At 40.9% G+C, this 115,343-nt stretch carries 107 protein-coding genes, 1 other RNA gene and 3 riboswitches (2 of these 111 running past the window's edge); of the genes, 28 read left to right on the forward strand and 80 right to left on the reverse strand.

Going from position 1 to position 115,343, the window contains the following annotated elements:
- Positions 1-397, reverse strand: the 5' portion of a protein-coding gene (locus V6C17_RS04555) for a YeeE/YedE thiosulfate transporter family protein (RefSeq protein ID WP_333521359.1). 128 nt of this gene lie to the left of the window's left edge; only the first 397 of its 525 coding nucleotides appear in the window; its start codon is at positions 395-397; the stop codon falls past the left edge of the window.
- Positions 394-912, reverse strand: coding sequence for a YeeE/YedE thiosulfate transporter family protein (locus V6C17_RS04560; protein ID WP_333521360.1), 519 nt, complete (start codon positions 910-912; stop codon positions 394-396). The genes V6C17_RS04555 and V6C17_RS04560 overlap by 4 nt, the downstream gene beginning before the upstream one ends.
- 243 nt (positions 913-1,155) lie before the next feature.
- Here V6C17_RS04560 and V6C17_RS04565 point away from each other — a divergent pair, with 243 nt between their 5' ends.
- The 11 genes from V6C17_RS04565 to V6C17_RS04615 all read left to right on the forward strand — a co-directional run bounded on the left by V6C17_RS04565 (position 1,156) and on the right by V6C17_RS04615 (position 9,176).
- Positions 1,156-1,587 (forward strand): DUF134 domain-containing protein, encoded by a 432-nt coding sequence (locus V6C17_RS04565; RefSeq protein WP_333521361.1) that lies wholly within the window; start codon positions 1,156-1,158, stop codon positions 1,585-1,587.
- Positions 1,588-1,864: 277 nt separating this feature from the next.
- Positions 1,865-2,785: a cation diffusion facilitator family transporter gene (locus tag V6C17_RS04570; RefSeq protein ID WP_333521362.1), complete on the forward strand. Its 921-nt coding sequence runs from the start codon at positions 1,865-1,867 to the stop codon at positions 2,783-2,785.
- A gap of 96 nt (positions 2,786-2,881) precedes the next feature.
- Positions 2,882-3,271 carry an iron-sulfur cluster assembly scaffold protein gene (locus V6C17_RS04575; RefSeq protein ID WP_333521363.1) on the forward strand — a complete coding sequence of 130 codons (390 nt, stop codon included), beginning with the start codon at positions 2,882-2,884 and terminating at the stop codon, positions 3,269-3,271.
- Between the two features lie 57 nt (positions 3,272-3,328).
- Entirely contained in the window at positions 3,329-3,544 is a 216-nt protein-coding gene (locus V6C17_RS04580) for a hypothetical protein (RefSeq protein WP_333521364.1), read from the forward strand.
- 107 nt (positions 3,545-3,651) lie between these two features.
- A complete protein-coding gene (locus V6C17_RS04585) occupies positions 3,652-4,500 on the forward strand; it encodes an ATP-binding protein (protein WP_333521366.1) in 849 nt (282 codons plus the stop codon).
- On the forward strand, positions 4,500-5,387 hold the full coding sequence (locus tag V6C17_RS04590; RefSeq protein WP_333521368.1) for an ATP-binding protein: 888 nt from the start codon (positions 4,500-4,502) through the stop codon (positions 5,385-5,387). The genes V6C17_RS04585 and V6C17_RS04590 overlap by 1 nt, the downstream gene beginning before the upstream one ends.
- Positions 5,388-5,428: 41 nt before the next feature.
- Positions 5,429-5,668 (forward strand): TIGR03905 family TSCPD domain-containing protein, encoded by a 240-nt coding sequence (locus V6C17_RS04595; RefSeq protein ID WP_333521369.1) that lies wholly within the window; start codon positions 5,429-5,431, stop codon positions 5,666-5,668.
- Positions 5,665-6,627, forward strand: coding sequence for a phenylacetate--CoA ligase family protein (locus V6C17_RS04600; RefSeq protein WP_333521370.1), 963 nt, complete (start codon positions 5,665-5,667; stop codon positions 6,625-6,627). The genes V6C17_RS04595 and V6C17_RS04600 overlap by 4 nt, the downstream gene beginning before the upstream one ends.
- Before the next feature lie 75 nt (positions 6,628-6,702).
- Positions 6,703-7,071, forward strand: coding sequence for a NifB/NifX family molybdenum-iron cluster-binding protein (locus tag V6C17_RS04605; protein WP_333521371.1), 369 nt, complete (start codon positions 6,703-6,705; stop codon positions 7,069-7,071).
- Positions 7,072-7,102: 31 nt separating this feature from the next.
- Positions 7,103-8,305: an iron-sulfur cluster carrier protein MrpORP gene (locus tag V6C17_RS04610; protein WP_333521372.1), complete on the forward strand. Its 1,203-nt coding sequence runs from the start codon at positions 7,103-7,105 to the stop codon at positions 8,303-8,305.
- A 49-nt stretch (positions 8,306-8,354) separates the two neighbouring features.
- Entirely contained in the window at positions 8,355-9,176 is an 822-nt protein-coding gene (locus V6C17_RS04615) for an MBL fold metallo-hydrolase (RefSeq protein WP_333521373.1), read from the forward strand.
- 88 nt (positions 9,177-9,264) lie between these two features.
- On the opposite strand, the gene V6C17_RS04620 is transcribed toward V6C17_RS04615, so the two are convergent.
- The 4 genes from V6C17_RS04620 to V6C17_RS04635 all read right to left on the reverse strand — a co-directional run bounded on the left by V6C17_RS04620 (position 9,265) and on the right by V6C17_RS04635 (position 11,216).
- Positions 9,265-9,504: a thioredoxin family protein gene (locus tag V6C17_RS04620; RefSeq protein WP_333521374.1), complete on the reverse strand. Its 240-nt coding sequence runs from the start codon at positions 9,502-9,504 to the stop codon at positions 9,265-9,267.
- A gap of 52 nt (positions 9,505-9,556) precedes the next feature.
- Positions 9,557-10,564 carry a permease gene (locus tag V6C17_RS04625; protein WP_333521375.1) on the reverse strand — a complete coding sequence of 336 codons (1,008 nt, stop codon included), beginning with the start codon at positions 10,562-10,564 and terminating at the stop codon, positions 9,557-9,559.
- A 32-nt stretch (positions 10,565-10,596) separates the two neighbouring features.
- Entirely contained in the window at positions 10,597-10,887 is a 291-nt protein-coding gene (locus tag V6C17_RS04630) for an ArsR/SmtB family transcription factor (protein WP_333521376.1), read from the reverse strand.
- A gap of 173 nt (positions 10,888-11,060) precedes the next feature.
- Positions 11,061-11,216 (reverse strand): hypothetical protein, encoded by a 156-nt coding sequence (locus V6C17_RS04635; protein ID WP_333521377.1) that lies wholly within the window; start codon positions 11,214-11,216, stop codon positions 11,061-11,063.
- A gap of 388 nt (positions 11,217-11,604) precedes the next feature.
- Here V6C17_RS04635 and V6C17_RS04640 point away from each other — a divergent pair, with 388 nt between their 5' ends.
- Positions 11,605-12,438 carry an Mrp/NBP35 family ATP-binding protein gene (locus V6C17_RS04640; protein WP_333521378.1) on the forward strand — a complete coding sequence of 278 codons (834 nt, stop codon included), beginning with the start codon at positions 11,605-11,607 and terminating at the stop codon, positions 12,436-12,438.
- A 107-nt stretch (positions 12,439-12,545) separates the two neighbouring features.
- Here V6C17_RS04640 and ppsA read toward each other — a convergent pair whose 3' ends face one another.
- Complete coding sequence (ppsA, locus tag V6C17_RS04645; protein ID WP_333521379.1) at positions 12,546-15,158, reverse strand: phosphoenolpyruvate synthase; 2,613 nt, start codon at positions 15,156-15,158, stop codon at positions 12,546-12,548.
- A gap of 673 nt (positions 15,159-15,831) precedes the next feature.
- On the opposite strand from ppsA, the gene V6C17_RS04650 reads away from it, so the two are divergent.
- The 3 genes from V6C17_RS04650 to pdxR are packed head-to-tail and all read left to right on the forward strand — an operon-like array spanning position 15,832 to position 19,090.
- Positions 15,832-16,476: a rhodanese-like domain-containing protein gene (locus V6C17_RS04650; RefSeq protein ID WP_333521380.1), complete on the forward strand. Its 645-nt coding sequence runs from the start codon at positions 15,832-15,834 to the stop codon at positions 16,474-16,476.
- 9 nt (positions 16,477-16,485) lie between these two features.
- Positions 16,486-17,655: a cysteine desulfurase family protein gene (locus V6C17_RS04655; RefSeq protein WP_333521381.1), complete on the forward strand. Its 1,170-nt coding sequence runs from the start codon at positions 16,486-16,488 to the stop codon at positions 17,653-17,655.
- 34 nt (positions 17,656-17,689) lie between these two features.
- Complete coding sequence (pdxR, locus tag V6C17_RS04660) at positions 17,690-19,090, forward strand: MocR-like pyridoxine biosynthesis transcription factor PdxR (protein WP_333521382.1); 1,401 nt, start codon at positions 17,690-17,692, stop codon at positions 19,088-19,090.
- Between the two features lie 226 nt (positions 19,091-19,316).
- On the opposite strand, the gene V6C17_RS04665 is transcribed toward pdxR, so the two are convergent.
- From V6C17_RS04665 to V6C17_RS04705, 9 genes are all read right to left on the reverse strand, one after another.
- Positions 19,317-19,865: a flavodoxin family protein gene (locus V6C17_RS04665; protein WP_333521383.1), complete on the reverse strand. Its 549-nt coding sequence runs from the start codon at positions 19,863-19,865 to the stop codon at positions 19,317-19,319.
- A 344-nt stretch (positions 19,866-20,209) separates the two neighbouring features.
- Positions 20,210-20,965, reverse strand: coding sequence for a TerC family protein (locus V6C17_RS04670; RefSeq protein WP_333521384.1), 756 nt, complete (start codon positions 20,963-20,965; stop codon positions 20,210-20,212).
- A 655-nt stretch (positions 20,966-21,620) separates the two neighbouring features.
- Complete coding sequence (locus V6C17_RS04675) at positions 21,621-22,304, reverse strand: response regulator transcription factor (protein WP_333521385.1); 684 nt, start codon at positions 22,302-22,304, stop codon at positions 21,621-21,623.
- On the reverse strand, positions 22,301-23,470 hold the full coding sequence (locus V6C17_RS04680) for a sensor histidine kinase (RefSeq protein WP_333521386.1): 1,170 nt from the start codon (positions 23,468-23,470) through the stop codon (positions 22,301-22,303). Before V6C17_RS04680 ends, V6C17_RS04675 begins: the two co-directional genes overlap by 4 nt.
- A gap of 107 nt (positions 23,471-23,577) precedes the next feature.
- Positions 23,578-24,234, reverse strand: coding sequence for a hypothetical protein (locus tag V6C17_RS04685; protein ID WP_333521387.1), 657 nt, complete (start codon positions 24,232-24,234; stop codon positions 23,578-23,580).
- 306 nt (positions 24,235-24,540) lie between these two features.
- Positions 24,541-26,886 (reverse strand): sensor domain-containing protein, encoded by a 2,346-nt coding sequence (locus V6C17_RS04690; RefSeq protein ID WP_333521388.1) that lies wholly within the window; start codon positions 26,884-26,886, stop codon positions 24,541-24,543.
- A gap of 223 nt (positions 26,887-27,109) precedes the next feature.
- Positions 27,110-27,195: riboswitch (cyclic di-GMP riboswitch) on the reverse strand.
- A 288-nt stretch (positions 27,196-27,483) separates the two neighbouring features.
- Positions 27,484-28,251, reverse strand: coding sequence for a DUF4931 domain-containing protein (locus V6C17_RS04695; protein ID WP_333521389.1), 768 nt, complete (start codon positions 28,249-28,251; stop codon positions 27,484-27,486).
- A 467-nt stretch (positions 28,252-28,718) separates the two neighbouring features.
- Positions 28,719-30,020: an L-cysteine desulfidase family protein gene (locus V6C17_RS04700; protein WP_333521390.1), complete on the reverse strand. Its 1,302-nt coding sequence runs from the start codon at positions 30,018-30,020 to the stop codon at positions 28,719-28,721.
- Between the two features lie 108 nt (positions 30,021-30,128).
- Complete coding sequence (locus V6C17_RS04705; protein WP_333521391.1) at positions 30,129-30,593, reverse strand: C-GCAxxG-C-C family (seleno)protein; 465 nt, start codon at positions 30,591-30,593, stop codon at positions 30,129-30,131.
- A 336-nt stretch (positions 30,594-30,929) separates the two neighbouring features.
- Between V6C17_RS04705 and V6C17_RS04710 the strand changes: the two genes are divergently transcribed.
- Together V6C17_RS04710 and V6C17_RS04715 are read left to right on the forward strand one after the other, a co-directional pair.
- The gene (locus V6C17_RS04710; RefSeq protein ID WP_333521392.1) at positions 30,930-31,526 is read left to right on the forward strand and encodes a hypothetical protein; all 597 of its coding nucleotides are present in this window, start codon (positions 30,930-30,932) and stop codon (positions 31,524-31,526) included.
- Between the two features lie 538 nt (positions 31,527-32,064).
- The gene (locus tag V6C17_RS04715; protein ID WP_333521393.1) at positions 32,065-32,442 is read left to right on the forward strand and encodes a YbaN family protein; all 378 of its coding nucleotides are present in this window, start codon (positions 32,065-32,067) and stop codon (positions 32,440-32,442) included.
- 340 nt (positions 32,443-32,782) lie between these two features.
- Here V6C17_RS04715 and crcB read toward each other — a convergent pair whose 3' ends face one another.
- The 8 genes from crcB to ssrA form a co-directional block, all read right to left on the reverse strand.
- A complete protein-coding gene (gene crcB, locus V6C17_RS04720) occupies positions 32,783-33,157 on the reverse strand; it encodes a fluoride efflux transporter CrcB (RefSeq protein ID WP_333521394.1) in 375 nt (124 codons plus the stop codon).
- Positions 33,158-33,188: 31 nt separating this feature from the next.
- A complete protein-coding gene (locus V6C17_RS04725; RefSeq protein ID WP_333521395.1) occupies positions 33,189-33,536 on the reverse strand; it encodes a DUF190 domain-containing protein in 348 nt (115 codons plus the stop codon).
- A 48-nt stretch (positions 33,537-33,584) separates the two neighbouring features.
- The gene (locus tag V6C17_RS04730) at positions 33,585-34,007 is read right to left on the reverse strand and encodes a universal stress protein (protein WP_333521396.1); all 423 of its coding nucleotides are present in this window, start codon (positions 34,005-34,007) and stop codon (positions 33,585-33,587) included.
- Positions 33,997-35,181, reverse strand: a complete 1,185-nt coding sequence (locus V6C17_RS04735; protein ID WP_333521397.1) for a cation:proton antiporter — start codon at positions 35,179-35,181, stop codon at positions 33,997-33,999. Before V6C17_RS04735 ends, V6C17_RS04730 begins: the two co-directional genes overlap by 11 nt.
- 444 nt (positions 35,182-35,625) lie before the next feature.
- Positions 35,626-35,686: riboswitch (Fluoride riboswitch) on the reverse strand.
- Between the two features lie 46 nt (positions 35,687-35,732).
- Positions 35,733-36,167, reverse strand: a complete 435-nt coding sequence (locus V6C17_RS04740) for a DUF190 domain-containing protein (protein WP_333521398.1) — start codon at positions 36,165-36,167, stop codon at positions 35,733-35,735.
- A gap of 93 nt (positions 36,168-36,260) precedes the next feature.
- On the reverse strand, positions 36,261-37,547 hold the full coding sequence (gene eno / locus V6C17_RS04745) for a phosphopyruvate hydratase (protein ID WP_333521399.1): 1,287 nt from the start codon (positions 37,545-37,547) through the stop codon (positions 36,261-36,263).
- A 97-nt stretch (positions 37,548-37,644) separates the two neighbouring features.
- Positions 37,645-37,705: riboswitch (Fluoride riboswitch) on the reverse strand.
- A 231-nt stretch (positions 37,706-37,936) separates the two neighbouring features.
- Entirely contained in the window at positions 37,937-38,434 is a 498-nt protein-coding gene (locus V6C17_RS04750; RefSeq protein ID WP_333521400.1) for an HNH endonuclease, read from the reverse strand.
- A 71-nt stretch (positions 38,435-38,505) separates the two neighbouring features.
- Positions 38,506-38,852: a transfer-messenger RNA gene (gene ssrA / locus V6C17_RS04755) on the reverse strand.
- A 226-nt stretch (positions 38,853-39,078) separates the two neighbouring features.
- Here ssrA and V6C17_RS04760 point away from each other — a divergent pair.
- From V6C17_RS04760 to pgaD, 5 genes are read left to right on the forward strand one after another with little or no spacing between them, the layout of a single operon-like run.
- A complete protein-coding gene (locus tag V6C17_RS04760) occupies positions 39,079-39,987 on the forward strand; it encodes a DMT family transporter (protein ID WP_333521401.1) in 909 nt (302 codons plus the stop codon).
- Between the two features lie 29 nt (positions 39,988-40,016).
- A complete protein-coding gene (locus tag V6C17_RS04765) occupies positions 40,017-42,302 on the forward strand; it encodes a tetratricopeptide repeat protein (RefSeq protein WP_333521402.1) in 2,286 nt (761 codons plus the stop codon).
- Between the two features lie 7 nt (positions 42,303-42,309).
- Complete coding sequence (gene pgaB, locus V6C17_RS04770) at positions 42,310-44,163, forward strand: poly-beta-1,6-N-acetyl-D-glucosamine N-deacetylase PgaB (RefSeq protein ID WP_333521403.1); 1,854 nt, start codon at positions 42,310-42,312, stop codon at positions 44,161-44,163.
- Between the two features lie 27 nt (positions 44,164-44,190).
- Positions 44,191-45,498 (forward strand): poly-beta-1,6-N-acetyl-D-glucosamine synthase, encoded by a 1,308-nt coding sequence (gene pgaC, locus V6C17_RS04775; RefSeq protein WP_333521404.1) that lies wholly within the window; start codon positions 44,191-44,193, stop codon positions 45,496-45,498.
- Positions 45,446-45,910, forward strand: coding sequence for a poly-beta-1,6-N-acetyl-D-glucosamine biosynthesis protein PgaD (gene pgaD / locus V6C17_RS04780; protein WP_333521405.1), 465 nt, complete (start codon positions 45,446-45,448; stop codon positions 45,908-45,910). Before pgaC ends, pgaD begins: the two co-directional genes overlap by 53 nt.
- A gap of 24 nt (positions 45,911-45,934) precedes the next feature.
- On the opposite strand, the gene smpB is transcribed toward pgaD, so the two are convergent.
- From smpB to V6C17_RS04865, 17 genes are all read right to left on the reverse strand, one after another.
- Complete coding sequence (gene smpB, locus V6C17_RS04785) at positions 45,935-46,405, reverse strand: SsrA-binding protein SmpB (RefSeq protein WP_333521406.1); 471 nt, start codon at positions 46,403-46,405, stop codon at positions 45,935-45,937.
- 269 nt (positions 46,406-46,674) lie between these two features.
- Positions 46,675-48,951, reverse strand: coding sequence for a ribonuclease R (gene rnr, locus V6C17_RS04790; RefSeq protein WP_333521407.1), 2,277 nt, complete (start codon positions 48,949-48,951; stop codon positions 46,675-46,677).
- Positions 48,952-48,954: 3 nt separating this feature from the next.
- Complete coding sequence (locus tag V6C17_RS04795; protein ID WP_333521408.1) at positions 48,955-49,362, reverse strand: PaaI family thioesterase; 408 nt, start codon at positions 49,360-49,362, stop codon at positions 48,955-48,957.
- A 47-nt stretch (positions 49,363-49,409) separates the two neighbouring features.
- Entirely contained in the window at positions 49,410-50,153 is a 744-nt protein-coding gene (locus V6C17_RS04800; protein ID WP_333521409.1) for an alpha/beta hydrolase, read from the reverse strand.
- Positions 50,154-50,260: 107 nt separating this feature from the next.
- Positions 50,261-50,683: an ASCH domain-containing protein gene (locus V6C17_RS04805; RefSeq protein WP_333521410.1), complete on the reverse strand. Its 423-nt coding sequence runs from the start codon at positions 50,681-50,683 to the stop codon at positions 50,261-50,263.
- An 88-nt stretch (positions 50,684-50,771) separates the two neighbouring features.
- A complete protein-coding gene (locus V6C17_RS04810) occupies positions 50,772-51,527 on the reverse strand; it encodes a gamma-glutamyl-gamma-aminobutyrate hydrolase family protein (protein ID WP_333521411.1) in 756 nt (251 codons plus the stop codon).
- A 321-nt stretch (positions 51,528-51,848) separates the two neighbouring features.
- The gene (locus V6C17_RS04815; protein WP_333521412.1) at positions 51,849-53,849 is read right to left on the reverse strand and encodes a sodium-translocating pyrophosphatase; all 2,001 of its coding nucleotides are present in this window, start codon (positions 53,847-53,849) and stop codon (positions 51,849-51,851) included.
- 100 nt (positions 53,850-53,949) lie between these two features.
- Positions 53,950-54,177 (reverse strand): preprotein translocase subunit SecG, encoded by a 228-nt coding sequence (secG, locus tag V6C17_RS04820; protein WP_333521413.1) that lies wholly within the window; start codon positions 54,175-54,177, stop codon positions 53,950-53,952.
- Positions 54,178-54,414: 237 nt separating this feature from the next.
- On the reverse strand, positions 54,415-55,614 hold the full coding sequence (locus V6C17_RS04825) for an anaerobic glycerol-3-phosphate dehydrogenase subunit C (protein WP_333521414.1): 1,200 nt from the start codon (positions 55,612-55,614) through the stop codon (positions 54,415-54,417).
- Positions 55,607-56,869: an anaerobic glycerol-3-phosphate dehydrogenase subunit GlpB gene (gene glpB, locus V6C17_RS04830; RefSeq protein ID WP_333521415.1), complete on the reverse strand. Its 1,263-nt coding sequence runs from the start codon at positions 56,867-56,869 to the stop codon at positions 55,607-55,609. The genes V6C17_RS04825 and glpB overlap by 8 nt, the downstream gene beginning before the upstream one ends.
- Entirely contained in the window at positions 56,859-58,472 is a 1,614-nt protein-coding gene (glpA, locus tag V6C17_RS04835; protein ID WP_333521416.1) for an anaerobic glycerol-3-phosphate dehydrogenase subunit GlpA, read from the reverse strand. The genes glpB and glpA overlap by 11 nt, the downstream gene beginning before the upstream one ends.
- A 567-nt stretch (positions 58,473-59,039) precedes the next feature.
- Entirely contained in the window at positions 59,040-60,323 is a 1,284-nt protein-coding gene (gene eno / locus V6C17_RS04840; protein ID WP_333521417.1) for a phosphopyruvate hydratase, read from the reverse strand.
- A gap of 71 nt (positions 60,324-60,394) precedes the next feature.
- Complete coding sequence (gene gpmI / locus V6C17_RS04845) at positions 60,395-61,936, reverse strand: 2,3-bisphosphoglycerate-independent phosphoglycerate mutase (protein WP_333521418.1); 1,542 nt, start codon at positions 61,934-61,936, stop codon at positions 60,395-60,397.
- Between the two features lie 18 nt (positions 61,937-61,954).
- On the reverse strand, positions 61,955-62,704 hold the full coding sequence (gene tpiA, locus V6C17_RS04850; RefSeq protein WP_333521419.1) for a triose-phosphate isomerase: 750 nt from the start codon (positions 62,702-62,704) through the stop codon (positions 61,955-61,957).
- A 27-nt stretch (positions 62,705-62,731) separates the two neighbouring features.
- Positions 62,732-63,931: a phosphoglycerate kinase gene (locus V6C17_RS04855; protein WP_333521420.1), complete on the reverse strand. Its 1,200-nt coding sequence runs from the start codon at positions 63,929-63,931 to the stop codon at positions 62,732-62,734.
- A 185-nt stretch (positions 63,932-64,116) separates the two neighbouring features.
- A complete protein-coding gene (gene gap, locus V6C17_RS04860; protein ID WP_333521421.1) occupies positions 64,117-65,124 on the reverse strand; it encodes a type I glyceraldehyde-3-phosphate dehydrogenase in 1,008 nt (335 codons plus the stop codon).
- Between the two features lie 49 nt (positions 65,125-65,173).
- Complete coding sequence (locus V6C17_RS04865) at positions 65,174-66,190, reverse strand: sugar-binding transcriptional regulator (RefSeq protein WP_333521422.1); 1,017 nt, start codon at positions 66,188-66,190, stop codon at positions 65,174-65,176.
- A 408-nt stretch (positions 66,191-66,598) separates the two neighbouring features.
- Here V6C17_RS04865 and V6C17_RS04870 point away from each other — a divergent pair, with 408 nt between their 5' ends.
- Positions 66,599-67,027 carry a hypothetical protein gene (locus V6C17_RS04870; protein ID WP_333521423.1) on the forward strand — a complete coding sequence of 143 codons (429 nt, stop codon included), beginning with the start codon at positions 66,599-66,601 and terminating at the stop codon, positions 67,025-67,027.
- A gap of 19 nt (positions 67,028-67,046) precedes the next feature.
- A complete protein-coding gene (locus V6C17_RS04875; protein WP_333521424.1) occupies positions 67,047-67,760 on the forward strand; it encodes a glycerophosphodiester phosphodiesterase in 714 nt (237 codons plus the stop codon).
- 26 nt (positions 67,761-67,786) lie between these two features.
- On the opposite strand, the gene V6C17_RS04880 is transcribed toward V6C17_RS04875, so the two are convergent.
- Positions 67,787-68,140, reverse strand: coding sequence for a hypothetical protein (locus tag V6C17_RS04880; RefSeq protein ID WP_333521425.1), 354 nt, complete (start codon positions 68,138-68,140; stop codon positions 67,787-67,789).
- Between the two features lie 285 nt (positions 68,141-68,425).
- On the opposite strand from V6C17_RS04880, the gene V6C17_RS04885 reads away from it, so the two are divergent.
- The gene (locus V6C17_RS04885; RefSeq protein ID WP_333521426.1) at positions 68,426-68,986 is read left to right on the forward strand and encodes an rRNA adenine N-6-methyltransferase family protein; all 561 of its coding nucleotides are present in this window, start codon (positions 68,426-68,428) and stop codon (positions 68,984-68,986) included.
- A 225-nt stretch (positions 68,987-69,211) separates the two neighbouring features.
- Here the strand turns inward: V6C17_RS04885 and V6C17_RS04890 are convergent, their stop codons facing one another.
- The 22 genes from V6C17_RS04890 to V6C17_RS04995 all read right to left on the reverse strand — a co-directional run bounded on the left by V6C17_RS04890 (position 69,212) and on the right by V6C17_RS04995 (position 90,868).
- Positions 69,212-69,868: an MgtC/SapB family protein gene (locus V6C17_RS04890; protein WP_333521427.1), complete on the reverse strand. Its 657-nt coding sequence runs from the start codon at positions 69,866-69,868 to the stop codon at positions 69,212-69,214.
- Positions 69,869-70,069: 201 nt separating this feature from the next.
- Positions 70,070-70,522 carry a pyridoxamine 5'-phosphate oxidase family protein gene (locus V6C17_RS04895; RefSeq protein WP_333521961.1) on the reverse strand — a complete coding sequence of 151 codons (453 nt, stop codon included), beginning with the start codon at positions 70,520-70,522 and terminating at the stop codon, positions 70,070-70,072.
- A 227-nt stretch (positions 70,523-70,749) separates the two neighbouring features.
- Entirely contained in the window at positions 70,750-72,108 is a 1,359-nt protein-coding gene (gene scfB, locus V6C17_RS04900; protein ID WP_333521428.1) for a thioether cross-link-forming SCIFF peptide maturase, read from the reverse strand.
- Between the two features lie 191 nt (positions 72,109-72,299).
- A complete protein-coding gene (gene scfA, locus V6C17_RS04905; protein ID WP_333521429.1) occupies positions 72,300-72,440 on the reverse strand; it encodes a six-cysteine ranthipeptide SCIFF in 141 nt (46 codons plus the stop codon).
- 83 nt (positions 72,441-72,523) lie between these two features.
- Positions 72,524-73,585, reverse strand: coding sequence for a copper amine oxidase (locus V6C17_RS04910; RefSeq protein WP_333521430.1), 1,062 nt, complete (start codon positions 73,583-73,585; stop codon positions 72,524-72,526).
- A gap of 127 nt (positions 73,586-73,712) precedes the next feature.
- Complete coding sequence (locus V6C17_RS04915) at positions 73,713-74,996, reverse strand: ammonia-forming cytochrome c nitrite reductase subunit c552 (RefSeq protein WP_333521431.1); 1,284 nt, start codon at positions 74,994-74,996, stop codon at positions 73,713-73,715.
- Entirely contained in the window at positions 74,989-75,462 is a 474-nt protein-coding gene (locus V6C17_RS04920; protein WP_333521432.1) for a cytochrome c3 family protein, read from the reverse strand. The genes V6C17_RS04915 and V6C17_RS04920 overlap by 8 nt, the downstream gene beginning before the upstream one ends.
- 68 nt (positions 75,463-75,530) lie before the next feature.
- Complete coding sequence (gene ccsB / locus V6C17_RS04925) at positions 75,531-76,355, reverse strand: c-type cytochrome biogenesis protein CcsB (RefSeq protein WP_333521433.1); 825 nt, start codon at positions 76,353-76,355, stop codon at positions 75,531-75,533.
- A 1-nt stretch (position 76,356) separates the two neighbouring features.
- Positions 76,357-77,664 carry a cytochrome c biogenesis protein ResB gene (locus V6C17_RS04930; protein WP_333521434.1) on the reverse strand — a complete coding sequence of 436 codons (1,308 nt, stop codon included), beginning with the start codon at positions 77,662-77,664 and terminating at the stop codon, positions 76,357-76,359.
- A 351-nt stretch (positions 77,665-78,015) separates the two neighbouring features.
- Complete coding sequence (locus tag V6C17_RS04935) at positions 78,016-78,774, reverse strand: polysaccharide deacetylase family protein (RefSeq protein ID WP_333521435.1); 759 nt, start codon at positions 78,772-78,774, stop codon at positions 78,016-78,018.
- Positions 78,758-79,717: a DNA-binding protein WhiA gene (gene whiA, locus V6C17_RS04940; RefSeq protein WP_333521436.1), complete on the reverse strand. Its 960-nt coding sequence runs from the start codon at positions 79,715-79,717 to the stop codon at positions 78,758-78,760. The genes V6C17_RS04935 and whiA overlap by 17 nt, the downstream gene beginning before the upstream one ends.
- A gap of 12 nt (positions 79,718-79,729) precedes the next feature.
- Positions 79,730-81,085, reverse strand: a complete 1,356-nt coding sequence (locus V6C17_RS04945; protein ID WP_333521437.1) for a gluconeogenesis factor YvcK family protein — start codon at positions 81,083-81,085, stop codon at positions 79,730-79,732.
- Between the two features lie 33 nt (positions 81,086-81,118).
- Positions 81,119-82,009: an RNase adapter RapZ gene (gene rapZ, locus V6C17_RS04950; RefSeq protein ID WP_333521438.1), complete on the reverse strand. Its 891-nt coding sequence runs from the start codon at positions 82,007-82,009 to the stop codon at positions 81,119-81,121.
- Between the two features lie 4 nt (positions 82,010-82,013).
- Positions 82,014-82,742 carry a phosphatase gene (locus V6C17_RS04955; protein WP_333521439.1) on the reverse strand — a complete coding sequence of 243 codons (729 nt, stop codon included), beginning with the start codon at positions 82,740-82,742 and terminating at the stop codon, positions 82,014-82,016.
- A gap of 90 nt (positions 82,743-82,832) precedes the next feature.
- Positions 82,833-83,411, reverse strand: coding sequence for a hypothetical protein (locus V6C17_RS04960; RefSeq protein WP_333521440.1), 579 nt, complete (start codon positions 83,409-83,411; stop codon positions 82,833-82,835).
- A gap of 281 nt (positions 83,412-83,692) precedes the next feature.
- Positions 83,693-84,841: a glycerate kinase gene (locus V6C17_RS04965; RefSeq protein WP_333521441.1), complete on the reverse strand. Its 1,149-nt coding sequence runs from the start codon at positions 84,839-84,841 to the stop codon at positions 83,693-83,695.
- Between the two features lie 172 nt (positions 84,842-85,013).
- Positions 85,014-85,814: a Cof-type HAD-IIB family hydrolase gene (locus V6C17_RS04970; protein WP_333521442.1), complete on the reverse strand. Its 801-nt coding sequence runs from the start codon at positions 85,812-85,814 to the stop codon at positions 85,014-85,016.
- A 242-nt stretch (positions 85,815-86,056) separates the two neighbouring features.
- Positions 86,057-86,401: a phage holin family protein gene (locus tag V6C17_RS04975; RefSeq protein ID WP_333521443.1), complete on the reverse strand. Its 345-nt coding sequence runs from the start codon at positions 86,399-86,401 to the stop codon at positions 86,057-86,059.
- 59 nt (positions 86,402-86,460) lie between these two features.
- The gene (locus V6C17_RS04980; RefSeq protein ID WP_333521444.1) at positions 86,461-86,994 is read right to left on the reverse strand and encodes a methylated-DNA--[protein]-cysteine S-methyltransferase; all 534 of its coding nucleotides are present in this window, start codon (positions 86,992-86,994) and stop codon (positions 86,461-86,463) included.
- Positions 86,988-88,001, reverse strand: coding sequence for an alpha-hydroxy-acid oxidizing protein (locus V6C17_RS04985; protein WP_333521445.1), 1,014 nt, complete (start codon positions 87,999-88,001; stop codon positions 86,988-86,990). The genes V6C17_RS04980 and V6C17_RS04985 overlap by 7 nt, the downstream gene beginning before the upstream one ends.
- Before the next feature lie 353 nt (positions 88,002-88,354).
- Positions 88,355-89,293, reverse strand: a complete 939-nt coding sequence (gene mdh, locus V6C17_RS04990) for a malate dehydrogenase (protein WP_333521446.1) — start codon at positions 89,291-89,293, stop codon at positions 88,355-88,357.
- 228 nt (positions 89,294-89,521) lie between these two features.
- Positions 89,522-90,868: an MATE family efflux transporter gene (locus V6C17_RS04995; RefSeq protein ID WP_333521447.1), complete on the reverse strand. Its 1,347-nt coding sequence runs from the start codon at positions 90,866-90,868 to the stop codon at positions 89,522-89,524.
- A gap of 337 nt (positions 90,869-91,205) precedes the next feature.
- Between V6C17_RS04995 and V6C17_RS05000 the strand changes: the two genes are divergently transcribed.
- The gene (locus V6C17_RS05000; RefSeq protein WP_333521448.1) at positions 91,206-91,745 is read left to right on the forward strand and encodes a DUF3231 family protein; all 540 of its coding nucleotides are present in this window, start codon (positions 91,206-91,208) and stop codon (positions 91,743-91,745) included.
- Positions 91,746-91,843: 98 nt separating this feature from the next.
- Here the strand turns inward: V6C17_RS05000 and rd are convergent, their stop codons facing one another.
- From rd to uvrC, 5 genes are all read right to left on the reverse strand, one after another.
- Positions 91,844-92,002, reverse strand: coding sequence for a rubredoxin (rd, locus tag V6C17_RS05005; RefSeq protein WP_333521449.1), 159 nt, complete (start codon positions 92,000-92,002; stop codon positions 91,844-91,846).
- A 91-nt stretch (positions 92,003-92,093) separates the two neighbouring features.
- Positions 92,094-92,852 (reverse strand): TPM domain-containing protein, encoded by a 759-nt coding sequence (locus V6C17_RS05010; RefSeq protein ID WP_333521450.1) that lies wholly within the window; start codon positions 92,850-92,852, stop codon positions 92,094-92,096.
- A gap of 68 nt (positions 92,853-92,920) precedes the next feature.
- A complete protein-coding gene (locus V6C17_RS05015) occupies positions 92,921-93,472 on the reverse strand; it encodes a LemA family protein (protein ID WP_442891437.1) in 552 nt (183 codons plus the stop codon).
- 123 nt (positions 93,473-93,595) lie between these two features.
- A complete protein-coding gene (locus V6C17_RS05020; RefSeq protein ID WP_333521451.1) occupies positions 93,596-95,830 on the reverse strand; it encodes an ATP-binding protein in 2,235 nt (744 codons plus the stop codon).
- Positions 95,831-96,047: 217 nt separating this feature from the next.
- On the reverse strand, positions 96,048-97,847 hold the full coding sequence (uvrC, locus tag V6C17_RS05025) for an excinuclease ABC subunit UvrC (protein ID WP_333521452.1): 1,800 nt from the start codon (positions 97,845-97,847) through the stop codon (positions 96,048-96,050).
- A gap of 240 nt (positions 97,848-98,087) precedes the next feature.
- Between uvrC and V6C17_RS05030 the strand changes: the two genes are divergently transcribed.
- Entirely contained in the window at positions 98,088-99,485 is a 1,398-nt protein-coding gene (locus V6C17_RS05030; protein WP_333521453.1) for an acetyl-CoA carboxylase biotin carboxylase subunit, read from the forward strand.
- Positions 99,486-99,617: 132 nt separating this feature from the next.
- On the forward strand, positions 99,618-100,211 hold the full coding sequence (locus V6C17_RS05035) for an outer membrane beta-barrel protein (protein WP_333521454.1): 594 nt from the start codon (positions 99,618-99,620) through the stop codon (positions 100,209-100,211).
- Between the two features lie 129 nt (positions 100,212-100,340).
- Here the strand turns inward: V6C17_RS05035 and uvrA are convergent, their stop codons facing one another.
- The 11 genes from uvrA to V6C17_RS05090 all read right to left on the reverse strand — a co-directional run.
- Positions 100,341-103,193: an excinuclease ABC subunit UvrA gene (uvrA, locus tag V6C17_RS05040; RefSeq protein ID WP_333521455.1), complete on the reverse strand. Its 2,853-nt coding sequence runs from the start codon at positions 103,191-103,193 to the stop codon at positions 100,341-100,343.
- 20 nt (positions 103,194-103,213) lie between these two features.
- Positions 103,214-105,283 (reverse strand): excinuclease ABC subunit UvrB, encoded by a 2,070-nt coding sequence (gene uvrB, locus V6C17_RS05045; protein ID WP_333521456.1) that lies wholly within the window; start codon positions 105,281-105,283, stop codon positions 103,214-103,216.
- A gap of 1,117 nt (positions 105,284-106,400) precedes the next feature.
- Positions 106,401-107,639 carry a PDZ domain-containing protein gene (locus V6C17_RS05050; protein WP_333521457.1) on the reverse strand — a complete coding sequence of 413 codons (1,239 nt, stop codon included), beginning with the start codon at positions 107,637-107,639 and terminating at the stop codon, positions 106,401-106,403.
- 359 nt (positions 107,640-107,998) lie between these two features.
- Complete coding sequence (locus V6C17_RS05055) at positions 107,999-109,141, reverse strand: S41 family peptidase (protein ID WP_333521458.1); 1,143 nt, start codon at positions 109,139-109,141, stop codon at positions 107,999-108,001.
- Between the two features lie 94 nt (positions 109,142-109,235).
- Positions 109,236-110,360, reverse strand: coding sequence for a murein hydrolase activator EnvC family protein (locus V6C17_RS05060; protein WP_333521459.1), 1,125 nt, complete (start codon positions 110,358-110,360; stop codon positions 109,236-109,238).
- A gap of 20 nt (positions 110,361-110,380) precedes the next feature.
- The gene (ftsX, locus tag V6C17_RS05065; RefSeq protein WP_333521460.1) at positions 110,381-111,268 is read right to left on the reverse strand and encodes a permease-like cell division protein FtsX; all 888 of its coding nucleotides are present in this window, start codon (positions 111,266-111,268) and stop codon (positions 110,381-110,383) included.
- Positions 111,258-111,944 carry a cell division ATP-binding protein FtsE gene (ftsE, locus tag V6C17_RS05070; protein WP_333521461.1) on the reverse strand — a complete coding sequence of 229 codons (687 nt, stop codon included), beginning with the start codon at positions 111,942-111,944 and terminating at the stop codon, positions 111,258-111,260. Before ftsE ends, ftsX begins: the two co-directional genes overlap by 11 nt.
- Before the next feature lie 282 nt (positions 111,945-112,226).
- Positions 112,227-112,970, reverse strand: a complete 744-nt coding sequence (locus V6C17_RS05075; protein WP_333521462.1) for a site-2 protease family protein — start codon at positions 112,968-112,970, stop codon at positions 112,227-112,229.
- Between the two features lie 238 nt (positions 112,971-113,208).
- Complete coding sequence (locus V6C17_RS05080) at positions 113,209-114,141, reverse strand: transketolase family protein (RefSeq protein WP_333521463.1); 933 nt, start codon at positions 114,139-114,141, stop codon at positions 113,209-113,211.
- 17 nt (positions 114,142-114,158) lie between these two features.
- Complete coding sequence (locus tag V6C17_RS05085; protein WP_333521464.1) at positions 114,159-114,992, reverse strand: transketolase; 834 nt, start codon at positions 114,990-114,992, stop codon at positions 114,159-114,161.
- Between the two features lie 171 nt (positions 114,993-115,163).
- Positions 115,164-115,343: the 3' portion of a YitT family protein gene (locus V6C17_RS05090; RefSeq protein ID WP_333521465.1), read on the reverse strand. Its footprint extends 660 nt past the window's final position; 180 of the gene's 840 nt are visible here — the last part of the coding sequence; its start codon lies beyond the right edge, outside the window — the gene reads right to left on this strand; the stop codon is at positions 115,164-115,166.

The following is a 115,343-nucleotide window of genomic DNA, read 5'->3' on the forward strand; positions in this document are numbered from 1 at the left end:
GAACAGTTTTCTGTAAATAAGGATAGACTTCAGCAAAAATACCAGCCCCAACAAGCATTCCCAAAATACCCCAAATTGAGTCCCATCGACCTTCACCCAAAGCTCCAAGTGAAGTACCTGGACAGTATCCTAACATTCCCCAACCTAATCCAAACAATATTCCACCTAGCATAACGCTCCCTAAAATCATAGGTTTAAGTGAAAGTTTAACAAGTCCAAAATCATAAAGGATGTATACACCAACCATAGCTACACAAATGTGAGAAAGCATAAACTTCACAATAGTCATATCCTGTAACCGTAAAGCAGCAATTTGTTTATCATAACGCAAAACTCGCCCCTTCTGAAGAAGAAAGCCAAAAAGAATCCCGGTTATAAGACCATATAGTTCCATCATGATTTCCCACCACCTTTATATAATAGATTTGCTGAAATCAATCCACCGACAAAGAAGCAAACTAAGGCAACAAACCCGCTGACCGCAAGCTGTGTAACACCACTTAGTCCATGTCCGCTAGGGCATCCATCAGCGAGACGCGCCCCAAACATTGCAATCATACCCCCTATAAAAGCAACCGTAGCTCTAGGAAAAATCGCTGCACCAAATCGTTCTTTCCACATTGAAGGCACTGCCTGTAAGCGAAAACTTCCAGATGAAACTGCCGCTATAAAAGATCCTATTAAGATACCAATAACAAACATCCACTGCCAGTCAATAATTGGTACTTCTTTTATAAAGTAAGGCATACTAGCTATTCGTTCCGGCGCAACGAGTTTCTCCAGCATACCCGTCGTCCTAACGAAAGTTGTTGAAGCACCAAAATATTTTCCAACAAACCAAACTGATCCAATAGAAACAAAACCGCTAAGTATTCCTGCTATATACGGATTCCATCCCCCTGTTTCTCGCATATATTTTCCTCCTCCAAAATCACTTAAACCCACCCCTACGGGGGGGCTATATAATAAATATATGATAGCCTTTAAATAAAATCAACTCTTACATAAAAAAATATATCGTTTATAAATATTAGATTTAAATTCGAAATATAACTATATACTCTATTTTAATCTAATCAATCTGATTCTTGACAGACAACCGCCATGTATTATATATTTATTTCGAAATATAGTTCACAAAATGAAAGGAGTACCATGGGTCGTCCAAATAAAGAACGCAGAGTTGAACAGCTCCCACCAGATACACATTATAAACCCGCTGGAATTCCCTTACGCCAGTTAGAAGAAATAATATTAACTATCGAAGAAATGGAAGCATTAAGATTAGCGGATATTGAGCTGCTAGATCAAGCCTCTGCTGCTGAACGTATGGAAGTATCGCGCCCAACATTTCATCGTATTCTCAATAAAGCGCATCAAAAAATTGCAAATGCTTTATGGAAGGGTCATGCCCTAAGAGTAGATGGTGGCAGCTACCGAATAGCACATCACTGCCAAACAAGTTTACGGCATTTTATTTGTGAAACTTGTGGTCATAAGTGGACTTTGGCTCGTGGTACAGGACAACGCTGTCATGATTTGACATGCCCAAACTGCCAAGCACCTACCGTTTGTCGTGAAGATTAAAACGAGTAGATATGGATTTTTATAATCATAATTAATAGTTATTGTAGTATACATATCTTTATCCTTAAGTACGATGGCAGTAATATTACTATCATCGTACTTTTTTTATAAACCATTTTGGAACTATTCAAAAATATATAACATAGCATATCTTGATTCTAGCTTTAGGGCGAAATGCGTCTTTATTGTGAAATATATTTCATAATAAAGACCATCCATACTCTTCGTTAGTCAGTTACTCCCCGTATAATACAAGGATTTAAAAGGAGGTCCTATAATGACCGAGAGTATTAGTCATTTAAAACGAAACACTATCATACTCTCTATAGCCTCGACTTCTTTATTGCTTATTCTTAAACTAGTTATCGGGATTGCAAGCGGGACAATCAGTATCATTTCTGAGGCTATTCATTCTGCAAGCGACTTATTGGCTTCTCTTATCACCTTTTTAGCAATAACAAAATCTACTACCTCTCCTGACAAAAATCATCACTATGGCCACGGGAAGTTTGAAAACTTATCAGGCGCCGCTGAGGCAATGTTTATTATTGCAGCTGCACTTTGGATTATTTATGAAGCTTGTCAAAAATACAGCATAGTCACTTTACCAAGCTATATTGATTACGGGATGATGGCAATGATTGTTTCTATTATTGCAAATTACTTTGTTTCCGCAAGAATAACTACGGTTGCTAAAAAAACATACTCACCTGCTTTAGAAGCAGATGCACTTCATTTAAGAGCAGATATGTGGACTTCGGTTGGAATACTTCTCAGTCTATTTTTTATAAAAATTACTGGTTGTCTTTGGATTGATCCAACTATCGCCATTATAGTAGGGCTAGTTATTTTAAGATCAGGCTATAAAATAATAAAAAAGAATATCTTAGAGTTAACAGATATTAGCCTATCGTTAGAAGAAGAACAGTTAATTTTTGAAATTGTAAACAACCATACTCAAGTACTTTCATTATATCGATTACGCACAAGACAATCCGGATGTTGTCGCATCATTGATATGCGCCTTATCCTTGATAAAAATATGCCTCTCGATAAGGCTCATGCTATTTGCGAACAACTAGAATCTAAAATTAGATTACACTTTGGGATTTGTGATGTAATGATTCACCTAGAACCTAGCGCAACATCTGAATCCCACGTTAATCTAGTTATCGAGAAAAATACTCTTCCAATCTAACTGAAAAAATTCTTCTATTGACTTGACATCTATTTCCAAATAATATATGTTAATTATGAAATATATTTCATAATTAACATAACGGAGGCGAATTTAATGTATTCACAAAAAGTAATTGAACATTTTACCTCGCCTAGAAATGTTGGACGTATGCAAGATGCCGATGGAATTGGTAACATCGGTGAACCTGACTGTGGAGATAATTGTCAAGTTTTCATTAAAGTACGCGATGAAAGAATTATGGATGTAAGTTTCCTTATCTTTGGCTGTGCGGCGGCAATTGCATCTGGAAGTGCAACCACTGTAATTGCTAAAGGGAAAACAATTGAGGAAGCTCTAAAAATTACAGATCAAGACATCCTCAATGAGTTAGATGGTCTTCCTGTGCTAAAACAACATTGCTCAAACCTTGGCGCTGCTGCCTTACATGCTGCAGTTAGTGATTATTTAGTCAAACAAGGAAGGAGCATTGGTGATTACGTCTAATATTTTTTTGTTTTAGTTATGAAATATAGTTCATTTTTCAAAGAGGAGGTGAATTCTATGCCAAGAGGAGACGGAACAGGTCCTTCAGGACACGGTCCACTAGGTCGTGGGCGTAGCTGCAGGCAAAGTTCAGGACTTGGAAACCGGATGGGCAGAGGTTTAAATAGTAATTGCGGCGCTTATGAAGGAACACAAACTTTAGAAGAACAAGCTAAACGCTTGGAATCGCAAGCAGCCAAACTCCGTAATATTGCAAAGGAAAATAATGTTTAGCAACTAAAGTTGGGCTCTTCACATTGTCAGTTTGAGGTCTAATTATCCAATTTATTGCCACAACATTGAGCGAAGAGCACTATTTTTCCCCATAAGGAGGTAACTCAATGCTGATAAGCATTGCCAGCGGAAAAGGAGGAACAGGAAAGACCACTCTCGCCTTAATTCTCGCAACTACTTGTTCAAATACTACATTGGTTGACTGTGATGTCGAAGAGCCAAATTGCCATTTGTTTTTAAACCCTGAAATGCAATTTCCCAGCCGTGAGATATCAATACCTATTCCACATATTAATACTGATTTATGTAATGGATGCGGTGCATGCTCTGCTGTTTGTTTATTTAATGCGATTTGCATATCCGGAAAAAGCGCACTTCTCTTTGACGAATTGTGTCATAGTTGCGGAGGTTGCCTGCTTGCTTGCCCCAATAATGCTATATATGAAAAATCAAAAAGCATTGGCACTATTAATTTAGGAAGGTCAACAAAGCATCCACAAGTTAAGTTGTTAAGCGGTACCCTAAAAGTAGGCACTCCCAGTGCTGTTCCTCTTATTAGACAGCTCAAACAAGAAACTGCAAAAATCACTGAAGACGTCCTGGTAGATTGTCCGCCTGGAACTTCATGTTCAATGGTTTCGGCCATAAAAGATAGTGACTATTGTATCTTAGTAACAGAAGATACTCCGCTAGGCCGGCATGATTTGGAACTAGCAATGAATATTACTAGCTTATTAAATATACCGACAGGCGTTGTGGTAAATAAATATGACCAATTTGCTGGGGATAAAAGCATCGAAGATCTGTGTAATAGACGTGATACTCCTTTACTTGCTAAAATACCCCACAATCTTTCCTTCGCCAGACAATATGCGGCAGGTCATATTCCAAGTGATTTTTCAGAGACTGCGTATCAAATATGGGAACAGCTTAAGTCACAAAGGAGTGTAACCTAATGAAAGAATTGGTTATAGTCAGCGGAAAAGGTGGTACAGGAAAAACCAGTATTAGTGCAGCGCTTGCCTATTTGGCACCACGAAAAGTACTTGTCGACTGCGATGTTGATGCCGCAAACTTTCATTTGATTAGTGGTGCAAAAATTAAAAAAACCAATGAGTTTAAAGCTGGCTTTGAACCTTACATAGATGAGAAAGCCTGCTTTAAATGCGGCCAATGTACCGTTTTATGTCGCTTCAAAGCAATTACCGACGGTGTTGTCACTTCAAGTCTAAATTGCGAAGGCTGTGGCGTTTGCGCCTTTAATTGCCCTGAACATGCGATAAGCATGCGCGAAAAGCAAGCCGGTCATTGGTTTATATCAGATACTCGTTTAGGATGTTTAGTCCACGCCGAACTTGGTCTCGCAATTGAGAACTCTGGCAAACTTGTAAGTAAAGTTCGGCAAGAAGCGAAAAAAATTGCCTCCGACCTTCGTCTACCACTAATTATTACTGATGGTCCGCCGGGAATTGGCTGCCCTGCCATCGCCTCTTTGTCCGGCGCTAATCTGGTATTGGCCGTTGTCGAACCATCCGTATCTAGTATGCATGACCTAAAAAGATTGACAGATTTAGTATCCCATTTTGGCTTACCGCTTTTAATATGCATTAATAAGAGTACTCTGCACCCAGAAAACACCCAGGAAATCATAAATTGGTGTAAAAATAATTCTATTTTAGTAGCCGGGCAGCTGCCATACAGCGATATTTTTAGCAAAGCTGCCCAGGCAGGCAAAAGTGTACTAGAAATGCCAGAGAATGCTAAAGTAAAAACTTCCCTTTTAGAACTTTGGTATAATCTTGCCGACAAGCTGGAACTTTCGGTGGTTTCAAGAAAAAGTTAAGATCCAATAATTTAGAGGCATTCAAGTAAGGAGATTTCATCATGAAAACGTTTATTCCACAAGGCGTATGTACGAAAGAAATTCAATTTGAAATTGAAAACGGTGTTATAAAAAACGTTAAGTTCGTCGGTGGATGTCCTGGAAATCTTCAAGCAATCAGCATCTTGATCGAGGGAATGCCTATCGATGAAGTAATAAAAAAATTCAAAGGTAACCTTTGCCGTAATGGTACTTCCTGTACTGACCAATTGGCAAAGGCATTGGAGACACTACAAAAATGATATTAAACACTGAAATAGAGACCATGGACAATGATGCACGAACATCGCTGCAAAGCCAAAAATTTCAGACTACAATTGAACGTGTCTATGAGAAAACACAATTTTATTACGAGCGGTTTCATGCTATAGGACTGTCACCAGCTAATATAAAGTCTATCCATGATATTCATAAGCTGCCATTTACAACAACTACTGATTTAGCTAATAATTATCCTTTTGGATTTTTGACTATGCCAGTTAGCGGTGTTGCAAGATTTGAACAAACACCCGACCTTGGTATTGCAGTTGGGCTTACATCACGTGATATCATAGGGCAGCAGGAAATGATTGCCCGAAGTTTAGTTAGCTGTTATATTACGATAACCTCCGTGCTGATGAATATCGGGAACTCTCCCCTGTCAATCAGCGCTCGTTCACTAGAGCAGAGCGCAGAAATGCTGGGAATCACTGTTGTTGCCAATGAAGCGAATAACTTTAAAAACTCTTTTCTTAACATCTTGAATTTTGGTGTAACGACGATATTTTCAGCTCCGGATACGTTATTAATATTTGCTGATTTTTTACTAAAAAACGGGATAGAAATACCAAACCTGCCATTGATGAGTCTGATTTGTGAGGAGCAAAAATGTTCTGAAGATCTCCGTAAAGAACTAACAGAAAAATTCCAGGTGCCCGTATATACCATTTATGGAAATTCTAATGTCTTATCATTAGGAATCGCTGGTGAATGTCATATGCGTCAGGGCTTACATGTGCAAGATGATCATTTTTATGCCGAAATTATCAACCCAGATACAGGCATAGTCCTAAAAGATCAGCAACAGGGGGAACTAGTAATTACTACGATTTCTCGTGAAGCAGCACCACTTATTCGCTTTCGAACCGGTGATAAAGCAGTAATTACCCACGAGAAATGCTCTTGTGGTCGAACCTCTCCTCGGATTATCTTCATTCCCTAGATAAAATGTTTAGCGGTTATCAACGTTCAGTACGTGAACTATATCATATATTTGTAAAAAAGTGAGGGAACTGTCATGAAAATTGCTATTACGGCGCATGGTGAAGACCATCTATCCACAGTTGACTCTCGATTTGGCCGAGCTGATCATTTTGTTATTTATGACTCAGAAAACGGCACTTGGGATTGTATGTCTAATACGCAAAACCTTGAGGCTGCCCACGGAGCCGGCATTCAAGCAGGTCAGAATCTATCTAAGAGCGGAACCAAAGTATTGATTACTGGACATGTCGGTCCAAAAGCCTTAAGAGTACTGCAGGCTGAAAAAATCGAAGTTTATGCACTTAATGAACAAAACTGTACAGTTGAGGGAGCACTTAAGGAATTTCAAGAAGGCAAGCTGAAACCTATTAATGTTCCAAATGCATTGGAATTGAAAAGGTAATGTATCCAAACTAAAGGAGATGTATTTTATAATGTCTTGTAGCAGCAATAAAGATCGTGATTATGAAGCACAGAGTCAGATAATTAATCAGTTTTTAAAGCAGGTAAACCATAAATTAGTCGTGATGAGTGGTAAAGGTGGCGTTGGAAAAAGTACGGTTGCTACTAATTTAGCAATTTTTCTAAGCAATCAAGGCTACAGAGTTGGTCTACTAGACGTCGATGTTCATGGTCCAAGTATCTCTGGACTATTAGGTCTTACCAATCTTAAATTAAATACTAGCGGTAGTAGAATACATCCATACCTATATAATGAAAACTTAGAGGTTGTCTCAATTCAAGGGTTATTGAATCAGCCAGATGATCCTCTAATATGGCGCGGGCCATTAAAAATCGGTATTATACGCCAGTTTTTATCAGATGTTGACTGGGGACCTCTCGATTTTTTAATCATCGATAGCCCACCTGGAACAGGCGATGAGCCTCTTACGGTAGCACAAACCATTATTGATTGCAAGGCAATCATAGTTACAACCCCACAAGAAATTGCTTTAGCAGATGTGAGAAAATCTATCCATTTTTGCGAGAAGGTAAATATGCCAATCCTCGGAATAGTTGAAAATATGAGTGGTTTTATATGCCCTACTTGCGGCAATACTCACGATATATTTAAAGCTGGAGGTGGTGAAAAGACCGCTTCTGACTACAAAATTCCTTTTTTAGGGCGATTGCCAATTGACCCTAGTATTGTGACCGCTGGTGATGAGGATCGAAGTATAGACACCCTAAACCATAATATCAAAATAGAAATGCAGAGTATTATCGATAAGTTAATAAATCTGCTCCCTATAAATCAGAAAGGTGCTGAAGAATCTATGAAAGTTGCTATACCCTTAGTTAGTGGAAAACTTTGTACGCATTTTGGGCATTGTGAACACTTCGCCATTATTACTGTAAATGATGGCAGAATAATTAAGCAGGAGCTATTAACGCCACCCCCTCATGCACCTGGTGTCATTCCTAACTGGGTTGCTGATCAAGGCTGCACCGATATTATAGTAGGCGGCATAGGTGAGGCTGCACAAGCTATCTTACAAAACCGTGGTGTAAAAGTAACTTGCGGCGCCCCATCAGATACTCCTGAAAACCTCCTTGATAAATATATGAAGGGCGAACTAGTTGACTCTGGAAATTCTTGTGATCACGAACACGGACACAGTTGCGGCGGGCATTAAATTATTGTACTATTTAGATGAATCTCTAATCTTCTAGGAGGCCTTCACTATGAAGCTTACTATTTTGGTTGATAATACTACTACAGCGCAAAACTTAAAAGCTGAAGCCGGTCTTTCAATATATATAGAAGACACTGAAACAAAAGTTTTATTCGATTTAGGCGAATCATCATTATTCTTAGAAAATGCCCAAAAGCTTGGTATAAACTTATTCGATCTTAATTATATAGTATTATCCCACGGTCACCATGATCATAGTTGGGGGCTTAATCACCTTCTGCCTTTCTATGAACAAGCCAATACGAAAAAGACTACTATCTTAGCTCATCCGCTGGCCTTCCAAAGTCGGATAAAAGAAAATAAGGAAATAGGGCTGAATATACCTGTTGAAAAGTTGAATAACGCTTTTTTAATCCAGAAAAGCACATCGCCAATCTGGATTAACGACAGGCTAGTTTTTCTTGGGGATATAGAGCGTCGATATAAGTACGAAGGTATGCACTCGATAGGCACAATCACCACGAACGGCCGCGTTGAAGCTGACTATATGCAAGACGATACTGCACTTGCCTATAAGTCTAACCAGGGCCTTATAATTATCACTGGCTGCTCTCATTCTGGGATTGGAAATATTGTTGAGCAAGCAAAGGAAGTTTGCAAAGATACTCGCGTGCATACAATTATTGGTGGACTTCACCTATGCAAACCATCATATGAACAATTAAACGGTACCTTGGAGTATTTAGATAAAACTAACGTTCATGCTCTTTATGCATGTCACTGTACCGACCTATCCTCTCGCATCTTTTTGTCTAAGCTCGGAAATATACAGGAAGTTTCAGTCGGTCTTACTCTGGAATTTTTGGCATAAAAAATAGGCAGTTGAGTTAAATAATACTCATACTGCCTATTTTTTTTTGTAAATATAAGATTTCTCTTAGCAACCTGGTCTAAATATTCTATTTTGTGTTTTGTAAGATTTTCACAATTTCTTCAGGCTTTAAAACCTTTCCGTAGGATACAACTTTTTCGTCGATAACTAAGGCTGGAGTTGACATTACTCCATAGGCCATAATATCTTTCAGGTCTGTTACTTTAACAATCTCTGCTTGTACGCCTGTTTCTTGCAATGCTTTCTCAGTATTATCCTTTAGTGTAACACAATTTTTACAGCCAGTACCTAAAACCTTAATAATCATATTAAACCACTCCCCATATTATATAAAATATTACTAATTTTAAATTTACTTACTATATTAAAAGATAACTATATGCATTAAATACATACCCTATTATGATAATCCCTGTAGTTACAAGCCCAATAAAGATAGCTAATAGCTCCTTTTTTATAACCTGCTTGAGCATAATCATAGAAGGAAGTGAAAGTGCAGTTACGGCCATCATAAAGGCTAGCGCAGTTCCTATTCCTACCCCCTTCAAGACTAAGGCTTCCGCGATCGGTAGTGTTCCAAAAATGTCGGCATACATAGGAACCCCAACTAATGTAGCCACGAGCACAGAATACCACTTATCTTGCCCCAGCACTGCTGATATTACAGTTTCCGGGATCCAATTATGAATGGCAGCTCCAATTCCTACGCCGATGATAATATACAGCCAAACTTTTTTTATTATCACTAGCACTTGCTCTTTTGCATATTCAATCCTTTCTCTGGTCGATAAAACCTCTTGTTCCATCTCAAGAACCTTATTACCGAACACAAACGGTTCAACGAATCTTTCTAGTTTAGCTTTGCTGATTATTGTACCTCCAATGACCGCAAGCATAATACCTACTACAACATACGCTATTGCAATTTTCCAATTAAATATACTTGCAAGCAAAATAACTGATGCTAAATCTACAAGCGGCGAAGAAATCAAAAAAGAAAAAGTAACTCCTATAGGTAATCCCGCACTAGTAAAGCCGATAAATAAAGGAATAGAAGAACAGGAGCAAAAAGGTGTTACAGTTCCAAGCAGCGCTCCCAAAATATTCGCCGAAATCCCTGTAAAATTGGCTAAAATTTTCCTAGTCTTTTCAGGTGGAAAATAGCTTTGTATATAAGAAATAGTAAATATTAACACTATAAGCAGCATGAATATCTTTATTACATCATAGATGAAGAAGTGAATACTCCCACCAATTCTACTGTTTATATCTAACCCAAATGCTTCTCCTACTAATAAAGCCACTAAATTACTGAGCCACTCCATTTTGAGTAATTGAGTATTTAACCACTCGAGAATTATCACCATTCCATCTCCCCTCATACCCAGGCAATTTGTTATTAACTTTTTTCAAATTTTGAGCTAATTGATTGAATTAATCTCTTTAATGATTCAAAGCCTTCTTTATTTATGGAGTATTTAACCCACACACCATCACGCCTGCTATTAACAAGACCACTACCACACAGTATCTTCATATGATAGGACAGGGTTGGTTGAGTTATATGAAATTCTTCAAGTATTCTACAAGCACATAGTTCTCCGTTGGAAAGCATATCAAATATTTGGACTCTAGTTTCATCGGCTAGAGCTTTCATAAATAAGGCGTGTTCACTATAATTTTTATTCACATCAATCACCCGATAATAAGATTTATAAGATATAGATAACTATCTATATCTTATAGTATTCCAATATATAGATAATTGTCAATGTCTTTTATATCAAATGTGTTTATTAAAAAGTTTTCCTTGAAATTAGTAAAGGGTGATTATAGTTTAACTATAGTCACCCTTTACTAATTTCATCCTCGTTTTACAGCAGGCTGGCTTATTAGTTTGCTTATTGCGTATATTCCAACACCTAATATAGCAATATTAACGATACCACCAAGCCCTAAACATGCTCCCCCAATAATTCGCGGGCACATACCAAGACCTGCTCCATAGTATCCAGGCATATAAACACCTCCCTTTCGCGTTTTATAGCCGCCTATAAAATTACGCAATTCTCTTATGTTTATTTAAGGCTAGCTCTTAGTAAAAAAGTACTTCTTGTATGCCGTTCTGTTCTTTAAATTGTCTAATACGAATTCTATATCTAAAGTTTTTAATCGGGCATATGCTCATTTTAAATTATACCCTTAAATATTTCTAATAATGTAAATCAAATATGTATTTTTTCTTATTATATTAAAAAACGAGCCTAAAATTCTGTAAACACATATCCACAAAGATGTACCTAGTCGCTAATTGTATGGTTCATAACGTTTCGGGAAAACTACGTAAAATTATCCAATTATGCGTTGTATGATACTACTTCTCGCCATTTAAGGAGATGATTAAACGTTGTGTGAAAAGCTTCCGCCTAAAGAACAAAGTGCAAAAATACTCTCGTTTCTTCAAAATGTAAAAAATAAATTCTTGATTATGGGTGGGAAAGGTGGCGTTGGTAAAAGCACAATTGCTGCTAATCTCGCTGTCAGCTTAAGTAATCATGGCTGCAAAGTCGGCTTGCTTGATTTAGATTTACATAGTCCAAGTATCCCTGGTATGCTTGGACTAACTAATCATAAGCATAAAAATATTGGTTCTACAGCAATTCCGCTCTATTATAATGAAAACTTAAGTGTTTTCTCTAGCCAAGGGCTGCTTGAACATCCAGATCAACCGATCATCTTGCGTGATTCAGCTAAGAAAGATGTTATTACTCAATTTCTAGCTGACGTATATTGGGGATGCTTAGATTATATTATCATTGACTGCCCCCCTGGAGCAGACGATCAGCTCGCTATCTCAGAAGTTGTTCCCGATTGTAAAGCACTTATTATAACAACCCCTCAGGATATTGCCCTTGCAGACGTACGTAAAACAATACAGTTCTGCAAAAAAGTTAATTTAGATGTAATTGGTATTGTTGAAAATATGAGTGGATTTTTCTGCCCGTCATGTGGGAATATTCACGAAATCTTTAAATCAGGTGGTGGGGAAAAAACCGCTCTAGAGTGGGGTATTCCTTTCCTAGGTCGATTACCCCTTGACTCTTCCATTGTTATATCTGGGGATCAGGGGGATACTTTAAACAGCCTTAGTGCTAATGCGCAAAAAGCAATGCATGGTATTATTGAAACGATCCTTACTGAGAAAAGACAAGAAAGTACTGTGATTGATCCAGGACAGTAAACTACTATTTTAAACAACGGCTATATTATCCTGGTATATCTTGTTAATACAATAGCCAAAAAACCGGAGACGCTTGTTCTCCGGTTTTTCTATTCATCACAATTCGTTTATAGGACTTCTACATAGCCTTCCGTTCCATTTACCCGGATTCTCTGTCCGTCGTTGATTAACTTTGTGGCATTTTCTACTCCGACAACTGCTGGTAAGCCGTATTCACGGGCGATAACTGCCCCATGGGTCATCAGTCCGCCAACTTCGGTGACTAGCCCTTTGATGGATACAAATAATGGTGTCCAGCTGGGGTCAGTAAAGGCTGTGACTAATATATCTCCATCTTCTAAATTTGCATCTTCCATGTTTAAGATGACACGGGCTCGCCCCTCAATAACCCCGGAAGAAACAGCTAGACCTACATGTGCTCCGGCCGGGATATTCTCCCGTTTGTACTCACCTCTAATGATTTCACCATCAGACGTGATCACGCGTGGGGGAGTCAGCTTTTCATATAACTTGTACTCTTCTTTTCGCTTGCTGATTATATGATAATCCAATTTATTTGTCGCTATGACTTCGCGAAGTTCGTCAAAAGTGAGGTAATATATATCTTCTTTATCATGAATAACATTTGTCTGTACGAGTCGATCGGCTTCTTTCAGTAAAGCCTGCTTATAAACAAGGTAGCGACTAACCAAGCCGTATTTTGGATATTCACGATAGCCAATGAAATTACGGATTAGATTGATATTTCTTTTTGTTTCGTTGGCTTTTTGTTCACCATCCGGCAACTTATTCAATCTTTCTAATAACTCTTGTTCTTTTGCCAAAGCTTCCTGTCGCCCTTGCTCAAATTTCCGCTTGCTGGCATGAGGCTCAAAGTTTCTGATGTTACTTAGAATTATGGGAACAAGTGCAGTTGGCTTCTCGCTAAAGCGCGGTTTAGTAATATCAATTTCTCCGCTGCATCTCATTCCGTATTTGTCAAGATAAGACAGGATTGCATCTCGGGCTTCCTGCCCACCATCGAGCTTAATTAATTTTTCCAAAAAATCATCATCTTTTACATTCAATAAATACTCAATTACTTCAGGATAAGGGCGAATCACATCCGCCACATCCATTAAAGCCAGACCCATTTCCGAAGTAATATTGTTGGGTACAGATTGAGAAAGTACGTCTGCTGCGTTCTTCTCACCCAACCACTCGTTCATTTTTTCATTGATCCAAAGTGAAGCATTTATGGCGGCCATAAATACAGCTGAACTTTGTGGGTCAAATAAGATTCTCTTTAATTCCTGGATATCTTCAATTATAAAATCAATTAAATTCGTTCCTGATTTCCCTTTAATGCTTAGCTTTAACTCTTCTATGGAGTTTTGACTTTTTCTAATCAAATCAGAAACGATTGACGGATTGTTTTCGAATTGTGCTTGATGTTCTGCAGGCAGCGTAATTTTATCGTTATTACCAGGATTCTGCTCTTTCTTATCATTTGGTAAACATTTTATAAAATCTCGCTCTATGATGGTCATAATTGCGTCTTCTGTGAGTGGTTCGAGTTGTCTCATGTTATTTAACAACATTTTTCTGCCGTCTGGTGAAGCCAGCATTTGCGCCACATCAATAAACAGCCTTCCACCAGCTCTAGACCACTTACCATGAGATATTAACTCCATTAAAGACATTCCCAATGGTTTCAAGGGGTCGGTCATCATTTGCTGATGGCCGACAGATAGATAAACATGATTTTCATCATCAGCTGCTTCAGGGATGGGATATAAAGTAGTAATTGGCCGACTTTGGACAATGTAAAATTCATCATCAGCCAAACACCACTCGATGTCCTGGGGACAGCCGAAATGTCGTTCAATCTCTCTCCCCATGCGCGTGAGGCTTAAAATCTGCTCATCGGTTAGAGCTTGTGCATTCTGCCTTTCTGGTCCAAGCTCCTGTTTTTCCGTACCACCATCTTTTGAGGCATAAATAGCCAGCTTCTTGGCGGATATCTTCTTATCGATAATCGTTCCGTTACGCACTTTATAGATATCAGCATTCACCAGTCCCGAGACCAAGGCCTCACCAAGTCCGAAGCTGGCATCAATGGATAACACCTTTCGATTGCCCGTGACAGGATCGGCAGTAAACAGAATTCCTGCCACCTGCGGGAAGAGCATCTTCTGAACAACCACAGACAGGTGTACTTTACGGTGGTCGAAGCCGTTTTGAATGCGGTAAGTTACAGCCCTCTCAGTAAACAGCGATGCCCAACACTTGCTGATGTGTTTAAGGATTGCTTCCTTTCCGATAATGTTCAAATACGTATCCTGCTGGCCAGCAAAGGAAGCCGTAGGCAAATCCTCCGCGGTTGCGCTTGATCGTACTGCATAGGCATTTTTCTCATCAAGTCCGGAAAGGAAGCTGGTGATCTCTTCATTAATGTCCTGAGGGATGTCTATCCCTTCGATGGCGCTACGAATCTCACCGCTAAGCTTAGCGATTTTTTCCCGGTCTTCCACCTTCAGAAGCGATAACTTATCAAGTAATTCGTTAATCAACGGCGTTTTCGAGAGTGTTCTTTTAAAGGCTTCAGTAGAGATACAAAAGCCATCCGGTACTCGTATTCCATCAATCTTGGTGAGCTCCCCAAGATTAGCACCTTTACCCCCAACAACCATGAGTTTTGTTTTATCAATATCCTGGAAACCAAGCACAAAGAGATTCATACATTCCCTCCTTTTGCATTTCTTCTTTAATTTTTTGATGTCATCCTTCAGTCAGCGGTTAACGTGTTATTGCATTATAGCAGTAGCAAATGGAAACAACCAGTCTACAATTTCGTTTTTTTATATGTTATAATTAAAGTGGAAGAGATTGAGTGTATCTTCAAATAAGTACTTTAAAGATACTACTCCGATGAAAATTTAATCTTTTTATAATCAAATGAACCGGTTATTTAGAGACTGCTATAGTTGAAAAAATGTAGGGAGGTATAAACACCTTCCTTTTTCTTATTTCATTGCCTTTCCCGTAAATATGAACTAACGAACTTTTTATCAAGTGTCTATAAATATCTTTCCCGTCAGATTGTTTTACCATGTCCTTAAAAATTATTTCGTTAATCCTTTGTCTATAGCGTCTTTCTTTTACTAACACTCAAAGCAACGAACCCGCCGAATTGGCGGGTTCGTTTTTATTCAGACGATGCGAGCCGTTACTTTAAAATCCACTTTTTTCAATCAGTTTGACGAATCGTCATCTGATTCATATAAATTGACATTACAACTGGCCTTGTATTTTTTCTCTAAACTGGATCTTTTTAATGTGTAGTCCTCTGGTGTAACATAAGCGCGTAAGAATACGCAAACTCAGCGTTAATTTTGAGGAGGAGATCTAGGTTTGGAAACTAAGAATCTTTGTAGTGTGTGTCACTCGGAAACACACGGGACTACTTACGAAATGGAAACAGGCAATCATGTCTGTGGTGACTGTCTCCAAACAGGCTACATCGTCTACCTACAACAGAAAAGATCTGAAGAATGGTGGGCACTATCATTATTTAGAACGAAAGACGAAGCAGAGGCAGCCGGTAAGGATGTCATGAATTTCCCATTTGTAAAGGGCTATACCATAGAAGAAGCTGTATACGGGCAAAAATCTCGCCAGAACAGTAGTCAAAACAGTAACCTTCAACCAATAAGCGCTAACGAATTAAGAAAGATGATCGAAACAGGTAACCCCTCTTTTCAAATAATTGATCTACGGACCGACAAGGAATTAGAAAAAGGCAGTATACCTGGTGCTGTACATATAACAATAAAAGAGCTGCCCCATAAAATGGCAACCCTATCTAAGGACAAAGAATATATTGTGGTATGTTCTCATGGATTTCGTGCTCGCTATGTTTGCGAGTTTTTAGTGGACAATGGCTATCAGGCAAGAATCTTGACTAGCGGGATGATGGGTTGGAACGGATTGGGGTTTGTAGTATCCGTTATGGATACATTAGTATCAGTAATCAAAACATTCAAAAAAGTGAAGTGATTAGTAACTATGATTTATTTTGACAATAGTGCTACAACCTTACCGGATGAAGATATCTTAGCAGCATATCACGAAATGTCGACGCAATATTTTGGCAATCCGTCTTCCCCCCACCGCCTAGGGGCAAAAGCAGCTCTTAAGTTAGAACAAGCAAGAAGTGTTTGCGCTGATAGTTTGGGAGTAAGGCCGGAAGAAATTATCTTTACATCAAGCGGCTCTGAGAGTAATAATACAATAATAAAGGGACTTGCTATAAGGAACGATTTGCATGGCAAGCATATTATTACAACGAGTGTAGAGCATGCCTCTGTATATGAAACCTGCAAGCAATTAGAGAGTATGGGCTACTTCATTACATACCTGCCAACTGATGACAAGGGTTGTATTAATTTAGATGATGTAATAAGAAATATACGAAAAGATACTATTCTTGTTACTGTGATGTATGTAAATAGTGAATTAGGTTCGATACAACCTATCGCGGATATTGGCCGATTGTTGTCGGCATTTCCTACTATTCATTTTCATGTCGATGCAGTACAAGGCTTTGGTAAACTGCCATTAAGTCCCAAAGAATGGGGAATCGACTCACTAGCCATCTCTGCTCATAAATTTCATGGTTTGCGAGGAGCAGGACTTCTCTATGTTCGCAGCGGCACTTCATTCTCTCCGTTAGTAAATGGCGGCGGACAAGAGTATGGGTACCGCGCGGGAACAGAAAATGTACCTTGTATAGTAGCTATGAGCAAAGCTATGCATAAGCAGAACCTACAGCAAGAGGATAATTATAAATATTTATCTAATCTTAAAAAATATCTAATAGATGGGCTAATGGAAATTCCGGGGTGTATACTTAATAGCCCACAAATACATAGCGAGGTTGGAGCCCCCCATATTGTTAACTTCTCTCTCCCTGGTCTTAGCTCGAAAGAAATATTGTTTTCCCTAGAAAGTGAAGCTATCTATGTCTCTAAGAGTTCTGCTTGTTCATCTAAAAGTAATAAGCCTTCACGGGTTTTGTTATCAGCCGGGATAAGTGAAGATTTAGCAAATAGTGCCATTCGCGTTAGTTTTTCTACTTATAATACAATAAAGGAAATAGATTCTTTTCTGTTAATATTGCAAATGATTATAGCCAAATCGATGCTTAAATACCAGATAAAACAGAATTTAATTTAAAATATCTGCCAAATCTTACATAGGAGCATTTGTTATGTTTGTTTTAAGCGCCAAAGATGGAAAGCCGTTGTACTCTCAGCTCTATCAACAAATTCGCAATAATATACTTAGCGGAGATTTGAAACCTGGGACAAAACTATCGTCAAGCCGCCACTTATCAAAAGAGTTATGCGTCAGCAGAACCACAGTTGATATGGCATATCAGCAACTTGTGTCAGAGGGTTATCTTGTGGGAAAACCACGCAGCGGCTACTATATAGAAGCGCTAGACAATCTTAATCTGCCTGTGTTTATGGAGACAAAAACAGAAGAAGAAGCTATTTTGAACGAGCCAGTAAAATCTCCAAAATATAATTTGCAATATGGTAAGCTAGAGACTGCTATTTTCCCGTTTAGGAAGTGGAGGCAATTAACCAATAAATGCTTGCGTGATGATAAAGAGCAAATCATGAGTTACGGACCAGCACAAGGAGAACATGGACTGAGAACAGCCATTTCAGAGTTCTTGAGGGAGTATCGCGGGGTAGAATGCACTGCAAATCAGATTGTTATCTGCCCTGGAACGCAATACTGCCTTAATCTTGCCGGTCAGCTGATCCAGCCCTCGACTAATGCTATCGCGATAGAAAACCCAGGGTTCTGGGCAGCACGTTCTATTTTCTCTAATATGGGCTTTCGCATAATACCAGTACCAGTAAAAAAACATGGCTTAAAAGTAAAACAACTACGTATGACTGATGCCCAAGCAGTATATGTAACCCCTTCACACCAATTTCCCACAGGAAACATCATGTCTATTACCAGACGTCTTGAACTTGTAAAGTGGGCTCGTGAATCTGATTCAATCATTATCGAAGATGACTATAGCTGCCACCTTAGATATAACGTTAGACCCATCCAGGCATTACAAGCATTAGCTCCAGACCAAGTCATATACATTGGAAGTTTTTCGAAGATACTCTCACCGTCCATCCGGGTTGCATATATGGTTCTTCCTCAAAAAATGGTGGATCGGTTTCTCTTAAGCTCAGAACACTTCCCTTGTTCTGTACCCTTTTTAATACAAAAGCCTTTGGAGCTATTCTTAAAAGAAGGCGAATGGGGAAGTCATTTAAGAAAAATCACTAGGCATATGAAGAAAAAGCGTGGTATTTTAATTCAGGCTCTTAAACATGAGTTTGGTGATGCTGTTTCAATTTCGGGAGGAAATGCAGGGTTGCATCTTTTGGTTCAAGTAATGTCACAGCTATCAGAGCAGGAACTTGTAGCGCGTGCATTTCAAGCAGGGCTTCTAATCCATCCTGCAGGAAATCTGTGGCAAGATCAAAGTGATGCCCCTTTTGGAACTGTTCTACTTGGATATGGTGGTATCGCGCTTGAAGATATTTATCCCGCTGTTCAGTTACTGCGGCAGGCATGGTTAGAGGATGAATAAGTTTCGCGTTCCTCTTTCGCCTTGATTCTCATAGTAAATCTAATAAACTCCCTTCAAACACAAAAACAGCTATCTGTCATCATCAGACAAATAGCTGTTTAGTATTGTTTTATAAAAACACAACTTTAGATTGGTGGAGGCGATCCGCAACCTTGCAAATCAACCTTTTTTCTACATCAACATTAGCAAGGCAGAAACAACAGAACAGTCTCTGCACTTCCAGAAACTAAAGTATACTTTTCCCTAGTGCTTCCGCTCTCTGCAACCCCTCGGTTTTCAGAACATCCTCTTTATCATGAAGACCTGTCACAATGATTGTGCCGATGTTTTTCCAATTCTGAAATTGAGCAATTAGCTTATAGGACTTAATAATACCCTCGAACATCGTTTCATCTTGCACACCGCCACTGACTAACAGAGCACATTCTTTTATCTTTAATGGCCTTTCTGCAATTAAATAGGAATAGCATTTGTCAATCGCAGCTTTTAGTGTTGCCGGAAACGAAAACCAATACATAGGAGTTGCGAATACAATCATATCGGCTTGCTCCAAAAGCGGTGCAAGTTCATTAAAATCGTCAGGAATCGAACAAGCAGTACCCTTTTTGAAACAAGTCTGACAGTCAATACACCCCTTAATATTTTTATTTGCGGTTGTATAGGTTACAGTTGTATGCCCGACCTGTTGGGCTCCAGCAATAAATGCCTCTGCTAACTTATCGGTATTGCCGCCTTTTCTAGGGCTGCCTGTTAAAATAAGTATATTTTTTGACATCAATAGATTCCTCCCTAAAATTTTGTTTAGTGGAAGCGTCTCCATGCTATAATAATATACACTAACATTACAGCAAGCAAGTATGCACTTTTTCGTGCTATAGTATCCTTTTTTATACTATGAATAAAACTTATTATAGACTCAATCATAAATTAGTGTTACAAATGCAAAACCCTCCACCAGCTAGGTGGAGGGTACATCAATTTTTGGTGGAGGCAATCCATAGCAATGCAAGTCACCCAAGACTTAATGTATCAAGCTTAATTTTGGGGATACTTATGTTTCTGTCTTTCAAGTGTATAGAAGTGTTATCTTATCTTTCGGTTGAGTCAGAGAAGAGCTAGTTAAATTTTATCATCGTTCGATTCATCCAAGTGTGGTTGATGAAGTTTGACCGGCTTACTCCCTCTGAGTTTAAGATTGAGCATCTCGACAATTACCGAGAATGCCATAGCAAAATAGATATATCCTTTAGGGATATGCATATCCAGGCCGTCTCCAATAAGTACTACGCCTATCAGGAGCAAAAAGCTCAAAGCGAGCATCTTGATAGTCGGGTGACGTTCCACAAATGAACTGATTGGTGCAGAAAACAACATCATAAAAATAACTGCTATGATGATTGCTGCAATCATGACACTAAGTTGCTCCGCCATCCCCAATGCAGTAATGATTGAGTCAAGTGAAAAGACAATATCCAAAAGCAGTATCTGAAAAATCACAGATCCAAACGTTGTCCCAACACTATTAGGTGAAATTTCATCCCCGCCTTCAAGCTTTTCATGGATTTCCATAGTACTTTTCCAAATAAGAAACAATCCACCAATAATAAGAATTAAATCACGCCCAGAAATTTCATTACCAACAACGGTAAAAAGCGGTACAGTAAGTCCCATCAGCCAAGTAAGAGAGAACAGCAGACCTATGCGTATAAACATCGCCAGCAAAAGGCCAATCCTTCGAGCCTTATCCTGGAGATGAACTGGGAGCTTGCTGACTTGAATAGATATAAAAATGATATTATCAATTCCGAGTACAATTTCTAGTGCACTTAATGTCACCAATGCCATCCAAACCTGAGGATTAGCCAACCATTCCATCACGCCATCTCCTTTTGCTGATAATTAAATATTATCAACTATTTTGACCATCCTGATTTATATCAACTTACAAAATGCAACAATAAACCTTGAATTAAAACACAATTACTATCAAAATTATCTACCCATTACCGCAATTGCTGCTCGTATAGCCGTATCAACCGCCTGATATACTACTACGAATAGTTTTCCATAATAATTTTGACATATTCACCCTGCTTTTGCAACTATATCTAGCGACTAACTGGGGCGGATATTTTGATGTACTAATTCTCCTCAACTTGGGAGTTATCCACCATGTCACAGGGGACGGTTCCAAGTGACACGTTTGCCAAAAGAATTTCCTTCCCTTGGCAAAAATAACTCATTCTTTATGACTAAATCAATTTCCATCTAAATAAGTAGCACTTGCTGTTCTGGCAAGTGCTTTTTGTGCTTCAATATATATAATTCAAATTCTTCCAGTGCAGTATTGTCTATAATAATATCAGATGGAAGTAACTTTCTCAAACTTCTCTGTCCGTCATGAAAAGCCAAGCTAAAAGCCGCTCTATGTTTGTGGCTCGTAGTATTAGCAATTGGCCTATTTGACTGTTTTGGGGATTATTTTCATAAATTCTTTTAATATGGTAAAACATACTTTCCCTCATATCCATTATGGGTTAAAACGATAGCCCGTCCCCCAGAGTGTCTCAATAAATTCCGGATTGGACGGGTCTTTCTCAATTTTCTTGCGAATTTTTTGAATATGAACAGCAACCGTTGCATTATCGCCATAGCACTCGTCGCCCCATATAGTATCAAAAAGATGTGTTTTGGTGAAAACAATATTGGGATTGGAAGCCAAAAACAATAACAACTCATATTCCTTAGTTGTTAATTGGACTGGCATTCCATTCACCATGACTTTATGTGATGCTATATTGATTTCCAAGCCTTTATGCTCAATAACCTCAGAAACAGTATGACCTTTTAGACGCTCATAACGCCTCATGTGAGATTTAATCCTAGCAATGAGCTCTGCAGGGCTAAAGGGCTTTGTCAAATAGTCATCCGCCCCAAAATCCAGCCCTCTGATTTTATCAATATCGTCATTACGAGCCGACACAACTATGATAGGTATCTCGAGCTTTTTACGAATCTCTTTAATAATCTCGAATCCATCTTTTTGGGGCAGCATCAAGTCAACAACAATCACATCATATATACCTGTCATTGCCTTTTTCAAACCTAGCACTCCATCTTGAACAATCTCGGCAGTATAACCATTTAATTGAAGATAGTCTCGCTCCAGTTCAGCAATGTCCAGGTCGTCTTCAATAATTAATATACGCTTCATGTTGTAATCTCATCCTCATGTTCTTGTAAAATGGGAAGCATTATTGTAAAACAAGTGCCTTCATTTTCTCTACTTGAAACAGTAATCTTCCCGCAATGAGCTTCAATAAGTTCCTTCGCGATTGCTAGGCCAAGTCCGGTACACATATAATCTTTCTTACGTTCAATATCAATACGATAAAAACGGTCAAAGATATAAGGTAGTTTATCTTCAGCAATTCCGTGTCCATTGTCTTGAATAGCAATACAAATATATTTTTCTTGCATATACATTGTAATCTCGATGGACAAATCATTTTCCGGACCGTGCTGGACGGCATTACTAATAATATTGTTAAAAGCCTGGTGAAATCTTTTGCCATCGATATTTACGTGATATTCCTGTTTCAATTCTGGTATATACTGGAATCTGATGTTTTTTTCTTCTAGCCCAAATTTGTATTCTTCCATAAAATCATCCATAAAAGCACCAATCTCTACACTCTCGCAAGCGAAATCCAATTTTTGCATATCGAGTTTTGAAAAAAGAAAGAGATCATCGATTAGTTTATTAATATAAATCGTATTGTTATGAATGGTTTTTAGATACTTGTCCTTGTCACCTTGAAATTTAATGTTTTCATCCCGTAAAGCCTCAATATAACCCTGAATGGCCGTTATGGGTGTTTTGAGATCATGGGAAATATTAGCAATGAGTGTTTTGCGATTTTCTTCATATTCATGTTGTATTCTTTCACTCTCGTATAATTTTTTTGCCATTTCATTAAAAGAAAAAATCAATAAACCAAGATCATTAGGGACATCACATTCCACTTTTACATTATAGTTGCCTCTGGCAATTTCATCGATGCCTAGCTTTAGTTGTTCAATGGGCGCAAATATCCTTTTCTCTAGACGCCGCATAAAAATGAAATGAACAATTCCTTTAATACTGATGAGGACTGCGAAAAAAACGCCTATCCCTTCAAAGCCTCCCCAACTAAATAATAGATATAGCATCAGGATATTGAACAGTACAATAGCGGGTCTAAAATAGCGAAAATATTGATGATATTTTTGAAATTCCCGATGATGATGTCGATGAATTCTTTGGAAGGCCGAGAAGCAGGAATCATCACATTGATTTTCCAAATCCGAATGAAAATGACGTTTATTACACCTAAACACCGAATCACCTGCCTTTACTCTTATAGGTTTATTATATTGAATATAGTGAAAAGGGCGCAAACTATTCTTTCAGCTTGCACCCCACAATATAGCTACTAGCACCCTAATTATTGATTAAGTTGTAACTCAACGACTATGTCCAGAATATGCTGTTCATCATCTTCATTTTGTTGTACGCCGTCAAAGGTTACTACTATCTTCTCAATTTCGTGATCTATATTAACAGTCATAGCAAATGTAAATTTGCCTTTCTCTATGCAGCTACACTCTTTCATGAAGCAACAATGTCTCTGATTGTGGTGTGACTCTGCATGAATCATTCTTTCTTGAATGAGTGTTTTGATATCTTCAGGCAGCTCTGTCATCTCTAATGTAACAAGAGTGGTTTTATCTGCCTGTTCTTCTGCCTTCATATTATCTAAGAGACCTAATACAAAGGAGAGTTTTGTGAGTTTTGCTTTTATACCCCCGCATCTGCCACCAGCATGATGCATATGTCTAAATAGTTTATGATGCATACCATTACCTGGACAATGATTAGTAAATTCAGTAGTGCTTTGATGTTTTACTTTCTTTCCTTCATAATCTACTTCGGAAATGATATTTGCCTTAGTCTCCATTGTTACTAGGTTTTTTTGAAATTCGTTTTTAACATAAAGAATCTTTGCTTGGTCTTTTTGTACTTCTACTGTTGCCACACCATTGATAACATCTTTATCCCGTAACGTCTTAACCACATCATACAGAAATTTGAGTTTGTTCATCTTTTTAATAAGCCCCCTTAATTTGTTATGAGCTTATTATAAGAAAAGACTTTAAACTGCTTCTAAAGCATTTATAAAAATTTTATAAAGTTTTAATAAAACCTTTGTAAAATATACCAATCAATCCTGGTGGAGATACTCAATGCCTTTTAAAACAGCACAAAGTAAGAAAACCACGAAATCGTGGTTTAATAAGTATTCTGTCTTTAAGTGGTGGAGGCGATCAGCACTTCTGCAAATCCACCCATTTTCAACATGTAGCTCAGTGTAAATAACCTCCTCCGTATCACTGGTTACTGGGAATCGTTAACGTGGTGACAACAACTGTAAAGCCTCGTTTTTCGGCACCGGTCGGCTAAAAAGATAGCCTTGAGCAAAGTTGCAGTGGATTTTCGCTAAATATTCCAATTGTTCTTCCGTCTCCACACCCTCAGCGACGACTGTCATTTTCATTTGATGCGCCATATCTACAATAGTACTGATAATTGCCTTTTTAGAACCAGGGACCAAGATCATATCGATGAAGGATTTATCTATTTTTAAAGTCTGAACTGGTAACCGCTGAAGATACGTCAAAGACGAATAACCTGTGCCAAAATCATCAAGCGCTAAACGCACACCCATCGACTGCAATTCTTCAAGCTTAGAAATGCTGTCTTTAAACGAGGCAATTAAAACATTCTCGGTAATTTCAATTTCAAGCTGGTGTGGCAAAACACCAGCATTAAGCAGGGCATCACGTACACTGTCGATAAAACGATCAGCACATAATTGATGTGGTGACACGTTAACCGCTACGCAGATGTTTCCCCACCCATTATCGGCTAATCGCCGGGCAAACTGGCACGCCTCCTGGAGTACCCAATCTCCGATGATATTGATAAGTCCGCTTTGCTCGGCCAAAGGAATAAAACGTACCGGCGGTATAGACTCATGTTCCGGACTATTCCAGCGAAGTAAAGCTTCGAATCCCACGATAGCGCCGTCAGCAATATTTACTTGCGGTTGATAATACACTTCAAACTCATTATTTCCTACTGCGCGGTGCAGACTTTTGGTAAGCATCATCTTTTCATAAGCCACTGCCTGCATTTCCACATCGTAGAATTTCCAGCAATTCTTACCGGAATTTTTAGCAAAATACATTGCGTTATCAGCGTTCTTAAGGATGCCCTCAGCCGTATTATCATCATCGGGATAGATAGTAACACCAATGCTGGCCGATAGATGAAATATTTCTCCGAAAACCTCAGTATTCTGGCAGAGTGCGTGAATTACTCCATCGGCAATAGTTGCAATGCATTGCCTATCTCTTTTCCCAGGCAAAATTACCACAAATTCGTCTCCGCCAATGCGCGCAATGATGGCATTTTTCCCCACTTCCTTTGCGATGCGTTTCCCAGCTTCAACTATAATTGCATCACCATAAGTGTGCCCTAGTGTATCATTCACCGTCTTAAGATCATCTAAATCGATGAATAGAACCCCCCCTGTCGACATACCGCGACGAGCTTGCTCCATCTCCCCCTCAAGCATTTCATTTAAATGTGCGCGATTTGACAAGCCAGTAAGCACGTCGGTGTAGGCAATGCGACGAATCTTTTCCGTTTGATGACGCAAAGTAGCCTCAGCCTGCTTTTGTTCGGTGATGTCTTGAGTCGCCCCATACCACTTTATGATCTTGCCAGCGGCATCCTTTACGATATTCCCTTGCACAGCGACAATTCGCACTTCGCCATCCCTGCGAATAATACGATGCTCATACGTCCTTTTCACCTCAGATGTCTTAAACATCCAGGCATCATCTGGGTGTACGAATTCTCTCCAGTACACCTCCGGAGTCATGAATGCACCTTCTCGCGCTACATCAGTACCAAAGATAGCATAGAACTCATCACCAAATTCGAAAAGTCCCTCCTCATGGTGATATTTCCATGGTCCTAGATGGGCTAGTTCTGCCGCCAGCGAGAGCATCTCCCGACTATTGTGCAGAGCCGCCTCCATGGCTTTACGTTCGGTGATATCCTGATTGGCACCATAACACTTTTGAATCTTCCCCTCGTTATCTTTTTCTGTATCAACCCGGACAAGAATAGTGCGTACCTCGCCATCCCGCCGTATTATACGGTGTTCAAATTCAGCAGTATAGTGACGTTCTGTGGTCATACGCATCTTCTCTACTTCCATCGCTATAATGCAAACATCATCCGGATGCACGAATTTCCTAGCATATTCATCCATAGTCATAAATGAACCTTCCCTAGCCACATCCGTGCCATAGATAATGTAAAACTCATCATCAAATTCGAGAAGGTTTTTCTCATTATAATATTTCCATGGCCCCAGATGGGTCAATTCTGCCGCCAAAGAGAGAAGTTTTTTACTATTGCGCAAATCTGCCTCTACTTTACGATCAGTAATATCATTTAATATCGCCATTATAGCTTCGTCGTCCATAAATTTCTCATCATTGCAAATGATACTTTTATCACAAGAAAGAGCCAAAGCAAGCTTATTGATAAGCTTGCTAAATCGCTCTTCGTTTTTCTTGAGCTGCTCCTTCATCCTGTAATACTTAACCAGCAGCCAAACAATTATCATAACCAGTACGCATATAACATACGTTCCGGCATAACCAAAATCAAACTTCACTTTAGTCCCCCCGTTTTTGAACCATCGGTACTATGCAAAAAGACTTATGTAACCAGTTAATCCAATATTCTTTTACTAATTTATTATGTATTGTTTAATTTTTCGGATCTATTGCTTTCACCAGCTTGTTTGCGGACTTCCTCAGCTAAAAGTGAAGTTTGGCTAAATCATGGAACAAATAGAGGCAAGCTCCCGCTTGCCACATAAAGGTAATTTTAATTCATCTGGCAACCTGGCAATCATAGACATTATATCCTTAGACCCAAAGCTTTGCGTCCTTATCTTTCGACAAGTTTGCCCATATATTTAGTTAAACCAACAAATTTTTATCATTTTTGCTATTATTTTATAACTTTTTTACTTATTAGTCAATTATTTCAATTTAGGTCAATTATTTCCTAAACCCAGGTGGGGGTGAAACCATATCTATACCAAAACTACACGCAGTAAAAAACCCATGAAATTTCACGGGTTCTAGTCATCTCAGGATTTAGTTGGTGAAAGCGATCCGCAACCTTACAAATCCGCTATGTTATTTCTTTCGACTAACGCCTGCACGGGGCTGAAATTAGTCTCCTGAATTCAACCCGACAGAACTTATAATCCGTATATTCGCTTAAGGTCAGCTGCTACATCGGGAATACGCGTAGAAAACTGGGGGATGACGTAGCCTACGTAGATGGGCGAGGTAATGAATCGAGGCATGACTTTGGCTGTTATCTGTCCTCGTATATGGTAGAAGAAGATATTGTAGCTGTTACAGTGACGATTGAAGTGGTGGAGAAAGTAGTGGGCGCAAATTTGCAGGTAGTCCGCCAGTCGGTCGAGTTGTTTGAGATCGGTGAGCTTGATGTTTAGTTCAATGAAGCCAACCAGAGGCTTATCAGCAATAGATAGTTCAGCACCGCCGTTACGGCTAATGACGATACCTTCGAGACTAGCCGGGGGAATATTGACAGTATAGTCGACGTGGCGAAGGCCGACGATCTGCATATGGGGATGACGAATGGATCCACCCGAGCTAGGGCCATGGTTTTTGAAGAACAGTACCGAAGAAAATTCACCGTCGGCTATCATGTCCAGCCACTTCTCGACGCCAAAGCGGATGACTCGGTAGAGGTGCTCCTTTGGGTAGAGCGACAGTTCGGATGAACAGTCATCAGTTTCAATGAGGACGGTCTGGTAGGTATCTCTTAGTACCGGGTATTTGTTGGCGATGAGGAGTACAGGCCCGTCTTCTGCTATGATACCCTCAAGTTCGTCGCGATTACAGAAGGGGCATTTATGGCCGTTATCGACAACAGTCACCGGTTTGGTTCCGCCAATCTTGGTGTCAAAAACGAGGTGGATTTGCTTGGGGGTCATTGCTAAGCCTCCTTGTAGACCAAAGTGTATTAATTTTTTCTATTATACCATACCAAGAACTTTCCCCAGATAGCTACGCCCGGGTGACCGGGAAAAGTTGCAAAAAGAACTGAAGTTATCACATAAAGTCGACGTTCGCGTTGTAGACTCTGAATCAAGAACAATCACCTAGCAGGTGTCATCTCACTGTTTGCCGACTAGGAAAGAAACACGGGGACAGGTTAACTGTTTTAGAAAACATAGTACCTGTCCCCATGTTTTAATTATAACGATTCGGCGTTCTTACATTTTTCACTCAAGTTCTTTTCTTAGGTAACTTGACGAATATTCACCATAATAATCAGGCGATTAATAATATGAGTGGGTTTTGCCATACAAACAAAAACCCATTCCAGCATAAGTACTGAAATAGGTTGGGGTTCGTTACACTTGCGAGGATCTTTTTAAAGGTGCGTTAATATCTGGAGCTATGATACTATTTTGCTCTCCTGCTTATTCAGCATGATTTCCAAAATTATTTTATCGGTATCTATCGTTCCTTCGCTACCAATCCGACATAAGTTTTCGATTGAGTGCAGGGGACTTGTTTCAATAATGCCATCAGTGTGCCTGATACCAAATCCCCTTATTGCCAGTAGTGCTGATTGCACTGCTGCACCTGTACAAGTCGCAACTTTCAGAGCACAACCCGGTTTTGCGCCGTCACACAGCATTCCAGTTACATTTCCCAACATATTTTGTATCGCCATTTTAACTTCTTCTAGACCGCCTCCAAGTAAAGTGGCAATTCCACAGCTTGCCCCTATACAGGATACAATTGCGCCACAGATTGCAGACAGACGCCCAAATTTTGCTTTTATGTATATAACAATCAAATGGCTTAACGTAACAGCCCGCAGGATTTTTTCCTCCGAAGCCCCTAGTCGTTCACCAACGGCTACAACTGGTATAGTTGCAGAAATCCCCTGATTACCACTTCCCGAGTTACTAACTACGGGCATCGGGCTTCCAGCCATTCTGGCATCCGTTCCAGCTGCCGTTAAAGACATAGCATAATTTACGATGTCATCCCCTAATATCTTTAGTCTAATATTGCTTTGCATGGTTCTACCTACTTGTAGTCCATATGGATTGCGAAGGCCTTCTTCGGCAATCTTCCTATTGAGTTCAATACTTTGCTTAACAATCTCCAAATCACTAAGATTAACAGATAAGCAAAAATCCCAAATTGATTCAAGATTTAGAAATCCCATTGTTTTTTCACTAGAAATCTCACAGATATCAATGGGTTCTGCTTGAAATATAACCACTCCGTCTACTTCAATACTACTAACTCTAGTATGATCATCGGCAAGAATAACCTTGGCACAGGATTTCGTGGTTTCAATATTAACTTCAATATATAACTTCTTGCTAGAATCAGCAATTTGGACCTTAGTAATACCTTGTGCAATTAGTGCTTCTGCCTTTTGGATGTCGCTATCGATAAGCCCCGACAAAACTTCCAGTTTCTTTTCAGGATCTCCAGCTACAATACCTAAGGCAGCTGCCATATCAACACCACAGTGATTGGTTCCAGGAATGGTAACCCCCATGGCATTCTTTATAACGTTTCGGCTGACAGATACATTAACGAGAGTTATATCTGCTCCGCGAGCATATTTCTTAGCTAGTGAGGCGGCAAAAGCTACTGATATCGGCTCTGTGCACCCAAGTGCAATTACAAGTTCATCTGATAAAAGTTTACGAATTCTTTTTTGCTGATCCATCTATACTCCTCGATCCAAACAGTTATTCGAAAAAAATCTACTGTTTTGACTGTTTTGCAGCTAATATACAATTCCCTTTAAACATAGGTAAATAAAGATAATCATAACTTATGGGCTTTCTTTAAAACCTTGAGATTTGCTCAATCCGTTCTCCTGTATGTACTGCATGAGTAAATCGGCGGTATTGCCAGTAATCTTTAAGCAATTACGAAGATGTTCCTTAGTCTCGAATGGATGAAGATTGAGTAATCTACAACAAGTGCCACCAAAAGCTTCACTAAATTTACAGTAAAACTCTTCAGAGGCGCGATAAGCAGGTTCCCGGTTTTGATCTTTATGAGCCCGGCCTTGCAGTACGCCGAGTACCATAATGGATGCAGCTAATGCTCCGCATACACACCCAGCGTGCCCCATCCCCCCGCCAAAACCTGCGCCCATCTTTAACGCATCGTCACCTAATCCAAGGGCTAAATTTTCATTAAAAGCACGTAAAATAGCCTCAGCGCAATTATAACCATCTCGAAAATTCTGACCTGCTTGTTGTTTAATACTCTGCACAATTACGTCGCCCATTTAACGCTCCCCCCGCCCTATTCTTCGTATGATTGAAAATCCATCCCCATATTGGGTATATGCTCAATTACAGTATATGGTAACCCCATGAAACATTCAACCACTTTATTTACTTTGCCGAAAGATAAAAACATAACATTCTACTTTTCTTTAAAAATCCCCGTTGTACATTCTTCCGAATTACAAAAAAACTATACGAAAGAGCTGTTTTTTCCGCTAGCGTACTCTGCGGCCCCTTTTTAAGCCTTTCTCCAAATTGCCAAAAGACTTAATAAAATAACCTATTTACTTTACTTAACATAGTATATAGTACAATAAAAAAAGGAGGCCTATCATATGGCAAATACCAGATTATCTCCGCCTTGGTATACTTTTGCAAATGAAATCAAATATACCTATGGCTTAAGCCCATATATTACCGTATATGACTTAGAAGTTGAAGGAGATAAATATACCTTACCCATTAAGGTAACCAATAATAACGATATTGCAACTGCCTTACGTAATGTTCTTCCTCTTACCCATAAAATTGGTAATATAACCATCGACATTGTAGTTCTCAACAGCCGTGGCCAAGTTGTACCTGTTACCAATAAATCATATACTCCGCAAACATTAGCACAAACATTTTGCACTGCCTTATATAAAAACCCCTTATTCATTGGTACTGTTTTAACAGCAAAAAAAATACCCCCCCTTATGGAATCAACTATTGGCGATGTTGTAATTGTTATAAGAAGATCTGTTGTTCAATTCTTTAATGACGATATTAGTGATTTATGTAGTAATTATAATGAGGTAGCTTCTAAAGTTTTCGGATTAGTTACCAATTTAAATTACCGTCCACGCTTAAGGATATCTTTCTCCTCCTATGATCCAGACTGTCAATTGCAAAAAAACATATATTGTAAAAATTACTGTGACTCATATTAACAATCATTTAATACTGTAACTATACCTGCTCAAAACAGTGGCATATTCAGCACCTCAGTTCTCCTACCATAGCGACGCTGATAGGATAACATTCAACTTAAATTCCTCATAACTACCAGAGAACTCCTGCCAACTACGGCAACTTTGGCAGGAGTTCTACTTTTCCCTTATGACATTATACAGTTCTCCATAGCGGATGATATTCATGAGCTCGATCAAACCCATTACTTCGCAGTAAAAATCTGCTCACTTTTGAAAGTACCTATAACCTACACCCTTTTGACTATTAGATACTCTCAATATATCAAACTATAACTCATCCAATTTATTACAATTTAAGATATTTATAAATCAATAGGAAATATTTTAACTTATGTAGAAGGCTATAAAAGAGCGGTACATAATTCTATTTGCATTAACCCTAGTGGGACTATATATACTAAAATAAGGACGCGCGTGTACGCTTCTCTCAGCTAAAAGAGCTTTTTTGACGCACCTGATATTTATATTTTCAGCTTAATCATGAGGGGTAACTGTGATGTATACTGGTAAACTTCTAAAAAAATATATCTTAATAACAGTTGGCTGCCTATCACTGGTTCTTGGTATTATTGGTATCTTTATTCCCCTTCTGCCGACAGTGCCATTTCTCTTACTTACTGCCTATTGCTTTACCCGTAGTTCAAATCGGATGTATAATTGGCTGATTAACCATAAAACATTTGGCAGCTATATTTATCATTATCAAACCTACCGATCTATCAGTAGGAAGAGTAAACTACTGGCGCTGACTTTCCTGTGGGTATCACTTGGTTTTTCTATGTTTTTGCTGCCCAGCCTATATCTCCACCTCCTGTTAGTCACTATAGGCACAGGAGTTACTTTGTATATTCTTTCCTTACGGACTTTAAAGTAATGCAGTAGTTTGTTTTTTTCCTTTTTCGACTTAAAATAGGTGACAAGCGGAGCATTGGGGACGGTTTGCTGTGCAGCTCTCGAGACAATAACTAATACACCCGGCTGATTCTATCTTTTCTACCAACCCCAAGATATCCTGTGTTTCTGTAAAAATAATACACTGAAAAACGCTTGCCATAAACTACATTGAAAGCCCTTACCCACACATATATCAAAACAACTAGATTTTCCATTAATTTAGAAGCAATCCTCCCTTGTAACAATAGAATGATGGGACAGGTACTTTGTTTTAAAAAACAGATACCCTGTCCCTTGTTTTATAAACAAACCACTAGTATTTAAAATAGCCTAGCAAGGGCAATACCTAACCAAGTGGCGACAAAACCTGTTATCAAATTGAAAAAGACATTATAAAGCGCTATTGTTGTACTTGCCTCTTCAAGCAGTTTGAATGTTTCATAGCTATAAGAAGAGAACGTAGTAAGACCACCTAGAAAGCCTACTGTAACTAGTAATCGCCAATATGGATTTACTACAAATTTTTCAGTGGTTATTACCATAAACATGCCGATTATAAAGCATCCAGCCACGTTAACGATAAGAGTTCCATATGGAAAGCCTGATCCGAAGCGTTCGACAGCCCAAGAGGATACTAAATATCGCGTTGAAGCTCCAATTCCTCCCCCAATTGCCACTAATAACAATTTTTCCATTGATTTCTCCTTCCTTACTGCAATCGATACATTATCTTATAGGTGGCTTATGCCCATATTTTATCACTTCAATATCATCTATGGTTACTAACCCTTCTTTAACAACCTCATCTAAAAACGGCAAGATTTTGGCAATATATTCTTCACTATCAATTATCTCAATAAGAATTGGCAAATCACTTGATAAATCAACGATATTAGCTGTATGAATACGACTGTTAGCACCATAACCCATTATACCTCTAAAAACTGTAGCTCCCGCCATATCTAATTCTTTTGCTTTCTCAACAATTGCACTATATAGTGATCTATTTTTCAGATGATCTCCTTCCCCAATATAAATTCTGAGTCTTTTAGCATTACTTGTTATTTTCGGCATATATTATCCTCCTATTTTGATGATTGTTTATCTATTAAGGCTAAGCTACTACTTTATTACAGCTACAGGTACTTTGGAGTAGGTTACAACCTTTTGCGCTACACTTCCGATAATTAAACTCTTAAAACCACCATTTCCCCTTGTCCCTAATACTACTAAGTCGGCTCTTCGGTCATAGGCGTACCTAACAATGCTTTCAGCTGGATGCCCTCTTAGAATTTCAGTTCTCAAGGATATATTAAGGAAATTAACCTTTTCCTCAACCTTTTCTAACAGCGGACGAAAATATTTTTCTCCGTCCTCATAGAATTCCTCAATTTCACTAACCGTCGGGCTAAATTCAGGGGGTTTAACTACCGAAACAACTACAATATCGCTTCTAATCTTTCCTGCTAAATCAATCGCCCAATTTAGCGCTCTTTCACTTTCTGAAGATCCATCGTATGCAACAACCATCTTCTTAATTTCCATGTTCTACACTCCGCTGCACCTTATTAGCTGTTTGATCAGATAAGGTCTGAACTATTTCGGAAGGAACAGGGAAAAACCACTTTTGCGCAATAATTGTAGGTATAACTGCACTTAATATTACTGCAGCAACTAAGACACTATACTGATTACTATCAATATAGTTATTTGTTAAGCCATATAGTGCCGAAATAGTCCCGAAAGTGAGTCCAGTGCTCATTAAAAGAGTAGTATATATCCCTGTCGTTTTCTCATATTTAAAAAACTTTGTTGCCGGTAATACACCAATAAATTTGGCTGCCATCTTTATCAACAGAAAGAGCAGAATAGATCCAAACATTGTGTATAACGCTGAAGGGTTTACTAATACACCAGCCTTAATAAAATAAAAAGGAGTAAATGCTGCAAAAATGATGGCCCTCATTTTATGAAGGGTCTCTTTGTAATATTTAAAAAATCGTGCCATTGCCATACCAATGATATATGCCGGCAGAACCGCCTCACTACCACTGATAACGGCTAAATAAGCCAGAGCCAGGAGTATTAAAAAGATAAATTTTATCTCAGGCTCACTAACGCGTCCTCCATACCACTCAAAAACCTTCTTAGCAACCGGTGTCACCAAAAAGACAGTAACTACTAAAACGACTGTAAACCAAACTACCTTCATAGAAAAACCAGTAAACAAAATACCAAGCGCCACTACTGTTCCAAGATCAGTAATAAAACAAGCTGCTAAAATCGCTTGCCCTAATCGGCTAGATGACAAACCACTTTCCACCATTACAGCATAAACTACAGCTACTGATGTTGTAGATAAGGCAATCCCCGCAATTTTAGATGCATTAGCATCCCAGCCAAATACGTAATATGCAAACCCCATACCTCCGAGGAATGGTAATAGAAAAGATACAAAACCGATGACTAAGCTTTCGGTCATATTTTCTTTAAGGCTGTCTGGATCTATTTCTGCCCCGGCTAAGAAAGTCAAAACAACAGCACCAAATCCAGCTAAAAAAGTAACCCAGGGAGTAATTTCGATATTCAGAGCATTACCGCCGATGACTCCTACTGCAATTTCCATTAATGCAACAGAAATGCCAAGTCGGATTGAGAATACAGTTGCAATGAGAGCCAATAGCACCCACTGCGCCGCGATAGCAAAATTCTGCTCCATGTACTTCACTCCTTTACGTTTGTCTACTTTATTACCTTCTGTAACAAAGACCTAAGAAGTATAAGTTCCTCCCGCATATCGTGAAGATTTTTCCTCCGTCGTTTCGCATATTCTTCACCTAATGTAATTACTAGTTGCAAACACCACACCTTCTTGTAATGTTCCTATTCTTTTACTTAATATAAATTCCATTAAATCATTTTTAACATCTAGAATTTTACTACTTTTAATTAATGATTCGTCTGCATTACATATATCGTCAATAGCTAAGTTACATTGATTGAAATCTGCTCACCATATCAAATTACTGTTACTATGGAAGTGAGTGGTACAATCACAGTAGGGATAATAACATCAGTTAAAGTTTGTTGTACTATCTTATCGTGTAAGTTCATTCTATAATACCTCTACTTAATGGTATAAAAAAACAGACTCCTACCAGCAAAACTGGTAGGAGTCATCACTGCAAAGCAGATTTATGGCGAACTCCATCGCCCAAAACTATTCATTTATAATTATTATATCAGTATCTCAAACAATGCGTCAAACTATCAGTCAACAAATGAAATGCATATAAAAAATATCCTTATCTTGAAAACGTCACGACACAACCTAAACAAATCCTTTATATAGCCAATATACGATGGAGTGCTATTTTTCTTCTTAAATTTCTTGTATATTTCTATTGTCTCAATTGTTACAGTTCCATCCTGTAAGACTTTATCAATGTATTTTAATAACTTATTAATCTCGGATTGCCTCCCGACAACTTCTATCAGTAACGGTAGCTCGTTTACTATAGCTATTATTTTAGGTAAATATAAGCGCTTACTTGCTCCAAAGCCTGATATTCCTTTATATACATTAATCTCCGAGCAACCAATTTGTCTAGCATTTCCAGCAATCAGATTAGCTACGTTACATCCATTAAACTTATCCGTTGTTTGAAGGTAGATACACAGCCTTTGAGGATTATCTGTGTTCAATTGTAATCCCCTCCTAGATACTTATATTGTATGCCTTACATTGCAAAATAAGTTATCTTTTATTGACTGTCCATTGCCTCTTCCAACGGTTAATCAAATTAAATATTTACTCAGTGGATTTCTAAATACAGCTAAAGATCCAAGCTCTGCCTCAATCTCTAAAAGCCGATTATATTTTGCAACTCGCTCACTACGACAAGCAGAACCAGTCTTTATTTGCCCACCGCCCATTGCTACGGCGAAATCGGCTAAGAAGGTATCTTCTGTTTCTCCAGATCTATGTGATATTACATAACCCCAATTTGCTTTACGACATAGGTTAATAGCCTCGATGGTCTCGGTTACCGTACCGATTTGATTGAGTTTAATTAGCACCGCATTAGCGCTTTTTTCTTCAATACCACGACCTATGAACTTTGTGTTGGTAACAAAAATATCATCACCAACAATTTGAATCTTATTTCCTAAAATCGATGTATGTTCACGGAAACCATCCCAGTCGTTTTCATCAAGACCATCCTCAATTGATACAATAGGATACTTCTCTATCCAAGCCTTGTATAGCTGCGTCATCTCACTACTTGTTTTTTGGCCTTGCCCAGACTTAGATAAGCTATACATACCTTTCTCAAAGAAAGAACTAGCTGCAGGATCAAGTGCAAGTGCAATATCTTTCCCTGGAGTAAAGCCGGCTCTTTGAATAGCTTCAATAATGACTTCGCACGCTTCATCATTACTTTTTAGGTTTGGCGCAAAGCCACCTTCATCACCAACATTTGTGATGTAGCCCTTCTGTCCAAGAATTTTCTTTAAGGCATGAAAAGTCTCAGCACCATATCTAAGTGCCTCTGCAAATGTCGGAGCACCAATTGGCATGACCATGAATTCTTGAAAATCCACACTGTTATCTGCATGTTTTCCGCCATTTAGGATATTCATCATCGGTACAGGTAATGTAGTAGCAGGTTTACCACCCAAATATGAATATAAAGGTAGACTTTCCGCCAAGGCAGCAGCTTTAGCAATTGCCATCGAAACTCCTAATATGGCATTTGCACCCAAGTTTGCCTTCGTTGGAGTACCATCCAAATCTAGCATGATTTTGTCAAGCTTAGATTGTCTAGTAACATCCTCGCCGATAAGCTGAGGTGCTATTTTGTTGTTTACGTTAGCAACGGCACGCAGAACACCTTTACCACCATAACGATTCTTATCCCCATCTCTAAGCTCAAGTGCCTCATTTTCCCCGGTAGATGCCCCAGATGGAACAGAGGCTGAAGTCACTATTCCATTATCTAATTTTACATTAACTCTTACTGTAGGATTACCACGTGAATCAAGGATTTCTAGCGCATTAATACCAACTATTTTTTTTGCCATTTCTCTTCCTCCTATTATGAGATCCTGAATTAGCTTAAAAGCTTGGATCACAACTGTAGTCTTAGAAAGTTCTTAAGAAAAAAACAGACTCCTACCATAAATGGTAGGAGTCATTACCGCAATGCGGGGTTATGGCGAACTCCATCGCCTATTGCTATTAATTTAGTAAAATTATACCAATTCGTAGCAAAGTCGTCAATGTTATATATTTTATTTATACAATTTTTTTAATTAGATAACAGACTATTATACTTTCACATGTCATAGGGGACGGTTCCGAGCGACACGTTTCCTTGGCTAACTAACTTATTAATTTTATTAATAAGTTAGTTAGCCAAGTCCTAGATAAACACAAATAGCACTTGTTCCCTGACAAGTGCTATTTTGCTTCAATATGTATATAATTCAAATTCTTCCTTAACGCCATTCTTACAATTGCTAACGTACGTTTTCGTCCCAGCTTCGTAATTGCATTTAGCATGACTAAATGCAATATTATCTATAGAATAGAATAATTTAGCTGGATCATCACCAAGTAACCATGACTCTTTATGATCAATTGTAAAATCATCGATGCTATCTATTCGCTTCCCACACCTAAAGCATGTGTCCATGTTGCACTTTTTAGCCAATTCATACAAAAGAAGCTTATTCAGCCTAGACTTAGCGGTGCTTAGTTTCTCCCCGAGCACTTGTTCCATCTTTTTTGTCCGCCGCTGATAAGACTTTAAGCCATCCTCAGGAGTATTATGTCTAATCTTGTTGGCGTGAATTCCTGTGCAGCTACGGCTACAGAAGAAGTATTCTCTTCCCTCTTTTTGCTGTCGCCTGACTTCTTTGTCTACTTTTTCAAATTCAATTCCGCATAAGTGGCAAATCACTTTCATAAAGCAAAAACCTCCACCTAATATACATAGATCTAACATCTATTATACATCAGGTGGAGGGGACATTCAATTGGTGGAGGCGAGGAGAATCGAACTCCTGTCCAAAAGCATTGCTACAAGGGCTTCTCCGAGCGCATTCTGTGGTTTAAATTTCGCACCGTTGACGCCCACAGACAGGCTTCGCTAGTACTATCTCGATAAAGTTTCCCAGTCGGCTCTCCGAGAATTGAGCCTCAGGTATCCCGCTATATGACGTCCTATCCCGCCCCGCAGGAAGTGGGAGAGTAGAACGTTAGCATTAAGCTGCTAAAGCGTAATCGTTGTTTGCTTTTACTATTTTCCACCGTCTTGACGGGCTGATGGAACCCCGGCTCGCTACCCATGCCACAACTACCCCTGTCGAAACCATTACGCCCCCATATATTAAGCGCTAAAAGTAGTTTTAGCTAAGAGTTATTTATATAATATATTCTGTTTTAATAGTAATATACATTATACCATAAATACAACTACAATCAAGCTGTACTTATTACCAGGTTAAATATCTATGTTCACATTATATCACTTTTCCATATATTAATATAGCTATATTAACAGGAAATTGACATAACAACAAGAATATATACAGTTCGAGGAGTGATATCATGTTTCAGAAACACGCTGGGACCTTGATGGTCTTAGCATCAGCTACCGGGTTTGCAACCCTTGCCATCTTTATCAAATTAGCCTATGATGCAGGCGCAAATACCGTAACTATTCTTGCAATACGTTTTAGTTTAGCCGCACTAATTCTTTGGCCTATACTAAGAATTAAAAATATCTCTGCAAACATTGGCCTTAAAACCATTATCCAGTTATGTTTAATGGGGGCATTAGGCTATGGCACTATGTCTACATTTTTTGCTTTGTCGATTGAACACTTGCCGGTTTCTTTGGCAGCTATGCTGCTCTATACCTATCCTGCCCTTGTAACTATATTATCGTTTGCTGTCGGCGACGAAAAAATCACTTGGCACAAATGCATAGCTTTAGCAATATGCTTTCTCGGTCTTTTTCTTATTTTAGGCGTTTCTTTTACTAGCGTTGATCCACTAGGTATTGTTTATAGTCTTAGTGCGTCACTAGTATACTCTTGTTATATAGTTATTGGAAACAGAGTTCTAAAAAATGTTAACCCACTTGCTGCAACTACCTATGTCTGCTCCTCTGCAGCACTAGTTTTCCTTATTGTTGGCTTAGTTAAAGGCAGTCTTATTCTGAGTTTAACGCCGATTGGCTGGTTGTCGATGGCCGGTATTGCAATACTTGGCACTATTGTGGGAATCCTTTTCTTCTTTGCCGGCTTAAACAAGATTGGCGCAGCAAATGCTTCGATAGTAAGCACAACAGAACCGCTAATTACAGTGCTTCTATCAATTGCCTTTTTAAATGACAGTATTTCTCTTATACAAGGAATCGGCGGCCTACTAATCATAGCAGGTGTTCTCATTCTTCAATTATGGAATAACCAAGCAGTAACTGCTAACGAAAAATCAACTGAAGCCATAACTTAATCACGCGCAATAGAATTGGAAGTGGTTGGATGAAAAATATGTTTCTATTTGCCATGTTTTCCGCAATGCTGGCAGCAAGCATTTTGCCAGCTCAAGCAAGCGAAATTCTCGCAGATTCGAACACTAAAGCTTCCATCAGCCAGCATTTACCTGAAGAATACGCAGCTCGCACTTCACTTCACGAGCAAGCTGTTTCACTTGCCCGAAACCAGAGATACGTCGAGTCGCTTGTTATTCTTAGAGAGCTTTATACGCAAGATCCCACTGATTTTAAGGTCGCTTACGACTATATTACAGTACTTAACTGGTCAGGAAATAATAATTCAGCCATCTTAATTTATGAGTCGTTGCCGCCATTAAGCGTTCCGGACTTTGTCCTACGCAGTGTGGGCGGAGCATATTTTCAATTAGGCAGCTATCAAAAAGCTCTTGATATATTCGCTCTTCTTACCTCCAAGGGTGATTCTGAGGCTAGACTATGGCATGCCGAATGTTTAATGCTTCTTGGCCATCAAGAAAGTGCCCAAGCCATTTATAATGAGCTTTTACTAGAGAATCCAAACGATTCTAATATTTTTTTAAGTCGCGCCAGTGTTTTCAATCGATTAAAAGAACATAGGCTGGCAGCAGCAGAGTTCGAAAACGCTTTAAAATATCTCCCACCAGAAACTAATTCAAATCGACTATTAGACATTAATGATGCGTTCTCCGCTGCCCTTATTAATATGGGCAGCACAGATCGTGCTTTGAAAATTATAAAACCTTATATCGATAACAAAACAGCTAACTCATCAATGCAAGGAAACTATATCTATGCCCTTAGGGTCAGGGGACAATTTGAGCTGGCCGTTAAAGAAGCGGAGAGATTGTGGTCAGACTACAATTCGGCCCCATTGTTTGGTTTGAGGGCGCTGGCTGAATCTCATATCCAGCTTAAACAGCTATCTCAAGCGACACAAGTTTATCGTTATATATTAACCCGTCAACCACAGGACGATGGCGCCCAGTTTGGTCTTGCTTATGCTAGGCTTCTCCAAGGCGAACGCGCAGAAGGGCTTAGTTTATACGATAGTCTGCTCGACCGCCATGTTTCTCATTCTTCAATTGCAGCAAATGATGCCAATACTCTTCTATCAAATCATCATTATCAATCAGGCAAAGCATTATTTGAGCTAGTTATTGAGCATAACCCGCTTAATAGCTCTTATCTTGAACAGTACGCCGCATTATTACGAAGTAACGGACAGCCTCGTGCTGCCTATGAGCAATATAAAAAGCTTTCAGAAACTGCACCAAACCCAACAGTTGGACTTAGCGGTATGTTCAGAACTGCTCTTGCTGTTGAGGATTATCAGCTTGCTAAATCCGCAATAGACAACCTTATTGCCGAGGCACCAAATAGTGCAAATTCTCTTGCCTTCAGCGGTCTTTACAAGAGCAAAAAATCTGGCGAGGCAGAAATTCGCTATGGTTACAATGACAGCCACAAACAACTCCAATCTTCATATTGGGATATTACCGGCGAACAGTATATCGGGAGTAACTATTGGCTTTTCTCAGGAATAAATCGCACTAGACTTAGCGATTTAAGTACTAATGAGCACCAAACCATCAATACTAAAAGCCTTGGACTTAGCTACAATGATATAAATAAAGAACTAAGCTTTATGTATTCAAATAATGGCCTAAATGGCAGCAGTGGCAGCTATTCACTTAATACTGAATTACACCTGACCGATCACGCAAACCTAAGTTTTGGTGTAAGCCGTGCCCCCGTGTTTGATGTCCAAGCCCTCTCGGCAAATGACGGCGGACCAATAATGGCTAATTCGTATAACATCGATTATTTTCGAATTTTAAGTCCCCGCGAAGACTACTCAATAGGCTTAGGCCGAAGTCTTTTAACTGACGGCAACCAATCCAACAGTTTTAATCTTAATCACACCTATACTCTCTTTGATAAGAACGACCGTGCTCTTAACCGGCTTGTCTACTGGAATAGAGCATATTTTAAGAATCAGGATGTTGTGTACGAGAGTCCGTCCCTGCGTGAATCGCTTGGTATCGGTTATGTTTACAAGTACAGCTTACCAACAAGCTATTTGCTCAGCCGCTTAATGCTTAATTGGGAGCATGACGAACCTGAGCCGCTGGCTTTTAGTCCATACGCCCGTTTAGAGTATGGAAAAGACTTTTCACCAAATCATAGCATAGTTCTTGGCTTAGAATATGGTCTGCATTCTGATGACGCTTCAGGCAGTAATCTTCGATATAGTTATCGACAAATAGACGGCCTATATCGTTTTAGTTGGTAGGTGAAATATGAAAACTAATATTATTCTGATTTTAACCATAGCATTCCTTTGGATAAGCAGCCCTGCATATGCCGGGCAGCCTGGGCTTGATATTCCAATCTTAAATTATCATGACGTTGGAAAGACGAATTCGCCTTTTAGTGTCACCAAAGAAACGCTATCAGACCATTTTAAAATCATCAAAGAACAGGGCTATCAGCCAATATCGGCTGATCAATATTTAGCGGCCAAAAATGGCCAAGCTTCCCTTCCGCCAAAAGCCATACTGTTAACTTTTGATGACGGCTATATATCTTTTTATAACGAAGTTTTTCCACTGCTTAAAGAGTTTAAGTACCCCGCTATGCTAGCCTTAGTTACATCCTGGCAGCAAAATGGTGCACCAGCCGATATCGGACCAATTGTAAATTGGGGCCAAGTTAGGGAACTCGAAGCCTCCGGTCTTGTAACTATCGCTTCTCACTCTCATAACATGCACCAATTCCAGGTTACGAATAAATTCAATGACACATCTCAAGCCATGTCTTCCTCCACCTTTAAAAACGGCGAATACGAGTCCCTTGTGGAATATAAGCAGCGCATCAATAGGGATATGGAGTTAACTCAAAGTATTTTGGAAGAAAACTTGGGCCATAGGTCTAAATACTTTGTATGGCCTTATGGCGAATATACAGCTTATTCAGCCCAAGCTGCCAAAGATAATGGCTTCGAAGTTTTATTTGCTCTTAATGATAACGCAGCCGACTCTTCGGCTAATTCGCTTAGCATCAAAAGGACTATAATCTATGGCAACCCTAATAAAGAAAGCTTTTTAAAATTGCTCGCAAATTCTGCTGATACTGTAAAACCAGTGCGCGCAGCTCAACTCGACCTCGATTTACTCTATTGTCAAAGTGCTAGCGAATTTGCTTCAAATATGGACGCGGCTGTACAGCTTCTCCGTCGTTCCCAGGTTAACACAGTCTTTTTGCAGGCTTTTGCCGATGACAAAGGCACAGGTAATATTGAAGAGGTCTACTTTCATACAACTGCCGCTCCGGTAAAGGCTGATTTATTCAGCCACGCAGCATCACTGCTGAAAAAGGAAGGCTTTCAGGTTTACGCCTGGGTTCCCACCCTATCCGGACAATGGCTGCTGAAAGATCATGCTGAGGATGAGGTTCAAGCAATTGACGATAAACACCACGGCTGGTACAAAAGGGCAACCCCCTTCAGCTCTAGAGTGCAGCAGGAGCTTAAAAACCTATTTAGAGATTTGGCAGCTTATAGTCCGATTGACGGCATACTGTTTCAGGACGATGTATATCTAAATGACTATGAGGATAACTCCCCAGCCGCAAGAGCTGCGTTCAAATCAGCGTTTGGACTGGAATTGTCAGCTGAACATTTAAAGAACCATGATACAGCCTTAAAATGGGCAAATCTTAAAGCTGAAACTCTAAATAAATTAACGTTAGAGCTTGCTGATGAAGTACGAAAATTCCACCCTAGACTTAAGGTTGCTCGTAATATATATCCAATTGTTATAACAAATTCAGATGCTTTTGAATGGATTGGACAGCGCTATGGCGACTATCTCAAACTATACGATTATACTGTCGTTATGGCTTATCCCTATTTAGAAAAAGTACCCGAACCTAATATATGGCTAAAACAGTTAGCACACCAAGCTTTAACTGACCCTAAAACAGCCGATAAGGTAATATTTAAGCTGCAAGCTTATGATTGGGACAAAAGACGTTGGCTGTCAACCAGCATTCTGAATGAACAAGCCTCTCTCCTCAAAACCAACGGCTCGCTCCACTTGGCATACTATCCGCTTAATATCTATTCGAATAAAAAGGAAGCACTGCCATACTAGGAAGAGCCAGTAGAAAGGAAATCGCATATGGAATACTGGGCTCAGTTTATATTCTTGTATCCAGTCTTAATGAGCATCATTTGGATGGTTGGCGCGATTTACTTCTACTGGCGGTATGAGCGAACCAGTCCAAAGGAACCGCCGCTCAAAGAATTCCCTCTAGTTTCGGTAATGATCCCAGCCCATAACGAAGAAAAAAGTATAGAAGAAACTATAAATGAGCTGTTAAAGTGTGACTATCCGGACTTCGAAATAATTGTAATAAGTGATGGAAGTACTGACCGAACTAACGAAATAATCCTCAGGCTTACAGAAATCCATCCAAAAGTCCGCTCGCTAATTCTGAAGAAAAATCTTGGAAAAGCAAACGCACTAAATATGGGGCTGCTCATGACAGCCGGGGAATATATCGTAACAATTGATGCCGACTGTTTACTTGAACCCAAAGCACTTCACTGGCTGGTTTTTCATTTAATTACCCAGCCGCGTGTTGGCGCAGTAACTGGTAATCCTCGGGTTCGCAATCGAACTTCACTGCTGGCTAAAATTCAAACGGCCGAGTATGCAAGTGTAATTGGCCTTATTAAGCGCAGCCAGCGCCTACTAGGCAAAATCTTAACGGTGTCTGGAGTGATCGCGGCCTTTAGAAAAAGAGCAATAATCGATGCCGGCCTCTGGAGCCCTGACATGATCACAGATGATATTGACTTAACATGGAAGCTTGAGCAGCGCTTTTGGTCAGTTTATTACGAACTAAATGCTGTTGGCTGGATATTAGTACCCGAAACACTCGGCGGCTTATGGCGGCAGCGAGTACGCTGGGCTCAGGGCGGTATTGAAGTAATCCATCGGTATTGGAATATTTGCCTGGATTGGCGTATGAGGCGCATGTGGCCGCTATATATAGACTATATTTTGAGCGTATTTTGGGCTTGCTCTTTTCTCTTATTCTCCTTCCTCTGGCTTTCAGAGCTTATCTTCCCTATCCCTTATGATTTTTTCAAGCTTTCTCCTATTCCATCGTGGACTGGCACGATCGTCGCACTGGTCTGTCTTGTTCAATTTGGGGTTAGTCTCTTGCTTGATCGTAAATATGATCCAACTATTTTAAAATACTACTTTTGGGTTATCTGGTATCCTGTTATCTATTGGGTATATAATGCTTTAGCCGTAATTTGGGCCTTACCAAAAGCTCTGTTTAAAAAGAAAGGCACTCGCGCAGTTTGGGTAAGCCCTGATCGTGGTATGCATACATCACGTAAACATATAGGAGATAGGTACTATGAGCATTATCAACAAACCAGAATTAAAGTCCTCGCGTCAAAAAACAATTGAGAGCTTCATAGTTGCAGTTGGTATCATTACCTTAAACGTAATACTTATCAGCTTTACTCTAGCGCTTTGGGGCTTTTCAGTTAAATATATCTCTAACTACCTTTTTTCTGCTGATGCCATAGAAAACACACTGAAAATGCTTTTAAATCTCATTTTTTTTGGTGTGCTTATATTCTTGTCTATGCTGGCCTGGGCTAAATACAATATCCTCATGTATGCTAACAGAAATCGCCGCAAACACTTACCGCCGCTTGCCCCCGAAATGATCGCTGCCTATTACAATACAGATATTGAATGTGTAAGAGCTGCTGGCAAATGCAAGTCAGGCACCGTTGATGTTGAAAATGATGAGCTTATCTTCTGCGATAATGAGATGTGCTATCCGATAAAAGAAATTGGAACAAACAAATAAAATAGGATGGGCCAGTGGCCCACCCTATTCTTTTTGTCGTTCCCGAAAAGCCCGATCCATTTCCCTCTTAGCATCACGCTCAGCAATGTCCTGTCGCTTATCGTAATTCTTTTTACCGGAAGCTAGCGCAAGCTCTAGTTTAGCTTTTCCTCGTGAAAAGTAAATCTTCAGGGGAATTAAAGAGTAGCCCTTCTCCCTTGTCTGGCCGAAAAGCTTCATTATCTGGACTTTATGCATAAGCAGTTTACGCGTTCTAAGTGGTTCGTGATTAAAACGGTTACCCTGATCATATGGGCTGATGTGCATGTTATGCAGCATCATTTCACCATTTTCAATTCGAGCATAGCTGTCCTTAAGATTAGCCTTACCCGCCCTTAGTGATTTAACTTCAGTACCAGTTAAGACTAGACCGGTCTCATATGTTTCATGAATATGATAATCATGACGCGCTTTACGATTTTCTGTAACAATCTTAATAGCTGTTCCTTTTTCCATAGCTTCACCTCACCGGCCAGTAATGCACCGAGTATATATAAGCTTATTATAACAAATCTGGCAAGTCAGGACAATGTACTGGAAACGATATGCTAACCGCAGAGTACGCGGAGGACGCAGAGTGGTTACGGAGGTAACGCGATGTTATCGCGTTGATAGACAGAAATATAAAAACTCAGCGTTCCCTCTGCGAACTCCGCGTACTCTGTGGTTCAAAAAACGTCCCCAACTCAAACGCCTGTCACCGCGATGCGGGACAGGCGCTCTTATTACTTGCGACGTTTTGATTTTTGACCTTGTGATGTTTTCTTACTTTTAGGTCTGTTATTGGTGGGAGCTGAGAAGTTCTTTTTATTTGACGTTTCCTTACCTCTTGCTTTATCGCTGAAACGAGGAGGAAGGACTTTAGGTATATTTGTGGTTCCGGCGAGAACAAAGTCAATTGTCCGATCTTCCGGGTTGGCTCTGGCGACAAGGATTCGCACCGGGTCACCTAGACGATAAACCTTTTTAGTTCTTTCACCGATTAGAGCATACTGCTCTTCAACATATTGGTAATAATCATCATCCATACTTGATACTCGGACAAGACCTTCTACACCGCTTTCAAGTTCAACAAATATCCCGAAGGCAGTAACACCATTAATAATACCATCAAATTCTTCACCGATAAATTTAGCCATATATTCAACCTTTTTCAGGTCTACTGTTTCGCGTTCAGCTTCAGCAGCCGCACGTTCACGCTGAGATGAATGCAGGGCAATCTCTGGCAGCATTGCCGCAAGTTTTTGACGGCGTTTAGCCGATACATCACCTGAATTAAAAGTCTCCCGCAGCAGTCTGTGAACGATGAGGTCAGGATAACGACGGATTGGTGAAGTAAAATGAGTATAGTAAGTAGCAGCCAAACCAAAGTGCCCTAAGTTTTCAGCCTCATATCTTGCCTGCTTCAGAGAACGAAGCATAACTGTACTTATAATTCTTTCTTCAGGACGTCCTGCTATTTTACTCAGTACTTTTTGCAGGGCACTCGGACGAATCTCGTTGCTCTTAGGCAAGCTTTGTCCAAAGCTATGGAGAAGATTATTAAGCTTTTCCATCTTACCTTGATCTGGCTGTTCATGTACGCGGAACATAAATGGTATGCCTCTTGCGTGCATATGCTCGGCAACTGTCTCATTGGCCACCAGCATGAATTCTTCGATTATTGATTCAGACAATGTTCTTACACGTTTAATAAGATCTATTGGTTCACCAGCGTCGTTTAGTTTAACCTTTATCTCTGGGAAGTCAAAGTCAACTGCTCCCCTGCGCATTCTGCGATCCCTTAGAATATGGCATAGACGTTCCATATTCTCTAAAGGCTCAAGCAGTTCTTGATTTTCTGCCCGAAGCGTTTCATCATGATCGACCAGAATTTTACGCACAACATTATACGTCAGACGCTTGTACACTTTTATGACACTAGGGAATATTTCGTAGCTTAGAACCTTGCCTCGATAATCTATTTCCATTTCGATAGACATTGCTAGTCTGTCTTCATGCGCATTTAAACTGCATATGCCGTTTGATAAGCGTTTTGGCAGCATGGGAAGCACTCGGTCAACAAGATAAACGCTTGTACCACGTGAGCGTGCCTCGTTATCAAGCGGAGTATTCTCTCGTACATAGTAGCTTACATCAGCTATATGTACACCTAAAAGAAAACGGCCTTCTTTTAATCGCTCAACATACACGGCATCGTCTAAATCTTTTGCATCATCTCCGTCAATTGTGACAATTGGAAGATGGCGCAAATCGCGGCGTCCGGCAATCTCGTCTTCACTAATTGCAGATGGAACCTTATCTGCTGCACGATCTACTTCAGCGGGAAAGTGCGTAGGCAGATTGTGCTTCTTGATTATCGATAGTATTTCGATACCAGGATCACCTTTAATACCTAATACTTCGATAATTTTACCTTCAGCACTGCGCCTTTTTTCCGGCCATTTAGTGATTTCAACAACAACCTTCGATCCAATAGGAGCACCATTAAATTCGTCTTTCGGAATAAAGATGTCTTGGCCTACCCTTTGATCATCAGGTGTAACAAAACCGAAATGACGGCTGCTTTCAAACGTCCCGACTATTTTATTATTAGCGCGATTAACCACTCTAATAACTTCGCCTTCACGAGCTCTGCCATGACCAGACTGGCGGTGCACCCTCGCTATTACCCTATCATTATGCATTGCACTCAGCATTGCGTCTGGAGGTATAAAAACATCAGGTTCATCTGGAGTCTGTGGGTTTTCCGGTATAACAAAACCAAAGCCTTTACTGGTTGCGCTCATTCGACCTACTACTAGATTCATTCTTTCTGGCACACCAAATTTATCAAAGCGAGTTTTTATAATATCCGCATTGTCTTCTAGTTCCTGCAGAATATCCCAGAACTCCGCCAAATCTGTGCCCTTTAACTCCATGTTTTCCGCCAAATCTTCGGCAGTTAGCGGTTTATAAGCATCGTTTCGCATAAAGGCTAGAATTTTATCTTTCAGATTCATTAGTTATCCCTCCAATATTGCTACAGTTGCTTTTCCTTGTGCTGTAATGCTGCCATCGGGTAATTCGATTGTGCCGGTTAGTTCAAACATGTTGCCACGCTGACCGGTTATATGTCCCTTAATCATTAACTGCTCGCCGATAGGTGTTGGTTTCTTATATCTTACATCAAGACGAGCCGTTACTGCATTATAGCCTTTCGAATAAATATACCTGGCCATGACTTCGTCTAGTAATGTACTTACTATTCCGCCATGCATAATGCCATCATAACCTTGATGTTCTGGACCGCCAGTAAAAGTGGTTATATATGTATCCTGTTCCTCACGGAATTTTAATTTTAGTCCAATTGGGTTATGTATGCCGCAAGCAAAGCACATTTGATTTATTTCCTGTTCCTTTATCTCTCCCATAAATTCAACACCTCATTTAACAAAACACTTTTTAGCCATATTTAGAATTACTTTGCAATGTCATACTTCAGGAATTTTATAATATTATCAAATACAATATCTCGTTCAATATCTAATGTAATTATATGACCCGACTTTTCAAGCCAAATTAGCTTTTTATCGGTACTTCCTGCTCGATCATGTATATATTTTGCACTTTTTGGCACTACTGTATGTTCTCGCAGCGACTGCATTACCAAAAGAGGCTTATCTAAATAAGGAAGCTGCTTATCAACGGTTTTAATAAGCTCTAGTAAACTGCTTAAGCTGCTAAGTGGTGTTCGATCATAACACACCGAGTACAGTGGATCCACTTCCAAACGCCGGCGCTTTTTGGGAATAAACTTACGAAAAAGTCTAAATATTCCCAGCATAGGAAGGCGCTTATCAGCAATAAAGATCGGCGCACTAAGACATACAACCTTGCTTACAGGATATTCAACTCCCACCTTTAAAGCCATCAGCCCGCCCATAGAAAGGCCAACGACTGCAATTTGACTGCATAAACCTTTTAATAAGTGATAGCCATCCTGTACAGCACCATACCAGTGAGGCCAAGCTGTTGTTGCCATCTCTTCGGCATTTGTCCCATGCCCGCACAACCGCGGTGCTAACACTGTATAGCCATGTTCGTTTAAATGCTCACCTAACAAGCGCATTTCAGATGGCGAACCAGTAAAACCATGTATTAATAAAATGCCCTGCTTACCGCCAGGCAATAGAAAAGGTTCGGCTCCTTTTAGTATGGCCAATAATCCATCACTCCTTGCAAATTATTTAATATTACCATTATACCATTTGCAGGAAATTTTTTATATATTGATGTAATATTGTGCAAAATCCTCATGGCAGTATCAGATTACTCTATGTCCGCTTCATTCCAATTCCATAGACCTTGTTTGCCACTCACTGCTATTGGCTTAATTGGGCGAACATCTGTCAGCACCCAAGCGTACTTGCCAATTTCATAATCGCCGAATTCCAGTTCCGTTGTACCAGCAAGATTTTTAATAAATTCTTCATTTACTTTTAAGCAATCAGTCAAATTTGCTATTGCAATTATTGCCCCTCGCGGCAGGTCCTCGACCTTTAGACCGCTCTTACTTAACGAGGTTTTAAAGGGTTCTTCCCAGCAAAGTTCAATTTCTTCTTTCGGAAATTTCTTTGCAGCATGAATAGCCAGCTGCCCTCTATATGTTGTTGCCCAAGTTCTAGTCTCGTATTTTTTTGCGCCGCTTGCTAGTAGACTAGCCCAAGGCTGCCAAAGAGTTATTGCCTTCATAAACAACCTCATAAAAGTTTGATTATTATATCTTTCCTAAAAATAGCTTATTATATTAATAAGGTGCCTCTCTTTGAGGCACCTTATTTCACCGAGGAAAACCAAAGTTCTTATATTTACGCGGTTTGGCTGCCTCTTCAATAAAACGCTGAAATAGGCCAAGCATTACTGGGTAACGATAAATCATATCTTCAGGGTGCCATTGTACTGCAACCAAATAACAGTCGCCTTTTTTCTCGATACCTTCAATAATACCGTCTTTAGATAAAGCACTAACGATAAAACCGTCAGCTACGTCCTTTACAGATTGATGGTGAAAACTATTAGTTATAACAAACTCTCCAAATACCTCATATAGTTTGCTGCCTTTTACAACCTCAATGGAATGTCCCGCTACTTCCCGCCTAGACTTTTGCATATGCTTGATATAACTACCCGGACTTTGCGATAAATCCTGATAAAGTGTGCCGCCAAAGGCAACGTTTATCAGTTGTATACCACGACAAATTCCAAAGATGGGCTTTTTCAAGGCATGCGTTATCTTTACAAGTTCTATTTCATGATTATCGCGGTCAGGATCAATGAATTCAAGCTTATCAAACGGCTCTTCGCCATATAATAAGGGATGCACATCATAACCGCCTGTCACAAGCAAACCGTCTAGAATTTGGGCCTGCACACTTATAACATCAGGATTGCTGACAACAGGCAATACGACCGGTGTTCCGCCTGCTGCAACCACCGCTTCTATATACTCAACATTAACACAGGAACGTTCACTGCCGGGAAAGCAGGTATTTTCTGAAATGATAGTATTGGCTGTTATTCCAATCACCGGTCTCACATATATCCCTCCTAACATTTGTTAAAAGCACCGAGAGAAAATATCCCGGTGCTTTACATATATATGCAAGGATGGGTGGCTTTTTGCTAAAATTATTGCAATTTTATAAAAAGACTATGCGGAACGACGAAGGGAGTTACGTTTAACTCAAAGTACGCGAAGTACTCAAAGTGACTCAATTTTGGCGCGATATTATCGCGTATTGGATTTATAGCGTCCCCTTCGCGTACTTTGAGTACTTTGCGTTAAAAAACGTTTCTTTCCCCGTTACAATCAAAAAACACCGGGCAGACCCGGTGTTTTAAAGCTGTCATATTTATTTTAGAAGAATAAAAACGGTGCAATTATTAAGGAGATTGTTCCGGCAACTTTTATAAGCGGGTTCATGGCTGGGCCAGAGGTATCTTTGAACGGATCGCCTACTGTATCGCCAATTACTGCGGCGGCATGAGTAGGAGTTCCTTTTCCGCCATATTTTCCGGACTCGATATATTTCTTAGCATTATCCCAGGCACCACCGGCATTGGACATAAAGATGGCCATTAGAACGCCTGCAGCAGTAGCTCCTGCCAAGAAGCCAGCCAGAGCTTTTGCCCCCATTAAGAAACCAACTAAGAGCGGTGAACCTACTGCAAAGACCCCTGGCAGCATCATCTCTCTGATTGCTGCGGCGGTACTGATATCAACGCATTTTGCATAGTCAGGACGGCCTGTTCCGTCCATAATCCCTGGGATTTCTCTAAATTGGCGGCGTACTTCTTCAATCATTTCAAATGCAGCTTTACCAACAGCCTCCATTGTGAAAGCACAAACCAAGAACGGTAAGGTAGCGCCTAAGAAGATACCGATTATAACACCAGGCTCAGTAAGGTTGATAACTAAATGACCGTTAACCAGCAATCCTGCTAATTTCGGATTTTTAGCAATCTCCTCGCCAAAAGCTGTAAACAGCGCCAAAGCTGTTAACGCCGCCGAGCCAATTGCAAAGCCTTTAGCGATAGCAGCAGTTGTATTACCAACTGAGTCTAATTTGTCAGTAGTTTTACGAACTTCTGGACCAAGTTCAGCCATCTCAGCTATACCACCGGCATTATCGGCAACAGGTCCAAAGGAATCCACCGCAACTACCATACCAGCAGTGCAAAGCATTCCCATGGCAGCCATTGCAATTCCGTAAATACCAGCTTGGCTATAAGCTACCCAAGTAGCTATCGCGAACACAACCATTGGCAAACCAGTACTTCTTAAACCAGTAGCAATACCAGATATAATGTTTGTTGCTGGTCCTGTCTGTGAAGCATCAGCAATATGCTGGGTAGGAGCTTTAGCATTAGAAGTATAGTACTCTGTTATCATACCAACAAGCACATTGACTACCAAGCCTGCAAGAATTGCTACGAATATTCCGAAACCTTTCGGCCCAAAAACATATGTAGCAAGGCCATATGCCATGATGGCTGTAAGCAGATTGGTACCCCAGAGGCCGCGATTAAGGGCAGCTTGAGGATCTCCATCTTCGCCAGTACGAACAAGGAAGGTACTCACAATAGCAGCGGCAATGCCCGCAGCACCAATTAGGAGCGGAAATAGAACGCCGTTAATACCAAATAAGGTGTTGCCGATCAACATAGCCGCAATAGCAGTTGCACCATAAGATTCAAACAGGTCAGCACCCATGCCGGCTGTATCGCCAACATTATCACCTACGTTATCGGCAATAACAGCCGGATTACGAGGATCATCTTCAGGAATGCCTGCTTCAACCTTACCAACCAGATCTGCGCCAACATCGGCAGCTTTAGTGTAAATACCACCGCCGATACGAGCGAAGAATGCAATGGCACTCGCGCCAAATGCAAAGCTGTTGATAACAACCGGATCACGGAAAACTATGTATAAAACGGAAACACCTAAAAGTCCAAGACCGGCAACCGACATACCCATGACGGCACCAGCTCGAAACGATACGCTTAAAGCACTGTTGAGACTTGTTCGGGCAGCTTCAGTAGTACGGGCATTGGCTTTAGTCGTCGAGGTCATGCCTACATAACCAGCAATCGCTGAACAAACGGCACCAACTAAGAAAGATATAGCTAATCCAAAGCCTTGCAGAAAAAACAAAATAGCAAAAATAGCAATTGTGAACGGAATGAGGGTCTTATACTGACGATTTAAAAAAGCCATTGCTCCTTCGAAAATCGCTTGGGACAGTTCTTGCATCCTGGCATTACCGGGGCTTTCCTTTAAAACACTGGCCATTAAGTAAGCGGCAAATAGAAGGGCCACTATACCAGCCACAGGTGCAACATACAATAAATCCATGTAAAAACTTCCCCTCCTCAAATTGAGCGCATATTCATTTGTCTGCTATTAGTGCCAAAGTTGCCCCAATCTCACTGCTAATTGAGGCGTGATGTAATCCCTACTGCACCCTTGCTAAAATCAATGTTACGATACCAAACAAAACGCCTAGTACCATTGTGGCCTTCGCTAAAATTTCGTCGAGGCCTTTCTTTTTGCCGCCGAATATCGTTTCCGCTCCGCCGGCGATTGAACCGGACATGCCGGCGCTTTTACCCGATTGCAGGACCACAGTTGCAATTAGTGCTACACATATGACAGCTTCTAGTATCATCAATGCTGTTACCAACTAACGAACACCTCCTTACTTATTTACTTGTATTTTAACATAAACGAAAACAAATTAGCAAACCCCCACTGGTAAAATTTAGCTTTAAAATTTAAAATGACGCTTTTAACACAAAGTACTCAAAGTACGCAAAGTGAACGCAATGAATTTCGTTTTCTTGGCGATAAATATTCGCACATTAAATCTCTTCGTGCCCCTCTGCATCCTCTGTGTACTCTGTGGTTCAAAACCGTTCCCTTATGAATATGCTTTGCTTAGCAGTGATATTGGATGAATAGTCTTTACTTTAGCCCCGTGTCCTATCTGCAGGCGGCAGGTGCCGCAGTCGCAGACAGCAGTATCTACGCCGGTTGCTATTATTCTGTCAAATAAATTCTTGCCGATTGACATGGAAATGTCATACTTATCAGCTTTAAGACCATAACTTCCTGCTATACCGCAGCAGCCCGCATCTGCATCTTCGATCGTCAGACCGGGAATCAGCCTTAAAACTTCGAGGGCTGGCAGACCAAATCCTTGCGCCCTAAGATGGCAAGGTGCATGGTATATATATTTCGAATCGAACTTAGTGAAGCTTTTGTTAAGCCTGCCATCATCTTTTAAAATAGTTAGGAACTCCAATGAGTCATACATATATTTAGCATTAGTTTTTACCGCATCAAGTGCAAATAATTCTTGATATTCCTGCTTTAACATTAGACCACAGCTGGTGCAGCAGGTTATTATTGGATAACCTTTCTCTATCCATTTGGTAATAATGTCAGTATTTTTTTGGGCGTTGTCATGCGCCTCAGTTAGATAGCCATTGACGACTAAAGGTGAGCCGCAGCAAACAAACTCTTCATCGATTACAACTTCAATTTTATTCTTTTGCATTACTGCTACGAAATCCATACCGACCTGTGGATCATTATAATTAATGAAGCACCCAGGAAAAAAAACAACTTTATCAGGGAAGTTCTCCTGTCGCAGCTTTTTAAACTGTTTAATAAAGGATTCACCAGCATAAGAGGGTAGCGGTGCTTTTCCTGATATACCTACTAACTCCAGCATACCGGACTTGCGCCCAATAGCCATCCCCAAATTAGTAATGGCTGACATCCCAGGAATAGCACTGCTTAGCTTAGCCATTTGTTCACCATGGGATAGTATATTATCGCGCAGACTTTGCTTATTAGATTCAAAATGCTTAGCCCTAGCCAGCATATTGAGGGTTGATATCGGAACACCCGAAGGACAAGATATATCACAGTTCTTACAGTTTGAGCAATACTCTAGCGATGGATCTTCATCCTGCTGCGATAACCTCATTCTTTCTAAAGCCGGCCCTACCATCTTGGGACCACGGAATTTTCTAGTTGCTGCCGTTACAGGGCAATGGGCCACACAGCTGGTGCAGGCAGTACATTTATCCGGATTAATTAGATGTTTACTCATATTCGTCTCTCCCTTGCAAGGAAATGGCGGCCTTATAGGCAGAGGCAAGCGCTACGCCATTGCCTGACTTTTCATAGCAAAAATCGTAACCGCTGAGGTTTCTTCCGGCAACGTGAACATTGCTTAAAAGTGTTGCACCATCTGCCGATACTGGTCGCATTAATTCATCGACTTCGACACCAATTTCAGCAAATAGTTGTTTTTTATCCGAGAATAAATTAACGTTAGACCACTCTTCTATAGTTGCTGGAGTGTTAATCGGCAAATTAAAAATTGGTTCAATAAACTTTCCTGGTTCAGCCTTTAACCCTCCGCCGTACAACCCACCATTCGCTAATATATATGAATGAGCTTGATATGCACGCTGACGATCAAAGTTGTCTGTAACAACCGCTGTACAATGTCCATTTTCAGTTATTGCAGTCGTTACTAGTGCTTTTTCAATAACTGTTACCCCTAGTTTTTTAATATAGCTTAACAGCATCATTCTTAGACGCAGCCCAGTGACAGCTGGCGGCATAGCAGCAGCTTCAACTAATCGACAATCTAATTGCCGTTCTAGACTATCCAGTACTTCATAATTAGGTAAAGTACCTAAGATGGGAGGTACAATCACAACGCCTTTAGGCTTAATCTTATTTTTTAACTGCTTAATAAATATTTCGCGGCCGTCCTTAGTGTCTAGCCATCTTGCAACATCCAGAGAAGAAACGTCACGACCTTCTGCGAAATTAAGACTGCACATCTCAGCGGTGATAGTTGTGTACGGTCCATAAACCTTTTGCAGATTTTTAGCAACCAGCTGCGGATAAAAATCTTTAAGATAGTCAAAGCCAACTACATAGATATTATTAGTATGCCAGAGTACCCTTGCATCCATTGTTTTCGGTACTAAACAAGTTGGCTTTAATGTTCCTGCCGCTGTCGGCAGCCACTGCATTTTGCCAAGCTCACCAATGTATTCATAGCCTTCTTCAATTGAAATTTCCTTAAAAAACTCTAATGCTTTTTCTAATGTATGCTTGCCAATCTTCTGGTAGGGATGATTTGCCGATAACTTCTCAAGACCCTCCTCAGGGGTTTTCAGTGGCTTTGCATCATTGTCATACCCTAATACATCAATTATTCCGCCACCGATAGTCAGTGTACCAGCTCCGTATGTTAAAAGATGTACTTTTCTACCACTCTTAGCCGCAACAGCTGCTGAAAACAAACCTGCTAAACCGCCGCCGATAATTAACAGATCACTTTTCATATTCAATCGCCCCATTTATATTTAAAGTCGCGTCATAAATGCCGCGCGTAAGTTCTGCTTCTTTAATTACATTACCCCATAGTACTGGGCGAATCCCATTCCAGCGCGCTTGCAAAAACTCTTTAAACAACCCGTTGGTATCTTGACTCCATGATAAGCCTGTAGCATCTACAGCACCTACACTGCGATAAGTGCAAAATGCTCCTTGGCAAGTACCCATGCCCATCCGAGTTTTACGGCGTACATCACTAAGCATATAGCTGGTGCTGTCAGAGGCTGCTTCTTCAACCTCAGCCAGAGTAACATTCTCACATTCACAAAGCAGCTGGCTTTTCTCCGGTTTCTGCTGAATTCTTTTAACAACCTGTTCTAACCCGTCAGCACCCAGCCGCGAAGCTGCTAAGTTAGTACCGTACGCGGGAAAATATAATTTGGCTTTAGCCAGCAGTTTAGGTGACGGATCTTCAATTATCGGTTCTATGGCGGTACGGCACTCAGTTTTTACGTTCAAATAACTACAGACCAAATCAGTGACTTTTTCAGCCATTAATCGATAGGTAGTGAATTTGCCGCCAACTATGCTCACGAATCCCTTCAGGCCTTGATCGGCATGATCTAAGATTACGAAATTACGCGATGCACCGCGTCCCTTTGCATTTGGATCAGCACTATATAATGGCCGCGTGCCGGTAAAAGCACGCAAAATTCGGTAATCACGAATATTTTCAAATAGAACTGCTCCGATATCCAGCAGCTTTATAATTTCGGCTGTTGAAGGAACAGTGTCATCTGGGCGATCGGCTTCAGATGAAGTTGTTCCTAGAATTGTAATAGAACCGTGCGGTACAAATATATCACCATCTGCTGCTGGGCGAAGCCTATTAATAACCCGGCTGGCTATCCGATGATTAAAAGCAATAAGTGTACCGCGATCAGGCTGAACATTTACTTTAATACCTGCTTTTTCAGCGATCTGCCCAGCCCACGATCCTGCAGCACTAACAACAAAATCGCATTGAATAATATCTATCTGACCATTAAATGCATTTCTAACCTTTACGCCAACAACTTGGCCGTTAACACTTTCAATGCTGATTACCTCAGTATAAGTCAAAACCCGCCCGCCGTATTTTCTCGCTGATGCGACATTCTGCCACACCATCCTGAAACCGTCAATAGCAGCATCCGGTATGCGATAAACTGATTTTATATTTGTATTAAGATTTGGTTCGAGGCGTAGTGCTTCCTGAACAGACAGCGGCGTAACCGGTATACCTACTTTGCGGCAGCTCTCAACCCACTTTACTTCAAAATCCTCGCTGTCCTCAGGGGTACGTACAAAAAATCCCTCGGTTGCTTCAACACAGTGGCGGCCAATTTTACGCAGAATAATGTTTTCTTCAATACATTCCTTACCAGCCTCTGCATCTTTAACGGCATAGCGCCCGCCGCTGTGTAAAAGACCGTGATAGCGCGAACTGGTGCCGTGCGCCAAATCGCGCTGCTCAACCAAGACAGTATCTACCCCTCTCATGCATAAATCTCGCAATATGCCTACACCCGTTGCCCCTCCGCCAATTACAACTACCGTCGCCTTTTGCATAGCCCGACTCTCCTTTATTAAAAAATATAGAGCACCCCTAAGTACACCAGCGTTCGTTAAACCGTCTAGTGAAACAACAGGACTGCTCTTAATCTCTAGCCCATATATTGAATTTGCTCTAGTACTTCTGTGATGCATGTTATAACGTTTAACCGCAGAGTACGCAGAGGTCGCAGAGGGAACGCTGTGTTTTCTATTATAAAGCGCGATATTATCGCGCCCCTTCCGTAACCACTCTGCGTACTCCGCGTACTCTGCGGTTAACAATCGTATCCCCAAAATAAAAAACCCGAAAATAGACATGCGTTAGCGTGCCCGCTTTTCGGATTCTCAATATCTCATCCACAATATTAGATTATGTTTATATCATATTCTCATAATAACATAGACTAGAAAGCACTACTATTTGAAAATTCATACAGTTTTCTATTAATAATAACTATGCTGCTTAGTGATAAATATTCATAAAAACTATGGTAATTAAAATAGAATATTTTCATACATCCACAGATAAGAGTGATTAAAAAGCGGGAAAAGCCCTAGTGGACCTTTCCCGCTTTTATAAAACTACTTAAGGTTATAGAATACTTTACGGCCTTGGTATTGTGCTGTGCCGCCAAGCTCTTCTTCAATTCTAAGCAACTGATTGTATTTCGCAATACGGTCAGTACGAGCAGGAGCACCAGTTTTGATTTGTCCGGCATTTACTGCAACAGCAATATCAGCGATGGTTGCATCCTCAGTTTCACCTGAACGATGTGAAACTACGCAGGTATAGCCCGCACGTTTTGCCATTTCCATAGTATCAAAAGTTTCAGTCAAAGTACCAATTTGGTTAACTTTTACCAATATGGAATTTCCGACTTTAGCTTCAATACCGCGGCTTAGACGCTCAGTATTGGTTACAAACAAGTCATCACCAACTAATTGTACTTTACCGCCAAGGCGCTCAGTCAAGAGGGACCAGCCAGCCCAATCATCTTCTGCCATACCATCTTCGATTGAGATAATAGGATATTTTTCAACTAGAGCAGCATAGAACTCCACAAGCTCAGCTGGAGTTTTAACTAAACCTTCGCCTTCAAGGTGGTAGCTGCCTTCCTTGAACATTTCTGAAGAAGCAACATCCAGTGCTAACGCAATTTGCTCACCAGGCTTGTAACCTGCTTTAGTAATTGCTTCCATGATAACTTCTAGAGCTTGCTCGTTGGAAGCAAGATTTGGCGCAAAACCGCCTTCATCGCCGATCGAAGTGCTTAAGCCGCGTCCTTTAAGAACACTCTTTAAGCTATGATATACTTCTGCCCCCATGCGGAGTGCTTCAGCAAAGTTCTCAGCACCAACAGGCATAACCATAAATTCTTGAATATCAACGTTATTATCAGCGTGTGCGCCGCCGTTAAGAATATTCATCATTGGTACTGGCAGCTGCTTTGCATTAAAACCACCTAAGTATTGATACAGCGGAACGCCTGCAGCTGCTGCCGCCGCTTTCGCTACTGCCATAGATACGCCTAGAAGAGCGTTGGCACCAAGATTGCTTTTGTTTGGCGTGCCGTCAAGTTCCAACATTGTTTGGTCAACGCCAACTTGATCAAATGCATCCATTCCGATTAGTTCTGGGGCAATAATGCTGTTAACGTTCTCTACAGCCTTAAGAACACCTTTTCCAAGATAGCGGCCTTTGTCACCATCACGCAGCTCGACTGCTTCAAAAATACCTGTTGAGGCGCCAGATGGAACGGCTGCCCGCCCTAAAGTGCCATCCTCTAATATTACGTCGACCTCAACTGTTGGGTTACCCCTGGAATCCATAATCTCACGGGCAAAAACATCAGCAATAATTGACATGTCATAACCTCCCAAATTAATTCATAATAGCATTGAATATATCGACCGCATAACAAGATTAATATATTAACCTATTTACTAAGCAGACTTTTTCCAGTCATTTCTACTGGCGCTTCTATTCCAGCCAGGCCAAGGATAGTAGGAGCAATATCAGCTAAAATACCTGAATTCAATTTTGCTGAACGGTATTGTTCTGATACCATGATGAATGGCACAGTATTTGTAGTATGAGCAGTAAATGGTTCTTTAGTGACTGAATCAACCATTACCTCGGCGTTTCCATGATCAGCTGTAATGCAGGTAATTCCGCCTGCATCGCGCATAGCATCCACCAAGCGGCCAACACAAGTATCAACAACTGAAACTGCTTTTACTGCCGCTGGGAAAACACCAGTATGGCCAACCATATCGCCGTTAGCATAATTGAGTATTATCAAATCATATTTGCCTGACTTAATCGCTTCAATAGCCTTATCTGTTACTTCAAGTGCACTCATATCTGGTTTTAGATCATATGTAGCTACCTTAGGAGATGGTATGAGTATTCTGTCCTCACCCTGCGATGGTTTCTCTTCTCCCCCATTGAAAAAGAAGGTAACATGAGCATACTTTTCCGTTTCGGCAATACGCAGCTGCTTCAAGCCCTTTTCGGCAAATATTTCTCCGAGTGTGTTTTTTAGATACTGCGGCTTATAAGCAACGGAAACGTCAAGCGTTTCGTCATACTGGGTCATAGTAGCGAAATGAAGAGGCATGAAGCCGCTTTTCCGTTCAAATCCATCAAAAGCTTTATCTACAAAAACTCTGGTAAGCTGTCTGGCACGATCTGGTCTGAAGTTGAAAAAGAAAACTCCATCACCGTTTTTGATACCGCAGTCCCCGCATCCTTCAATTACTGTTGGCAGAACAAATTCGTCAGTTTGTCCTTGGCTGTATGCCTGCTCAACAGCCTGGATGGCTGAAATTGCTTGCTCACCTGTACGATAGACTAAAGCAGCATAAGCTTTTTCGACTCTTTCCCAGCGCTTATCACGATCCATAGCATAGTAGCGGCCTGAAATAGTAGCAATACGACCGACACCTATTTCGGCAATTTTCGTTTCTAATTCTTGGATAAACTCTCTAGCACTTGACGGCGGAACATCACGTCCATCTAGGAAAGCATGCACGTATACGCGACTTAAACCGTAATTTTTGGCAAGCTCAAGCAAAGCATACAAGTGTTGATTATGGCTGTGTACCCCGCCATCTGATAATAATCCCATTAGATGAAGCGCGCCATTTGAAGCCTTCGTCTTTTCTATTAAATTTACTAAAACGTCATTTGCAAAAAATTCGCCCTCACGTATGGCCTTAGTTATACGGGTAAGTTCCTGATACACAATCCGTCCCGCACCGATATTCAGATGTCCAACTTCAGAGTTCCCCATCTGGCCTTCAGGCAACCCTACAGCTTCGCCTGAACAAGTTAAAGTTGTAGCTGGATACATCTCGGCAAGGAGTTTCATGTGCGGCGTTTGGGCTTGAGCAATAGCATTATAAGGATCAGTATCTTTGCCAATTCCCCAACCGTCTAGTATTGCTAATAAAATAGGAGTCTTTAATTTAGCCATTTAATTATTCACCCGGCTTTAAAATTTGACGATTTTGCTAAAACCAGCGGCATCTAGTGAAGCTCCACCCACTAATGCTCCGTCGATATCGCTTTTAGCCATAAGTTCGGCAATATTATCAGCTTTAACACTACCGCCATATTGGACTCTAACTTGATCAGCAGCATCTTGACCAAATAATTTGGCAACAGTGCGGCGAACAAAAGCGCATACTGCGTTAGCATCATCTGAAGATGCTGTCCTGCCTGTACCAATTGCCCAAATTGGTTCATAGGCGATAACCAAGCCAGCAACCTGTTCAGCTGTTAAGCCAGCCAATCCTGCCTCAACCTGAGCTCCAACAATTGCTTCAGTAGTACCAGCTTCACGCTGTTCCAAGCTTTCACCGCAACACATAATTGGTATTAAGCCATTAGCAAGAGCTGCTTTCAATTTATTATTTACAGTTTCATCAGTTTCTGCGAAATACTGACGACGTTCTGAATGTCCAATGATTACATACTGACAACCTGCGTCGTTAAGCATACCCGGGGAAATTTCGCCAGTAAACGCCCCTTGCTTTTCCCAGTGCATATTCTGTGCACCTAATTTTACATTTGTTCCATTTAATGCTTCCTTAACTACAAACAAAGACGTGAAGGTCGGGCATACAACAATATCAACATCTTTAGCATCTGCCGTAAGTTTTGCAAGTTCCTGAGCAAGTGATACCGCCTCAACAACCGTTTTGTGCATCTTCCAGTTACCAGCAATAATTGGTTTACGCATAAATTCTCCTCCTATTCATCACAAGCTTTACTTGTGAGCCAACTCTCTATCAGTCAGAGCAGCAATACCTGGAAGAACTTTTCCTTCTAGGTATTCTAATGATGCTCCACCACCAGTCGAAATATGGCTAATTTGAGCAGACAAGCCAGTTTTCTCTAAAGCCGCGATTGAGTCTCCGCCGCCGACAATACTTACAGCAGACGAAGCCGCTACAGCCTTAGCTACAGCTTCAGTACCTTTTGCAAAGGCATCCATCTCGAATACGCCCATAGGTCCGTTCCAAACAACTGTCTTTGCATCCGCTAATGCAGCAGCATAAGCTATAGAGGTTTCAGGACCAATGTCTAGGGCCATCCACTCCTCTTCAATTGCATCAAGCTTAACAACTTTGTTTTGAGCATCTGCGGCAAATTTATCGGCAATTACTACATCGGTAGGCAGCATGAGGTTAGTACCTTTGGCTTTAGCTTTTGCGATAAGTTCGCGAGCTAGGTCCAGCTTATCACCTTCTACAAGTGATTTACCGGTTTTGTAACCTTGAGCGGCAATAAAAGTGTTTGCCATTCCGCCGCCGATGATTAATGTATCGACTTTACTAATTAGGTTATCGATTACGCCAATTTTATCTGATACTTTAGCTCCGCCGATAATCGCAACAAATGGGCGTGTTGGATTAGTTACAGCTTTGCCTAAGAAATTAATTTCTTTTTCCATTAAAAGCCCTGCGACTGCTGGGATGAATTTAGTTATACCTTCAACAGATGCGTGGGCACGGTGAGATACGCCAAAAGCGTCGTTAACCGCAATATCAGCTAACGCAGCTAGTTCGCTGGAGAATTTCGAGTCATTCTTCTCTTCTTCTTTATAGTAGCGAAGATTCTCCAACATTAATACTTGACCAGGCTGCAGACTTTGAGCTATTTTCATAACTTCTGGTCCAATGCAGTCTGGTGCAAATTTAACTTCTCGTCCGAGTAGTGCTGCTAGTCTTTTAGCAACTGGTGCAAGGGAAAATTCAGGTACAGGTTGCCCCTTAGGACGGCCTAGATGGCTGCCAATAACTACCGCAGCGTTATTGGATAAAAGATATTCTAAAGTAGGAAGGGTAGCTTTGATTCTTGCATCATTAGTAATATTGCCTTCCTTATCCATAGGAACATTGTAATCAACGCGGATAAATACTCTTTTACCGCTTACATTAACATCGTGTAAGCTCTTTTTCTCCATGTTTATACCTCCAATTTACCTAGGCTGTTGAGAAAGATTTAGTTGCTAGGCGCACCGCAAAACCCATCAGCGCCGCGTACTACGAACGTACGCAAGCAATGGGTTTGAGGCTAAGTGGCGCAAATGAACCTTTATCGACAGCCTGAGGGTCACATCTGTGACCCTCCGCTTGTTTCAATCTACTATTACAGGCCTTTTTCGGCAATAAATTTAACTAAATCTACAACACGGTTTGAGTAGCCCCACTCGTTGTCGTACCAAGAAACTACTTTTACCATATTTCCTTCAATAACCATTGTGGATAGAGCATCAACAATGGATGAATTAGGGTTGCCATTGAAGTCTTTTGATACTAGTGGCTCTTCAGTGTAAGCCAAAATACCCTTTAGTTCGCCTTCAGCAGCAGCTTTAAGGGCAGCATTAATTTCTTCAGCAGTAGCTGTTTTGTCAAGTTCGGCAACAAGATCAACAACCGAAACGTTTGGTGTAGGAACACGCATTGCAAATCCGTTAAGTTTTCCTTTAAGTTCAGGAAGAACTAAAGCTACAGCTTTAGCAGCACCAGTTGTTGTTGGGATGATTGACATACCAGCAGCACGAGCACGACGAAGGTCTTTGTGAGGAAGGTCAAGGATTTGTTGGTCATTAGTATAAGCATGAACTGTTGTCATAAGACCACGTTTAATGCCAAATTTCTCATGAAGAACTTTAGCGAAAGGAGCTAAGCAGTTAGTTGTGCAAGATGCATTTGAGATAACATGATGATTAGCTGCCTCATATTTATCTTCGTTAACACCCATAACAATTGTAATATCTTCTTTTTTAGCTGGGGCAGAAATAATAACTTTTTTAGCACCTGCTTCAAGATGAGCTGCAGCTTTATCACGATCAGTGAAACGGCCTGTTGATTCAACAACAACTTCAACACCAAGATCTTTCCAAGGAAGTTTTGCTGGCTCGCGTTCAGCTAATACTTGAACAGCTTTGCCATTAACGATGATGCTGTTGCCGTCTACTTTTACTTCTGCGTTTAGTGTTCCATGGATTGAGTCGTATTTTAACAGGTGTGCAAGTGTTGCTGCATCTGTTAAGTCATTTACTGCTACAATTTCAACCGCAGGATTGTTTAGTGCTGCGCGAAATACATTACGACCGATACGTCCAAAACCGTTAATACCCACTTTAGTTGCCATTATAAAAGACCCCCTAATTATTTTAAAATTGCCCTAGCATTGCTAAGAGCTATATAATTGACTGAATGGCTCTAGCGGCAGCCTCATCGATAACGAGAACATCCTGACTACCAGCTCTAGTCACTGCAACAATAGCTTCAGCCTTTTGCTGGCCTCCTGCTACTGCAATAACTTTTCCTACTTCCGCCAGATCATTCAGACGAAAACCAACACTATTTGTCGTATAGATACAATCACCGCTTAAAGAGAAATAATGTCCTAGAGCTTCCCCAACACAATTTTTGCCGATATAATTAACAACATCAGGTTCATGACTTCGGCGCATAGACATAGTATGAGCTTCACCAATGCCATGTATTAAAATATCTGCGTGTTTTATCATATCAGCAACTTCATTTATATTAGGATCACTTGTCCGGACAGCTTCCAGTGCTTCTTCGCTCATACCATCAGGTATGTGCAGCAATCTATAGCGTCCGCCTAATTTAGTTGCCATAACAGCAGCGATAATATTCGCTTGGTACTCTACCTGCTCGCCTAGCCCGCCACGTGCCGGAACAACTGTCACAGTGGGCATCGAAGCATTTACCGTTTCAGCTAATGCTGCCATAGTAGAACCACCGCTTACGGCAATTATCATATCATCTTGCAAATACTCAGTCAGCACACTTGCAGCCGTTCTGCCGATTTCCCGAAAAACTGAATTATCAAGCTCGCTGTCACCTGGCACTATTATTACCTGTTTAATACCTAATTTTTCAGCCAGAATTGCTTCCAACTTAGTTAGCCCATGCAAAATCCCTACATATTGCGCTAATTCAGCTATTAAATTATGGCCTTCTTCAGTAACCGACATACCTAACCCCGAAAAATCAACTAATCCGGCTTCCTTTAGAAACTCAACATCAGCTCTAACAACCCGTTCACTTAAGCCGAGTAGTGCTGCTAATGCTCGCCTCCCAATAGGCTGAGCATATTGAATGTGTTTCAAAACATTGTAACGTTCCTCAACAACCGCTATTAAGTCAGGTGCAATCTTTCTTTGTAAGCGTATTATTCTTTCCACAATTCCCTCCGGGGTTATAACAGTCCCACTGGAACATTATATGTCCCAATATGACAAAAAATATGTCTTTAATAAAATTTTATTCGCCATTATAAATCTAACTCCTGCTGCTTAGGTAAATATTTCAGGAAAATATTTACCTAAGCATTTTTTGGAGCAAATATCCTTACTGCCACGAAAAATACTACCTAACTATATTATTACGTTACTGGATCATTAATTCATAAAAATTTTGTCACACATTTAAAACATTTTAATCCTATTTCCCGGGAAATATGCCTTTATTAGACATTGTAAGAGATGAAATGAGTCATAATGACTAAATCAGTCAGACCCTAGTCTGATTAAGCTTTATTGTTATTAAAGCTATAATTTGACTATACCAAGTTAGCTAGGGGGCATGAAATTATGAGCATTAGATTACTTCTCACTGCTATTGTCTTCAGCTTTATTTTACAATCAGCAAACATATCCCTCGCGGCTCAAGCAAAGCCGATTCAAATTACTGGTTTAGTGATCGATGCGCGAGGCTTAGGTCTTGAAAGAACCATGTCACCTACTATAATTGATCGTTATGGATTTGCACTCACGCTTTCTTCAAACGAATCTAATGTAATGACCAATCAAACTTCTATTGAATACTATACAAACGAAACTTTCAAGGATATCATCAGTGGAAATTCTTGCGCTGGTTCTAATTACCTAACAATAAGAGCAATTGGTGTTGAAAACGAACGAAAAAATCCTGTTGTAGCAATATTTGATGCTGAAAGAATTACCAGGACTCCTGGAATGCAGGAAATTTTTACACAGGGAAGAATTGTATTTATCCAATAACTTACCGGAGGCGAAATAAATGATTGTTTACGCCCACCGCGGTGCTCGCGGCTATGCTCCAGAAAACACCATGGCTTCATTTGAAAGAGCCTTGCAGTTCAATACTGATGGTATTGAACTAGATGTACACCTCAGTAAAGATGGGCATGTTGTAATATGTCATGATCATACAATAAACAGAACCAGTAATGCCCAAGGTCTTATTAGAGATTTTACACTGAGGGAACTTAAAAGTTATGATTTTGGCAGTTGGTACGGTTCAGCCTTTAAAGGAGAGCAAATTCTTACTCTCTCAGAATTTCTGGAATGGTACGCACCTAAGAATAAATTATTAAATATAGAAATTAAAAATGGTCCGATAATCTATTCAGATATCGAAGAGAAGGTTATAGACATACTTCATAAATTTAATGCTGTGGGCAGAACTATTATTTCTTCTTTTTATCACCCTTCTCTAAAAAAAGCTAAAGAGCTTGACAATCAAATAAAAACCGGCATTCTATTCGAATGCCGGCCAATAAATCCTCTACAAATGTTAATTGAAGCTAACGCAGACTATCTTCACCCATACTGGCAAAGTTTAGATAAAGCTTTCTGCCAACATGCGGCTGCCTCTGGTGTAAGTATTAATACCTATACCATAAATACCTGTGAGGAATATAATTTCGCAGCAAAGCTTGGTGTTAATGCAATCTTCACCGATTACCCAGCTCTGTTTATCACTCGTACTTAGCGAATTTAGGAAAGACGCAATATCACTTATTTGCCAACTGAATTTACTAGATCTTTCATTATTTTGTGTAATTCAGGATCGCTTTGAAGCATCTTCTTCATCATAGCTTGCATCTCAGGAGTTTTCATTTTTTCTTTCATCATATTTTGCATTTCAGGCGAATTCATCATTTCAGAACATTTCTTTTGCATCTCAGGATCGTTCATCATATCGCCCATTGCCTTACCATTCATGTGACCATGTTCTCCGCTGTGCATCATATTATTCATAGCCGGTTTCTGTTCAATATTCTTTTCAGCGGCATTAGCACTATATCCAAATCCAAAAGCAGAAATAGTAATTAACCCGCCAATAACAAGAGCTGTCATTGTTTTCTTCATTTAAAATCATCCTCCCTAAGTTGATAGTTTAAGGATACAACAAAATTGTGAAGAACTAATGAAGAAATTGTGAATATATTATAAAATTTATTCACCCACTAGAAAAATTCAACAAATGAGGAAGGCTTTGCGGCCTTCCTCATTTTCATTTCTAAATTTATTACTCGATTTAAAGACTTCAATAATGCAATTATTGGCTTAGCGAGGCTTACATATTTTTTCAGCCGTAGGTTAATAAATAATTTAGGTTCATCAAAATCATTCTAACTTAAATCGGAGTACAAAATGAGCATATTTGATCGATTAAGACGCAGAATTGAGGAAGAAGGCTTTGGACGAACAATAAAATATATAAGTTTGGTTGGATGGGATGAATTCAAAACTAGAATAACTGATACCTTGCTTGACCTGAAATACAGCGGCCGCTTGCTAAAGGGTCATCTACCTACTGCATATAAGCATCTTGGCGCTAATGATGTCTATCATACGGACTACGCTGCAATGCCGCATATCTTTAATCAGGTAACTATCAACCCACATGATGTATTAGTTGACGTTGGCTGCGGCAAAGGCAGAGTAATTAATTATTGGTTAAGCCAAGGGCATAGTAATAAAATTTATGGCCTCGAACTAGATCCGCTTGTCGCACAGGAAACGGCTGAACAATTCAAGCACCGGTCTAATGTAACTATATTACACGGTGACGCAATTTCCCAGCAGATGGCACTATCTTTTATCTATACAATCCTTTTTCTCAGGAAAAATTCTCTACGTTCGAGTCACGCATTGCTGAATTATCCAGCTCCAAAGAAACAACGCTTGTGTATTACCGTCCTAAAAGCTTGAATGTATTTGATAGCAGCCGCTGGGGTATACAATTAATAGATTTCGAAAAAGACCTCGGTATTCGTCAATGGGGCAGAATAAACAAATATCATAACCTTGCCATTATTAAGCCAAGATGCTAGAGAAATCAAAAAGGAAGGACAGCCTATTTTAAAGCTGCAGCCTTCCTTTGCTCATCTGTTAATATATGTACACCAATAAAAGAAGAAAAAATGCTGGAGTTTATCAACATTCGCGTCTTACTTCGATTACCCCGCTTACTCCTAAGATGCTGGCAATAGTATCCGGAACACTCCGATCGGGGGGAAGTTTTATTGCTAAAATAATAACAAGCGGATCATGTTCTTCTATCTTCACATCAACTATGCTAATTCCATATTGACCTAAGACCGAACAGATTGAGCCAAGCTGACCTGGCTGATTAGCTGCTGTAACTGCTAAAGTAACGGTATCAATAGTACAGACCCGATGCTCAACTTTTGTTAAAACTGTAAGTGTGATAAATACTAGCGCTGTAGTAACGACAGCCGCTAAGTAGTAACCGCTGCCGACCGCTAATCCAACACCTGATACCACCCATAAACTTGCCGCAGTAGTTAAACCTCTTACGGTAAGTCCTTCTTTCATAATACTTCCTGCGCCGAGAAAGCCGATACCGCTAACTACTTGTGCCGCAAGTCGGGCTGGATCGGCATTAGTAAGCCCCTCAACCGTTCCATAAATATTTATTGAAAGAATCATAATAAGACAGGAGCCCATACTAACGAGAATGTGAGTTCTTAAACCCGCTGATTTATGACGAGCTTGCCGCTCATAGCCGATAATCCCACCTAAAATACCAGCAGCCGCTATTCTGAGGGCTATATCTAAATCTCCAATCACGGTATGCCTCCTTTATGAATAAATGATTTAACCGCAGAGTTCGCGGAGGACGCAGAGTGGTTACAAAATTTCCTTAATAATAGATTAAAGGCGCGATATTTATCGCGCTTAATAGTCTTACTCTATAATATACTAAATCTTTCGACTAAATTCAACAAATCTAATATTTAAGCCCAAACTCAAAATGGCAATCAATTTTTATTAAGGATTAATATTTTTCTTACCGCTGATGTTATCGATATTTATCTCCACAACCGCACAACTATCAGCCATTTGCTCATTAACAATATGATATTTCTTACCTTCAGCATGTGCTTCCATTAGCGCATTCAAAACGGCTGCCTTCTGGGCCGAGCATTCGATTAATCTTGCCTTTCCGAATACCACAACTGAAGTATAGCGAGTTGAGCAGCTGCAAGGTTTTTCGCTAATTACTAGTTCGTTTACTTGGCTAACTTCAAAGCAAACCTTTTCATTAGCCTTAATATTTTCAAGCTTATGGCCACTTTTAGCACAATGAAAATATATTTTATCATCATGATAAACATAATTTAAAGGTGTTATGTATGGCTGACCTTCACCACATGTTGCCAGTCGCCCTGTAATATTTGAGCCTAGAAAATTCTTAGCCTCTTCTTCACCCATCCAAACCATCGGCACAATTATCACTCTCCCTTTATCTTTACTTAACATATTCTTTCCATATATAGAAAAATCCTACTAAGATTAGGACCAAAACGGGGGAAATATAATAACCGCAGAGTACGCAGAGTTCGCGAGGGTTACGTCAAAATCTCGCGCGATGTTATCGCTCAAAAAATAATAACTCACCGTTCCCTCTGCGTCCTCCGCGTACTCTGCGGTTAAAAAGTCGTCGTTTCCTATCCTTCGTTCTTTGCAAGCGCAAGTTTAGCCTGAATCATCAGCGCACATTCAAGGCGCTTTTTCTGCAGTTCACAACCTACCTTATAAGGCTGATCGATATTATCATTAAATAGTTGGGCATTGGCGTGGCAGCCACCGCTGCAATAGAAGCGCGCCCAGCAGTCACGGCATTCCGGTTTATTCAGCACATGCGCTTTGCGGAAACGCTCAGGCATTTCGTGCTTAGTTACACCCTCATAGATAGTACCAAGCAAATATTCCTCTCGCCCTACAAACTGATGGCAAGGATATAGATGTCCTTCAGGTGTTACAGCAAAGTATTCATGACCAGCCCCACATCCGCTTAAACGTTTAGCAACGCAAGGGCCATTATTTATATCAAGATTAAAATGGAAGAAATCAAAACCATTTCCTCTTAGTTTACGCTCAAGATACTCTACCGCAAGTTTCTCATATTGATCGAACAATATTGGCAAATGCTCGTCTTCCAGCGCATAATCGCAATCCTTGGCTACTACCGGCTCCACTGACAACTGGCTAAAGCCAAGATCAGCCATGGCGAGTACATCTTCGGCAAAATCTAAGTTATGGGCTGTAAAAGTACCGCGAAGATAGTAATTTTGGTCATTGCGAGACTTTATAGCTTTACGTACATTGGCGGCAACATCATCAAAGCTTCCGCTTCCATCAGCATATGGGCGCATATTGTCGTGAACCTCACGGCGACCGTCCATGCTAAGCACTAAGCTAATATTATTATCATTTAAATATTGAATAGTTTTGTCATCCAAAAGCACGCCATTAGTTGTAAGCGTCAGTTTAAACACTTTCCCTGTCTCGACTTCACGGCGACGTACATATTCCACAACATGCTTTACTGTATCCATATTCATCAGCGGTTCACCGCCGAAAAAGTCTAGCTCGCAATTACGGCGTTTACCACTGTTTTCAATAATAAAATCGACGGCACGCTCACCGATTTCCTTAGGCATAAAACCACGGGTGTGACCGAAATCGCCTGTTCCTGCAAAACAATAATTACATCTTAAATTACAGTCATGAGCTATGTGCAAACAAAGTGACTTAACTAGTGGTTTGTCACTAAAAGTCGGCGGCACATCCAGCGTAGGTGCAAATAACTCTTCATTAGCCATAAGTTCATGAAGTTCAGCCAACACTTCAACAACCTCAGCCTTATCATACTGTTCACTAAGAGCCTCTACAACCTTATCGTCATTACTGCCATCAAAGACATCCATTATATCAAAAACCAACTTATCAACAACATGCACAGCCCCGCTGTTAACATCAAGCAATATATATAATCCGTTTAAATAAAACTTATGTATATTCATTAGTAAACTTTCAACCTCTCAGTATTAAATATTAAATAACCGCAAAGTCGCGAAGGACGCAAAGAAAACGCAAAATAATTTAAATTCATTTACAACCCTTTGTGTGCTTTGCGCTTTTGCGGTTAAAAAAACGCCATTCCCCAACAAAATAAGCCCCTTGCCGGAATTCGGCAAGGGGCTATCCTTGCGGCCTACTTCTGACAGACCTGGTTGCCAACGGTGCATGATGTTTTACATGCCGACTGACAGGAAGCCTGGCACTCTCCGCAGCCACCAGTATGTACTGTGCTTTGCAGAGAAGCTTTATTAACAGTAGTAATACGTTTTGCCATGGTAATCCCTCCTTGCCGCAAAAAAGTTAAAAAGTTGCTTAGTTTATTTTAGCTTTTTTCCCGGCAGGAATCAAGTCAAATCATTATTGCGGTACAAGAACTAGTTTAACCGGCAGGTTTGAAGCACCAGGCGGACTGAAAGTAAACCATAATGATTGTCCACCGTCAAATACTCCTAGTCTTTCAATATCTGTAATTTTGTTTTCGCCAAAGAATAAGCTGTTTGATGGTGTTTCAAGCGCAAATTCGTTTTGATGGCGATATTTCAATCCTATTCCGCCCGCATATACGCCACCGCGCGGATTTAGATAGTATCCAATCTTGCCATTATATGTTGTCGGCAAGAACATTTTATAGACAATGCCATAATTACCATAATTAATTACTTCACTGCCATCGGTCGCGTCAATGCCTGTAACATACCTATCAATGACATTATCAGCAAGAGTAACTACCGACATATTATCTTTTTGGCCGTTAAATACTTTCTGCCCAACAATCATCCGATCTTTTCCTTCAAAAGTTCCTCTCAGACGATGCTGATCTGCAGGCAGCACTTTAGCTTCTGCGGCAAACTTCTCGATATCTTCATTTACCGGCATCATCATAACTTTTACGTTTACTGGCTTGTCGCTTATAAAATCATAGATACCATGCACAAGCTCATTAGGCTGGACAATCTTTTCACTAAGGCTAGTGTCCAAAATTCTGCTGCTTTGCTGATATACTTCAAGCAAATAGAGGTTATTTCCCTTTAAGTATTGCATTTGGGCGTCTTTACCCACTAATAAATAATCAAGATTCGGTCCGCCTAAACCAAAACGGGATACAGTTACATGAGCCGTCTCATTACCTTTGTTCTCTAGCAATACAACAATTTTTTTAGGCTCTTTAGTATCGTTAACGTGATGGAAAAATAGACGCACATTACCACTGACCGTATCTTGGTATGTAATACCAATATCAGGCACCATCTCTGGACTATCAGATAATAGCAGCTTTCCGCCGTATGATGAAGAAGTTACCGGCCATTCCGGCAAATCTAATACGTCCTTGCCCTGAAGTTTATATTCTGAAGCAAATACAGTTGAGCTGATTATCGAAGCCAGCAGTAAAACTGGCATAATTTTGCGCAGCCAATTCATAGTTATTACCCCCTTTTTACATGCTACATTATAACAACCATAGTCTGGTATGTAAATGTAAGATGTTTACAGGGGTAGTATACACTAACGTAAAACACCCCTTTCCGTTAGGATAGGGGTGTTTTCTCTATAGCGTATTTGTACCAGCGGCTCGATTAGCTGCATTAATGGCTTGGTTTGCTAAATCAATTGATTGCCCAAGCGTGTGAAGTTCCTGCACTGAGTTATGGAATCCTTGACTATTTGCTGCTGCAACATAATCCCAATACCATTGTGCTTGACGCAGCAACTCCCTCGCCTTATTGAGCTCAGTTTGATTTACTGCAGGTACTGCTGCTGCCTTCGCTATGGCTTCATGACCGCGTGCTACAGTCAGTCCGGCTGTATGCTGCAGCTGCCAGGTATTATCTTGAATAGCTTTCGTCTGATTATACAGCTGATCAGACGTTTGGTTATGGCATGGCAGACAAGATTCATTAATGTTTTTCAATGGGCTGGTGACCCAGTGAGATGTATACTTTTGACCGCTGCTTCGCATGTATGGCATATGACAGTCAGAACAAGATACACCTGACTTGCCATGAGTACCATTAGACCATTCCTCATAATCGGGATGCTGAGCCTTAAGCACAGGTGTCTGCGAATCGGGGTGAATGAAGTCCTGCGCAAAGCCGTTAGGTTTGTCCGCATAATATTGATACATTTCCTGTGGCGTATAGCCCTTGTCCCAAGGGAAAACAACCTTAGTGCTGCCTGGTTCAAAATAATACTCAGAATGACATTGTCCACAAACATAACTACGCATCTCCTGGCGGCTGGCTTTTGTTACGTCTACACCCTTTCGAGACATAGCCTCAATAAAACCAGGCTGAGTGACCCTTAAATTCATGTTTGCGGGGTCATGACAATTAGCACAACTTACCGGATGTTTTGACTTTTCAATCAGTTCGCTTAACGGTTTATTAGCATATACCCAGCCCATTTCGTTATAGAATTGCTCAACTGCAGGTGTTTTACATGTTATGCAAGCACCTTTACTAGCCGGGCTTATGCGCTTGGAGTGAAGCAGGTCTTCAATAGAGTATGGGTGACCGCGATCTTCTGTATAGTCTTTACTGAAAGGATTGCCTTTGAAATTAGTATATATTTCATTTTGCCTTTCAGCTTTCTGTACATTAACACTTCCGCCATATCCTGTTGGTGAAGGAGCCGTTTCTTTATTTTTTAGATAACTCTGATATTCAAGAGGATAGTACTTCCCCCATACTGCTGGATCATATTCTCCAGCGGGGATTGCGGTAAGCTTGATTGTTGATGGTGGTTTTAATGCCCATACCCTAACAACTACAAAACCAAAAAACACTACAAGAGTACCTAAAAATACTGCTAGAAATTTTTGTTTTCTACTCAACTTTCACTCCTCCTTCACTGCCACCGCGTCCATGCGGCAAACCGCGATGACAGCTGATGCAGCTTGTATCACCATGGGATAAGAATGTGTTTTTAACAACATAAGCGTGGCAGCGCAGACAATTTTTATTAGCTATTTGTTCGGCTGTTTCGGTGAACTCAATGGTATTAGGATAATCTCTAAGAACTTCGTGATAAGTATGTCTCATACCATTCTCACCTTTTACATAAAGCTTGGAAAAAATATTATCCTGAGGCAAATGACAGTCACCACAAGTAAATTGCTGATGACTTGATACTTGCCAGGTGTTATATACGTGCTGCATAGAATGACAGCTTCCGCAAAAGGATGGTTTATCAGCATATGAAAGCCCAGCGCCGAATAGCAGCATACCAATTACTGCTCCACAGAACCCTAAAAATATTAGTTTTAATGCATTGGCTGACCAAAATCCGTTCTTGTCCAATAAAATCACCATCCTGCCTACTGCAATAAAGTGAGACCATTCAGCCAAATTCACATGGCGACAAAATATTATCTTGATAAAGCATAACTATGTAACCCAGGCAGCAGCAAGTTGACACCAATAAAGGTAAACAGCACAGCAGCGAAACCAGCAACAGCCCAATTCATTGCTTTTTTCCCCTTCCACCCTAAGGCCGTTCGGCCATGCAAATATACTGCATATATAATCCAGGTAATGAGCGACCAAGTTTCCTTAGGATCCCAGCGCCAATAATCACCCCAGGCATACTCAGCCCAAATAGCGCCTGTAATGATCAATAAGGTGAGAAAAGGGACGGCAAATGTAATAGCTTGGTGTACCAGCTTATCGATTGTTTCCAATGAGGGTAACAGTAAATTTAAAGCATTTGCATGACTATCATCTTCCAGCTTACTTTTCCATAAATACATAACAGCTAATGCAAATGACACAGCTAATGCACCGTAGGCTATAACCGCTGTTGCTACATGAGCCATCAGCCAATTACTCTTTAAGGCAGGCATTAGCGGTCTTACTTCTTGCTGAAATAGCGCAAATATACCTGTCAAAACAAAGGCCACCGGTAGAATAAACGCCCCTATAGTGTTGTTCTTGTACCTTGATTCAACATATAGGTGAAAAAGAATTATTCCCCAAACAAATGCCATGCCGAACTCGTACATATTAGCAAACGGCAGTCTGCCGGCAGCACCAGTCCTAACGACCAAAGCCAATGTGTTAGAGACAAAGCCGCTAATAACAGCTATTCTCGCATACCGTACCAATGTTTTGTTTTCTAAAGCTACATAAGCAATATACAAACCACAAGCAGCAAAATAACAGAAAAAGGCTGCTAAAAACAACTGACTATCCATATTATCCCCCCCTTACAGCACTGTGGCATGTGCTCAACTTGATTTGAAGCTCATTGGAAATACGATATCCTTCCTGATTCTTCCCCGCAACCGCCATAACTTTTACAATACTACTGTTGTTGTCATCAGTAATTCTTAGCCATACCCTTTTGTGTCTTATATATAAACTGCAAAAAAAACCGACTGTCATTAAAAAAAAGCCCAGCCATACAATTGGCAGCCCAGGGTTATATTTAATCTGAAAACCTGATACTGGAACAGCTTGAGTAAATCTAACTAATAACTCATCACTTAGCTTTATTGGCTTACCAATTGGTGCTGCTCCCCAGTCTATTTCCCGACCGCCCGCATAAATAATATACAGAACATGCGGATTTCTGGCTTCGTTAGACTGGCTTACCATTGGTCTTGCCGGATTGAAGTCGGGGATATACCGTACAGCCTGAACCGCAAGTCCTGCCTGGTCACTGATGACCATACCACTGCTTTCAATTACTTCTTGCTGTTTTATCACACGGCCTCTTCCGTCCATCACTTCGGTGTTAATCGACGTACTATAAGACTGCTGATATATACTTACATCATTAAAACTTAGCGGATGATTTACCTTAATCAGTTTTGAAACAACTTCCTGACCATCACGGATGACAGCAGTATCACTTATCCAATCAGATACTGAACCGTCCTCATAAAATTCCGTAGTAAAATTATTTAATTTTATTTCAAATTGTTGTCCGTTTTGCGGCATAACAGTATAACTGCTGCCAACTTTTAAAGATATCTCATGGTTATAGCCAAAAACGTTTCCTATAAGTGCACCCGCCGCAATAAACAGAATTGATAAATGAACAGCAAAAGTTCCCCAGGGAGCAATTTTACCTTTCTCACCATAGATATAATATCCTGAATCAGTAAGCAGACTGACCACTTTATACCCCATGGTATTAAGGCAGTTATAAGCAATTACTGCCGCTTGGTTGGTTTTTAAATCTAATCTTAGTGAGTTTGCCTCGGCCTGCTGATCTGCACCTCTAACCCAGGAGTAGTCAACTGGAAATGTTGCCTGCCATAATGCTTTAGCCCGTTTCATACTGCATGAAGCAACATTAAAGCACAGCAACCCTTCTAACCCCTGAAACCAAAGTGAATTATAAATTGATGGCTTAAATATTCCTACAATTGCAGCTACACAAATTACCCCTAAGATTATCATGCCTCCGCGCATCGATGCCATAGCAGACCATACTACATCAAAACTTTGTTTTACTGAAGTACTGCCGCTTGGCGGTATTACCGGTTTATCTGACATACTCACCCTCCGGAAATTCCATCTAATAACCTAAATAATGGACACTATCAACTAGTATTCTTAATATTTCTAAAAATATAAGTAAATAACCAATGCAAGGGGCGATTTTATTTAACCGCAGAGTACGCGGAGTTCGCGGAGGGGACGCTGAGAATGGTTTAAAAATTTATGTATGACAATTATCAGGTTACACTTAGACGCTTTTATTATTTGAGTAAGCTGGGGGAGATGATTTATTAAAAGCGTAAGTCAGCGCCAGCGTTGGAGCGTTAATAAGTCATCTTCCCCAGCTGCTCCCTTAGCTTTACCAAAACAAAAAGAGCCATCCAAGCTTTAAGCTTGAATGACTCCCTAAATTCCTAGCTTACTGTATATATTTGCCCTGAGAAGTCTTACCTTAAATTCCCATAGGCCATACTTAGGACGCGGCACATTAATTCGTTTCAGTGTATAAGCCTCTTGTGCATTTCGATTTAAGCCTGTAATACCAGTGCAAGCTCCGCGATAACCTGCCTTTTTTAATATTTCTGGCATTGTAGTATCATAACTGCCAAAAGGAAATGCTAGAAACTCAATCGGTCGTCCTAAATTGCGCTCTATTGTTTCTTTCGAGACACTAACTTGACGTTTTTTCTCCTCAAAATCAACTTGTGCAAGCGGTACATGACTGACAGTATGTGATCCTATCTCAGTATTCCTAGTCTGCATAGCCTTAATTTGGCCCCATGTCATATATCCAGGCTGCCCAACAGCTTCGCTTATTACAAACACTGTTGACTTGAGTCCATATTTTTCTAAAATAGGCAATGCTGTTTGATAGTTATCGATATAGCCATCATCAAAGGTTATTATAATTGGTTTTTTGGGTAATTGCCAGCGGCCTTCCCTAGCTTGGAAATATTCATTAAGGGAAATAGCGGTATAACCATTGTCCATTAAGTATTTCATCTGGCTGTCGAAATCTTTAGTATCAATGCTATATACTTCCTGCTGTTCATTTACCATATGGTAAGCCAGAATTGGTACTCCGCGAACTGGATCAAACAGCCAGCTGACTATTGCAACAATAAAAAAGGCGCCCAGCGCCAACATCTTAGCTAAGCGGCTCATTTTCATCCTCCTCAGCTAACTCAAGAGCTATTTGCTCTAATTTACGCAAGCGGTGATTCATACCCGATTTACCAACCTGACCACCCATGGCATCCACTAATTCCTGTAATGCAGCCTCTGGATGAGCCAATCGCAGCTTAGCTGCTTCAAGAAGATTGGGTGGTAATTTTTCAAGGCCAATTTTTCTTTCAATTAGCCTAATTCTTTCAACCTGGCGAAAAGCTGCGTTAACCGTCTTCTGCAAGTTTGCTGTTTCACAGTTTACAAGTCGATTAACCTGATTACGCATATCTTTTACTACCCTTACATTTTCAAAGGCCATCAATGCATTGCTTGCCCCAATGATCCGCAAAAAAGAGGTTATTGCGTCACCATCTTTCAGGTAAACGATATAATCATTTTTGCGGTCTGTTTGCCGAACAGGCAGCTCGAAATTCTTCATAATGGAAACTAGCATTTTGGCAAAATCATAATTTCCGGTTACCAGCTCCAAGTGATATTCACCCTCTGGCTTATTAACAGATCCACCACCTAAAAATGCCCCTCGCAGGTACGAACGACGACAACATGCTTTACGCAGAATACCTGAATCTCGACCAGCATTTAAGTTTTCGCCCTGCATTATGCCAAGCACTGTCAAGAGTTCAGTCACAACAGGAGACGGTACAACTTTTACCAGATAACTATTGTTCTTTTTTAAACGACGTCCCCTAGTTACCATTACTTCGGTTTTAAGGTTGAAGCCGCTTTTAATAAGTGTTAGTACCTTACGCGCTATTGCTGCGTTTTCAGTAGTAAAGTTTATCCCGAGATTTTTGTTGCCGCCAATCAGCATAGTGCCGCCCATTCGCATTAGCGAGGCCAGCTCTGCCACATGACAGCAATTTGTTTCTCCTGTTACACGCGCTAATTCGTTTTTTACATCAGTAGAATAGGACGACACAGCTTCATTCCTCTAATCTTTAAGTTCTTTAATATTTTCCGATATCAAATAGTAATCCAAAAGCCTCATTCGTTCGGAATTGGCTCGTAAATCATAAACCATTGAAATTATAGTACGCGACAACTTTACTGGATCATGGCGCACTAAATTTGTTTCGCTGATTATATCAGCGTCAACAACTTTAACGCCCAACGCTTCAAATGCGCCTTTATCGACGATAACCGGATAAGCACCTTGACTTGCGTAGACTTCCTGCAGATTGGGAGCAACCGGCTTAGAATTAACTACAACATAATCGATTACCCCAGGCCCAACATGATCCAAAATAGCTCTGACATGACATGCGGCAGTATATCCATCTGTTTCCCCTGGCTGTGTCATGACATTGCATATATATATCTTAACAGCCTGAGACTGCCTTAGCGCATCAGCTACACCTTTAACCAAAAGGTTCGGCAAAACACTTGTGTAAAGACTCCCAGGACCAAGAATTACCGCATCTGCATCATGAACAGCATCAAGTGCGCTTTTTACCGGCTCTACCTCTTCTGGGTGCAAGTATACTCTTTTTATTTTTTTATTGGCAAGCGGAATTTGAGACTCACCGCTAATAATGCTGCCATCTGTCATTTCTGCCATTAACCGGACTTTTTGCGTTGACGCCGGCAGCACCTGTCCCCTTACCGCTAATACTTTACTTGACTCTTTAAGGGCTTTTTCTACATCACCAAGTACTTCGGTCATAGCAGCAATAAATAGATTACCAAAGCTATGCCCAGCTAAATCACCAGCACCGCCGAACCGATGCTGAAATAACTTCTCCATAAGCGGTTCGGTGTCAGCTAAGGCAACTAAACAGTTACGCAAATCACCTGGCGGAATTATTCCAAGGTCTTCCCTTATTCGGCCTGAGGAACCACCATCATCAGCAACAGTTACTATTGCGGTAATATTACTGGTAACACTTTTAATACCACGCAGAAGTACAGATAGACCAGTACCGCCGCCAATTACTGCAACGGAGGGTCCACGATTTAATTTACGTTTTTGAAAAATCAGATCTACAAGCCGTTCCGAGCCTTCAGGTACAAGTACACTAATAACTGAACGAATTATTTGTCTGGAAGCCAGCATCATAATTCCCAGCCCAGCTGCAATAACAAAAATACCTACAATTGTGGTTACGGTGTAGTAATAAGTGCCAGTAGTAATATAGACCATTCTGAAAATTGCTTCTTCCAGATTACCAACATACTTATAATTAAATACCACGGCTAGACCAATACTGGAAATGATAACTCCTAATGAAAATAAGAGCAGCCAGCGTTTGAACTTCATGCCAGGGTATAACCACTTTAAAAAGTGCATAATTACACCTCAAATCAGATGCTATTTTCCCCGCTAGCAGCCAGGATGCTCTTCAACATCATTGTTCTTAATATCGCGATGTTCAATATTGACTTTATAACCCTTATCTCTTAATCCCTCGAATATCTTTCCTGCGACAAAAACCGAACGATGAAGTCCGCCTGTACAGCCTATGGCAATAACCAGCTGACTTTTCCCTTCTTTAATATAGTTAGGTACTAAGAAGTCGACTAGTCCGCCCAATTTTTCCATAAACTGCTGAGTTATCGGCCATTTCCATATATATTCGCCGACCTCATTGACTGCCCCGCTCTTACGCCGCAAGGCTTCTACATAAAATGGATTGGGTAAAAACCGGACATCAAATACCATATCAGCATCAAGCGGTACCCCAAATTTAAAACCAAACGATACCACTGTTATATTCATCCGTTCAAATTCGCGTTCGCTCGCAAATAACCGAATAATCTTTTCTTTTAGATTATCGCGTTTCAAATCCGATGTATCAATAATATGAGTGGCCCGTCCACGCACTCTATCAAGTCTTTCTCTCTCTCTAGAAATACCTTCGCTTATTCGGCCATGTGGTGCCATGGGATGGCGGCGCCTACTCTCTTTATAACGGCGAATTATTGTCTCATCAGCTGCTTCCAAAAAAAGCATCTCATACATAATACCTTGCTTTTCCATATCCTCAAGTACCTGTATTAATGTATCGAAAAATTCCCGTCCGCGAGTGTCTACCACTAAGGCAACCTTACTTACACTACCGGCAGACTGTGAACATAACTCAGCGAACTTTGGAATAAACATTGGTGGAAGATTGTCAACACAAAAATACCCTAAATCCTCCATCTCGCGGATTACCTGAGTTTTTCCTGCTCCCGACATGCCAGTTATTATGACCAATCGAACGTCTTGCATAATGTCACCTCTTAATAATACGGTTATTCCGCCTTGCTAAATGCTTATATATATTTTCAGCCGAACTATTTAGAACTAATTCTGAGGTTATACCGTTTTCCTCAAGCAACTTAATAGCTTCTTTAAATTCTCCTACTGACAAAGCGATATGACTGTCAGTACCAACCATAATTTTAGCTTTATATTTCTTTGCCAAACAGATAATATTGCTGCAATGAGACCGGCTTCCGCTTCGCGAAATAGTAAGTGAACTATTATTTACCTCTAACGCCACATCAAATTCTACAGCTGCCCGTACTACAGCCTCTTCATCTATAGAATATTCAGGGTTGCCAGGATGAACAATTGCGTCCACCCAAGGATTTTGCATTGCATTAATCATCATGCGCGTATTCTCTTCAATACTGCCGTACGGCGCACAATAAGTATGTAAGCCAACCAAAACAATATCAAGTCTGGATAGTCGCTCAACATCCAAATCCAGCGTGCCTTCGCGATCTACTATGTTAGCTTCGACCCCTTTTAGAATACGAACGCCATATAGTTCTTCTGGAATAGCTGTTAGGTTGCCAAAATGATAGTAATGCGGCGCTCCCGGCATGGCCGGACCATGATCAGTAATTGCGATGATGGCTAACCCTTTGGCCGAAGCAGCTTGTGCTATTTCCAATACAGTGCTGTAAGCATGACCGCTTGAAATTGTATGAATGTGCAAATCGGCGACAAATTCCACTGGCACTTCCCCCTTTAATAATTACAATTATATGGCAAATATATAAAAAAAGCAAAAAAAGCTGGTTTTTTACCAGCCTTTAAAATTTAGCTATTTCATTATAGGAAACTGTACGCCTCCAGCGACATTGTTCTTATCGCCGTAAACCCACCATGAAACATTTTTAAAAAGCGGTCCGTTTAGCTGCGCAGCAGGGCCTTCTTTTGACCAGCCAAGTCCAAGATTAAAGGACGGCTTTGGTGCAGTAATATTAATACGCATTTCAGTCTCTTCAGTAATCAAAAGTTTACCTTTTTCAAATCTAGTATTTTCTTTGACGTCAGCGGGTACTTCATATTCCTTACCATTAACTTTAACGTAAACTTTATTACTCTTATTTTCAAACTGTACATCAGTTTTTTCAATCTCACCAGTTGCTGCATCAATCTGCTTTGGCACATAAACTACTTCTTTAGTATGAGTTCCCTGTCCCTGCACATAAACTACCTGCGTTTCCCCCGGTTTTGATTTCTCGCCTGCAGTGTTGATAGTAATGCTAGGCTGATTTAGCTTTTCGGCCTGTTTGGTAGCATTATATTGTTTATACTCGTAATAAAATCCCACCAGCGCAACAACCACTACTACTAGTATTATAAAAAACTTCCACTCCTGCTGTATTACCCTCATCATTTTGGTTATCCCCTCCCCGCCCGCTCTCTAAATACATTCCAATAACAAATAAACTTAAACTCACGAAAATTGTATGAGCATGTCAGTTCGTCCAATAACCAAAAAATAAAACCCGCTCCAAAAGAGCGGGGGAGTTTTATACGATTAACCGCAGAGTACGCGGAGGCCGCAGAGGCAAAGCTGAGGATTGAAATATTCTTGCGCGATAACCATCGCGCCGTTCCCTCCGTAACCCTCCGTGTACTCTGTGTACTCTGTGGTTCAAAAAAAATCCGTTATTTCTATTTACTGCACATCTTCATGCCAACTTCTACTAGACGGCATAGGCGAGCTGTGGCTGCTTCGATTAGCAAATCGCCGCAATCCATACATTCTTCTAAGGACATTGGCTGAGGTACAACGCTCATCAAACCGTCTATCCCTTGACATAGGACATCTTCCGCCCCTTTTCCTAAACCGCCTGCTAAGCAAATGACTGGAACATTATACTGTTTAGCAACTTTTGCTACACCGACGGGAGCTTTCCCATAGGCCGTCTGAAAATCTGTTCTGCCCTCACCAGTAATAACTAGATTTGCTCCCTCTACCATAGAAGAAAAACCGGCTGATTCAAGTACAATATCTACCCCAGGTCTAAGCTGTGCATTAGTAAAGAATAACAACCCTGATCCAAGCCCGCCGGCAGCACCAGCTCCAGGCAGGTTAGCGACAGCTTTTCCCGTTGCTTTTTCGGCAATAGTTGCATAGATACTAAGCGCTCTGTCAAGCTCAGCTACCATCTCTGGCGTTGCTCCCTTTTGCGGACCATATACGGCAGAAGCTCCGCGTTCGCCGCAAAGTGGATTATCAACGTCACAAGCAACCATAATCTTAGCCTTCTGAACACGAGCATCTAAGCTGCTCAGATCAATTGCTGCTAAGTTTTCTAAAGACTTTCCGCCGGGAGCAAGTTCAGTTCCCGTGCTATCAAAAAACTTTACTCCTAACGCCTTAGCCATACCTGTACCACCATCGTTAGTTGCACTGCCGCCGATACCAATAATTATTTTATTTAAACCTTTGTCTAAAGCCGCTTTGATAAGCTGACCAGTTCCATAAGTAGTAGTGACTCGCGGATCACGTTTATCTACGGGTACTAGCGGAAGACCAGATGCAGCTGCCATTTCGATAACAGCTGTTTCCGCATCACCGAGAACTCCCCAGTAAGCATTTATCTTGTTTCCTAGAGGTCCTATAACCTCTTCATACATCATCTGTCCACCTGTTGCAGTAACTAAAGCTTCAACAGTTCCTTCTCCACCATCAGCTATCGGCAGCTTTAAAACCTCGGCCTCAGGAAATACACTGATAATTCCCCTCTCCATCGCTGTTGCAACACCGAGAGCAGATACACTACCTTTAAAAGAATCAGGAGCTACTACAATTTTCATTACTGAACACTTCCTTTATGGCAGATTTTCATCATCCAATATATATTAAGAATATTAGCTTAATTCAGTTATTATCCTGCTGTAGCACAAAAAACTGCTGCGATCTTTTATTAGTAAAGAAAGCGTGCTTAATAATTCTAAGGCTTGGTAAGGCACGGCCTATCCGCCCCCTTTAAACATTCAAAATGTATTTATAAATTGCTTCTGCTACTCCGTCCTCATCATTACCTAAGGTTACAGCATCCGCAGCTGCCTTTACATTTGGCAAAGCATTACCCATTGCAACACCAAGTCCTGCATATTGGATCATATCCAAATCATTATTTGAATCACCAATTGCCATAACTTCATTTCTGGTTATACCAAGCTTATTAGCTAGAAAATCGAGCGAAATACCTTTATTAATACTTGGATGTACAATCTCCAAATAGGTCGGTCTCGAAATGGGAGCAAAAACTCGCCCTTCAAAGGCTTGTTGTACAACCTTGCCGATTACCGCCATTTCATCCTTGTCTGCCATAGCCAGCATCTTTAAAACACCATCTGACATTGAATATAATTCTTGTCCAACCGGAATAGCCTTCACCTTAGCAAGGTTCTCATAAATACGCGCCTTATCATTAATCTCGTCCACATACAGTTGGTCGCCTACATATACCTGGATATACCAGCCTTGCTCGCGAAATAAATTTAACACTTCTGAAGCAACAACAGGGTCTAGCGTCTGCTGGAATAAGGTCTCACCAGAAAACGCTGATTTAATCAAGGCACCATTATAAGTGATTATTGGCACATCTATTTCCAACTGGCGGGCAAAAGGCAATGCCGAACAATACATTCTACCAGTTGCTACCGTAACAGTAACCCCTTTTTCCACCGCTTTCTTAATCGCTTCCCGACACCGCGGTGAAACGGTACTTGATTTATCCAACAAAGTATCATCTAAGTCTAGTGCTAATAATTTTATAGCCATATATAAATCCCCTTTCGGTATAAGTTACGGATTGCGTTTAACCGCAGAGTACGCAGAGGTCGCAGAGGGAACGTAAAAAAATTTATTAGTTTTCATCCGCGACATTATCGCGCCAATAATCATCCGTAACCCTCTGTGTACTCTGCGTACTCTGTGGTTCAAAATTCGTATCCCTTTGCGCCTTTGCGGTTCAAAATTCGTCCCCATAAAAAAAGAGAATTTTGCCGAAGCAAAATTCTCGCTTAACGATCATGAATCAGCTTAGAAAGAGTGCAGCTGCAGACGGTAAGCAGTAGTATACCGCCTAAAGGTGCAATTACACTGTATATTTGAAAGCCAGGCAGTGCCTTAAAAACCACCATCGGTGTAAGCAGATTAGTAAAGAGAGTTATTCCACCTAATGTTTGCCAGGTAAAAGAAAGATCAGCTAGGGCTAACAGCGGTCTAATAGCAGCGTTTGCCAAGCCGATTATGGCCGCACCTACCAAAGTACTGCCCAAGGTGTCCACAAAAATACCAGGAAATTCTGCCATAACAAAGAAAAGAATCACAGCGTTAATTATAATACGCAGTAAAAATCCGCACACCGCATTTAGCCTCCTGTTACAAACATCAATACCGTAATTATTATACCCTTTTAGATAAATTACTGGCAAATATATTTTTCATTTTCTAGCAAAAGTAAGGCTTTTTTCATATCAAGGCCTCCACCGAAACCAGTTAAACTTCCGGTACTGCCGACAATTCGATGACAAGGAACTATTATCGGTGTACGATTGTTATGCATTGCTCCACCAACTGCCCGAGCAGCATTTGGACTGCCTACAGCCTGGGCGACGGCCCCATACGACTGAATTTCACCATACGGAATATTTGCTGTATATTTGAGAACAACGGTTCTGAATGCGCTATAGCCTCGCCAGTCTATTGGCACAGAAAACGATGTGTTAAAGCCTTTAAAATATAAATTAAGTTCTTGCTTTAAGGCCATATCATAACAGTTTTCACCGAGAACCGGAAGCTCCTTTGCATCTTTTATTTTAATATCTGCGAAGGCTAAGTCGGCGTCTGGACGCGGAAAACTCAATTCCCAAAGTCCAGCGTCAGACCAGACTGATACTACATGACCCCAGTCGGTTATAAAGTCTGACTGGTAAAGCTGGATGAATGGTACTACCATATTACCTCCTCAGAAATATTAGAAACATCTGCTGAGCCTGTAAGTATCATAGCTGTCCTCAGCTCACTGATTACTTTATTCACTACTAACGCTGCACCTTCAGAGTTTCCGCCAATAGCACCAATTGCTAAAGGACGGCCAAGGAGAACAGCGTCTGCGCCTAATGCCAGCATTTTTAATACATCGGCACCGCTGCGAATGCCGCCGTCAACCAATACAGTAATCCGATTTTTTACCGCTTCTGCAATATAAGGCAGAACTTCGGCTGTAGCAGGCGTATGATCTAAAGCTCTTCCCCCGTGGTTGGAAACTACTATAGCATCGACTCCGGCAGCACAGCAGGCTTCTGCCTCATCAATTGTCATTATACCCTTAACAATGAATGGAATAGTTGTATTCTTCTTAATATATTCTAGATCAGCCTGAGTTTTGGGCGATACAGGCTGACCAGCGTTAGTCATGTTGACAAGTGCAGCAGCGTCTATATCTATACCAAATGCCGGCGCACCTGCTTCTGCAGCTAAATTGGCCATTTCAATAATTTTAGCGGTTTCCCGCGGCTTAATAATAGGAATACCAAACCCAGGATTTTCTTTAACCGCAGATATGCCCGCTTCAAAAAACTGCGGTTTAGGTCCATCGCCAGTCATACAAACAGTACCAGCCTGACGACAGCCTCCAATTACGGCAGCAGTGTATTCTTCTTCAGTCATAGCAGCATTCAGATTTAAGGCAACACCGGCAATGGCAGCGCCAATGATTGGTGCCGCCAGCTCCATTCCAAGAATTGAACAGGAAAGCTTTGGGTTGGAAATATCATGCACAGTACGCAAATTGAGCTTAAATTCGGCTAATGCCTGTACATTGTTTTTAAAACTTGCACCTGTACCCAAACTACCCATTCCTGGTACTTCACCCGCGCAAACTACACCGTTACAGACCGGACAAACGCGACAAACTCCTCCGAGTTTTTCCTTTGCCATTTTACGAACTGTTTGCAAATCCATATCTACGCCCCCTCTTAATAAGACCTGGCTAACACTCAAGTCCTTAGACGACAGCCAAGCTCTATAATTTGACTAAACAGCTAAATAGAATTTAAATTCTTGAATTTTCTGATTCTATAGCTAAACAATATTAAATTTCTTTAAACAAAATGTTTTTCCTGCTTATCGTCTAATTCTTAGGGCAGCCACCTTAATAGCAAGGCATAAATATTTACATAAGCTCTGCGTTTTTTTAGATCATTTGTATATAAATATTCTTACTAGGGAACTTTTATTTGCACTGTTATAACTATTTGTACATAAAAAAAGGCAGCTCATTGAGCTGCCTTTTTGTCGTCAGAGTTATTCTCTGATTAAACCAATTTCATGTCCGCTAATACTTGGTTCATGCTGCGTACTGCATCAGCGCTTTTGCTGAACAGAGCTTTTTCTTCATCGTTAAGATTGAACTCAACGATTTTTTCTACGCCGTTTTTACCAATTACTGCAGGAACACCGATGCAGATATCGCTTTGGCCATATTCACCATCAAGGTAGATAGAGGAAGCGATAACTTTCTTCTCATCGCGAACGATTGCTTCAACTACCATAGCGCCAGCAGCACCAGGAGCATACCAAGCGGAAGTTCCAAGAAGCTTAGTCAAAGTAGCTCCGCCAACCATTGTGTCAGCAACTACTTTTTGAAGAGTTTCTGCATCAAGAAGCTCAGATACAGGAACACCATTGTAAGTAGCAAAACGTGCAAGAGGAATCATAGTAGTGTCGCCGTGACCACCGATTACGATACCTTGAACGTCTGTAGGAGTGCAGCCAAGAGCTTGGCTCAAATAGTATTTGAAACGGTTGCTGTCAAGTAAGCCGCCCATACCGATAATACGGTTTTTAGGAACGCCGCTTGCTTTAAGAGCAAGATATGTCATAGTATCCATTGGGTTGGAGATAATTACAAAAATAGCATCTGGGGAGTACTTAAGAATGCTGTCAACAACACTCTTAACAATACCAGCATTTGTACCGATAAGATCTTCACGAGTCATGCCAGGCTTACGAGGAAGGCCTGAAGTAACTACAACTACGGCTGAACCAGCAGTTTTGCTATAATCGTTTGTGCTACCGATAATAGTTGAGTCAAAATTAAGCATGTTAGAAGTTTGCATCATGTCCATTGCTTTACCTTCTGCAACACCTTCTTTGATATCCAGAAGTACAACTTCGCTTGCGATTTCTCTTTGTGCAAGCACATTAGCACAAGTTGCGCCTACATTACCAGCTCCAACAACAGTAACTTTCATGTGATAATACCCTCCTTTTATTAAAGAGATACCTGCTTGGCAATTTCATGCAAAAAAAAATCAAGTCGGCATCTTCTTATTAACCTGAACTACTTACCTATTCTACCCATGGTCAGTAATTTAGTAAAAATTACTTTGAAAATCATTGCTAAATAATGAATTTTGCAACAAAATTCCCAATTAATACTATATCAAATAGTTTACTAAAAATCAATAACAAAGTACCTTTTAACTTACTGCCGCTCTTTTAAGCCGTTTCATCTCGGCGAATAAAAAAGTGCCTGTTAAAATAGCTGAGATTAGATCGGCAGTCGGCCCTGCAGCCCATACCCCATTTAGTCCAAAGAACTTTGGCAGGATTACTATTAAAGGTATCAGCATAATAACCTGTCTGGACATACTCAGAAAAGTGGCCATGCCAGCTTTACCCACAGCCTGAAAGTAGCTTGCGCCAACAACTTGAAAACCAACTAACGGCAGCATGAGTAGTACAATTCTTATTGCATAAGATCCCAAGCTAATTAGATCAGGGTTGTTATTAAAAAGCCTTACAATATAAACATCAAGTATCTGTACAGCAATAAAGCCCAGCACGGATAATGCAGTTCCCGCGAATACCGCCTTTTTAACTGCTTCGATAACTCTATCATAATTTTGAGCACCATAATTATACCCAATTATTGGTTGTGCACCCTGTGTAATTCCAAATATCGGCATTAATATCATCATTGCAACTCTTGCAACTATACCATAAGCGGCCACGGCTAGAGCACCGCCATAATTGATAAGGCTGATATTAAAGAGCAATGTAACTACGCTTGCTGCGATCTGCATTAGAAAAGGTGATATCCCTATCTTAAATATTTGTCCTATAATTCTCCAGTCTAAGCGAAGATTCTCAGACCTTATTTTCAGGACGCTCTTGCTGCCCATAAAGTAGGCTATAACCCAAATAGCCGATACTGTTTGAGCAATGACAGTTGCAAGCGCTGATCCTTTAATACCCATCCCCAGCCACATTATGAAAATCGGGTTAAGAATTGTATTTATTACAGCTGATATAAGCATGGTATACATAGCAATACTCGGATTTCCTTCCGAACGAATAACATTGTTGAGACCAAAGCCTACGTACATCGCTAAACTGCCCAGTAAGATAACTTGCGTAAATTCCCTTGCATATACTAATACATCGCCGCCGGCCCCAAGCATTAGCAAGATCGGGTCCAAAAACAACACAAATATTGCTGTAAAAGTAACTGCCATAATAATTAACATAGCTAATGCATTACCGAGTATTTTCTCAGCTCCAGCCTGATTCCGTTCTCCCATCCTGATTGATACTAATGAAGCTGCCCCTATGCCTACAAGCATACCGAAGGCCATCATAACAAGCATAATCGGATAAGCGATCGTGACAGCTGTAAGTCCGACTTCTCCAACATAGTTGCCCACGAATATGCTGTCAACTATATTATATAACCCATTTACCATCATCCCGACAATTGCCGGTACTGAGAAATCCCATAAAAGCTTACCGACAGGTTCCTTACCTAACGCTTCTGATCTACTCATAAATCCTCCGTTAAGTAAAATATCGTACTAAAATCATTATCTCCACTAGTTTCGTTTCCATGCGACATCATGGCATAGTAAATCTCGGTAAAAATTAATGTTAACCACAGAGTACGCAGAGGACACAGAGGGAACGCTGAGTTTTTTATTATTTTTCATGCGTGATATTATCACGCAAATAATCCCCCGTATCCCTCTGCGAACTCTGTGTACTCTGTGGTTCAAAAAAATCGTCGCTTATTATTTTTTACACTTATTTAGCATGCATCAAATGACTGTCAATTACAAATCATAATTAATGATTCGTTAGCATATTTAAAAAAAGGGAGGCTTGCCTATGTCTATTGTTGATAAAGTAAATGCCGAAACACGTATGGTTTTCAACAGATTCTTTGACAAAGAGCCCCTGAACTACCTTGAAGCAGCTGGTCTTTATGGTGTAATTGCCCAAGGTCGCTGCAACATAGCTGCTTTAGAAGTTATGTACAATCATGCAACAGACAGCAACCTGAAAGAACTGGTTAGAGAAGCTATTGACCGCCACACTAAAAACATCATCAGCCAGTCAGAAGACTTTCTGCAAGATAGCGGCGGGCATCTGCCTTCGCTAGCATTCAGACAGCGTACACTTCATAAAACAGATCTTAATATCCCTGAAGACGCACGCTTATCAGACGCTGAAATTGCTATTGCTATCGGTAACATGGCTAAAGCTTCACAAATGGCTCTTCTAACTGCTCTGCATCAATCCTATCAATTAGAAGTTGCTTTAATGTATCGTGAAATGCTAGATGCTGGTTTAGATTGGGATTACCGCCTACTCCAGCTAATGCTAAAACGCGGCTGGCTGCCACACCTTCACAAAATCGAACACTAAGATGCCAAAAACCTCCGGATTTAATCCGGAGGTTTTCATATTACGATTGAACCACAGAGTACGCGACCTTTGCGCCTTTGCGGTTAAAAACGTTATTTCTATGCCTTTTCGAATTGATCCTTGCCTACTCCACATACTGGGCAAACCCAATCTTCAGGAATATCAGCAAATTTAGTGCCTGCTGCAATACCGCTGTCTGGATCACCAACTGCTTCGTCATATTCGTATCCACAAACTGTACATACCCATTTTTCCATGATATTCACTCCTTGACTGTTTTATTTATTATTTTACCATCAGGAAGAACTATTATTCAATATAAATTTTCCATTTTACCAATTTGGAAAATTACCAGCCGCGATTGGAACCGCCGCCTCCACCGGAACCACCGCCAAAGCCGCCTCGCCCCCCGCCGCCTCCGCCGCCGCGGAATCGCAGGATAGATAGCAAAAACCAAGTGATACTTCCACCAAGAAATACCCAGTCGATTATAAATAGCAGCAGGGCGCCGGCCATAATAATCAGTTTGAGCCACCATGGCAGGGTATCCCACCCCGATTCCGGAGCAGTCTGCTGTACAGTTGGTCTTGCATCTGTTTTTAACTCAATATTATATTCTTTAGCAACTACACCTGTTAAAGCTAAATAGCCGTTCAATATCCCCTTATCATAATCACCTTGTCTGAAATATGGCAGCATATATTGGTCTTGAATTTGCCCGGTCTTTGCATCAGGGAGTGCACCTTCAAGACCATAGCCAACTTCGATACGTGATTTACGATCACCAGTGGCAACGAGCATTAACACCCCGTTATTTAGTGTCTTGTCACCAATTCCCCATTGCCTAAGGACTGTCAACGCATATTCCTCTGGCGGCGTATCGCCAAGCGAATTGATAGTAACAACAACCACTTGCGCTTTAGTCTTTACGGCTAACTTACTGCCTAAATCATTAATGCGCTTTTTGGTATCTGCTGATAAAACTCCTGCATAATCCTGAACATAAATGCTGTTAGTAGGCGCAGCAGGGATATTAGGAGCTGCCCAAGCTGTCGCTCCAACAGCTAAATATGCGATAACTAAAAGCCAGGCCAGCCATTTTTTCATATAAAGCCACCTCGCGTGCTTTAATCCTCTAGCTAATCAGCTAACCGCAGAGTTTCTGTGGTTAATTATTAAAACTGAACTTTTGGGGTTTGCTTTGCACCCTCTTCGGCTTTAAAGTACTCTTTTGCACTGAAACCTAGCATTCCCGCATAAATACTTGAAGGAAACGAACGAATTTTCGTGTTATAAACCTGAACAGAATCATTATAGTCTTTTCTTGCTACCGCCAGTCTGTTTTCGGTGCCCGCAAGTTCATCCTGCAAAGCTCGGAAATTCTGATCAGCTTTTAAGTTAGGATAGTTTTCAACAACTACCAGCAGCCTGCTCAGCGCACCGCTCAGCTCGGAATTGGCTTCGGCTTTAGCTGCTGGTCCTTGTGCACCAGCCAATTTCGCTCGGGCGTCAGCTACTGATTGGATAGCAGTCTGTTCATGAGCAGCATATCCTTTTACTGTTGCTACAAGATTTGGGATTAAATCAGCCCTTCTCTGCAGCTGATTTTCAACTTGAGCCCATTTGCCATTAATACCTTCGTTTAGCGTAATCAAGCTGTTATACCCGCTAATACCCATAATAGCTATTAGAGCAACTATAACACCTGCAATAATCAAACCTCTCAATTAAGACACCTCCGCTTAGTAGTTCTAGATATATTATACCATTTTTAATCATTTTTTGCTTAAAGACGTAACACATTTTAGAACTAACCCTATTCAGTTCGTAATTACTAGCCTAGTATGTCTCTATTTGGATATTTTAAATCTTAAAGTAAAGGTTGTTCCTGCTGAGCTTGTCTTACAATCTAATTTAGCACCATGACGGTTGGCAATACCGTAGCAGACAGCCAACCCTAGTCCTGTACCACTCTCCTTTGTTGTCTGAAAAGGAGTTCCGATTTTGGCTAATATCTCTTCAGGAATACCTTTTCCTGTATCGCTTATCTCCAGTATCACTTCTTCATCTGTAGAATATGATCTTATTGTTACTATACCAGGTGAATCCATAGCCTCCATAGCGTTACGGGTCAAGTTTAAAATAACTTGGCGTATTTCCTTGCTATCAATTAATATACATGGAGTTTGAATTGTGTTTGTCTGCAGTGTATGACCATGATGCAAAGCATCGGCATGTATCAGTGGATATAAAGCATTGACAGCATCATCCAGATAACCTGGCTGTAAATCAGTCTTCTTGTCTTTAGCAAGATACAAAAATTCGCTTATAATTGAATTTCCGCGATCAATCTCTTCAATCATTGTCGCAATTTGCTCTTTATATAATTCAAACTTTTGATTTCGCTGGAATAATTGCAAGTAACCACGAACTGTCGTCATAGGATTGCGCACTTCATGACCAATGCTGGCAGCCATTTCGCCGATTAAATTCAGGCTTTCGAGCCGGGCTAACTCATTATCAAGCTTTTTCTTATCAGTTATATCGGTTATGACTACAATTAGGCAATTTTTTCCATTAAACTCATCTTCTTCACAGGATAGTAAGCCATCTCGGATTTCACCATTTGATAGGAAGTGCATTTCAAAATTAGAAACCTTGCCCTGCTGCTCCCTTATACTTCTGGCATAAGCGTATTCATTTAAGTCAGCCCAAAGGTTAAACTCTTCAAAATTCCTCCCAATAACATCCTCGCGCTTTACTTGAGCAGCCCTAAGAAACGCATCATTTACCTCAATATAGGTATGGTCTTCCAAGGATAGTAGTATTATTATGTTAGGATTTAGATTGATAGCCTTAGTCAACTTACTTACTAACGTCTGCAGCTCATCCGCCATATTATTGAAAGAAGACGATAACCTTCCAATTTCGTCATTTCGGCTAATTATTGCACGATGTGAGAAATCCCCTTTTCGGAACTTCTCTGTTGCCTCTATTAAAGAGTAAAGTGGCTTTAGCAGTCCGTCTAGTCTTTGGGCACCCAATGCTATAGCTAGTGAGAGCAGTAGAATTGAAATTATTGCAGTATATCGAAAGGTCGTTTCAAGTATCACCGTAAACAAGCTTTCAGGAGTAGCTGAAATGATAACCCATTCTAACCCTTCCCTAGTAAAATCCGTAAGTTTTACCCGAATACGATCATTATCTGTTTCGAAGATGTATTGATTTTTATTATCTTCTTTGTATATTTGATATGCATTTGTAATATATGGTATTCCAAGCTGGTCAATACTAATTCTCTCGACCTTATTATCCAATAGTGTGAAATTGGGCTTTCTGAGGGAGTTCGCAACTAGCAGGCCTGATTCTTTTTCAACAATAAAGGCAGTAACGCTCTTATTAGCTACAACATTACTTAAATAATCGTTTATATTTGAAAGAATGAAGTTTGTTCCTAAAACCCCGTTTAATATACCCTCGTTATTATAGACGGGGCAAGAAACGGAAATAGCTAAATCCTTAATTGCGAAGTGTTGATAAATTGGTGAAATTACTGGTTTTCCTTTGTTCACTGCAAGTTTATACCATTCCCTAGTTCTCGGGTCATACATGCCAAAATCCGCAAAAACCTCTCCCTCAGCAGAATGGTTTTTGATGGTGTAGCAATAGAGGTTACCCTTTGTTTGGATGTCACTTCGTATTATTTCTATGTCATCTTCCGTATTACGCCTCGCACCATATAAATCTCCACTGGCAGTACCATAAGCAAAACTATATACTTGATTTGGAGTTTCTCGCAAAGTACTCACAAAGAACGCATTTCGCTGTTTTTCATCCTCAATATTTATAATCCCATGCTCGAGCATTCTATGATTACTCCTATTAATAGCTAAAGGTATAGCAACTAATGCCCCAATTTCGGTTACTATATCTTTTGTTATATCATTTTCCATATGAATAATTAAGCTATTAACTGACTTGTGCCAACTTGAAAACATTATAAAGCCCAAAACGACTAATGATAAAAAAAAGGTCATTATAAATGCAAAAACAATTGTATTCTTCAGTGAGGTTCTTTGATTCATATGAGTCCCCTTAATGTATATATTTCGGGCATACATTACTTCGTTTTTTTCGATTGAATTAGAACTAATCACTTTCAAAACCATCTATAATTGCTAATTTCGTTCCAAATATGGAACATCCTTCCATGATATGACCTAATAACAGAATTTTCGGCGAAAAAAAACAGCCCCACAATTGGAGCTGCCAGCATTAGAGTTATATATGCCTATAATTTACTTATGGTTTACGCCTAAAAAAATCATAAACAGCTTGCGCTGAAGGCATGTTCATACCTTCCACGGCTGCAAGTTTTTCAACCTCAGCTTCTTTAATCTTATTCAGACTTCCGAAAGCATCCCATAGGGCCTTACGCCTTTTAGCGCCTATACCTGGCACATGGTCAAGCACAGATACAAGATTGCGTTTAGACCGCAATTTACGATGATAGGTTATGGCAAAGCGATGTGCTTCATCACGAATACGCTGTACAAGATATAGCGCCTGAGAGTGACGCGGAAGTATTATAGGATCACTGCTGCCTTCTTGGAAGATATGCTCAAACTCTTTTGCAAGTCCAATAACAGGTACATCCAGCAGCCCTAATCCTCGTATAATTTCCAAGGCAGAGCTTAGTTGTCCTTTACCTCCGTCAATAATTACTAAATCAGGCAGCGGAGGGGTTGTATCCTTATAACGACGACCAACTACTTCTTGCATAGATTTGAAGTCATCCGGTTTACCTTCCACTGTTCGCAGTTTAAACCGTCGATAGTCATCCTTTTTAGGCATGCCTCCTTCAAAAACTACCATAGAAGCAACTGTTTCCGAACCTTGAATATGTGATATATCAAAACACTCTATTCGCTCTGGCAGCTTAGTCAACCCTAAATGTCTGCCTAATTCAATTACAGCTCCCTCTGTCTGCTCATTTCTGGTTTTAATTTTAGCAGCCTGCTCCTCTAACACTACTAAGGCATTACCTGACGCCATATTTACGATGTCCTTTTTCGTACCTCGTTTAGGCGTTTCTACCACAATGCGGCTTCCTTTTAGACTTGTAAGCCATTCAGAAAGCAGTTGCTGTTCTGGTAAATTCATTGGTAAAAGAATTTCGCGTGGAATAAAAGCAGCTTGGTTATAATACTGTTTGATGAAGGCTGTCAACATTTCCTCGTCTGACTCATCTTCACCTCCTGATAATAGAAAGTGATCGCGACCGACCATTTTGCCGCTTCTAATGAAAAAGACCTGTACGCAAGTACCTAAAGCCGATCTAGCCAAGCCAACCGCATCTTGATCCCCAGAGCCGGTAATAATGTTTTGTTTTTCGGTAATCTTCTCGACTGCACTCAACTGATCGCGTAGTTTTGCTGCTAGTTCGAAGTGAAGTTCCTCAGCTGCGTTTTCCATTCGCTTACGCAAACTTTGGGCAACAGCATCACTGCGACCTTCTAAAAAGAGGCAAACTGCTCTAATCATCTCGCGATACTCATGTGAATCGACGTTTCCTGTACAGGGTGCTAAGCATCGTTTGATGTGGTATTCCAAACAAGGACGGGGAGCCTCAAGCTTTCGGCAGCTGCGGAGGGGAAATAGTTTTTTTAGCAGCTTTAAGGTTTCATGCACTGCACCAGCGCTCGTATAGGGGCCAAAGTATTTTGAACCGTCTTTCAGTACCTTCCTCGTAGCAAATACTCTGGGATAGCTTTCCTCAACCGTAACTTTTATATATGGGTAACTTTTATCATCTCTTAGGCTTATATTATATTTAGGGCGATGCTTTTTTATTAGATTACATTCTAGTATTAAAGCCTCAATTTCAGATGAGGTTATAATATATTCTAAGTCGGCAATCCGAGCAACTAATGCCACAACCTTGGGTGAATGATTGCGGCTTGACTGAAAATAAGACCGCACGCGATTCTTTAAATTAATGGCCTTACCTACATATATTATTCGCCCTTGGGTATCTTTCATTAAATAGACACCCGGCTTATCTGGTAACAACTGTAGTTTTTCCTGCAACTCATCTGTCATATTTAATCCTCCTCCTGCGGCCTACGGTACGCTACTTGCCTATTGATTAAAAATATGCAATAATATCCTCATTATCCACTTAGTACCAGATATTAGTACTTAGTGCAATTGTACTTGTGTATACATTCACAAAAGCCATTGTCTAAATAACATTCCTGTAATATAATGTACCTCGTTAGAATCTAATTGTATATTAAAATGCATGTAAAAAAAACATTTGCAAATGGGAGGTCTACAACGATGTTCAAACGACTCCTTATCGCCAACCGCGGCGAAATTGCTGTCAGAATCATCCGGGCCTGCCAGGAGCTGGGGATTGAAACAGTTGCTGTCTACTCTGATGTTGATAAAAATGCACTTCATGTGCAGTTAGCAGACTATGCTTATCACATTGGACCAGCAGACGCAGCTCAGAGCTACTTAAATATGGAAGCAATCCTTGCAGCAGCCAAAGCTACTAAAGCTGAGGCCATTCATCCTGGCTATGGCTTTTTGTCAGAAAACGCTGATTTCGCTGAGTTAGTAACTAACTCAGGTCTTGTCTGGGTAGGCCCTCGGGCTGAAACTATACGACAAGTAGGCAATAAAGACGCAGCACGTGAAGCAATGAAAGCTGCTGGTTTGCCTATGACAAGAGGTACCAATCCGCTTGTCGATAACGATGAAGCCTATCGTCTTGCTGAAGAACTAGGTTACCCAGTAATTTTGAAACCTGTGTCCGGCGGCGGCGGTAAATCAATGTTTGTAATCAATAATAAGCAAGATTTGGATACTGCTCTGCATAAAGTAGATGTTACCAAGTCAGCTTTCTATTTTGAAACTTATATAGCACAATCGCGCCATATCGAAGTACAAATTATGGCTGATAACTTCGGCAATATACTGCATCTTGGTGAACGTGAATGCTCCATACAACGCCGTAATCAAAAGATTCTTGAAGAGGCTCCTTCCAGCGCTTTAACTCCCGAAACCCGCCAAAGGGTCGGAGCGTTAGCAATCCGTGCTGCCAAAAGTGTACACTATACTAACGTTGGTACTGTTGAGTTTCTTATGGATGTAAAAACAGGCAAGTTTTACTTCATGGAGATTAACCCTCGTATTCAAGTTGAGCATGCTGTTACTGAAGCAATCACAGGTGTTGACCTTGTACGCCGCCAAATTAGGATTGCGGCTGGCGAACCTCTGAATAAGCGTCAAGAAGATATTATGATCATTGGCCACGCTATTGAGTGTCGTATAAATGCTGAAGATACTGAAAACCACTTCCTCCCAGCACCTGGCGAAATAGAATTCTATCATCAACCAGGTGGTCCAAGAGTAAGGGTTGACAGTGGTGTATGCGCAGGCCTGTCAGTTGAGCCTCATTATGATTCCATGATCGCTAAAGTAATAGCACATGGCCGCACTCGTGGTGATGCTATTAAGATTATGCGCCGTGCTCTTCACGAATTCCGCATCACTGGTATTAAAACAACTATACCTTTCCATTTGAGAGTACTGGATAATCCTCATTTCTGCACAGGTAATATTGATACGCAGTTTGTTTACAAGCACATGAAAAACTGCGAACCACCAAAACGCAAAAAAACACTTGATTGCAATGCTGCTGATGTGACACTTGTCAACAGCGCTTGGTAAAGAATATAAATAGACTTCCATTAGGGAGTCTATTTTTTTATTTGAATTCCAAAAAACATCACATTAAAAAGTATTTTGTCGAATATGATTGTGGTGGAAAAGTAAGCTGTTAACTTTAGGGAGGCGAATTTGATGTTTAAAAAGGCGTCAGTTACTGCTTTGTCGTTAATGGTTTTATCCTCTACCGCGTTAGCTGCAGTACCGCAGCAAAGCACTGGTGATGACAAGGCATCTATAGGATACTCCTGGCATGATTTCTCGGTAAAGGATCAAGGTGATGACAAAGTAAACGGCAATGAAATCTACGGTTCATATAAAATAAGCGACAAATTTACAGTAAATGCAGGTTATATGACCTTTAACGGCGATAATTATGATAATACATACAGCAGCGGTGATATCCAATACAAGGTGAACAAAAACGTTAGTTTATTAGCAGGCTATGGCAGATACGAGAGAGAACAGTTAGGTACTTCCTTCACTCGCAGCACCGCCTATGGCGGGCTGACACTTACATCAGATCTAAATAATAAAGTATCCGGCTACGCCACTGGAAAGTTCGGCAATGAGCTTACCGACTGGACAGTTGGTCTAACCTATAATATCAACAAAGACTTGTTGGTTGACCTAAACTATCGTGATATTAAAGCAAATGTTAAGAATGACACCACAAACTTTGATGCCAAAGCCGATGGAGTCGGACTGGGCCTTTGCTATAAATTCTAAGAATAAGCGCGGCATATGCCGCGCTTTTGTTTATATAGGACTAATTTATAACCGCAAATACGCGAGGGCCGCAAAACAAACGCACTAAAAATCCTTTGCGTTCTTTGCGCCTTCGCGGTTAATCGTATATTATTTTTTGCAAGCAGCTGCGTTCATGGTAACCGCCTCTTCTAATAACGGCTTGAGGAAGTGGCCGGTGTATGATTCAGGTGTAGCGGCAATTTGTTCTGGTGTGCCTTGGGCTACAATTGTACCGCCGCGGAAACCGCCTTCTGGCCCGAGGTCTATTAGATGATCGGCAGTTTTTATTACATCCAGGTTGTGTTCGATTACTACCACACTGTCACCGCCGTCCACGAGGCGCTGCAGCACTTCAAGCAGTCGGTGAATATCTGCAGTATGAAGACCAGTTGTCGGCTCATCAAGGATATATAGTGTTTTACCAGTACTGCGCCTAGCCAATTCGGTAGCAAGCTTGATCCTCTGAGCTTCACCGCCGCTCAAGGTTGTAGCTGGCTGGCCCAATTTTATATACCCTAAGCCGACATCCTGCAGAATCTGCAGCTTACGATGAACTTTAGGGATGTTCTGAAAGAATTCTACAGCTTCATCTACTACCATGTCTAATACTTGCGCAATACTTTTACCTTTATATCTTACTTCCAGCGTCTCGCGATTGTAACGAGCACCCTTACAAACTTCGCAAGGCACATATACATCAGGTAAAAAGTGCATTTCAATTTTTATAATGCCATCACCACGGCATGCTTCACAGCGTCCGCCCCTAACGTTGAAGCTGAAGCGCCCAGGCTTGTAACCACGCATTTTAGCTTCAGGTGTTTGACTGAAAACTTCACGGATAGCATCAAATAGGCTGGTATAGGTCGCAGGGTTTGAGCGAGGTGTCCGTCCAATTGGCGACTGGTCAATATCAATAATTTTATCGATATGCTCTACTCCGCAAATTTCAGTATGCTCGCCTGGACGTGTTTTCGCCCTATTAATACGGTTAGCCAATCCCTTATATAATATTTCATTAACAAGCGTACTTTTACCCGAACCTGATACGCCAGTTACTGCCGTAAATACTCCTAACGGAAATCGAGCAGTTAAGTTTTTCAGGTTGTTTTCTTTAGCACCGACAACTTCTAGCCATTTCCCATTAGGCTGGCGGCGAATAGCAGGTACAGGGATAAATTTCCGCCTGCTGAGATATTGGCCGGTAATCGAATCAGGATGTGCTTTTATATCCTCTACCGTTCCTTCAGCTACTATTTTTCCGCCGCCAGCACCAGCCTCAGGCCCAATATCGACTATGTGATCTGCGGCATACATCGTATCTTCGTCATGCTCGACAACCAAAAGGGTGTTGCCCACATCGCGTAAATGCTTAAGAGTGGCTAATAGACGGTTGTTATCGCGCTGATGAAGTCCAATACTTGGTTCGTCAAGGATGTAGAGAACCCCCACCAAGCCCGAGCCGATTTGAGTAGCTAAACGAATACGCTGAGCCTCACCACCCGAAAGCGTTCCTGCTGCTCGATCCAAAGTTAGATAATCCAAACCGACATCAAGTAAAAAGCCAAGTCGAGCATGGATTTCTTTTAATATCTGCTTGGCAATAGTCAGCTCACGTTCCGTTAATTCTAATTCAGCAAAAAACTGCTTTCCTTGAGCAATGGTCAGCTTAGTGACTTCATTGATATTCTTTCCGCCTACCTTAACGGCGAGCGTTTCCGGCTTAAGCCGTGCTCCTTTGCAAGTTGGGCAAGGTTTTGTGCTCATATATTCTTCATATTCTTCCCGCGACCAATCGGAGCTTGTTTCTCGATAGCGGCGGTTTAGCAAGGGCATTACACCTTCAAAAGGTGAATTGTACATTTTATCTTCACCATACATGTTTTCATAGCGGAAGGTAAACTTTTCATCTCCCGACCCGTACATGATAATGTCTTTTACCTTGTCAGATATATCATTCCAATTACTGTAAAGAGAATAACCGTACTTGTCTAAAACAGCTTCTAGTTGGCACATAGTATAAGAATTAGTATTTTTCGTAAATGGCGCAAGCAATCCGTCTATAAAAGATTTACCCGGATCGGGAATAACGAGAGCTGGATCGAACTCCATATTATTACCTAACCCAGTACAATCAGGACATGCCCCAAACGGACTGTTGAAGGAGAACATCCGCGGTGCAATTTCAGGCAAGCTTATACCGCAGTCTACACAGGCAAAGTTCTGGCTAAAGATCAACTCATCACCATCAATTATCTGCGCGGTAACTACTCCGCCCCCAAGGTTTAACGATGTCTCAAGAGAGTCAGCCAAACGTTGAGCTATACCTTCACGAATTACAAGCCTGTCTACAACAACTTCGATTGTATGCTTTTTATTTTTTTCAAGACTTATCTCGTCTGTTATATCCATGATTTGTCCGTCAATCCGGACACGCACATAACCATTCTTACGAATATCTTCAAGTACTTTTACATGTTCGCCTTTTTTTCCCTTTACAACAGAGGCAAGCAGCATCAGCTTGGTACTATCAGGCAAAGTTAAGAGCTGATCTACCATCTGTTCAACAGTCTGCTGGCTGATTGCTTTACCGCACTTAGGACAATGAGGGCGTCCCGCTCTGGCAAACAAAAGCCGCAAGTAGTCGTAGATTTCTGTAACTGTACCAACCGTAGAACGAGGATTGCGGCTTGTTGTCTTTTGATCAATAGAAATCGCCGGGGAAAGCCCCTCTATATAATCAACATCCGGCTTATCCATCTGACCTAGAAACTGGCGGGCATAAGCGGAAAGAGATTCTACGTAGCGTCTTTGCCCCTCAGCATATATTGTATCAAAAGCCAGGGAAGACTTTCCTGAACCACTCAGTCCAGTAATTACTACTAATTTATCGCGTGGAATTTCTAAATCTATATTTTTTAAATTGTGCTGTCTTGCACCCTTAACAATAATCTTATCTTTCATTGTTTACCCTTTCTATCCGTCTAGCCTTTCTTTTTTGTGGCTTTCTTATTGGTATTCTTAGTCTTAGCACCAGCAGGCAAGCGCCCTTTTAGCTCGACAATCATATCACGCAGCTGGGCAGCACGCTCAAATTCCAGTTTCTTAGAAGCCTCACGCATTTCACCTTCTAAGCTGGCAATCAAATCAAGCGTCTCATCAGTCGACATTGCAGACACGTTGCTGGCTTTATAGCTGGCCGGAGTTTCTGCAACTTTTGTTGTTTCGATAAGTTCTCTTATCTTTTTCTCGATTGTCTTCGGTGTAATGCCGTGTTCAACATTATAAGCCCGCTGTATTTCACGACGTCGGTCGGTCTCGCCGATAGCTCGTCGCATGGAATCAGTCATATTATCAGCGTACATTATGACCTTTCCTTTTGCGTTACGTGCAGCCCGGCCAATTGTTTGAATAAGTGAAGTTTCCGAGCGCAAAAAGCCCTCTTTATCAGCATCTAAAATAGCTACTAGGGATACTTCTGGCAAGTCTAAGCCTTCGCGCAGTAAATTGATCCCGACAAGTACATCAAACACCCCTGCGCGCAAATCACGGATAATTTCTGCCCGCTCCATTGTAACTATATCTGAATGCAGATAACGAACCTTAATACCCATCTCTTTGAGGTAATCGGTTAAATTTTCGGCCATTTTTTTAGTTAAAGTTGTTACCAATACTCGTTCATTAACTGCTGACCGTATTTTTATTTCACCTAGCAAATCATCCATTTGCCCTTTTATCGGGCGAATTTCCACCTCGGGATCAATCAGCCCAGTCGGACGAATAATCTGCTGTACTACTTGAGAGGCCTGTTCAAGCTCATATTTAGCCGGTGTCGCCGAGACATAAACAATCTGATTAATGCGCTCAACAAACTCTTCAAACTTAAACGGTCTGTTATCAAAAGCTGATGGCAGACGGAAGCCGTTACCTACAAGCGACTCTTTCCGTGAGCGGTCACCAGCATACATAGCTCTTATTTGAGGTAAGGTAACATGCGACTCATCTATAACTATAAGGAAATCCTCAGGGAAGTAGTCTACAAGCGTATATGGAGCATCACCAGGCTCCCGCTTGGTCAAATGGCGTGAATAGTTTTCTATGCCGGAGCAATAGCCCATTTCAAGCATCATTTCCAGGTCATACCTAGTACGCTGCTCTATCCGTTGTGCCTCTATAAGTTTATTGTTAGCTTTAAAATAGTTTACTTGCTGCTCAAGCTCAGCTTCAATATCCTGCACAGCTCGAAGCATATTATCACGTGATGTAACATAGTGAGATGCCGGATAAATAGCGATATGCTTACGCTCAGCCAAGATTTCACCAGTAAGCGTGTCTATCTCTAAGATACGTTCAATTTCATCACCGAATAATTCAACCCTTAACGCCTTCTCATTACTTGCCGCCGGGAATATCTCAATAACATCTCCACGCACCCTAAAATTACCACGCTGGAAGTTAATATCGTTTCTTTCATACTGGATAGCTACCAGCTTACGCAAAATATCATCACGATCACGCGTCTGCCCCTGGCGCAGTGATAGCACTAGTCCCCGATATTCGTCCGGCGAACCCAAACCATAGATACAGGAAACACTGGCCACAATAATTACATCCCGCCGTTCAAACAGCGAACTGGTGGCCGAGTGGCGGAGCTTGTCTATCTCATCATTAATTGAAGCATCTTTTTCAATATAGGTATCAGTATGAGCTATATAAGCTTCTGGCTGATAGTAGTCATAATAGCTGACAAAGTATTCCACGGCATTATTGGGGAAAAACTCTTTAAACTCGCTAGCCAATTGGGCCGCGAGTGTCTTGTTATGCGCAATAACCAAGGTCGGCTTTTGCACCTCTTCAATTAGCTTAGCAATGGTAAAAGTCTTACCAGTACCAGTAGCTCCAAGCAGAACCTGAGCCTTCTGACCGCTGGTAATACCCGCTGTCAGCCGCGAAATAGCCTTCGGCTGATCACCAGTCGGTTCAAACGGTGCCATAGTTTTAAAAGGGACGCCGCCCTCGGTATATACTGTATTTAACTTGGGGACAGTACTCATTCTATCACCTAGTTCCATTTATTGAAATTATTATCCATTAGAAGTTATTATAACATATAGTGAGACTTAATTCAGGTGGATTTTTAAGCCAAATGAATTCTAGTCGAACATACCCAGGGACTTAGCAGATCTTGGACTCGAACGCTAGTAAGAGTCTTAGATATGCTTAGTCATCGGGCACTGTGAATCTTTAATCAGGTGGTTTTTTAAGCCATTATTTTTTAGAACAGACGTTCGCAATTAGTATAACCTATTTTCTTATTTTTGAAAATAGTAAGAATAAGTTTGACCGCCTAATTAGAACGGCTATGATTAAAATTTTTTAACGCTCAACGCTATCGCAGCTGCCGCTGCTATCGCTGACTTACGCTTATAAAAAATTTTAACCATAGCCTGCCTGTAGTCAGAAAAGATTATTGTCCTCTGGATTTAATCAGTTATTACGTGCTATAGCAGATAACTAAGTATTTGACTGCTAGCAGGCGAGGTAGCTGCATTATTAAAAGCGCAAGTCAGCGACAGCGGCAATGCCGCGATAGCGTTGGAGCGTTAATTATGCAGCTTCCTCGCCGTCCTCAATTAGTCCAGACCCAATTCCAACCCTACACGCAAATCACTAAGTATCTGCCTGCCAGCAGGCAAGGGAGCTGCATTATTAAAATGCGTAAGTCAGCGACAGCGGCAACGCCGCGATAGCGTTGGAGCGCTAATTATGCAGCTACCTCGCCGTCCTCAATTAATCCAGACCCAATTCGTCCAACCTACACGCAAATCACTAAGTATCTGCCTGCCAACAGGCAAGGAAGTTGCATAATTAAAAGCGCAAGTCAGCGACAGCGGCAAAGCTGCGATAGCGTTGGAGCGTTAATTATGCAGCTTCCTCGCCGTCCTCAATTAGTCCAAACCCAATTCCAACCCTACACGCAAATCACTAAGTATCTGCCTGCCAGCAGGCAAGGGAGCTGCATAATTAAAAGCGCAAGTCAGCGACAGCGGCAACGCCGCGATAGCGTTGGAGCGTTAATTATGCAGCTACCTCGCCGTCCTCAATTAATCCAGACCCCAAAGAAAAAAGCTGGCAAAAGCGAATACCGCTTCTGCCAGCCCAAAAATAACTTTATCTCTTAAACTTCCTCTTAACCCAATCGAATATCCCAACCCGCTCTGTATTCATCTCAGCATAACTTTCCTCATTACCATTAGGCACCAAAATCACTCCTAACGTCTTACCCGACTTAAACTTAACCTTTTGTCTGAGCATCTGACCATCTCGTTCAAACTCCATCCAACATTCCTCAGGCACATTCAAAAGAGCAGTTGATAAATCTTGAGGCCGTCTTATGCCAGTATCATTTAGTCTGGTAATAATATCACCAGGCTGCAAGCCAGCTGCGCGCGCAGGCGTTTCATAAATAGTATCCAGAACCATAACCCCTATTTCCGGCGGAACAAACCGCGGCGGTGCTGCCATTTCACGCTGGTTATCTCTTTGAATCAAATATTCGTGACCAAGTGGCGAAGCCAAAGCTGCAAAGATCTTCACCCATTCAAACCTCGCAGCAAGTATTGCTAAAACAAGCAAAATAACACTATAAATACCTAGATGAAACGCAGACTGCATCCGCCGTTTATGAGGCGAACTAGCAACAGCTATATCGGCATATCCGAGCGCCGCAACAACAGGCATTGTCGCATATATCCAGCGCTGCCCCTCTGATAATTGCAATCCTGACGGTATAACCGGCCACCATTCAGGCATCTTTATAATCCCGCTAGGAAGGTCATTAGTGGGAACAGCCATCGCGGTCAAAAGTACCAGCGGCAAAGGCCAAAAATTCTGCAGGTTGAAGGCACCAACTAATTGGCCTGTCTCCCTTTTGAGAATAAGCGGTATTGCGCCATATCGCCTGCTTATCGCAATTAAAATACTTTCGGTTATATGCAGTATTGCCACCAATGCCAAAACCTGCGGCACATTCACTACAGGCCAGCCAAACAACACATTAGACACAGCAACAAGCCCGCCGGCATAGGCGAAACACAAAAAACGCATATTTATCATCATAAGAACTATTGCTACAGGCCAAATATAATTAAGACCTAACTGATTTAAGGTTACACCAAACATCATAAGTAAAAGACTTCCGATAATCCCGCCAATCATCCCATACGCCGCCGCCATAAAAACCTGCTGTTTGATTGAATAACTATGTACACCAAACATCCGCTTCTGGCTTTTCTGCATTTGCCAATATTGAAAAATAACCAGCGCTAATATCGTCCAAAATGTAGGATCAAGATACATCGCTAGAGTCCGACTTAAAATTACGGCAAGAATATCCTGCCAAGGAAACATGCGCTCACCTCGTTATATTGATATTCCTTATTCAAGTATATAATATTTCCAAATATTTCACAAACTCTGCAAATTTATGGAGAGTACGTGGTATTAACCGCAAAGTCGCAAAGAGCGCTAAGGTATAGGATAATTATTAAGATTTACACCTTATCAGTTGTTTTGCACAATCTTACTAGACAATATTCATATCTCTAATGCCGATAGGAAAAGGAGGATGCGTTATTATAAGCGTAAGTCAGCGACAGCGGCGAAGCCGCGATAGCGTTGGAGCGTTAATAATGCATCTTCCTTTTCCGACCATCAAAATAGGCACAAAAAGGGCAAATAAGATAAAGCGGCGCATTGCGCCGCTTAGCCTACTTCTTCCCCTTCAACACTTCCAGGGCCTTATTTAATTGAACATCATTGTTAGGATCACGTGTATCAGCTGTCTCAATCTTTATATCTGGCTCAATCCCAATACCGTTTATGGAACGATCACTAGGTGTCAGATATTTTGCGATAGTCAGTTTGATTGCCCCGCTGTCAATTCTCATTAAGGTCTGAACCGATCCCTTACCATATGTCTTAGTTCCAATTAGCGTACCAGCTTTGGTATCTTGGACAGCACCGGCTACGATTTCTGACGCACTGGCACTGCCACCGTTGACTAATACCACTACTGGATATTTAACGGCTTCAAGGTTTGATGAGTGAGTTTCGCGATGCCCATCTCTCATTACGACGGAAACAACCGGACCTTTCGGCACAAACTTACTAGCAACCTTTACGCTTTCCTCCAGCAGACCACCAGGATTATCACGCAAATCAAGGACAACTGCCTTCATACCTGCACTTTCAAGTTCCTGATATTTCTTAATAAAATCTGCGCCTGTATTTTCGTTAAACATTGATAAACGAATATATCCAATATTGTCTGGCAGCATCTTCCCTGAAACTGTTTTAATCTGAATGTTTGATCTGGTCAGTGTATAATCCTTGGCAGACTCATTACCACGCTTAATTGTAAGTACTACTTGGCTGCCTTCAGGACCGCGGATTTTACCCACAGCTTCATCTAAAGCCATATCCTTTGTATCCTTACCATCAATCTTTAATATCTGGTCGCCGCTCTTAATACCAGCTTTGTCACCAGGTGTACCTTCAATCGGTGAAACGACCGTAAGCATTTTGTCTTTTACACCTACAACAATTCCCACTCCGCCAAAGGATCCCTCAGTTTCAATCATAAATTCCTTATACATCTTTGGATCCATGTAGATAGAGTGAGGATCCCCCAGCGATCCAATCATTCCCTTGATTGCACCAGTCATAAGTGTATCCATCGGAACTTCTTCTACATATCTCGACTTAACAATTTGCAATGCACGCATAAACTTGAGCGTGCTGGCCGCATCACCTGTTCCCAAATTAAGCAGGTAATACAGCCCGCCCACAGTGGAGACGAAGGTAATTGCTACCAATAAAATCGCACCAATGATAATTTTTCTTTTACTCAACGCTGCACCTCAATCCGAGGTTCGAGACAAGCTACTCGAACATCTGCTGATACCATACGTACTTTAACTATATGTTGAAATAGCTCAATTTATACTAGGGTAAATATCCCATCGGACTTACTGGCGAACCATTTTCCCGCACTTCAAAGTGTAGGTGAGGTCCTGTTGAATAGCCAGTAGAACCAGCTCGAGTAATCGCCTGCCCTTTTCGTACCCGCTCACCTTCACCAACTAATAGTTCTGAATTGTGAGCATATAAAGTAGAAATTCCTCCGCCATGGTCAATAATGATAGCTTTACCATAACCACCCATCCAGTCAGAATAAATAACCACACCGCCATCTGCCGCTGATACGATATCACCATAATCTGCACCAATATCTATACCGCTATGGAAACGCTGGGTCCCAAAAATCGGATGAGTCCGCCAGCCAAAAGGTGAAGTTATCGGTCCTGCTGCTGGCCACGCCATGATACCTGTCCCACTAGTCGAACCGCCCTTACCAGACTGGCTGTTTCTTATCAGCTGCTCGATTTGGCGTGACGTTTCCAGCAGTTCCTGATACGCCTGTTCAGCTGTATCTCTTTCATTAACAGCTGAAGCTAATACTGCTTCACGTTCATTCTTACGTGCCGCTATCGCAAGTCGTTTTTCGTTCGCGGCTGCATGAAGCTGTTCAATTGCCGCACGATCACGTTCCAACTCTGCCTTTTTCTGCAAAATCAGCTCACGCTCAGCTTTAACCTTAGTGATCAAAGTTATGTCTTGGTTTACAACCCGCTTTAATATATCCATACGAGTAGTAAAATCAGTAAAATCACTTGCCCCTAAGAGTACATCCAGATAGCTTACCTGACCGTTCTGATAGATGTCGCGCATCCGCTTATTAAGGACTTTGCTTCTCTCGGTAAGATTAGTCTCAGCTTTAGCTAGAATTTCGGTATTTTGCTCGATCTTCTCTTCCGTATAAGTAAGTTTTGACTGAATTGTACTGTATTCGGCAGTAGCACCGTCCAAATCACCTTGGATTTTTTTTAGCTGGCCCGACACGCTGTTAACTTGCTTTTGAGCTTGTGATGCCCTACTCTGCTGATCCTGCATCCTCTTCTGTACCGACTCAAGCTGGTCATTAAGATTGTTGGCCATTACAGTTCCTGCTGCCGCAGCCAGCATAATCACAGTCATAACAATTGCGGCAATGCGTTTCACTCTGTGCATCAAATCCCCCCCGAACAGTTCTACACCTTCATAAATCTTTTTAGAGATATGGTGCTGCCTAAAGCACCAATTGCCGTACCTGCAATAAGGATAAAAATACTGATATTATTCATAAACGGATATTGTGGTATTAGCGGAAGGAATGCCAATGAGGAATATATCTCTTGGGTTATAGCACTATACGTACGGCTAAGTACGAATACCGCTATAAGCGCTCCGCCAAAACCTAAAATCATGCCTTCTATCAAGAAAGGCCAGCGTATAAACCAGTCAGTGGCACCTACATATTTCATTATGCCTATTTCCTTACGCCTTGCAAAAACCGTAAGCCTAATAGTATTTGAAATAATGAAAAGAGCCGCTAACGCTAAAAATACTATTAATACAACGCCGAATATCCGAACCATTTTAGTGATCTTAAATAACTGTTCAATAACTTCCTGCCCAAACTTAGCATTCTCTACACCGTTAAATTCACTTATTGCCTGAGCAGTTAATTTAACTTTCTCTGGCTTGTCCACTTTCACTTCAAAGGCATTTGGAAGAGGGTTAGTATCACCTAAGGCCGTCAGCAAGGTTTGCTGCTCGCCTAAGCGGCCCTTAAACCGTTCCATTGCTTCGTCTTTGCTTATGAACATCACCTGATTTACGCCTTCAAGCTTGGTAATCCTTGTCCCAACTTCACGCATTTGATGATCAGATAAATCGTCCTTTAAATATACGGTAATCTGCACTTGTGATTCTAATGCAGATGCCATGTTATTTAAGTTCAGAACTAGGATAAGGAAAATACCCAATATAAGAAGCGATAAAGCTACTGTACTTATTGACGCAAAACTCATCAAGCCATTACTGCGCAGTGAAACAATAGCTTCACGGATAAAGTATTCTATTGTTCTAATCCTCATAACCGTATACCCCTTTCACTTGGTCGCGGACAATACGGCCTTTTTCAATAGCGATTACCCTTTTGCGCATGGTATCAACAATTGTTTTATCATGGGTTGCCATTACAATTGTTGTACCGGCTTTATTAATCCGTTCAAAAATCTTCATAATATCCCAAGAAGTTTCCGGATCTAAATTGCCTGTCGGCTCATCCGCAATAACTACAACCGGGTTATTTACGATAGCTCTGGCTATAGCCACCCTCTGCTGCTCACCACCCGAGAGCTGAGTAGGTAAGCACTTGTACTTGTCTTTAAGACCTACTAAATCCAGAACACTGTTAACTCGTTTTTGGATTTCACGGCGCGGCGCTTCAATAACCTGCATAGCAAAAGCCACATTTTCGTAAACTGTTCTATCAGGCAGCAGCCGGTAATCCTGAAATATTATACCTAATCCCCTCCGCAAGTACGGCACTTCAGACGGTCGCATATTTGTAATATTTCGTCCATTAACAACCAGCTCTCCGCTTGAAGGAAGCTCCTCACGAAATATTAGTTTAATAAATGTAGATTTACCGGCACCACTTGGGCCGACCACAAATATAAAGTCACCTTTACTGATATCAATACTAATATCGGAGAGAGCGACAGAGCCGTTGCCATAAACTTTAGATACCCCAGACATATGTATCAAAAATACTCAATCCCCCTATTTATCGTTTGTTAGTATGGCGTGCTAGATAACCGCGAAGGCGCAAAAGCCGCAAAGAAAAAAATAATAAAAGCAATTATATCGCTTTTGCGTAGTTTTAATTTTTTGTGTACTTTGCGTATTCGCGGTTAATTCGACACCTGATTATGTAATTGTCACAAAAATCTACATTTTTGGTTACAGCTTTATAAAATTTGACGTCTTTTCCGAAAAACCTCCTTTTTTTCGATATTTTACAGATGAGTAACTTTTGCCAGATACCGGCTAGCGCAATAAATTCGCTGTATATAGAGTAGTTAATCCTAATACTGCGAGCAGCCCCAAGTACCACCATAACACAGTTAAGCGCTGCCTCACTGACAACCGGTAATAGTCCTCAGCATCATTCATATTATCACTTCGCCATAACCGCAGCAGCGAAATAAAGAAAATTAGCAGCATTATAAAATTGTATGTATAAAAAAACAGGCCTCCTATAACTAGGCTTCCTACCCACCACATATGTGGTGAAATAGCAGAGGCAATTCTTCCGCCGTCTAAGGGATCACAGGGAATTAAATTGAATAAGTTTAAAAGACAAGCTGTATAAGCAAGCACCAGCATTAATATACTGTCATTCCAAAAATAAATGGCCAAACAGATAAGTGCCGTTAAAGTGCCCAGAGCAGGACCGCCTATCGCTACATTTGCCGCCATCTTGGCATTGCGGGGAGCACGCTTTAGACTGATAACTGCGCCTATAAACGGTAGAAAAATCGGTACTCCTGTTGGGATGCCAACGACCCTCGAAGCAACTAAATGTCCTAATTCATGGAAGAAAAGGAGCAGTATAAAACCGGCAGCATATTTAACACCAAATGCCGCTGCATAAATTACAAGCGATATAGCCATCGATCCCGTCATTACAACAGTAGGCCCAAGCTGAACCATTGCGGCAAGACCCATTAAAAAAATCACGCATCGCCTTATTAGCCGGCCTCCAACACTTATTACCTGCCACGGCCCCACACTCACCCCTCCTTTACGTATCTTTATCAACCGCAGAGTACGCGGAGGTCGCAGAGTGGCAATATTACGGCGCGATGTTATCGCACTTATAATTTATCCTTACGTTCCCTCTGCGTACTCTGCGTACTCTGCGGTTAAATCGGAATTCCAAACCCAATTGCAACAAAAAACGACTCTCTACATGTGTATGCATGTAGGAGTCGCTTTATAATACTGATAAAGTTAGACTTAGTTTGGCTTATTTACGTGCTAGTACGACTTTTGCTGCTTTAACAATATCAGCTGTTGTTAAATTGTATTTTTTCAAAAGCTCATCAGGTTTGCCTGATTCACCGAAAGTATCCTTGACACCAACACGTTCCATTGGCACTGGTGTAGTTTCTACAACGACTTCGGCTACAGCACTGCCAAGTCCGCCAATAACGCTGTGCTCTTCGCAGGTTACGATAGCCCCTGTTTCTTTAGCGGCTTTTGCAACTGCGTCTTTGTCGATAGGCTTGATTGTGTGGATATTTAATACCCGAGCTTTTATACCTTCGGCCGCTAATTCTTCAGCTGCTTTCTTAGCTGGCGCCACCATTATGCCTGTAGCAATAATAGTTAAATCAGTTCCATCAGCTAACTGAACGGCTTTGCCGTGTTCAAAAACATAGCTGTCATCAAAAAGATCTGGAACAGATGAACGACCCAGTCTAAGATATACAGGTCCTTTGTACTTAGCTGCAAACTCAACAGCCCTGCGAGCCTCAGCTGCATCGGCAGGAACAATAACAGTCATATTAGGAATGCTGCGCATAAGGGATATATCTTCAATAGCCTGGTGAGAAGCTCCATCTTCACCAACCGTAAGACCAGCATGAGTTGCTGCAATCTTAACATTAAGCTTAGGATAGCAGATAGAATTGCGAACCTGCTCGAACGCGCGTCCAGCTGCAAACATTGCGAAAGTTGATACAAATGGTATTTTACCAGCAGCGGCAAGACCAGCAGCAGTTCCCATAAGGTTTTGCTCTGCAATACCAACGTTAAAGAAACGCTCAGGATGAGCTTTTGCAAAAACGTTAGTTTTAGTAGACTTGGATAAATCTGCGTCTAAAACGACAATATCTTTAAGCTCGGCCCCTACATCACGAAGAGCGTCACCATATGCTTCACGAGTAGCTTTTCCCATTATCCAACACCCCTCTCCTAATCATCCAGTTCGCCAAGAAATAATTGACATTCTTCCTTGGTCGGTGCTTTACCATGCCAGTCAGCTACGTTTTCCATCTGGCAAACGCCTTTACCTTTTACGGTATGGGCAACAATAACTGTAGGCTGCCCTTTCACTGTTTTAGCAGTTTGGATAGCATCATAGATAGCATTGATATCATGTCCGTCAATTTCAATTACATTCCAACCAAATGCTGCCCATTTTTCAGGAATAGGCAGAGGAGACATTACCTCAGCGACCGGTCCGTCTATCTGTAGACCATTAAAATCAACGAATGCTGTAACATTGTCTAGCTTGTAATGGCCTGCGAACATCGCTGCTTCCCACACCATACCTTCTTCTAACTCACCATCACCTAACACAGCAAAAATACGGTTGCTGCGACCATCAAGCTTGCTCGCTAGAGCCATACCATTGGCTGCACTTAGACCTTGTCCAAGTGAACCTGTCGACATATCAACCCCAGGCAGATCCTTCATGCTCGGATGTCCCTGCAAACGGCTGTTAATCTTACGCAGTGTAAGCAATTCTTCTTCTGGCAAAAAGCCTTTCTCACAAAGTGTAGCATAAAGTACTGGAGCAGCATGACCTTTGCAAAGCACAAATCTGTCGCGCTCAGGATCATTTGGATTTTTCGGATCAACTTTCATTTCGGCAAAATATAAAGTTACTAAGATATCTGCAGCCGAAAGAGATCCACCTGGATGACCTGAATTAGCCTCAGTAACCATCTTTACAATATTTCGCCGAACTGACCTAGCTCGGTCTTCTAGTTGTGTTACTTGTTCAGCCGTTAATTTTTCAGCCATATGTAAATCAACCTCCTTACATTCCTTAAAAGATTCTATATTAACCGCAGAGGGCGCAGAGTACACAGAGTGGATACGGAAATTTACCGCGCGATAATTATCGCACATAAAATAATCCTATTAGTAACCCTCTGCGACCTCTGTGTACTCTGCGGTTAGTAAACGTCACCCTTACTTCGTTCGTGTAAAGCCTTCGCCTAGCACCTCGTGGACATCGGCCACAATTACAAAGGCGGTTTTATCTATTTTATATATTATATCCTTAAGGGCAGTAACTTCGCTTGTACTTACTACACATAACAGCGTTTCCCGGAACTGTCCCGTATATGCACCTCTGCCTTGCAGGTAAGT

Source organism: Dendrosporobacter sp. 1207_IL3150, from assembly GCF_036763085.1.
Taxonomy (GTDB): domain Bacteria; phylum Bacillota; class Negativicutes; order DSM-1736; family Dendrosporobacteraceae; genus JBAIYU01.

What these genes read in the sequence shown, in the direction of transcription:
- V6C17_RS05030 (WP_333521453.1), top strand. Translation starts at nt 98,088, where the DNA reads ATGTTCAAACGACTCCTTATCGCCAACCGCGGCGAAATTGCTGTCAGA.
- V6C17_RS04875 (WP_333521424.1), top strand. Translation starts at nt 67,047, where the DNA reads ATGATTGTTTACGCCCACCGCGGTGCTCGCGGCTATGCTCCAGAAAAC.
- V6C17_RS04825 (WP_333521414.1), bottom strand. Translation starts at nt 55,614, where the DNA reads ATGAGTAAACATCTAATTAATCCGGATAAATGTACTGCCTGCACCAGC.
- smpB (WP_333521406.1), bottom strand. Translation starts at nt 46,405, where the DNA reads ATGGAAAAAGGAACAGCTATTAAGATTGTTACAGAAAATCGTAAAGCG.
- V6C17_RS04880 (WP_333521425.1), bottom strand. Translation starts at nt 68,140, where the DNA reads ATGAAGAAAACAATGACAGCTCTTGTTATTGGCGGGTTAATTACTATT.
- eno (WP_333521399.1), bottom strand. Translation starts at nt 37,547, where the DNA reads ATGGCAAAAAAAATAGTTGGTATTAATGCGCTAGAAATCCTTGATTCA.
- pdxR (WP_333521382.1), top strand. Translation starts at nt 17,690, where the DNA reads ATGTTTGTTTTAAGCGCCAAAGATGGAAAGCCGTTGTACTCTCAGCTC.
- V6C17_RS05035 (WP_333521454.1), top strand. Translation starts at nt 99,618, where the DNA reads ATGTTTAAAAAGGCGTCAGTTACTGCTTTGTCGTTAATGGTTTTATCC.
- V6C17_RS04685 (WP_333521387.1), bottom strand. Translation starts at nt 24,234, where the DNA reads ATGAACAAACTCAAATTTCTGTATGATGTGGTTAAGACGTTACGGGAT.
- tpiA (WP_333521419.1), bottom strand. Translation starts at nt 62,704, where the DNA reads ATGCGTAAACCAATTATTGCTGGTAACTGGAAGATGCACAAAACGGTT.
- pgaB (WP_333521403.1), top strand. Translation starts at nt 42,310, where the DNA reads ATGAAAACTAATATTATTCTGATTTTAACCATAGCATTCCTTTGGATA.
- glpB (WP_333521415.1), bottom strand. Translation starts at nt 56,869, where the DNA reads ATGAAAAGTGATCTGTTAATTATCGGCGGCGGTTTAGCAGGTTTGTTT.
- V6C17_RS04590 (WP_333521368.1), top strand. Translation starts at nt 4,500, where the DNA reads ATGAAAGAATTGGTTATAGTCAGCGGAAAAGGTGGTACAGGAAAAACC.
- V6C17_RS04805 (WP_333521410.1), bottom strand. Translation starts at nt 50,683, where the DNA reads ATGAAGGCAATAACTCTTTGGCAGCCTTGGGCTAGTCTACTAGCAAGC.
- V6C17_RS04930 (WP_333521434.1), bottom strand. Translation starts at nt 77,664, where the DNA reads ATGTCAGATAAACCGGTAATACCGCCAAGCGGCAGTACTTCAGTAAAA.
- uvrB (WP_333521456.1), bottom strand. Translation starts at nt 105,283, where the DNA reads ATGAGTACTGTCCCCAAGTTAAATACAGTATATACCGAGGGCGGCGTC.
- gap (WP_333521421.1), bottom strand. Translation starts at nt 65,124, where the DNA reads ATGGCAACTAAAGTGGGTATTAACGGTTTTGGACGTATCGGTCGTAAT.
- V6C17_RS04965 (WP_333521441.1), bottom strand. Translation starts at nt 84,841, where the DNA reads ATGAAAATTGTAGTAGCTCCTGATTCTTTTAAAGGTAGTGTATCTGCT.
- V6C17_RS04725 (WP_333521395.1), bottom strand. Translation starts at nt 33,536, where the DNA reads ATGCCGAAAATAACAAGTAATGCTAAAAGACTCAGAATTTATATTGGG.
- eno (WP_333521417.1), bottom strand. Translation starts at nt 60,323, where the DNA reads ATGTCAATTATTGCTGATGTTTTTGCCCGTGAGATTATGGATTCCAGG.
- uvrC (WP_333521452.1), bottom strand. Translation starts at nt 97,847, where the DNA reads ATGACAGATGAGTTGCAGGAAAAACTACAGTTGTTACCAGATAAGCCG.
- V6C17_RS04995 (WP_333521447.1), bottom strand. Translation starts at nt 90,868, where the DNA reads ATGAGTAGATCAGAAGCGTTAGGTAAGGAACCTGTCGGTAAGCTTTTA.
- gpmI (WP_333521418.1), bottom strand. Translation starts at nt 61,936, where the DNA reads ATGGCTAAATTAAAGACTCCTATTTTATTAGCAATACTAGACGGTTGG.
- V6C17_RS05060 (WP_333521459.1), bottom strand. Translation starts at nt 110,360, where the DNA reads ATGCACAGAGTGAAACGCATTGCCGCAATTGTTATGACTGTGATTATG.
- V6C17_RS05020 (WP_333521451.1), bottom strand. Translation starts at nt 95,830, where the DNA reads ATGAATCAAAGAACCTCACTGAAGAATACAATTGTTTTTGCATTTATA.
- V6C17_RS04715 (WP_333521393.1), top strand. Translation starts at nt 32,065, where the DNA reads ATGTATACTGGTAAACTTCTAAAAAAATATATCTTAATAACAGTTGGC.
- V6C17_RS04765 (WP_333521402.1), top strand. Translation starts at nt 40,017, where the DNA reads ATGAAAAATATGTTTCTATTTGCCATGTTTTCCGCAATGCTGGCAGCA.
- V6C17_RS04615 (WP_333521373.1), top strand. Translation starts at nt 8,355, where the DNA reads ATGAAGCTTACTATTTTGGTTGATAATACTACTACAGCGCAAAACTTA.
- V6C17_RS04675 (WP_333521385.1), bottom strand. Translation starts at nt 22,304, where the DNA reads ATGAAGCGTATATTAATTATTGAAGACGACCTGGACATTGCTGAACTG.
- ftsX (WP_333521460.1), bottom strand. Translation starts at nt 111,268, where the DNA reads ATGAGGATTAGAACAATAGAATACTTTATCCGTGAAGCTATTGTTTCA.
- scfB (WP_333521428.1), bottom strand. Translation starts at nt 72,108, where the DNA reads ATGAATATACATAAGTTTTATTTAAACGGATTATATATATTGCTTGAT.
- rapZ (WP_333521438.1), bottom strand. Translation starts at nt 82,009, where the DNA reads ATGCAAGACGTTCGATTGGTCATAATAACTGGCATGTCGGGAGCAGGA.
- glpA (WP_333521416.1), bottom strand. Translation starts at nt 58,472, where the DNA reads ATGCAAAAGGCGACGGTAGTTGTAATTGGCGGAGGGGCAACGGGTGTA.
- V6C17_RS04655 (WP_333521381.1), top strand. Translation starts at nt 16,486, where the DNA reads ATGATTTATTTTGACAATAGTGCTACAACCTTACCGGATGAAGATATC.
- V6C17_RS04855 (WP_333521420.1), bottom strand. Translation starts at nt 63,931, where the DNA reads ATGGAGAAAAAGAGCTTACACGATGTTAATGTAAGCGGTAAAAGAGTA.
- V6C17_RS04895 (WP_333521961.1), bottom strand. Translation starts at nt 70,522, where the DNA reads ATGGTTTGGATGGGTGAAGAAGAGGCTAAGAATTTTCTAGGCTCAAAT.
- V6C17_RS05050 (WP_333521457.1), bottom strand. Translation starts at nt 107,639, where the DNA reads ATGTTTCCTTGGCAGGATATTCTTGCCGTAATTTTAAGTCGGACTCTA.
- V6C17_RS04970 (WP_333521442.1), bottom strand. Translation starts at nt 85,814, where the DNA reads ATGGCTATAAAATTATTAGCACTAGACTTAGATGATACTTTGTTGGAT.
- V6C17_RS04595 (WP_333521369.1), top strand. Translation starts at nt 5,429, where the DNA reads ATGAAAACGTTTATTCCACAAGGCGTATGTACGAAAGAAATTCAATTT.
- V6C17_RS04960 (WP_333521440.1), bottom strand. Translation starts at nt 83,411, where the DNA reads ATGATGAGGGTAATACAGCAGGAGTGGAAGTTTTTTATAATACTAGTA.
- V6C17_RS04870 (WP_333521423.1), top strand. Translation starts at nt 66,599, where the DNA reads ATGAGCATTAGATTACTTCTCACTGCTATTGTCTTCAGCTTTATTTTA.
- V6C17_RS04610 (WP_333521372.1), top strand. Translation starts at nt 7,103, where the DNA reads ATGTCTTGTAGCAGCAATAAAGATCGTGATTATGAAGCACAGAGTCAG.
- V6C17_RS05085 (WP_333521464.1), bottom strand. Translation starts at nt 114,992, where the DNA reads ATGGCTGAAAAATTAACGGCTGAACAAGTAACACAACTAGAAGACCGA.
- rnr (WP_333521407.1), bottom strand. Translation starts at nt 48,951, where the DNA reads ATGAATCTGAAAGATAAAATTCTAGCCTTTATGCGAAACGATGCTTAT.
- V6C17_RS05000 (WP_333521448.1), top strand. Translation starts at nt 91,206, where the DNA reads ATGTCTATTGTTGATAAAGTAAATGCCGAAACACGTATGGTTTTCAAC.
- rd (WP_333521449.1), bottom strand. Translation starts at nt 92,002, where the DNA reads ATGGAAAAATGGGTATGTACAGTTTGTGGATACGAATATGACGAAGCA.
- crcB (WP_333521394.1), bottom strand. Translation starts at nt 33,157, where the DNA reads ATGGAAAAATTGTTATTAGTGGCAATTGGGGGAGGAATTGGAGCTTCA.
- V6C17_RS04585 (WP_333521366.1), top strand. Translation starts at nt 3,652, where the DNA reads ATGCTGATAAGCATTGCCAGCGGAAAAGGAGGAACAGGAAAGACCACT.
- V6C17_RS04910 (WP_333521430.1), bottom strand. Translation starts at nt 73,585, where the DNA reads ATGAATTGGCTGCGCAAAATTATGCCAGTTTTACTGCTGGCTTCGATA.
- V6C17_RS04565 (WP_333521361.1), top strand. Translation starts at nt 1,156, where the DNA reads ATGGGTCGTCCAAATAAAGAACGCAGAGTTGAACAGCTCCCACCAGAT.
- V6C17_RS04695 (WP_333521389.1), bottom strand. Translation starts at nt 28,251, where the DNA reads ATGACCCCCAAGCAAATCCACCTCGTTTTTGACACCAAGATTGGCGGA.
- V6C17_RS04795 (WP_333521408.1), bottom strand. Translation starts at nt 49,362, where the DNA reads ATGGGAGAGATAAAGGAACAGGAAATAAATCAAATGTGCTTTGCTTGC.
- V6C17_RS04945 (WP_333521437.1), bottom strand. Translation starts at nt 81,085, where the DNA reads ATGCACTTTTTAAAGTGGTTATACCCTGGCATGAAGTTCAAACGCTGG.
- scfA (WP_333521429.1), bottom strand. Translation starts at nt 72,440, where the DNA reads ATGGCAAAACGTATTACTACTGTTAATAAAGCTTCTCTGCAAAGCACA.
- V6C17_RS04605 (WP_333521371.1), top strand. Translation starts at nt 6,703, where the DNA reads ATGAAAATTGCTATTACGGCGCATGGTGAAGACCATCTATCCACAGTT.
- V6C17_RS04815 (WP_333521412.1), bottom strand. Translation starts at nt 53,849, where the DNA reads ATGGATTTATTGTATGTTGCACCTGTGGCTGGTATAGTGGCCCTTCTA.
- V6C17_RS04885 (WP_333521426.1), top strand. Translation starts at nt 68,426, where the DNA reads ATGAGCATATTTGATCGATTAAGACGCAGAATTGAGGAAGAAGGCTTT.
- V6C17_RS04620 (WP_333521374.1), bottom strand. Translation starts at nt 9,504, where the DNA reads ATGATTATTAAGGTTTTAGGTACTGGCTGTAAAAATTGTGTTACACTA.
- V6C17_RS04985 (WP_333521445.1), bottom strand. Translation starts at nt 88,001, where the DNA reads ATGGATTTGCAAACAGTTCGTAAAATGGCAAAGGAAAAACTCGGAGGA.
- uvrA (WP_333521455.1), bottom strand. Translation starts at nt 103,193, where the DNA reads ATGAAAGATAAGATTATTGTTAAGGGTGCAAGACAGCACAATTTAAAA.
- V6C17_RS04635 (WP_333521377.1), bottom strand. Translation starts at nt 11,216, where the DNA reads ATGCCTGGATACTATGGAGCAGGTCTTGGTATGTGCCCGCGAATTATT.
- V6C17_RS04575 (WP_333521363.1), top strand. Translation starts at nt 2,882, where the DNA reads ATGTATTCACAAAAAGTAATTGAACATTTTACCTCGCCTAGAAATGTT.
- V6C17_RS04670 (WP_333521384.1), bottom strand. Translation starts at nt 20,965, where the DNA reads ATGGAATGGTTGGCTAATCCTCAGGTTTGGATGGCATTGGTGACATTA.
- pgaD (WP_333521405.1), top strand. Translation starts at nt 45,446, where the DNA reads ATGAGCATTATCAACAAACCAGAATTAAAGTCCTCGCGTCAAAAAACA.
- V6C17_RS04730 (WP_333521396.1), bottom strand. Translation starts at nt 34,007, where the DNA reads ATGGAAATTAAGAAGATGGTTGTTGCATACGATGGATCTTCAGAAAGT.
- V6C17_RS05080 (WP_333521463.1), bottom strand. Translation starts at nt 114,141, where the DNA reads ATGGGAAAAGCTACTCGTGAAGCATATGGTGACGCTCTTCGTGATGTA.
- mdh (WP_333521446.1), bottom strand. Translation starts at nt 89,293, where the DNA reads ATGAAAGTTACTGTTGTTGGAGCTGGTAATGTAGGCGCAACTTGTGCT.
- V6C17_RS04700 (WP_333521390.1), bottom strand. Translation starts at nt 30,020, where the DNA reads ATGGATCAGCAAAAAAGAATTCGTAAACTTTTATCAGATGAACTTGTA.
- V6C17_RS04760 (WP_333521401.1), top strand. Translation starts at nt 39,079, where the DNA reads ATGTTTCAGAAACACGCTGGGACCTTGATGGTCTTAGCATCAGCTACC.
- V6C17_RS04705 (WP_333521391.1), bottom strand. Translation starts at nt 30,593, where the DNA reads ATGGGCGACGTAATTGTGCAGAGTATTAAACAACAAGCAGGTCAGAAT.
- ppsA (WP_333521379.1), bottom strand. Translation starts at nt 15,158, where the DNA reads ATGAATCTCTTTGTGCTTGGTTTCCAGGATATTGATAAAACAAAACTC.
- V6C17_RS04980 (WP_333521444.1), bottom strand. Translation starts at nt 86,994, where the DNA reads ATGGTAGTACCATTCATCCAGCTTTACCAGTCAGACTTTATAACCGAC.
- V6C17_RS04935 (WP_333521435.1), bottom strand. Translation starts at nt 78,774, where the DNA reads ATGAGCCGCTTAGCTAAGATGTTGGCGCTGGGCGCCTTTTTTATTGTT.
- V6C17_RS04710 (WP_333521392.1), top strand. Translation starts at nt 30,930, where the DNA reads ATGGCAAATACCAGATTATCTCCGCCTTGGTATACTTTTGCAAATGAA.
- V6C17_RS04665 (WP_333521383.1), bottom strand. Translation starts at nt 19,865, where the DNA reads ATGTCAAAAAATATACTTATTTTAACAGGCAGCCCTAGAAAAGGCGGC.
- V6C17_RS04735 (WP_333521397.1), bottom strand. Translation starts at nt 35,181, where the DNA reads ATGGAGCAGAATTTTGCTATCGCGGCGCAGTGGGTGCTATTGGCTCTC.
- pgaC (WP_333521404.1), top strand. Translation starts at nt 44,191, where the DNA reads ATGGAATACTGGGCTCAGTTTATATTCTTGTATCCAGTCTTAATGAGC.
- V6C17_RS04560 (WP_333521360.1), bottom strand. Translation starts at nt 912, where the DNA reads ATGCGAGAAACAGGGGGATGGAATCCGTATATAGCAGGAATACTTAGC.
- V6C17_RS04600 (WP_333521370.1), top strand. Translation starts at nt 5,665, where the DNA reads ATGATATTAAACACTGAAATAGAGACCATGGACAATGATGCACGAACA.
- V6C17_RS04580 (WP_333521364.1), top strand. Translation starts at nt 3,329, where the DNA reads ATGCCAAGAGGAGACGGAACAGGTCCTTCAGGACACGGTCCACTAGGT.
- V6C17_RS04750 (WP_333521400.1), bottom strand. Translation starts at nt 38,434, where the DNA reads ATGAAAGTGATTTGCCACTTATGCGGAATTGAATTTGAAAAAGTAGAC.
- ccsB (WP_333521433.1), bottom strand. Translation starts at nt 76,355, where the DNA reads ATGGATAGTCAGTTGTTTTTAGCAGCCTTTTTCTGTTATTTTGCTGCT.
- V6C17_RS05010 (WP_333521450.1), bottom strand. Translation starts at nt 92,852, where the DNA reads ATGAAAAAATGGCTGGCCTGGCTTTTAGTTATCGCATATTTAGCTGTT.
- V6C17_RS04625 (WP_333521375.1), bottom strand. Translation starts at nt 10,564, where the DNA reads ATGGTGATAATTCTCGAGTGGTTAAATACTCAATTACTCAAAATGGAG.
- V6C17_RS04570 (WP_333521362.1), top strand. Translation starts at nt 1,865, where the DNA reads ATGACCGAGAGTATTAGTCATTTAAAACGAAACACTATCATACTCTCT.